This window comes from Acinetobacter bouvetii DSM 14964 = CIP 107468 (genome assembly GCF_000368865.1).
Taxonomy (GTDB): domain Bacteria; phylum Pseudomonadota; class Gammaproteobacteria; order Pseudomonadales; family Moraxellaceae; genus Acinetobacter; species Acinetobacter bouvetii.
The window spans coordinates 57,672-173,014 of sequence record NZ_KB849729.1; the positions used below are offsets into that span (position 1 = coordinate 57,672).

Consider the following 115,343-nt stretch of genomic DNA (forward strand, 5'->3'; position numbering starts at 1 on the left):
CTGGCCTGGTTCGGCTTTAACGCAGGCTCAACCATTCAAGCCAATGTCAGCATTGGGCGTATTGCGCTGAATACCCATCTGGCGGCCTGCGCGGGGGCCACAGCCTATATGGCGCTTTGCCTGATCCGCAAAAAAGCGATTTTAATCCGCAGCACCATTAATGCTTCTTTAGGCGGCCTTGTGGCAATTACGGCTGGCTGCGCCAGCATGACGCCTGTTTTCGCCATTTGCACAGGCTTAATTGCCGGATTGCTGGTGACTGTTGTGCCGGTACTGATGGAACAATTTAAAATTGATGATGTGGTGGATGCGGTTGCTGTGCATGGCTTTTGCGGTGCTTGGGGCACCATTGCAGCCGGTATTTTTCTTGAAAACAAGATGTTTAATGGTGCCGTGATTTCAATTCAATGCCTGGGCGTCATGGCTGCTTTCCTTTGGGGCTTTGGTGTTGCCTTTATTGTTTTTAAAGTGCTGGACAAAGTGCTGGGCGGGCTGCGGGTCAGCAAACAGTATGAACAGCGCGGGCTGGATTACACCGAACATGCAGAGCTGTCTTATCCTGAATTTCAGAAAGATGTCACTTTTGAAACTGATGGCATGACCCAGCGTCATTAAACCAAGCACTCTTTTGAGGGGGGACAGTATGAGCAGTGAAATTTTAAATCTGATGCAGCGCCGCCAAGCCATTGAGCGCGGCTTGCAGCAATATTTCAATGGCACAATGCTGGAACGGGTTTTAGCGCATTGGGAGCAGCAATACAGCGCAAAGCCGGCATTTGTTTTAAACCGTTTTCTCAGTGAAATCTGTACGACTGAAGAGTTGCGCCATTCCCGCAAGGACATGCTGCGCCAAGTGCTTCAGGCGTTATCTGAAATGGAAAAACAAGAACTGCTGCAGGGCGTGCAGCAAGCCAAGCCTGCTGTTGAAGATGAATTGATTTCTGTTGAACTTATTGATGCTTTCAGCCGGTTTATTGCTTTTGTGCTGGATGCTGTTGCCGTGAAAGATTTGACCGATTTTGAGCAGGAAATTCAGCAGCAGCTGCAGCAGAAAGGATTTGCGCAGCATTCCAATGAGGCGCTTGGCAGTCCAGAATTTGCAGCTTCACTGCCGATATCCAGCTATGCATTTATTATTACTGCATTTTATGAAATTTTTTGCGAATTCTATGGGCCCATGCGCGCAGACCAGGTCTATGCGCAAAGCAAGCTGAAAATTAAGTCGCTTTATCCTGATGTAGATTTGCATCAGCTGCTGTAAATAGCCGGCAATAAAAAAGCGGTCATGATTGACCGCTTTTTTTAGATTTGCTGCTTAAGCGACAGACTCAGGAGATGTGCGCCAAAGGCTTTCCAAATCATAGAATTTTCGCGCTGCCGGCAGCATCACGTGCACAACAACAAAACCGAGGTCAATCAGAATCCACTCAGCATCACGTTCGCCTTCAACACCAATAGGACGGAAGCCAGCTTTGCGGGCTTCTTCAGCAACATTGTCTGCAAGAGATTTGATATGGCGGGTAGATGTACCGCTGGCAATCACGATTGCGTCTGATACATTACTGATTGAGCTGACATCAAGCTCAACAATTTCTTTTGCTTTTACATCTGCAAGTGCTTCACGTACAACTTCAAGGCAAGCCTGTACGTCTTTCTTTTGGGTATTAAGAGTTAGATCGTGAGAATTAGAAGCGCTGGGCGATGGTTCTAAATTCATGGAGGGTCTGATTTCCTGACAATTATTCATGCTCTAATATAGCGGTTTTAGCGCTGAATTTCAAATCAGCGCCATATTTTGACCAAAGAATTTATGCAAAGTATTTGTCTTTCCACGCAAAAGTTTTTTCGGAGGCTTGGCTCGGGCGGTATTCTGCAGCGGTATAGCCTGCATAGCGGCTTTGCTTCAGCCAGCTGAATATCGCCGCATAATCTATTTTCCCTGTACCTGGCTCGTGGCGCGCAGGGCAGTCTGCAAACTGGATATGTCCAATAGAATCAATGTTTTCTTGCAATCCTTCCAAGACATCCTCACCCATCATGGCCATATGGTAACAGTCATACTGCATCTTCAGGGCCGGGTGTCTGACGGCTTCAAGAATCTCTTGCGCCTGCGCGATATTTTGTATCAAAAAACGCGGCATATCGGTGCCGTTAATCATTTCAAATACCGGCCGAATACCATGCGAGTTGAACATCTGGCAGGCCATTTTCAGGTTGGATGCAAGGGTGTTGAGGCAGGGGAGCAAATCCGCATCGTGCGGCTGCTTGCCAGCCAGTATATTGACACTTGGAACCTGCAGCGCTTTGGCATAGGCGATAGCTTGCTCTGCGGCCTGATGGAATGCTATTTCTTTGCCGGGAATGCCAGCCAATCCATTGCCGCCCTGCATGAGATCTCCGGCAGGCACATTGATTAGGCAAAGGCCTAAATTATGCACTGTCAGCTGAGTTTGAATCTGTTCAATGCTCAACTCATAAGGAAACTGAATTTCGACATGGTCAAATCCCTGAGCGCGCGCTAAGGCAAAACGCTCGATCAGCGGCACTTCGGTAAAAATCATTGAGAGATTAACGGCGAGTTTGATCATGCAGGACTCCTTGCGCAACGGCGGTATAAATTCAGCTTATCAGGATTCGCGCTGTTCTACATGCTGAATGACCGTAGATAGATCTTTTTCCGCAAAACCATTCGCCTGATGATTTTGCAGCTGCCGCAGCGCCAGCTCGGCAACAGGAATTTTCAGCTGATGCGAAGCCGCCAGCTGAACCGCATTATTCAAGTCTTTAGCGAGTGTTTGCACTTTCCACTGCACAGGCTCAAATGTATGGGACGCCATGCGGGGGGCTAAAATTTGAAAAGGCTTTGAATCGGCAAATCCGCCAGCCAGCGCTGGGGCTAGTAAGGCGGTGTCTACGCCGGCTTGTCCTGCCAAGGCAACGGCTTCAGCAATTAAGGCGCTGTTGGCGGCGACAATCAGCTGGTTGCAGATTTTAGTCGCTTGTCCTGTGCCTGTGCCGCCCATGCGGGTCACGCGCTGCGACAGCACATTATATATTAGAGTTAAATCTTGAATGGTTTGCGCATGGCCGCCGGCAAAAATGACTAAGGTGCCTTGCTCTGCGCCTGCTGTGCCGCCAGAGACGGGCGCGTCAATCCAGATGACTTTCTTCTGTTTTGCCTGTTCCGCCAACTGCAAGGTTAGTGAGACAGACAGACTGGAAAAATCGACAATAACCTGTTCTGCTTTCAAGAAGGGCTCAATGAGCGCATACACGGAAGCGGCTGCCGCATCATCCGCCAGGCAGGTCAGAATGAGCGGATACGCTCCAATATCCTTCAGCGCAAGCTGAGCCGCGCCCATATCGATCAGTTCATCGCACGCGCTGGCTGTGCGGTTCCATACTGCAACGTCAAAACCCGCCTGAATTAAACGGGCGGCCATGCGGCTGCCCATCAGGCCCATGCCTAAGAATGCAATTTTGCTGCTGCGGTCAAAACTCATGCTGTCCCTCTGCCTATCCGTCAATTTAGAATCAGCAGAGGATTTGATTCCGCTGATTTATGCTGTTTGTTCTGTGCGCTGTTTGGGCTTATCGATATTGGCGCGGTAAAAATTGAACGTCTGGGTTCTTGTCCTTTTTGCGCGCAAGCTTGCTGTTTTTGCCCAGCAGCAGTTTCAGCTGCCAGATTTTTTCCAAGCGCAGGGATTTATTGGGAGAATGCTCCATTGCGTCCAATACGCGCTTGACCGCAGCCAGCGCATCAGGAGAACGGTTCAGCATTTCTGCGGCTAAAGCCTGCGCCTGCGTCAGCGGCGATTTATTCAGGTGGGTCACTAAGCCAATGTCTTTGGCATAGCGGGCATCAAAAATACGCGCAGTCAGTGTCAGCTCTTTGGCTAAATCCAATCCAATGATGCCTTTAATGGAGCGGGTAAGTCCCATATCCGGCACGAGTCCCCAGCGGCTTTCCATAATGGACATTTGCGTGCTGGGATGCGCAATGCGGATATCTGCAGCCAGCGCCAGCTGCATGCCTGCGCCAAAACAGAAACCTTCAATGGCGGCAATCACAGGAACGGGCAATTCCTGCCAAACTAAAAATGCTTTTTGAAAGAGGCTTTGGCCTGGTTTAATCAGTTCCCAAGCGGCATAAGCGGTATTTTTAGGGTCGTTTAAATCGGTGAGGTCAATGCCTGCGCTGAAGACTTGCGCTTCACCGGTCAAAATGACACAGCGGATGGAGCGGTCTTTTTTGATTAAATTGGCAATACGCACCAGTTCTTTCAATAATGCAAAACTCATTGCATTGCGCTTATCGGGGCGGTTTAAAGTGACCGTTGCAATGCCGTTGCTTTTTTCCAGTTTAACCAGTGCCATGCTTAAAAACTCTTATTTTTGACTTGCTTTGAGCATAGCATGAGGCTTCATTCTATTCATGACAGCACAGTCACAAATTGCAGGCTGCATCGTCACTGCGCAGATAAAGCCAGGCGTCAGCGTATGCTTTAGGGTTCAGGTTTATTTAAAATCTGCAGGGACGCATGCTGGACTTGAGCAATCACATTTTTCAGCTCGTCTAAACGGTTGAGGACTTCCTGCACAAAAGCATCATCCGCTTTGCGGCGTTCTTTGCGCAAGGTTGATACGAACTGCTCAAAACCGCCCGTCGCGTCCTGCAGCGCCGGAGCCCCAACGTAGCGGGTTGCGCCGTACAGGCGGTGCAGCACGTGCTCGAGCTGCGGATAGTCTTCCAGTTCAATCAGCTGCTCGATTTCATGCAGCTCCTGATCGAAGCTGTCATTCAGCATTTTCAGCAAATCAGTCGCTAAATCTTCTTTATTGGCGGCCAAATGAAGGCTTTGCTGCCAGTCTAAAATATTGGGGTCAAGCGCATCAATCACCGCAGTGCGCTCTAAAATCGGCACTTTTTTGAAGTTTTCGGTCGTCCAGTGAGTGAGTATCTGGATGATCTGCTCCATTTGAATTGGCTTGGTGACATAGTCATCCATGCCCACCTGCAGCAGTTTTTTCTTTTCATCTGACAGTGCATGCGCGGTTAGGGCAATAATTGGCAGGCGCTTATGATTTTCAAAGGTTGACTCCAGTGAGCGGATGGCGCGGGTGGTGTCAACGCCAGACATGACGGGCATTTGAATATCCATAAAGACTAAGTCAAAGGCTTTAAGTCCTTGTTCATAGCGCGATTGGATGATTTCGATGGCTTCCTGTCCGCTCAGCGCTTTGGTTGTGGTGACATTCAGCTCAGACAGCAGCGCCTCTAAAACAATCAGGTTGGGCAGATGATCATCGACGGCTAAAATATGCAGGCCTTGGCCATTAAAGTCTTCGTGCTCATTTTCGTCAAATACAGCTTCATTGCCAAGCAACTGAATCAACGCGCTGCGGCTCAGCGGCTGGTGCAGCGGGCGGGCGCGGTATTCGGTCAGCATGCCTGGATCAAGCAGCATCTGATAGCCGTATACGGCTAAATGGCCTGTATAGCGGCTGCGGATTTCCTTCAGCATGGCTTCTGTGTCACCGCTGTGATCGACGATCAGCCACGTATTTTCAGCATGGCGCAGCTGGTTCAGCCGGCTGAACAAATCTAAAATGGACTGCGCTTCAATATGCTGCACAGCATAATTTTCTAAATAATGGCGCAGTACATTGGCAGTGGCCGGGTGGGCTAAATAAGACACCACTTGGGTATTGCTAAATTGAGGCAGCGGAGTTTCTTCTTCATCATTCACGGTAAACATTGCCGTGAACCAGAAGGTTGAGCCTTTTTCAGTCGGCGCGCGCTCTTGGTTGTCTTCAAAGCCAATCTGGCCATGCATCAGGCTGACCAGCTGTTTGGAAATGGCCAAGCCTAAGCCCGTGCCGCCAAATTGGCGGGTCACGGATGCATCGCCCTGCGAGAAGGATTCAAACAGCTTTTTGCGGTCTGTGCCGCTGAGGCCGATGCCGCTGTCCTGTACGCTGAAATGCAGCAGGCATTGTTCGATATCATCATGTTCGATGCGCACGCGGACAATAATTTCACCGTCAGGTGTAAATTTGATGGCATTGGAAATTAAGTTGGTCAAAATCTGCTTAAAACGCAAAGCGTCGCCAATGACATGTTTCGGCACATTGTCAGCATAATAGAAGGTCATGTTGATGTGTTTTTGCGCCGCCAGTGGCGACAGCATATCCATGACATCAAATACCGCTTCTTCTAAGTCAAACGGAGCGGTTTCCAGCTCCAGTTTGCCGGCATCAATTTTGGAAAAATCCAAAACATCATTGATCAGCGCCAATAAATGCGCAGAAGACTTGCGGATGGTTTGCAGATACAGGTTTTGTTCATTGCTGAGGTTGCCTTGGCGCAGCAGCAGGTGAATAAAGCCATCAATGCTGTTCAGCGGCGTGCGCAGCTCATGCGAGATATTCGCCAAAAAGACGGATTTGGACTGGTTGGCGTGAATCGCTTGGTCACGGGCCTGGCGGTAGGTAATATTTTGAACTTCTAAAGTATCTAAGGTTCTGCGCAAATCATCTTCAGTCTGTTCGGTATGCTCGCGCAATTCCAAAAAGCTGAAATGCAGGCGTTTCACCACATTGGCAATGTCGCGCTGCAGCAGGCGCAGTTCGCCGGTACTGTTAATGATCATATGCTGATCCAAAGTATCGGCGTTTAAGCGCTGCAGCTGCATGCGGATTTCGTACATGGGCGCAATCCAGCGCCGTGAATAGAAGTTTAAACAGAGCAAAAGCAGCAGCAGGGTCAGCAGACCAGTCGCAACCAAAACAATTAAAACGCGGTAATGAGCAATTTCCAAAGGCTGATTGTCCAGCTCGACCATCAGCCAATAGGGGGTATTGGTTTCATCACTGATTTTGGCGGCGTAGACATTGCTGCTGTTGAATTTAATCGGGCCGATAAAGCGGGCTTTGGAATCAATTTTGGGCCAGGTTTCTTGCCCTTCAGGGCCAATGTTCAGGCGGTTCATGCCTTTGCTGTCTACAATGGCTGAACGGTTCAGATGCTTTTCATTCAGCATATTCTGCATGCTGAAACGCGCCTGATCAAATTGCCACGGATAGTGAATCAGCAAATTCAGCGCGCTTTCCGCAGTCGGCTGGTAGCGGGTTAAAATGGCAATCGCCATCTGCCGCTGCTGCGCTTTGGCCGCATTGGAGGTTTCAGTCATTACCAAAGCTGCACCTACGCATGCCAAAATGGTAATCGGCACGAAAATCAGTGCAATCAATTGTCCATAAGCATGGTTTAAGTGTAGGCGTTTAAAAAGCTTTTTGTTGATATTTGACATGATGCAAGCAGTTTATTCCTTATGCACCGCATATTAGCATGGATTATTTGAAACTGACTGCGCTTTAATCACTTTCGCGAAAAAGCCCCTCAAATGGGTGCAGGGAAAGTCATTTTTTCATACAATAGGCGCACCTCGATATAGGTGCGAATAATGAGTAACACATCCCCTGATTTCCAAGCAGACGATTTTTTGTTAGACCACTATGTAGGAAAGACTCCTTTGGTGCGTCTGCAGCGTCTGGCAAGTCACACTCAAGCAACAGTATTGGTTAAGCTGGAAGGCAACAATCCTGCGGGTTCTGTCAAAGACCGGCCAGCCTACAATATGATCATGCAGGCGGAAAAACGCGGGCAAATTAAGCCGGGTGACACGCTGATTGAAGCGACGAGCGGAAATACAGGGATTGCGCTGGCGATGGTGGCAGCCATGCGCGGCTATCAGATGAAGCTGATTATGCCGGCAAACTCCAGCCAAGAGCGCAAAGACGCGATGCGCGCCTATGGCGCCGAGCTTATAGAATCTTCCAGCATGGAAGAAGCGCGTGATATGGCGGCGCAAATGCAGCAGGATGGCGTGGGGCTGGTACTGAACCAATTTGGCAATCCAGACAACTCAGAAGCGCATTATTTGACGACGGGCCCAGAAATTTGGCAGCAGACCGGCGGGAAAATCACTCATTTTGTCAGCGCGATGGGCACCACGGGAACAATCATGGGGATTTCAAAATACCTCAAAGAACAAAATCCGGATATTCAAATTGTCGGCCTGCAGCCTTCTGAAGGTTCAAATATTGCCGGCATCCGCCGCTGGCCGAAAGAGTATTTGCCGACAATTTTTGACCCGTCGCGTGTAGACCGCATTATGGATATTCCGCAAATTGAAGCGGAAAAAACAGCACGCAAATTGGCGCGCGCTGAAGGCGTCAGTGCGGGAACCTCTTCAGGCGGCGCAGTCTGGGCCTCCATTAAGCTGGCGCAAGAAAATCCTGAAGCTGTGATTGTCTGCATTGTCTGCGACCGCGGCGACCGTTACCTGTCTACGGGCTTATTTTCTGTAGTTGATGCCGATTAATTTCAGGCTTTTGTGAGTGCTTATGCGTTTACCTGTTTTAACTTTTGATATCGAAACATTAACCGATGTAAAGTCCGGGGCGCATTTGTACGGTCTGGATTTGCCCGAAGCAGATTTGAACAGCGCATTGGCTAAATTGCGCCGTCAGGAATCGGGCACGGATTTTCAGCGCCTGCCTTTGCATGAAATTGTCTGCATTTCCGGGCTGTGGCTGGATGAACATGGCATGAAAATGTTTTCATTCAGCCGTGAGCATGATTCGGAAGCGGAAATTTTAACAAAATTTTTATCGATCTTTGATAAGCGCCATCCAACCTTAATCAGTTGGAATGGTTCGCAATTTGATTTGCCGGTGATTCTTTTCCGCGCCATGTATCATGGCCTTTCTGCGCCAAGTTTATTCGATCAGGGCGAGATTGATACGCAAAAGCGCTATAATAACTATCAGAACCGCTATCACCAGCGCCATGTCGATTTAATGGACGTGATGGCTATGTTTCATGGCCGCCACTTCATGAAGCTGGATGATGCAGCGCATTTGCTGGGTTTTCCCGGCAAGCGCGGTGACGGCGCTTACCGTGTGCCTGAATATGTGCGCGCGCAGCAGTGGCAGGCGTTGACCAGCTACTGTGAAGGCGATGTGCTGAATACATGGCTGATTTACCTGCGCTGGCTGCTGCTGAAAGGCCAGCTGCAATTGACTGATCATCAGCATCTGGTGCAAAGCACCATCCAGTACCTGCAGGCTTTGCCGCAGCATGCTGAATTTTTATCGGTTTGGCGTGAAACTTCACGGCAGACAGAATTCACTCAATTTGATTTCCCACCCCCCACACATTAGGTCCGCATGAAACATAGAGCCAAGCCCGCAAAAGCCCAGCAGCCTTCTTATATCTTCCAGGTTGAGTCGCTTTCACATGAGGGGCGGGGCATCGCGCATTATGGGACCCATCCTGACCATCCTGCGGATAAACACGGTAAAAAAGTTTTTATCCGTTATGCCTTGCCGGGAGAAACTGTATGCGCGCGCATTACCTACACAGCGAAACGGCTGGAAGAAGCTGACAGCATTGAATTGCTGAGTGACGCGTCTGAAATGCGCGTGACGCCCGCATGCCCGCATTTTGGCGGCTGCGGCGGCTGCAGCATGCAGCATATTCATCCGGATGAGCAGATCCGCTTAAAACAGGATGTGCTGAAATCGCATTTAAGCCATTTTGCAGGATTGCAGTCCGAAGAATGGCTGGCGCCTTTGCGCTCTTCACGTGAAGATTACCGCCGTAAAGCGCGGATTGGCGTGCGCTATTTGCCGAATAAGGACAAACTGATTGTTGGATTCCGGGAAAATGCCAGCAATCAGCTGACGTCAATTGACCGATGTTTGGTGCTGGATCAAAACTTCGGTTCGGTTACGCGGCTGAAGCAGTTAATCCAAAGTCTAAAAGGCAAGGGTGCGGTTGGTCATATAGAATTGGCGATGGGTGATCAGGATGTTGCCTTGGTGATACGCCATACTGAAAAATTAAATGATGAGGATGTCAACCAATTACAGCAATTTGCGTTACAGAAGGGTTGGCAATTGTATTTGCAGCCTGCAGGTCCAGGCAGTTTAGCCCGCATTGATGGCCAGAGCTCAGACATGCGCCTGCATTACCGTTTGGAAGAGTTTAATGCAGATTTTGCGTTCAATCCTTTAGATTTTACGCAGGTGAACTCTACAATTAATCCGCAAATGGTCAAGCTGGCATGTGATTTGCTTGAATTGAAGCAAGGCGAGCGTGTTCTGGATTTATTTTGCGGATTAGGAAATTTTTCTCTTCCGCTTGCGCGCTGTGTTGGTGCGCAAGGTGAGGTCATTGCGGTTGAAGGCAGTGAGGAAATGGTTCACCGCGGTGCAGAAAATGCTGTAAATAATGGCATTGATTGGCTGAAGTTCTATTCACAAGATTTAACAAAAGACTTTTCGCATCATTCTTGGGCAAAAGAGGGTTTTGATGCATTATTGATTGATCCGCCGCGTTCAGGCGCAGAAGAAATTATGCATTATGTGCCCAAATTTGGTGCAAAAAGAATTGTTTATGTTTCATGCAATCCAGCGACTTTGGCTAGAGATGCAGGAATATTGGCGCAGCAAGGCTATCTGCTGAAAAAAGCAGGCGTGATGGATATGTTTACTCATACCGGTCATGTTGAATCGATTGCTTTGTTCGAACAAGAAAATAAGCCGAATGATTTAAGTTATAATGAAGAGTAAAAAAGTAGGAGTAGGGTATGGTCACAGTGCGTGAACAGCTCCCGGGGCGTTTAAATGAACTGTCTCAGGAAGCGACTGTAGAACATGCCGATCAAGCATCGCATGATTTGGCGGAATGGCTGGATCGTGTGCGCGGCTTACTGGGGGCGCCCCTCAAGCAGCTTGAAGAAGTTGCGCGTATAACCTTGCAAAGAGAGTTAGACTCTACGGTCAATCACCGTTCCAATACCTTTTATACTGGTATTGAAATGGCGGATATCCTGGCGCATCTGCATGTTGATGAAGATACGCTTTCCGCTGCGATGCTTTACCGCTGCGTGCGTGAAGGCGTCATGCCCTTGGATGAAGTGCTGGCAAAATTTGGCGAACAAGTGCACAGCCTGGTCAAAGGCACTTTGGCGATGGGTAAGCTGTCTGAACTGATTGAGCAGAACAAGCGCCTGGAAGATCATTTTAATAATAATCAGCGCGAACATTTAAGCGGCATCTATAAGATGCTGATTTCAGTGACGGAAGATGTCCGCGTTGTACTGATCAAGCTGGCAGAGCGGACCTATGCATTGCGCGAATTGGCGCAGGCATCACGCGAGCGTCAAGAGCGTGTGGCGCGTGAGATTCTCACCATTTATTCACCTTTGGCGCACCGTTTGGGCATTGCGCAGCTGAAATGGGAACTCGAGGATTTAGCGTTCCGCTATTTAGCGCCGGAGCGCTATAAAGAAATCGCGTCTTTATTGAATGAAAAGCGCTTAGAGCGTGAACATTACATTCAGTTTGTGATTGATAAGCTGCGCAATGAATTGGCTGAACATGGCATTGAAGCTGAAATCAGCGGCAGGGTGAAGCACATTTATTCGATTTATCGGAAAATGAAAAGCAAGAATCTGAGTTTTGATCAGCTCTATGATATCCGCGCAGTCCGCGTATTGGTTAAAACAGTGCCTGAATGCTATCACTCTTTAGGCATTGTGCATCAAATCTGGCGCCATATTCCGCATCAGTTTGATGACTATATTACCAACCCGAAAGCCAATGGCTACCGCTCCCTGCATACTGCGGTGATTGCTGAAAATAAATCGCTTGAAGTGCAAATCCGCACCAATGCAATGCATGAAGAAGCGGAGCTGGGCGTCTGTTCGCACTTTAATTATAAAGAAGGCAGCAAAAACACCGATCAGTCGTTCAATCACCGCCTGCACTCATTGCGCGCCGTGCTTGAACATTATCAGGAGCGCAATGACGCCAGTGCGCATAAAGACGATGAGTCTGAAGAGAATTTTGAGCAAATTCAAGATTTCGAAGGGTTTGAAAAAATTTATGTCTTCAGCCGGGATGGTGATATTAAAGAACTGCCGCGCGGCTCTACCGTGCTGGACTTCGCTTATCATGTGCATACCGAAGTCGGCAACAAATGCTATGCTGCGCGGGTCAATCAGCGCTATGTGCCGCTGACCTACACCCTGAAAACCGGCGAGCAGGTTGAAATTTTAACCAAGAAAGACCGCGAGCCGAACCGTGACTGGCTGGTAAATTCTTTAGGCTATATTAAGACAGCCCGCGCGCGCGATAAGCTGCGCCATTGGTTCCGCCAGCAAGACCGCAGCAAAAACTTGGAAGTGGGCCGTGAAATTCTGAATAAAGAATTATCACGTCTGGCCATTCATCCTAAAAGCATTGATTTGAACGATTACTGCAATCACTTCAATGTGAAATCCGGTGAAGATATTCTGATCAGTCTGGTCAGCGGCGATGTCAGCCTGCATTCCTTAATGAATCAGGTCAACCGCCATATGCATCTGGACCAGGATGAGCCTGAGCTGGTGCTGAAGCCGGCCCTGAATCCGCGCGCCAGCCATACGCTGTCTGCGCACGGCATCCTGATTGACGGCTTGGACAATGTAGAGCTGCATGTGGCGCAGTGCTGTCAGCCAGTGCACGGTGAAGCCATTGCCGGATACATTACCCTGAACCGCGGTGTGAGTATTCATAAAGTGGCATGTCCCGATTACGTGCGCATGATCAGTCAGGAACCGGAACGCGCGGTTGAAGCGGACTGGGAAATGCAGCCGACCCGCGGTCAGAGCGTGCAGATTGTGGTGGAAGCCTATGACCGCCGCGGCCTGCTGAAAGACCTGACACAGGTGATTTTCTCCGATCAGATCAACATCCGTCAGGTGAATACTATTTCTGAAGCAGACGGTATTGCCAATATGAAACTGCTGATTGAAGTGAAAGGTTTGGCGCAGCTGTCGCGTTTGCTGGCCCGTTTAGAGCAGCAGCCAGGCATTATCAGCGCGCGCCGTTTCATTCAAGGCGGCTGATTCAAACGGTTGCATTAAAAAGCCTGCGCAATGCAGGCTTTTTATATTTTTGTTCTTCGGTAGCGGAACTGAAAAACAAACCTAAATATATGATATTGAAAAGGATCAAGATATTTTTTGTAAAAAAAATATCGTCAATGCTATAATCCGCGCAAATACGGTACGTGAATTAAAAAGAGTAAGGAAATACAGCGCATGGTGCTATTAAATGTGTCTCAGCTGACAATGAGCCGGGAAGACGGCGTATTTCCTGCTTTAGAACACATTCCTGCGATGCAGCGCCGACGCTTATCGCGTCTGGCAAAGCTGGCTTTGAATAGCGCAATGCAGACTTTAGCCACCCAGAATGTCGATTATATTGTTTGGGTGTCGCAATATGGCGATGAAGCAAAAACCCTGAATATTCTGGAAGATGTGTTAAGCGAGCAAACCCCTTCACCGACCCAATTTTCAACCTCGGTACATAATGCAATTTCAGGCTTATATTCTATTTTATGTCAGGATGCGACACCTGCGACCAGTTTGGCGGGTTCGTGGAATGATGGGTTGATTGAAGCCTATGCATGGTTAAAAACAAGGCCAGAAGCTCGTCAGGTTTTGCTGGTGTATTATGATGAAGCCTTGCCAGACATTTATATCGAGCATCAACCATTTGCTGCTTTTGCGATGGCAGCGATGATTTCATTAACGCCTGCCAATTTGATGTTGACGCCAAAGCATACGGATTCAACGCCAGCCTATCAGCAGGCTTTAGCATTTAACACGTTTTGGACTAATCCTGAGCAAACTGAATCTGAAGCGTGGACGAAATGCTGAAATTAAATCGGATTAAGCAAAAAGCCAATTATGCATGGCGCGTTGGGGCGACAGGGTTTAGCTTTGCCAGCTTTGGTTTAGGTGGCGTGGCGATTGGTGGTTTGATTGCACCACTGGTCAAGCTGAGTTCAGCAGACCTTGAGCTTCGAAAGCAGCGCACTCAGAAGGTGATTAAGCACAGTTTTAAAGGTTTCACCGAAATGATGGTGAAACTGGGCATCATGACTTATACAGTTGAAGGCTTAGACAAACTACAGCACAGCCAGCAGGAGTTGGTGATTGCCAATCATCCGACACTGATTGACGTGGTGGTTTTAATTGGTTTAATGGAACAAGCAAACTGCGTGGTTAAGCAGGCGCTGTGGTCGAATCCATTTACCAAAGGTCCTGTGCAAAGTGCGGGTTATATTTTAAATGCAGGTTCCGAACAATTTATTCAGGACTGCGTACAAAAATTACAGCAAGATCATGCGGCGTCCTTATTGATCTTTCCTGAAGGGACGCGAACAGCAAAAGGTGAGCAGCTAAACGACTTTCAGCGTGGTGCGGCCAATATTGCCCTGCGTGCCGGTGTGCCGATTCGCCCTGTACTGATTAGCTGCACGCCATCGACCCTGACCAAAAATGAAAAGTGGTATCACATTCCAGAACAGCCTTTTCATATCCATGTGAAAGTGTTGGATGCGATCCGAGTGGAAGACGTATTGGATGATGTAACGGTCAATCCCAAAAATGTGCGTCAATTAAATCAACAATTACAGTGGTTTTTTAACCAAGAGTTATCCCTAAATGAGCAATCTTGCTGATGAATTAAAGCAAATGATTATTGATGTCCTCGCCCTTGAAGACATCCGTATTGAAGATATTGATACAGACGCGCCTTTGTTTGGTGATGGTCTGGGTTTGGACTCGATTGATGCTTTAGAATTGGGTTTGGCATTGAAAAAGCGTTATGGCATTCATCTAAATGCAGAGTCTGCAGAAACCAAAGAACATTTTAAATCAATTCAAAGCTTAGTGGCTTTGGTTGAAGCACAGAAAACAGCATAAGAGGTTGCTATGCTTGCACAAGAAACCGTGTTAGAAAAATTACGTGAGTGGATGGAAGAGCTGTTTGAAATTGCGCCTGAAGATGTGCAGTTAGAATCAAACCTAGCTTCAGACCTCGATGTCGACAGTATTGATGCCATTGATTTGGTCGTAAAAATTAAAGAGCTGACAGGCAAACAAGTTAATCCTGAAGACTTTAAAAATGTGCGTACCGTGCAAGATGTGGTGGTCGTGATTCAGAATATGTCGGCTGCATGAACAACATTTTAAAAGGGATAGCAGGGGTCGGATTGATCCTCTATCCTTTTTTTGTGGCTTATGCTTTAGCGCATGGACAGTATGTCTGGGTCAGTGCGGTATTGATTGCGCTGGGCATCTTGCGCTTATTGAGTAAGGGTAATGCCTTGCTGTGGCCCTTGACGGGTTTTGCCATTTTATGCGGCGGGCTGAGTTTGATTTTAAAAGATCATGCGTGGCTTAAACTCTATCCTGTCTTTATGAGTCTCGGGGCGCTGTTTATTTTTGCCAGCACCTTGATTCGACCGCCTTCAATGATTGAACGTTTTGCACGTTTGGCAGAGCCTAATTTGCCCGAAGAAGGGGTAGGATGGACCCGTCAAGTGACCAAAGTTTGGTGTGGTTTTTTTTGCATCAATGCGGTCATTGCCCTGATCACTGTTTTCTTTGCACCGATGAAGATTTGGGTGCTGTATAACGGCTTGATCTCTTATGTCTTGATGGGTGGGTTGTTACTGGGAGAGTTTGTGTTACGCAAACGTCAACAACGGTTGCATCAGGCACAGAAATAACAGCATTTCCGTCAGGGCAGCTGAAACAGTGGCCTCGAACTATAGCGATTAGAAATACGGTTTTAAAAACAAATTTTATGTCTTGTCATTTTCAACACCATCTCCATTCATCGCGTCCCTTGTGTATTCAGGCGGACTCAAGTTTCGTTTCCTTTCACACTTTTTGGTTGGATGTGGCTGAACAGGCTGCGCAAATTCAGCCGTTGGAACAGCCTGTATGGGCGCTTTGGCAAGAAGACAGTTACGAGTTTTTAGTGTTGTTGTTTGCGGCCTTGCAAGCAGGCAAGCAAGTGCTGTTGCCGCCGCATCGGATCAGCGACTTAGAAAAAGAATTGGCTGAACAGCAGATTTATTTTTTAAAACGTTTGCCGTCGACAGCAGCGCCAACCTTCGAGCTTCAATTTGATGCTGCCTTTTTCAATCAGGCGCAGCTGTATTTTTATACTTCGGGCTCAACTGGGCAGCCGAAAAAGATTCCGCGCACCTTGCAACAGTTGTTCAATGAAGTCTGCGGTTTAGAGGCCAGTTTTGACTTGCCTGAGCAGGCGGTCGCGATTGCTACGGTGAGCCATCAACATATTTATGGTTTGTTGTTTAAGTTGTTGTGGCCCTTAGCCAGTGGGCGCAGTTTCTATCAAAAACAACTGGCTTTCCCTGAAGATGTGGTCGATCTTCAAAAGAAAATTGCCCATGTGCAGCTGCCCAATTATCTGATTTCCAGCCCCGCTTTGTTGAAGCGCTGGACTACAGATGTGGTATTGCAAGACTGCCATAGGGTCTATTCCTCTGGCGGGAAGTTGGATGCAGGTGTGCGGCCTTTGCTGAACCGTCCGATTACTGAAGTGTTTGGCAGTTCTGAAACAGGCGGGATCGCCCACCGTCAGGCAGATGATGCGCTATGGACTCCCTTTGCCAATGTCGCAATTCAGTGCGTCGAGCAGCAAGAGTTAGCCGTTAAAACCAACCATGCCTTTAGCGCGGATTGGATTTTAACCGGGGATAAAGTGCAGGTCGTGGATGCACAGAATCCCAAAAGTTCGTTTCAGTTATTGGGGCGTTTGGATCGCATTGTCAAACTCGAAGAAAAGCGTTTAAGTCTCGATGCAATAGAAGTGAAACTCGCTGAGTTGGTCGAAATACAGCAGTGCCATGTCCTAATTCATGAAAAAGAACAGCGTCAGATTTTGGCAGTGGTGGCAGTGTTGACCGGAGATGCTCGGGCACTGCTCATTGAAAAGGGCAAAGCCGCATTTACTGCACAACTGAAAAAACAATTACAACAAAAACTGGAAAGCATTGCGATTCCGCGGCAGTGGCGGTTCTTAACGCAAATGCCACAAAATGCACAATCGAAGCTGAATAAACAGTATTTAAAATCACTCTTTCAGCCGATGACCTTGCCTGTGGTGTTGACTCAGCAGTCTCAGGATACACAGATTAGTTATGCTTTAGAATTTATTCCTGAGCTGGAGTGCTTTAAAGGACATTTTCCGAACTTCCCGATTTATCCGGGTGTAGGACAAATAGGATTTATTCAGCATTTTGCCAAACAAAACTGGGCGGATTTACTGTGGTGTAACGGTTTTGAACAGTTAAAATTTCAGGGACTGATTCAACCCTATCAAACGGTGGAACTGGTGCTCAGCCGAAAAGCAAATAAGGTCAGTTTTGAGCTGAAAAATCATGACAAAATATTGGCATCCGGACGTTTGCTGTTTGTTGTCCCGTCAGACGTTTAAGCCGAGAGACTAAAATGAAACACTGCTTTGTGATTCCTGTGTATAACCATCCGCATTATTTGGCTGCGTTATTGTCACATTTAAGCTCTTTTGAGTTACCGATTATTATGGTGAATGATGGCAGTGATACTGCTTGTACGGCAGTGTTACATCAGCTCGCGCATGACTACCCTAGGGTCGATTTGGTTGAACATAGCCACAATCAAGGTAAGGGGCAGGCGGTGATTACGGGGCTCAAGCATGCCCTTCAATGTGGTTATAGTCATGCCTTGCAACTGGATGCCGATGGACAACATGACTGGCAGGATGTACAGCGCTTTTTAGACACATCTATCCAGCATCCCGAAGCCATGATTATTGGTCAGCCGATCTTTGATGCGACTGTTCCGAAAAAACGTCTCTATGGCCGTTATGCAACGCATATTTGGGTATGGATTAACAGTCTGTCTTTTGACATTAAAGACAGCATGTGTGGCTTCCGCGTTTATCCTTTGACGCAGACGGTAAACATTTTAAATACAGCCAAGTTTCAACCGCGGATGGGCTTTGACTCGGAAATTTTGGTGCGTTTGAAATGGAACAATGTACCGTTTATCAATTTGCCCACGCATGTGATTTACCCTGAAGGCGGCATTTCACATTTCGATGTTTGGCGTGACAATTTAGGTATGGCGCGCGCGCATAGTCGATTATTCGGCGGGATGATATTACGTTTTCCCAAACTGATTTATCAGAAAGTCAAAGGCTAAGGCGGTCAGAAGCATATGCAGAAATGGAGCGCCGTGAAAGAGCGGGGCGGGATGTTACCGCTGATGCTGATGCTGGGTTTCTACCGTTTAGGTGGGCGCTGGCTGTGCCGAGTCATCTTGTACTTTGTGATTTTATGGTACTGGCTCTTTTCCAATACCGCACGTCAGGCTTCGCTATTGTACTTAAAAAAATTGCATCATTTTGCAGGTGCGCAGTCGCCGTTTCAGGCTGAGCCGCAGCTGTGGAACAGCTATACGCATTTGATGCAATTTGGCGAATGTGTTTTAGATAAAATTGAGGGCTGGCTCGGGCATATTCCTGAGCAGAACCTAAAGCTGCATGGTCATGCGCACTTTCGTTCGCACTATCAAAAAGGTGCGGTGATTGTGGTGTCGCACTTTGGCAATATTGAATTACTCCGTGCAGTCAAGGCAGAGCATCCTCAGAAAATTAATGTGTTGGTCTATCAAAAACATGCTACCAAGTTCAATGCATTTTTAAAAAAGCTGAATGAACATGCCGATGTCAATTTGGTTTCGGTGGATGAGTTGGGAATTGAAACAGCACTGATTTTGCAGGATAAATTGGATCAGGGTGAATGGGTGATTGTGGCGGCAGACCGCGTACCCGTGCAGTCGGATCGGGTACAATCAGTTGCTTTTTTAGGCGAGCAAGCGCTGTGGCCGCAGGGCGCATGGATTTTGGCCAGTTTGTTGAAAGCTCCTGTGCTGGCAGTGTTTTGTTATCGAGTCGATAGACATTTTGAAGTGCATATTCATCAAGTCGCGGAGCAGTTAAATTGGCCGCGTAAAGAGCGTTTACAGGCCATGCAGCAGACCACAAGACAGTATGTGCAACTGTTGGAACAGCATTGCATACGCGCGCCCTATCAATGGTTTAATTTTTATAATTTTTGGAATAAAGGATAAGTCTTGTGTTAATTGTTGGGGAAACTCCGCTCAGTATTGAAGATGTTGTAGCTGTAGCGCGTAAAGAAAAACAGGTGGCATTGCCTGCCTCTGCTGAATGGACAGCATTGATTCAACGCGGCGCAGATTTCCTCGATCAGCTGTTGCAAGATGAAGGCGTCATTTATGGTGTGACCACGGGTTATGGCGATTCGTGTTTGGTTGAAATTCCAGCCCACCAAGTGCATGAGCTGCCGCTGCATTTGTCGCGTTTTCATGGCTGTGGCATGGGGCAAAACTTAGACTTAATTACCGCACGTGCTGTCGTGGTGGTGCGTTTATGTTCTTTGGCACGCGGTTATTCGGGTGTCTCCCATGCCTTGTTGCAGCGTTTGGTCTGGATGCTGAATGAAGATGTGATTCCGGTGATTCCATCGGAGGGTTCGGTCGGTGCCAGTGGTGACTTGACCCCTTTGTCTTATATCGCTGGGGCATTGGTCGGTGAGCGCGATGTGTACTATCAAGGCCAGATCGTACCGATTGCACAAGTGTATGCCGAAAAAGGTTTGCAGCCTTTGGTGATGCGTCCTAAAGAAGGTTTAGCCCTGATGAATGGTACAGCAGTCATGACCGCGATTGCCTGCCTAAACTATAAAAAAGCAGAACAGATTTCTTTTGCCAGCACTTTGATTACCGCACTAAATGTTTTGGCCTTAGAGGGGAATCCAAGCCATTTTGATGAAGTCCTGTTTGCGCAAAAACCACATCTGGGACAGCAACATATTGCAGCTCAGTTGCGTGACTGGTTAAACAGTGAAGTACAGACCGAACATCAAAGTTCGCGCCTGCAAGACCGTTATTCACTGCGCTGTGCACCGCATGTGATCGGGGTATTTGAAGACTCTAAACTGTGGCTGCGTCAGTTTATTGAAAATGAGCTGAACTCAAGCAATGACAACCCCTTGATTGATCCAGTCAATCTGCGGGTATTGCATGGTGGACATTTCTATGGCGGACATATTGCTCAAGCCATGGATAGCCTGAAAATTATGATCGCGAATATTGCTGACTTGATGGATCGTCAGTTGGCGCAGTTGGTAGACTATAAAATGAACAATGGCTTGCCGCGTAATTTAACCGGTTCTAGTCCTGAGCGCTTGCCGCTGAATCATGGCTTTAAAGCGGTGCAAATCGGGGTTTCGGCATGGACGGCAGAAGCCTTAAAACAGACGCTCGCTGCGTCAATTTTCTCACGCTCAACCGAATGTCATAATCAAGACAAAGTCAGCATGGGCACCATTGCTGCGCGTGATGCCAGTCGTGTCATTACTCTGACTGAACAAGTGGTTGCGGCACTAAGCTGTGCAGCAGTTCAGGCGGTCGAACTCAAAAGTGTAGATACAGAACTCAGCCCTGTTTTAACAGCATTTCAACACTGGGTGCTTCAGAGCTTCACCTATGTAGTGGAAGATCGTCCTTTGCAGCAAGAGCTTCAGGCGCTGGTTAATCGCTTTGAGCATTTAGAATTGTTAGACAGCATTGCTGTTCAATATTCATAGGAAATGAGCATGCATGCTGATGTAATCATTGAAGTGCCTTTTCATGATGTCGACACCATGAATGTGGTGTGGCACGGGCATTATTTAAAATATTTTGAAATCGCACGTTGCAAACTGCTGGATCAATTTCACTATAACTATAACCAAATGCGTGACTCGGGCTATGCATGGCCGGTGATTGAAAGTCATGTGCGCTATGTACAAGGCATTGAGTTTGAGCAAAAAATTCGCGTGCGCGCCGTTCTGAAAGAGTGGGAAAACCGTCTGAAAATTGAATATCTGATTTTCGATGCGGTTTCGGGCAGAAAGCTGACCAAGGGCTATACTTCACAAGTGGCGGTACACATTGAAAAACGTGAAATGTGCTTCCAGTCGCCACAGGTGTTGTTGGACTGTTTAAATGCATGGCCTGAGTTTAAGGCGGAGTAATGCAAGCATGATTCGATACAAATTTTCTAAGCCGATTTTGGTTGCGTGTACAGCCAGCATGATGACTTTGCTTGCTCCCGCAGTGAATGCACAAAATACTGAATTGAAGCAGGTGTTTGCTCAGCTTGGTGCAACGCCTGTGGTGCGTGCCCAATTTGAGCAACAGAAAAAACTGGCTTCTTTGAATAAAACCTATGTGTCCAAAGGCGCGGTGCTGTTCAGCAAAAACCAAGGCGTGCTGTGGCAGATTCAAAGTCCCGTCAAAGCTGATTTGGTGGTGACACCGCGTAAGTTGGTACAAAAGACGCAGCGTACGTCCAGTCAAATTGAAGTTGATAAGACTCCCTATGGCTCTGTAGCGACGATGTTTTTACAGTTGATGTCGGGCAATGAAGCGGCACTCGCTAAAAACTTTAATGTGGTATCTGCCAACTACAGCCCGATGCAGTGGAATGTCAGCTTAACGCCGAAAAGCAATCTATTTAAAAAGCTTTTTGTCCAAGTCGATGCGCAAGGGCAGCGTTATGTGGATCGTATCACGATTTTGGAACAAGCCAATAACCGCACCATCATTCGTTTTAGCCAGCAAACGGCTCAACCTCAAACTTTAACGGCTGCGGAAAATGCGCTTTTCCAATTGGCAAAATAAATTTAGCGCCCTGTGGCTGCTGATTTTGTGTGTCATTGCTTTGGCACTGGGCGTGGCTTGGCTGAATAAAGGCATTAAGGTTGAGACCAATATTTTTGCTTTGCTGCCTGAGGCCCATCAAGATGCTCATCTAGAACAAGCACAGCAATATGTGAGTCAGCAGTTAAATGACAAAGTTTTTGTGGTGTTGGATGCCAAAACTGATCAGCAACTCGAACAGGCAACACAAGCACTCAAAACCCAAGCCGACCAAAGTCAGCTGTTTTTACCTGTTCGTCCACAACTCGATCCTGATCAATTTGCCCAAGCGCTGTATCAGCACAAGGCAGGGTTATTATCCAAGACAGATCAGCAGATTGTGCAGGAGCAGGATGATACCGCACTGACAGAGCAAGGCTTATTGCAACTGATGAGTCCAGGCATGCCGATCACGGCTGAAATGCTCAAGCAAGATCCCTTGCTGTTGTTTCCCCGTTATGCAGTGGGTTTAAGCGCCTTACAAAGCAATGCCGATATCAATTTAGAGCAGGGCTTTGCCACGCTTCGTGATGAGCAGGGCATCTCGCGCCTGATGGTGCTTCAGCTCAATAGCAGCCCTTATAACATTGCCTACCAAGAACGGACCGCTGTCTTTATTCAAAGCATCAATCAGCAGCTCAACCAGTTGCAGGTTAAACCGCATTGGACAGGCACGCTGCTGTTTGCACAGTTTGGCACCAATTCGGCCAAAGAGGAAATCTCGACCATTGGCGTGGGTTCGACCATCGGGATTTTGCTTTTGGTCTGGTTTGGCTTCCGTTCGATACGACCGATGCTGACGGAAATGGTTGCAGTCGGCACAGGCAGCTTGGTGGCCTTTGCGGTGACCTATTGGGTTTTCGGTGAAATTCACCTGATGACACTGGTCTTTGGCGCCAGTCTGATTGGGGTCTGTGTCGATTTTTCATTTTACTTCATGGCCATGCAGTCTCAGCACCGACAGGTGGATGGATTTGCTGTTCTAAAGCCATTATTGCCGAGTCTATTTGTGGGGCTAATGACCACATTGTTGGCCTATGTGGTGCTGAGCTTTACCCCATTTCCGGGCTTCAAACAGATTGCAGTCTTTTCTATGGTTGGACTGAGTGCCGCATGGGTGACTAGTATTTTACTGCTGCCACGTCTGCCTGCGCTGAATGCGGAACCTGCGATACGTGCTTTGGGCTTTATTGGAAAAGCACGCAGTTATGTGCAGAGCCGCAACACGCTGCGCTATGGCATGATTGCACTGATTCTACTGGCCACAGGCAGCAGTCTCGTCTTCCTGAAAAGCAATGATGACATTCGCAATTTGCAAAGTATGGATGCCACCTTAAAGCAGGAAGATCAATATATTCGTTCGCGTTTTATGCAACAGCAAAGCAGCGAATATTTTGTGGTACAGGGCAGAACCCCAGCAGAGTTAGAACAGCATGAACAGCAATTGCTGGAAGAGCTTGCGCCCTTGCAGCAGGCTGGAAAGCTAGATGCTGTGCAAGCTTTAGGGCAGTGGATTCCCTCGCTTGAGCAGCAGAAGCACAATATTGCGATGTTACAGGCGATTCCTCAGCCCGCTTTGGTGAAATATGCGCAAGCGTTACAGCTCAATGCAGCCGATGTTTTAAACTGGCAAGCGCATTTAAAAGACCAACCGTTGCTGACCGAAGCAGTCTTTAAAGATCATCCCCTGCATTTTTTGCAGATGAGTCCGACGCAGCGTTTAGTGATGCTGCAAAATGTGCATGACGTCAAAGCCGTGCAACAGCTTGAAACTGCTGATGTGCAACTGTTACGTCCAGTTCATCAACTGTCTGAATTGTTTAAACAGCACCGTGAGCAGGCACAGTGGCTATTGCTGAGTGCTTTGGTGATTTTAGCCATTGGCTTAGGGGCACTTTATGGCAAAAAATCCATTCTGCCTTTGGTGTTGCCTGTCAGCATGGCTTTAATGACCACGTTTGCGATTCAAGCATGGCTGGGCGTGGAGATTAATTTATTCAGTATTATGGGCACCTTCCTGATCATTGGAATTGGGGTGGACTATGCGATTTTCTACCGCCACGGACATGATCACCCGCAGGTGGTGGGCATGGCTTTGTTCCTGTGCATGATGTCGACGTTCTTTAGTTTTGGCTTGCTGTCTTTCAGTCATACCTATGCCATTCACAGTTTTGGCTTAACGGTGTTGCTGGGCGTTATTTTCTCATTTATTTATGCCACACTTTTTACATCCTCCGATGCAAAACATGTGGTGGTTCAACAATATCAGCCAAAGAGCTGAGTCAAAGGGTACAGTGCAATGAGCACCATGCAACAGACAGATGTTTTAATTATTGGGGCGGGACCATCAGGCAGTTCGGCAGCAGCTTTGCTGCGCCAAAAAGGCCATCAAGTCACGGTCATCGAAAAGCAATATTTTCCGCGTTTTTCCATCGGCGAGTCTTTATTGCCGCAGTGTATGGTGTTTTTAGAAGAAGCGGGTTTGTTGGAAACGGTGCGTGCGCATGCCGATGAATATGCCTTTCAGTTTAAAAATGGCGCGGCTTTTTTAAGAGGCTCACAGCGCAGCTTTTATGACTTTACCCAAAAGTTTAGTGAAGGCCCGGGCACCACATGGCAGGTTCGGCGTGCCAACTTTGACCAGCTTTTGGCACAGCAAGCTGAAAAAATGGGCGCGGACATCCGTTTTGGTCATGAAGTTTTGGCGGTCGATGTCGCAACCACACAGCCGATTTTGACGGTCAAAGATGCGCAAGGTGACAGCTATCAAATTCAAGGCAAGTTCCTCTTGGATGCCAGCGGTTTTGGCCGCATTTTGCCAAAGTTTCTCGACTTAGAAAGCCCGTCGGACTTTCCGGTGCGCCGTGCAGTCTTTACCCATATTGAAGACGGCCTATTGAATGACCCTGAGTTTGACCGTGAGAAAATTTTAATTACCGTGCATGAAAAAGACCACCGTGCGTGGTATTGGCTGATTCCCTTTGCTGATGGGCGCTCTTCATTTGGCATCGTGGCGGAACAAGATTTCTTTGAAAAATACGGCTATGACGGCAGTGCAGACTATGACTTAGAAGCCTTACAGAAGCGTATTTTGGCTGATGATGCCAGTTTGTCGCATGTACTGCGTCATGCTAAACATGACACTCCTGTCCGTACTTTGGTGGGCTACTCTGCCGATGTGAAACATTTGGCATCCAACAACTATGCGCTACTCGGCAATGCGGGCGAGTTTCTCGATCCTGTCTTTTCTTCAGGGGTGACCATTGCCTTGAAATCGTCCAGTCTAGCCGTGCCATTGGTCGAACAAGTGCTGCAAGGTCAGGCGGTCGGCTGGATGGAGCAATATGAAAAGCCGCTGCGTAAAGGCATTCAAGTGTTCCGCGCCTATGTCGAATCCTGGTATTCAGGCGAGTTTCAGGATGTGGTATTTTCGACTCAGCAGGATGAAAAAATCCGCCGTATGATTGCATCTTTACTGGCAGGCTATGCATGGGATACGACTAACCCCATTCACCGCAATGCCAAACAACGCTTGAGCACCTTGGCCGAATATTGCCGAGAAGCACAACAACAGCAAGAGCCGCTGACCGATGAAACTTAAGCTGCGTTTAAAGACTGTCAGTTGGGTTTTAGCCAGTGCTCTACTCTGTAATGCCTGTCAAAGCTGGATTCCCAAAGCGCAAGGACTCGTGACTCCAGAGTGGGCTGCGCAGAATTACCAGCGCCAAGACCAAATTGAAGTGCAGTGGAAAACCCAGAGTTTCAGTTTTTTACTGTATCAGCAGCAAAGAGGACAGTCGCTTGACATGCTTGCGCTGAGCCTTACAGGACAGCAGTTATTCAAGCTCAGTTTTGATGGTCAAAAGGTAGACGTTGAACAGCGGATTGATCCAATGAAACGGTTGCCTTTTGATTATGTGGTGCGCGATATTCTATATGCAACCTATCCCAATTTTGCAGCGCTGCATGCTGCTCAAAATGCAGTCGTGCAGAAAGACGATATCATTTATATACAGCAGCAGCCCGTGTTGAAAATTCAGCAAAATGAGGGAGCAATTGAGCTGGATAATCTGCAAGTGCCTTATCAGATGGTGATCAGTGCGGTGAGCAATACTTTAGAAGATGATCAAGGCGGCCATCATGACTAAAAATCTACAGCATGTTTCAGCCGTTGGCATTCAGTTCAGTGCGGCGCTGTCGGCTTTGGGACAAAATGCCGCTGAGCTTCAACATGCCTTAATAAGCACCGAAAATACCCTGTCGCCACGAGAGGATCTGATTGCGGGGCACACGGTATGGGTTGGCGCATTTGATCAACCCTTAGTTCAAGCAGTCCCTGAAAGCTTAAGCAGTGCAGACTCAAGGAATTTACGCTTTGCCCTGACGGCTTTGTCGCAGATTGAAACCGAGATTCGTGCCTATACCGCTGAGTTTCCTAAACATCGTCTTGCGGTGATTATCGGTACGTCAACCTCAGGCATTGCGGATAATGAGCCGGTCTTAAAAGCCCAGTTTCAACATCCTATGCCGCGGTCTGTACAGCATCAAAAACAGGAAATGGGCAGTTTAGCGAAAGCCTTACAACAGTATTTGGGCTGGGAAGGGCCTGCCTATACCATTTCTACCGCTTGTTCCTCGGCGGCCAAAGCGATGGCGGCGGGGCAACGTCTGCTGAATGCCGATTTGGCCGATGTGGTTTTAGTCGGTGGAGTCGACACCCTGTGCAAGCTAACCTTAAATGGTTTTGACAGTTTAGAAAGCTTATCGAGCGGAATTTGCCAGCCCTGTGGCGCCAGCCGTGACGGCATCAATATTGGCGAAGCTGCAGGACTGTTTTTACTCTCTAAAGCGCCTGCCTCTGTGATGCTGCTGTCGAGTGGAGAGTCAATGGATGCATGGCATATTTCAGCACCGCATCCAGAAGGGAAAGGGGCTGCGGAGGCGATGCAAAAAGCTTTAGACGCTGCACAGCTGCAAGCAAGTGATATTGATTATTTAAATTTACATGGCACTTCTACACCGCAAAATGATGCGATGGAGATTAAGGCAGTACAGAGCGTATTTTCAGATGCAACTGTGGCTTTGAGCAGTACTAAACATAAAACGGGGCATTGTCTGGGGGCAGCGGGTGCAATTGAAGCCTTTATTTGCCAGCAGGTTTTATTAGATCAATCCTGGTTGCCGCTGCATCATACAGGCGAATTGGACGATGCTTTGGCTGGGCAAAACTATGTGCTTACACCGCATTTGAATACACCCATTCGCTATGCAATGAGCAATTCTTTTGCTTTTGGCGGCAGCAATATCAGTTTAATTTTCGGGACGGCTTTGCCATGATGGATGCAGTACAATTTATTCCGCATGAAAAACCGATGGTTTTCGTGAGTCATCTGATTGAAGCCAATGATACGTTTGCGATTGCAGAGCTTCACATCACGCCTGATTTGATGTTTTGTGAGCCAGAAGGTTTGCCGACATGGAGCAGTATTGAGCTGATGGCGCAGACCATCAGCGCCTATGCAGGCTATAAAGGGCAAACTCAGGGCTTACCACCGAAAATTGGCTTTTTATTGGGAACGCGTAAAATGCAGTTACCCTGTGCCTATTTTAGTTTAGGTGCAACTGTGCGGATTCGGGTAGAGCAAAGCTATCTGCACGAAGGTTTGGGGCAGTTTAATTGTGAAATTGAATATCAAGAACATCGGTTCAGCGCCATATTGAGTGTATTTGAGCCTGAAAATATGAATGAAATTATTGGAAAATTAGTGTGAGCAGAAGAATTTTAGTCACGGGTTCGAGCCGTGGAATAGGTAAAGCGATCGCTTTAGAGTTGGCAAAGGCAGGCTTTGATGTTACGGTCCATGCCCGCTCAAGACAGTCTGAGGCCGAAGCAGTGGCTCAGGAGATTCAAGCGCTTGGGCAGGCCAGCCATGTACTGATGTTCGATGTGAATGAGCGTGAAAAGATTGCTGCCATTTTGGAGCAAGATATAGCACAGCATGGCGCTTTTTACGGTGCGGTGTTGAATGCAGGATTAACCCGTGATGGCGCTTTCCCCGCACTGACTGATGAAGACTGGGATGACGTGGTCTCGACCTCCCTGAACGGTTTTTATAATGTGCTGAAACCCTTGATGATGCCGATGATTCGCTTGAAAAAGGGCGGACGTATTGTGACCTTATCTTCGGTGTCTGGAATCATGGGTAACCGCGGTCAGGTGAACTATAGTGCTGCCAAAGCAGGCTTAATTGGCGCGACCAAAGCATTGGCACTGGAATTGGCCAAACGCAAAATTACGGTGAACTGTGTGGCTCCGGGCTTGATTGAAACCGAAATGGTCACGGAAGAAGTGAAAGAACATGCCTTGAAAATGATCCCGATGCAGCGCATGGGGCAGGTGGAAGAAGTCGCAAAAGCGGTGAAGTTTTTATGTAGCGATGATGCCAGTTATATCACCCGCCAAGTGATTTCAGTCAATGGAGGCTTGATCTAATGAAACGTGTTGTAGTAACAGGCATGTCTGGGATTACCTCTTTGGGTGAAACCGCAGAACAAATTTTTGAGCAGTTTGCACAAGGCAAAAGCGGTATTCGCTATATGCCTGACTGGGAAATTTATCCTGATTTACGCAGTAAATTGGCTGGCCCAGTGGAGTCATTTACTGTACCGAAGCATTTTAACCGTAAAGTAACCCGTGGCATGGGGCGTGTTGCCTTGATGTCAGTGGTATGCGCTGAAAAAGCATTGGAAGATGCAGGGCTGCTGAATGATGAGATCTTAAAAAGCGGCGATGCAGGCGTTGCTTTCGGTTCATCGGCGGGCAGCGTAGATGCGGTTGCTGAATTTGGCGCAATGCTGCTGAACAGCAATATGGGGAAGATGAATGCGACCACATACATCCGCATGATGTCGCATACCAGTGCAGTCAATATGACGGTGTATTTTGGCCTAAAAGGTTTAACGCTGCCGACCTCAAGTGCTTGTACTTCAGGTTCCATGGCCATTGGTCAGGCTTATGAAGCGATCAAATATGGCAAGCAAACAGTGATGATTGCAGGCGGTGCAGAAGAACTCAGTGCCGCAGGTTCAGCCGTGTTCGATGTGTTATTAGCAACCAGTATGAAAAATGATCGACCTGAGACAACGCCACGCCCATTTGATGCAGACCGGGATGGTTTGGTGGTCGGTGAAGGCGCAGGCTGTTTGATTTTAGAAGAATATGAACATGCCCAAGCGCGCGGAGCGACCATTTATGCCGAGATTGTCGGTTATGGCAGCAATACCGATGGTCAGCATGTGACCCGACCTGATTCTGAAATGATGGGCCGTTGTATGCAGTTGGCGCTGAAAGATGCCCAGCTTACAGCCGAAGATATTGATTATGTCAATGCACACGGCACCTCAACCGATCAGGGCGATATTGCCGAATCACAAGCCACCGCGCGGATCTTGGGCAAGAAGCCGATCAGCTCATTAAAAAGCTATTTTGGCCATACGCTCGGGGCATGCGGGGCCATTGAGGCATGGCTGAGTATTGAGATGATGCTGCGCAATCAGCTGGTGCCTACGCTGAATTTAAATCAGCTTGACAGCGGCTGCGGTGATTTGGATTATATCGTCAATGAAATGCGTTCAGCAGAAACGCACATCATGATGAGCAACAATTTTGCTTTTGGAGGAATCAACACCTCCCTGATTTTTAAACGTGTCTGATTAGACGAGGGTATAATAATGTTATTCAAAAATATTTGCGCAGCCGCGGTGCTGACTTTGAGCGGAATGGCTGCAGGACATGCGGCAGATACCATGCACGACTTTAATTTTAAAGAAGCTGTGGACCGCGCTGTGGCGGATGGAACACTGGATGGTTCTGTGAAGTTTTATTTGGCGGGCACCAAGTCAGGCGGCAAGGTGATTGAAAAAGGCTTAGTGACCAATAAAAAAACCAATGGTTTTGCCAAATCTGCTGAAAGCGCATGTGATCATGTACTTCGTTCAGCACTGATTCAATTCCAAAATACCGCAAAAGCCAAGGGCGCAAATGCTGTGACTAATCTGGTGAGCTTCTATAAGTCGAATGAAACCCGCAGCACCACGACTTACCGATGCGCCAAAGGTACAGCTATTGCTGGCGTTGCGCTGAAAGGCGATATTGTTAAGTTCTAAAAAGCCATGAACATCGAGCTGAGTACATAATGAGCAAGCCTAAAAATATTCAAGTGCATGTGCATGCTCTGGCTCAGCTCGCGCCTTTACCGCGTGATGATTTTCCGGATATGCGCGCCTACCAAACGTATAAAAAGCAGCAGATTTACCGTCAGCGCAATCAGCATTTAAGTGCATTTAGCCGGCAGCAGATACAGGATGCTGATTTGGGGATCACCGAATTTGGCAAGCCTTATCTTAAAAGCCTGCCTGAAATTGCATTTAATCATTCGCACAGCCAGCAGAATTATGCTTTAGCGCTCAGCGCCAGCCTGCAGGATATTGGTGTTGATGTAGAGGATTTAGCGCGGAAAGTGCGTTTTGAGGCTTTAGCGCGCCATGCGTTTCATCCGCGTGAATTAGCGCTCTGGGAAAGTTTAGAAGATCCATCGGACTATTGGTTTAAAGTGTGGACGGCGAAAGAAGCGGTGCTCAAAGCGTCAGGTTTGGGCATCCGCATGAATTTGAATGAATTGGATACACAAGTTCATCCCGATCAGAATGGAGGCGTGTGCAGCCATTCCAGCCTTGGCACATTCGCCTATCAAAATTTTCAGCTGCCTCACCTTATGCTGACGGTTGCATGGCGTTCAGAATTATCCTGCAGAGGTTTTACTTTTCCTGAAATCCAGCTGATACAGCACCCATAAAGCCATAAAAAACCCATCCGAAGATGGGTTTTTATATGATTTAGCAATCAGCGTGGAATTTCATTTTCTTCTTCAAACTCAGGCTTCACTTGTACAATGAAGTCCTGACGGTTCAAGCCGCGCCATAAGGCAAAGGCAGTCCCGATATAAATCGAAGAATAGGTGCCGACAAAGACACCGATAAACATTGCCACTGAGAACCAGTGCAGGCCTTCGCCGCCCAGGAACATCATGGCTAATACCACAAGCAGCAGGGTCGCCGACGTATGAATCGTACGGCGCAACGTCTCGGTTAAGGCAATGTTGACGATTTCCAAAGGCTCTGCACCGCGGATTTTCCGGAAATTTTCGCGGATACGGTCAGATACAACGATGTTATCGTTGAGCGAGAAGCCTAATAGCGCAAGAATTGCGGCCAAAACTGTTAGGTCAAATGGCCACTGCATCATGGCAAAAACACCGACAGTGACAATCACGTCATGCAGCAGGGAAAGCACTGCGCCCAGCGCCAGCTTGAATTCAAAGCGGATTGTGACATAAACCAGCATCAGCAGCATGGCCAATGCCACAGCGCCGCCCGAGCGGATGTACAGTTCGTTGCCGACTTGCCCGCCGACGACATCAACTTTATGCACTTCAGCTTTGTTGCCCGGCAATTGCGCTGCCGTGGTGATTTCTTTGGTTAAGTCTGCAGCTTCAGCCGTTTCCTGGACGGGCATACGCACCATCAAGTCGCGGTTAGAGCCTAAAGTCTGTACCACAGAGTCTTTAAAGCCTGCTTTTGCTAAGGCTTCGGAGACATCCGCGGCTTTTACGGGCTGGCTGTAGTTCAGCTCTGCAGAAACACCGCCGGTAAAGTCTAGACCAAGGTTTAGACCTTTGGTGGCAATAAAGAAAATGCTGGCAACCGTTAAGAGGATAGAAATCACTGCCGCAGGCAATGCAATCTTCATAAACGGAATAACACGTTCGTTATCTGGTCGGCCGTATTGCTTCGATTTCAGTTGAGTATTTTCAGTCATCATCGATCTCCTTAAATGCTCAACTTATGCAGGTTGCGTTTTTTGCCGTAGATCAGCTGTACAATTGCGCGGGTTACTGTAATGGCAGTAAACATCGAGCAGACAATACCAATCATCAAAGTGACAGCGAAGCCTTTAATCGGGCCTGTGCCAATGGCAAACAGAATAAACGCCACAAGGAAAGTCGTTAAGTTGGAGTCGAGAATGGTGTTGTACGCCCGGTCATAGCCGGCCACAATGGCCTGTTTGGGCGAGGCGCCCCATTTCATTTCTTCCCGTATCCGCTCACAGATCAGTACGTTGGCATCGACCGCCATACCAATGGTAATCACGATACCCGCAATACCCGGCAGGGTGAGGGAAGCGCCAATCCAAGACATGAAGGTTAAAATCATTGCCAAGTTGAACACGAGGGCAAAGTTGGCGATTAAGCCAAATAGACGGAAGAACACCACCATCCAGATTGCAACTAGGATAAAGCCGACTTCAACTGAAAGAACACCTTTATCAATGTTTTCTTGACCCAGGCTTGGGCCAATCACGCGTTCTTCAACAAAGTACATTGGCGCAGCCAGTGCACCTGCACGCAGCATCAAAGCAAGCTCTGACGCTTCCTGCGGAGAAGACAGGCCGGTAATGCGGAATTGCGAACCTAATACGGCTTGAATGGTTGCCGCATTAATGACGACAGACTCAGTATAAGGGGTACGGACTTCAGTCTGCGCGCCAGTCTTAGGGTCTTGAACATAGCTGATCTTTTGCTTGTTTTCAATAAACAGCACAGCCATGCGTTTGCCGACAGAATTGCGGGTTGCTTCTGACATTAGCTTGCCGCCAGCAGTATCCAGCGTAATGTTTACTTCAGCGCCACCTGAATCCTGGCTAAAGCCTGATGATGCATTTTGAACACGCTCACCCGTTAAAATACGGTTGCGCTCCAGCAGCAGCTGACGGCCGCTGTCTAAAGATTCATAGGCAAAAGCTTCTGTGCCTGGCGGCAATGAACCTTTTATCTGACCGGTGTATGGATCAATATATTGATCATTCAAGTCAGAGACTAAGCGGAATTCAAGGTTTGCAGTACGGCCAAGGACACGTTTTGCTTCAGCCGTATCCTGAACACCTGGAAGTTCCACCACAATGCGGTTGCTGCCCTGTGTTTGAACCAAAGCTTCCGCTACGCCCAACTCGTTAATACGGTTGCGCAGTGTGGTTAAGTTCTGGTTGACTGCATAGGACTGAATTTCCTGCTTGCGGGCGTCAGTATAGGTCAAGCGCAGCGTTGAACCGCTGTCGGTTGCAATCGCCTGCTGCGTATACTCATTGCCGTTTCGGCGCAGGAAGTCCATCACTGCTGAGCGGTCATCATTATTGGCGAACTGAAGGGTAATCGCGTTATTGCTGAGCGATAGGCTGTTGAATTTCAGGTTGCTGTCACGCAGCTGGCGGCGCAAGTCTGCAGCAGATGTTTCCATACGCTGTGAAATGGCTTTATCCATATCCACTTCAAGCAAGAAGTGAACACCGCCGCGCAAGTCCAAGCCGAGCTTCATCGGCTTAGCGCCAATTTTCTGCAGCCATTCAGGCGTGGTTGGCGCAAGGTTTAATGCGACAACGTATTGGTCACCCAAGTCGCGCCGCAAAGCGTCTTTTGCTTTTAATTGTGCTTCGCTTGAATCTACGCGCAATAAGGCTGCATTATTGGTGAAGCTGTTGTCGTGTGTGGCAATGTTTTCACTTTTTAAAATCTGCTCTGCTTTTTGCACGATGCTCTGATCGATTTGAGTACCGGCTTTGGCACCCGAAATTTGAACAGCTGGTTCATCTGGATACAAACTTGGCAGGGCATATAATGTGCTGACCACTAAAACGACTAGGATCAGCAGATATTTCCATGCTGGGTAACGCATTTGTTTTCTTCTTAAAATGAAAAAAGCCGTGCGGATGCACGACTGTTTTTTTGATTAAAGGTTGTTTAACGTGCCTTCAGGTAGAACTGAAATCACACTTGCGCGCTGAATTTTTACTTCTACGCCGCGGCTCAGTTCAACGACAGCAAAATCGCCTTCAAGTTTAATGATTTTGCCCATTAAACCGCCGGCAAATACAACTTCACTGCCGACGCCCAGGCTTTCAACCAGCGCGCGGTGTTCTTTTGCGCGCTTAGATTGCGGACGCCAGATCAAGAAGTAGAAGATTGCAACAAACACAGCAATCATTAAGATATTGGCCATCATACTTGGCTGTTGCGCTGCTTCACCTGCTGCATGTGCAGTAGAAATAAAAAGGCTCATTTCAATTTCCTAAACTAATAAAACGGTATATCAATAACATGATAATAAATTGGCTTGTTCTGCAATTTACCTTGTCTTTTTCCTCAGCGCAAATGCTGAAAGATTAATCTTGCGGACAAGGCGGCACTTCTAAGCCGCGGCGGGCATAAAAGTTCTGAACAAATTCATCAAATGTGCCATTGTCCAGAGCATCACGGATATCTTGGGTAAAACGCTGGTAATAGCGCAGGTTATGGATGGTGCCCAGCATTGAGCCCAGCATTTCACCGCATTTTTCTAAATGGAACAGATAAGCGCGGGTGAAATTTGTGCAGGTGTAGCAGTCGCAATCAGCATCCAGCGGACTTTGGTCGTGGCGGTATTTGGCATTGCGGATGCGCACTAAACCGTCTGTCACAAAATAGTGGCCGTTGCGTGCGTTGCGTGACGGCATCACGCAGTCAAACATATCGACACCGCGGCGGATGCCTTCCACAATATCTTCAGGCTTGCCGACGCCCATCAGGTAACGCGGCTTATCTTCAGGCATTTTCACTGGAAGATAGTCCAGCACTTTGATCATTTCTTCTTTCGGTTCGCCCACAGACAGGCCGCCAATGGCATATCCGTCAAAGCCAATGTCCAGCAGGCCATTCAGAGACTCATCGCGCAGGTCTTCGTACATGCCGCCTTGAATGATGCCGAATAAAGCATTGGTATTGTTGATTTCATCATGGTGATGAGTTTTGCAGCGTTTTGCCCAGCGCAACGACAGCTGAAGCGATTTTTGAGCTTCTTCATGCGTTGCAGGGTAAGGCGTGCATTCATCAAAAATCATCACGATATCTGAATTCAATGTTTTTTGAATGTCCATTGAAATTTCAGGAGATAAAAATACTTTAGAGCCGTCAATCGGTGAGCGGAAGGTCACGCCTTCTTCTTTGATTTTACGCATTGCGCCAAGGCTGAAGACCTGGAAGCCGCCTGAATCGGTTAAAATCGGCTTGTCCCATTTCATGAATTCATGCAGGCCGCCGTGTTCCTGAATGACTTCTAGGCCAGGGCGCAAGTAAAGATGGAAAGTGTTGCCTAAAATAATTTGCGCTTTAATTTCTTCAATATCGCGCGGGAGCATGCCTTTTACCGTGCCGTAAGTCCCGACGGGCATAAACACAGGTGTTTCCACCACACCATGTGCAAGGGTAAGACGGCCGCGGCGCGCGCGTCCAGACTGACCTAATTTTTCAAACTTCATACAGGTTCCAAATCAAGGCGAAAAAACAGTTCGCTGATCATTAGTGCTAAAAGTACGCTATTTTCCTTGATTCCGCTGCTAAACGCCAGCGTCAGAGCGTACTGAGGCTGTAAATTTCTCATGGATTTGCATTCACATTTGCGCAAGGCCGCGGAAGCGCTTTCAGCTGGCGGGCTGCGCGGTGAAATGGGAAGAATGATAAAACTGATTGATGCGCGCTAAGATTTCATCTTTTTGCATGGCGCAGCTGTCTTTGCTGCCGGTTGCCATTGCTGCAATGGTCTGCGCCAGTTTTTGAATATAGGCATTGGTATCCATAAAATTGGACTCAAGCGTCAGCAGATACGCTGCGTGGGCGACCTGAAGCTCGTTATATGGTTCAACTTCCGCCAGCTGCGCTAAATCAATCAGCAGGTCTTTATCGGCCTGCGACAGCTTAAAGCGGTTTGAATGCTGAATGGCCTGCTGCTTTGGCGTGCGGTCATGCAAAAAGGACTGCAGCCCGCCGCTGGACGGATTGAGATACAGCGCGGACTGAATTTCCAGCTCAGGCTGAGAGGGCAGGCCGATAAAAAATAAAATCTGATGCAGATCTTGGCCATTTGAAGTGACCAGCGCTTCTTTGGCCTGCTTAAAGGCATCCAGCAGCGTTTGCAGATTGCTGCTGGACTGACCGGGCGCTGCCTGCAGCATGGGGGGGCTGAAACTGTGCGCTACTGCCGCGCTTCCAGCCAGAATATCCCGAAAGCTGTGCAAGGCGGAGCTTTGCGCAGGGCGTAATCTGCTGCGCCATTTTTGGATATTCCAGCGCTCCAGTTTAGATAAATACTGGGCGCGGTCTTCATGCTCTGCATAAATGCTGCGCTGAGTGGAAATGGCTAAATAATCAATCTGCAAATATTCATTAAAAACCAAGGCGCAGGCGTAAATATCATCGTTTTTATAGTGCTGATAAAGCTGCTGAAATTCTTCTATTAATACTTGTTTTAATAATGTTGTAGGTTCTGGCATGGCTTGAAATCCATAGCACGGCGCAGGAAAGCCCTGCGCCTGAAATTAAAAGTTTGGCCTATAATCAAAGCTCTGCGTTACGGCATTGTCTTTAAAAGGACGAATTGTTTTTTTGCCTAAAGTCATGGTGTTGACGATATTGTTTGGAAACACTTGAATGTGATTGTTGAACAGTTCGACATTACGGTTGAAAATCGTAATTGCCGCGCCGACATTTTCATTTTGCTCTTCAATTTCATTCATCATTTTCAGATAAATTTCATTGGCCTTTAATTCTGGATAGTTTTCTACCACGACATTCAGGCTGCGCATCAATTCTTTATTTAGCGATTCAATGTGCTGCAGCTGAGAAACATCAGCATTTTGCAGATTCAGATTCATAATGTTTTGACGCAGTTCAGTCACTTTCTCCAAAGTGCCTTGTTCAAAACCAGAGTACTGCTCGACCAGCGGCTGCAAGCCGTCGAGAATTTTGACTTTTTGACGTTCGTAGCTGGCAACATCGGACCATGCGCGGATGGTGGCATTGTGGTGGCGCACAATATTATTGCGGATGACGATACAGCTAAAAACAGCCGCAATAATCAGTATAAAAAAGATCATCAGCCCCATATTTTATTTTCCCCAAAGATCCTGTTTTTTTGAAAAGCTGAATTTATAAGCTTATTTTAAAAAAATAGTCAGATCTTTTTGCAAGTTCTCTAAAGCAATTAATTTAAACGTTCTTAAATGTCCGCGCAATGCTGAAATATCTTCAATCTTCGATGATTTGCTGGACACTTGAAATAAATCTTGCGGGCCTAAAAAGCACAGGATTTTGCTGACTGGATGAAACATCAAGTCGCCTTGGCGGGACTGGAAAAAATCGGCCGCGCGCAGCACAAAACCAGGGCTCATCAGCTTGGCGGTGTTCATTTCATCACTGCCATAGAATTTCAGCTTCTGGTTGATTTGAATGTCGCTGCTGTGCCATGGAAAACTGTAAGGATAATAAAAAGGCGTATTTATGCTGGTGACGGCAATGCCCTGATGCTCAACATCAAAAACAAATACCCCCCATAAGTCTTTATGCACTTCTTTTAAGCGGACTTCGTTGGCATCTTTGTCACGGACTTTAATTTCATTAACGTAGTGGTATTGAAATACCAGCACCTGATGCTGCAAGCCATCCTCATCGTCCCACACTGCACTGGCGTAATTGCTGATGTCATTGGAGATTGAGCCCTGATTAAAGACTGGAAACAGGTTCTTTAAATGCGCCATGAAGTGGGCTTGATTCATTGGAATGGAAATATGCTGCGGCTGGCGGCCGAATTGCAGCTGATATTTTTTGGCAATGCTTTCACGTTCTAAGAATTCAATGACTTCTTCAATCGGGTCATCCTGCTCGTAGCTGATATAGGCCCAAAAAATCATCATCAGCCCAGCAAGAAAACACAGCTGCGCCCAAAAGTGTGAGGCTTGGAAGAATACCGGCACTATGCAGATGATGCCGCAGAGCGCTAAAAGCCGCGGAAGCAGATTTTCAAAGCGCAGGGTGATCGGCGCATTCCAAGGATGCAGGCCATCTAAAATATCCTGATGTGAATGGGCTTTGCGCCCAAGATCCCACAGCCGGGCGATATTCTGAAAAACCACAGCATTTTTTTTGCGCCGTATATGGATGGAGCGTTGAACAGAATCGATCGGCATGGGGAGACTCTGAGTTTATTTCACGTTGAGATTGTCAATCAGCATGGCATCGCCATAGCTGAAAAAGCGGTATTGGCTGTCTACAGCATGATGATAGGCATTCAAAATATTGTCGCGGTTTGACAATGCAGACACCAGCATCAGCAGGGTGGATTCAGGCAAGTGGAAGTTGGTGATCAGGCGGTCAACCACTTTAAACTCATAACCCGGATAGATGAAAATTTGTGTATCGCCGGTCCAGCCTTTCAGCTCGCCGCCATTGGCTTGGGCAGCGCTTTCAGTGGCGCGGGTCGCCGTAGTGCCGACCGCAATGACTTTATTGCCGCGCGCTTTGGTTTCGCGGATCAGCGCCATCGATTCATCAGATACATCGCACCATTCGCTGTGCATGATGTGATTTTCAATATCGGTAGTGCGCACAGGCAGGAAAGTGCCTGCGCCGACATGCAGGGTCACAAAGGTTTTGTTGATGCCTTTGGCTTCTAATTTTTTCAGCAGCGCTTCATCAAAATGCAGGCTGGCGGTTGGCGCCGCGACTGAGGCTAATTTAGTAGGGTCATTAAACACCGTTTGATAGCGTTCGGTGTCAATAGATTCGGCTTCACGGTTGAAGTAAGGCGGAATCGGCAGCGCGCCGTATTTGTCTAAGACGTCTAAAATAGATTGTGAAAATTCAACAATGAATAAATTTTCATGACGGCCTTTGACAGTCACTTTCACTTCGTCTGGGCCAATAAACAGCTCAGCGCCTTCTTTCGGAGAGTTGCTGGCTTTGATGTGGCAGTGCGCCACAAATTTGTCCATCATGCGCTCAACCAGCACTTCAACAGCACCGCCTGTAGCGCGTTTGCCTTTTAAGCGCGCTTTCATCACTTTGGTGTCGTTCAGCAACAGCAGGTCACCTGGCTGCAGCAGGTCTAAAATATCGGTAAAGTGATAATCGTGATACTGGCCTTGAACATCGAGGTGCAGCAGGCGGGAAGCGCTGCGGGTTTCTAATGGATAGCGAGCAATCAGCTCATCTGGGAGATCAAAACTGAAATCAGAAAGTTGCATGAGAAATGTATAAAACAGTAGGGGAATAAATTGCGCCCATTATATGCTTTTTTCAGTTTTTCGGCTGTCTTTGCTCACTTTTAAGACGAAAAAATATTGATTGAGTTAAAAGTAATCAATCACATATATCAGTTGTTGACAGTGCTGAGAAATAGCGTATTATAGCCCTCATCCACTCCCGAGGTGGTGAAATTGGTAGACGCGGTGGACTCAAAATCCACTGTCAGCGATGACGTGTCGGTTCGAGTCCGACCCTCGGGACCAGATATCTGGAAAGCCCTCAAGCACTGTAAGACTTGAGGGCTTTTTTTATTGCCTAAAATTAAATTTATAAAATATGGTTCATGTATTCAAATAAAAAAAGAAATGTTTTTATGATGAAAGTATATATTAAGAATTCCAAAATATGCTTTTCTGCTGATTCTTAAAGGGTCTAAAAATGCTTTGGCTTATTGCAAAATATGCGATGACGGCTGGAATGGTGGTGCTGATTTCAGAGCTGGCTAAACGCAGCGATCGTTTAGGCGGCTTGATTGCGGCATTACCCATTGTAACGGTGCTCGTATTAATTTGGATGAAACTTGAAAATCAAGATCCGCAGAAAATTTCAAATCATGCATGGTATACGTTTTGGTATGTAGTTCCGACTTTGCCTATGTTTTTATTATTTCCAGTACTTTATGCGCGTTGTAGTTTTTGGCTGACTTTAATGATTTGCTGTATTGTGACAATCGTATTATTTTTCTTATGGTCAGTTGTGTTGCATCGCTTCGGAATTGATTTAATGTAGGATTATATTTCATCTTTATTTATGAATTGAATTTTAGAACAAGAATAATTGGCAATAAAAAAACCAGCGCCGAAGCGCTGGTTTTTTATTTCACTAACTGACGTTAGCTAAGCATTAACTTATTGAGCCGCTGCAAGCGCTGCATTTAACGTTGCGCTTGGACGCATCACTGCATTTACTTTTGCTGTATCAACTGCATAGTAACCGCCGATATCCACTGGTTTGCCTTGAACGGCAGCAAGTTCAGCAACGATCTTATCTTCGTTTTCATCCAATGCTTTCGCAAGTGGTGCAAACTTCGCTTTAAGATCTGCATCTTCATCCTGAGCTGCCAAAGCATCTGCCCAGTATTTCGCTAGGTAGTAGTGGCTGCCGCGGTTGTCCAGCTCACCTGTACGGCGTGAAGGAGACTTGTCATTGTCTAAAAGCTTGCCGGTAGCTTGGTCAAGTGTCTTCGCAAGAAGTTTTGCACGAGCATTGTTTTCTTTAATGCCCATTTCTTCTAAAGATACAGCCAACGCCATGAACTCGCCTAAAGAATCCCAACGCAAGTGGTTTTCTTCTACCAGCTGCTGCACGTGTTTTGGTGCTGAACCGCCTGCGCCAGTTTCGTACATGCCGCCGCCCGCCATTAACGGAACGATAGACAGCATTTTTGCTGAAGTGCCCAATTCCATGATCGGGAACAAGTCAGTAAGGTAGTCACGCAAGATGTTGCCGGTTACTGAAATTGTATCCAGGCCGCGCGCAACACGCTCAAGCGTATAACGCATCGCACGGACTTGAGACATGATTTGAATGTCTAAGCCAGCAGTGTCATGATCTTTCAGGTATTTTTCAACTTTCTTGATCAATTCATTTTCGTGCGGACGGTACGGGTCAAGCCAGAAAATTGCAGGCATGCCAGAGTTGCGCGCGCGCGTTACAGCCAGTTTTACCCAGTCGCGAATCGGTGCGTCTTTCACCTGGCACATGCGCCAGATATCGCCTTCTTCCACGTTTTGCGACATCAATACTTCGCCGGTTTCAAGATCAACGATGTTTGCAACACCATCTTCTGGAATTTCGAAAGTTTTGTCGTGTGAACCGTATTCTTCAGCTTTTTGCGCCATCAAGCCAACGTTAGGAACTGTACCCATAGTACGCGGGTCAAAGTTGCCATTCCATTTGCAGAAATTGATCATTTCTTGGTAGATGCGCGCAAAAGTTGACTCAGGCATTACTGCTTTACAGTCATAAGGTTTGCCGTCAGCGCCCCACATCTTACCGCCGCCGCGGATCATTGCAGGCATAGAAGCATCTACAATCACGTCGTTTGGTGAGTGGAAGTTGGTGATGCCTTTTGCTGAATCCACCATTGCAAGCGCAGGGCGGTGCTCTTGGCAAGCGTGCAAGTCGGCAATGATTTCTTCACGTACAGAAGTCGGCAGAGCTTCGATCTTTTCATAAAGGCCGGCCATGCCGTTGTTTACGTTTACGCCAAGCTCATCAAACAATTTGCCGTGTTTTTCAAAAGCGTCTTTGTAGTAAATTTTCACACAGTGGCCGAAAACGATCGGGTGTGAAACTTTCATCATGGTTGCTTTCACGTGTAAAGAGAACAAAATGCCCGCTTCTTTACAGTCATCAAGTTCTTTTTCATAGAAATCGCAAAGCGCTTTCTTGCTCATGAACATTGAGTCGATGATTTCGCCGTCTTGAAGTGCAACTTTTGGCTTAAGAACAATGGTTTCACCAGACTTGGTGATCAATTCCATCTTCACATTGCGGGCGCGGTCCAAAGTCATCGACTTTTCACCATGGTAGAAGTCGCCTTCATTCATGTGTGAAACGTGAGTTTGTGACCATTGCTTCCATTCGCTCATTGAGTGAGGGTGCTTTTTCACATAGTTTTTAACAGCAGCAGGCGCGCGGCGGTCTGAGTTGCCTTCACGCAATACTGGGTTTACAGCAGAGCCTAGGCATTTGCTGTAACGGGCCTTAATGGCTTTTTCTTCGTCAGTTGTTGGGTTTTCAGGATAGTCAGGAAGCGCATAGCCTTTAGACTGAAGTTCCTTAATGCACGCTGTCAATTGACCAACAGATGCGCTGATGTTCGGAAGCTTGATAATATTCGTGTCTGGATCTTGTGTGAGACGGCCAAGCTCTGCAAGCGTGTCCGGTACCTTCTGTTCATCACTTAGGCAGTCTGCAAATTCTGCAAGCACGCGTACAGCTACAGAGATGTCACTTTTAACGATCTCAACGCCAGCTGGCTTAGTAAAGGTCTCAATGATCGGCAGCAGAGAATAGGTCGCTAACAGTGGCGCCTCATCGGTCAAAGTGTAAATGATTGTTGACTTTCCACCAGCCATATATAGCCCCTTGCTTTGATTGATTTTGTCTGGACCGAGCTTTTGGCTCAGTCCTGAGAACCGGTTTGCTTAAATAAAACATTTAAAGGTATTGGTGCTTTTTGCACCTCAGCCAAACGGCAATATCGCATATTGGCCGCTGGCTGAAAATGTATAGATCGATGCTGTTCACCGATGGCAATATTCTACGTGAAATTTAGCTGCTTTTCGAATTTGGAGAGCAGCGGCAGCTGTCTAGCGGAGGAAAACGGTATGAATGCGCTGAAATGCTGATTGATGCATTTTTTTTGCTTTAATTGTTATTATTCAAAATATTACGTTTTATTTTTTGCTTAAACCTCATGATTTTCTGTTTGGCTTTGCGGGTGAAATGGCAAGCTAATTTCTGGCAACATGTTGGGTATCATGGAAATAAATTATTGTACAGGGAAAATCAGCGTTTTTTTATGCCCCAGTCAGTCACCAAAGTTGTCATTAAAATGCAGGCTGCACACTTGAACTTTTATTCGGATAGGCTGAAGGAGTTTTAAATTTGCACAGCAGTTTTTTGATTATTCTTTAAACGCTTTTTTTTAGTTCGGGCGCATCTGCAGGCTGCCATGATCCCATGGCATTTGGTGTTGGTCAAATGCATCAAAAAAAGTGCAAACAGCTTGGTGTGAAGTGCGGCTAAATGCATTGAATCCAGCAATGGATAATATTCTGTAATTTCAGTCCTCATGCTTGAAAGCATATTATAGAAACTGTGAACTGAATCATTTTTCTTACAATCTTTTTGTCGGAAGGCTGAGCTCTTTTTATAAAATTCTTCACTTTTTATGTTGTTGATATTTAAGTTTTTGTTTTAACTTTACGCCATTTTATCTGTTTTTTATAAAATAATTGAATGATTTTGTCAGTTATTGTTGTTGAGATGTTTGTTGAATTTTGTTAATTAAAATAAAATATAAGAATTAAAGTTGAGCGCAAAAGGCGGTTTTACGTTTTGCGCAAACGCAGGTGAAGCGCTATGGCGATACAATTGCTGGAAATAGGCACACAGACGGAACAGTTGGCCGCGTGCAGATTGGCTTTACTGATGGGTGTATTCACCAAAGATAACCGTGTGGCGGAATTCCTGAAATTTTCGAGAAGCATGCTGCAGGCGGATCATGCTGTTTTGGTTTTTCAGAATGAGCCGTATATCTGGTTTTCCTCAGCCGACGGGTGCAAGCCTTTTCTTGCCAGTGGTCAAGCGCAATTAGAGCCCTATTTTGAAGGTGCGGACTGCATTGATGATTCACACTCCAATTATTCAGATTTTTCGCAGCATATTCAAAGATTTGGCGCAGGCCATACCCGTTTGCTGGCATTTAACCTGACAGATGACGAACTGCCGATAGGGCAGGTTTTATTATTTGATGAGCAGAGCAGCGCTTTTGATGAAAAGCAAAAAAACGTGGTGCAGGAGTTTGTCTTTAGCCTGATTGGCAGCATTAAATTGCGGGTAGAAAATACTGAACTGAAAGAGCTTTATGAGCAGCAGTCGGCGCTGAATTTCAGTAAAACCAAATTTTTTCAAATTATTGCGCATGATCTGCGTGCGCCGTTTCATGGCTTGCTGGGGTTTTCTGAAGTATTGGCGCAAGAGCGTGAAACTTTGGATGAATCCAGTATTCAAAATATCGCCGACTATTTATTCGATACAGCACAATCAACCTATAATTTGCTGGAAAGCCTGCTGAACTGGGCCATGGCTGAGGGCGGGCGCTTGGTCTATCACCCGATCAATTTTGAATTGAGCCATGCGGTGAAAATTGTCTGCGATGTTTTAAACAGTCTGGCGGTCAAGAAAAATATTCAGCTGCTGAATGACGTGCCCGAAGGCTTGAAGATCTACGCAGATATCAATATGGTCACGTCTGTTATTCAGAACCTGGTGTCCAATGCGCTGAAATTTACCAATACGGATGGAACAGGAAAAGTAACGCTGCAGGCCTGCATGGCTGCAAATGGGGTCTGCCTGTCTATTCAGGACACCGGTTTAGGCATGACGCAGCCTCAGATTGAACAGCTGTTCGATCCTAAAATCACCGTCAGTGTGAAAGGCACCGCAGGAGAAAAGGGCACCGGATTAGGCTTGATTCTTTGCAAGCGCTTTGTCGAAATGAATCATGGCGAAATTGAGGTCGAATCCAAGGAAGGGGCGGGAACCCTTTTTAAAGTCACTTTCCCTTTGGCGCTGAGCCATCATCATGCTTTGGAAATAAGCAGCCAGCACGGCGATAAGCCGGAAGAAACAGCTTAATCTCATGATTAAAATCTTAAATTCTTTTCCACTATGGGTTTTCAGCTGATATAACTAGAAAAAAAACTGGATTATGGGTTTGAAAATGAATGTGGAACAATTGCAGAAGACCTTGCGTGCCAGCCAATATGCCGAGCAAGTGTTGGGGATACACCGCAATTTAATCGAACAGGATTATGCCGTTGACCAATTTTTAATTCCTTTGAGCACTGAGCAAATTCAGGCTTTTGTCCAAGCGGCTTTAAATAATATTACGAATGAAAATGCCTGGATGCGCGAAATGCGCATTCTGCGGGCGCGCCTGATGTTCCGCTGGATTTGGCAGGATGCCAATGCGCTGACTGATGTGGTGACACTGACACGTGAACTTTCCGATTTTGCGGATGCCTCAATTTGTGTAGCGAAAGCTTTCGCTTACCAGCCTTTAGCCGCTAAACATGGCGAGCCGATGGGCTATAACGGCAAAGTGCAAGACCTGATTGTCATTGCCATGGGCAAGCTGGGCGCGCAGGAATTGAACCTGTCCAGCGATATTGATTTGATTTTTGCGTTTGATGAGCAAGGTGAAACCAACGGCCGAAAATGCATTGATGTGCAGCAGTTCTGCATTTTGTGGGGGCAAAAGCTCATCTATTTATTAGACCACATGACAGCAGATGGCTTTGTGTTCCGTGTGGATATGCGCCTGCGCCCTTGGGGGGACGGCTCGGCCCTGGCGATCAGCCATGCGGCTTTAGAAAAATATTTGAGCCAGCATGGGCGCGAATGGGAGCGCTATGCGTGGATTAAAGCGCGGATTGTCACCGGGGGCAAAGAAGGCGCTGAACTGCTGGGCATGACCCGTCCGTTTGTATTCCGTAAATATGTCGATTACACCGCTTTTGAAGCCATGCGCGAAATGAAGGCGATGATTGAGCGCGAAGTGCAGCGCCGCAATATTGAAGATGATATTAAGCTGGGGGCCGGCGGCATCCGTGAAGTGGAGTTTATTGTTCAGGTGTTCCAGCTGATTTACGGCGGATCAAAACTGGAATTGCAAGACCGTCAATGCCTGGTGAATTTGCATCATTTGGGTGAGGTCGGCCTGCTGGATCCAAATGTAGTCCTGGAGCTGGAAGATGCCTATTTATTCCTGCGCCGTGTCGAACATGCAATTCAAGCGCTGAATGATCAACAGACGCAGTCTTTGCCGCATGAGGAGGAACCGCGCCAGCGCATGCTGGATACCTTGGGCTATGCCTCATGGGATGCTTTCCTGCACGTGTTAAATGAAAAGCGCGCCAAAGTCATTTATCAATTTGAACATTTAATTAAAGAAAAAGAACCCGATCCATTGGTTGAAAGTTTTACGCAACTCGAAAAACAGCTGAACGATGTTTTGGATGAAAACGCAAAAAATCTGGTCCATGAATTTTGGTATGGACATGCCCTGAAAAAACTGCCCGCCAAAGCCGTACAGCGCTTAAAAACCTTTTGGCCGCATTTGGTTGAAGCGGTGATTCAGTCGGACAATCCGCAAGTGGCTTTGCTGCGTTTGATGCCTTTGGTGGAATCGGTCATGCGCCGTACCGTGTATTTAGTGATGCTGATTGAAAGCAAAGGCGCGCTGCAGCGTTTAGTCAAAATGGCCACCGTCAGCCCATGGATTTGTGAAGAATTGACCCATTATCCAGTGCTCTTGGATGAATTTTTGTCCATGGACTTTGAGCTGCCGCGCCGTCAAGATTTGGAAGATTCGTTGCGTCAACAGTTGCTTCGCATTGAGCTTGATGATGTTGAGGATTTGATGCGTGTGCTGCGCCTATTTAAAAAATCCAATGTTTTGGCAGTTGCGGCTAGTGATGTCTTGGCTGAAAGTCCGTTGATGAAAGTATCCGATGCTTTGACCGATATCGCAGAAGTTTCGGTCAGTACAACTTTAAATTTGGCTTACCAAATGACGGCAAAGAAACATGGTTATCCGCTCGATGTTGAAGGACAGCGCTGTTCGATCGATCATTTGGCATTTGCTGTGGTAGGGTATGGAAAAGTTGGTGGGATTGAGTTGGGTTATGGCTCGGATTTAGATCTGGTCTTTATCCATTATATGGATGAGCAGGCTGATACCGATGGGCTGAAGTCGATCAGTGGATTTGAGTTTGCAATGCGTGTGGCACAGAAATTTATGTCGTTGATGACCACACAGACTCTTGATGGTCGGGTCTATGAAATCGATACGCGCTTACGCCCATCGGGTGAAGCTGGGGTTTTGGTCACCAGTTTAAAAGCCTTTGAGCAATATCAGTTGAAAAATGCATGGGTCTGGGAGCATCAAGCATTGGTGCGTGCTCGCTCGATTGCGGGTGAGCCAAGTTTGCGTGATAAGTTTGAAGCATTGCGCTGTCGGATTTTGACGCAGCCACGAGATGAGGAAAATGTACGCACAGAAGTGCTGAAGATGCGTCAAAAAATGAAAGACCATTTGGGTTCTTCTAAAGAACAACAAAAAGATGGAATTTTTCATTTAAAACAAGACGCAGGTGGTATCGTCGATATCGAATTTATGGCACAGTATGCTGTGTTGGCGTGGAGCGGATCTCATCCAGATCTTGCCCATTATTCCGACAATGTACGAATCCTTGAAGACGCTGCAAAAGCCAGTTGCTTATCCAGTGACGATGCGACTGCATTGATTCAAGCTTATCTCAGTGAACGAGCCGAGAGCCACCGTTTAGCCCTTGCGAATCAATCCATGCAAGTAAATGCTGCGGACTGGCGCGATACCCGAGTGATCGTTTGCAAATTATGGCAAAGATTAATTGATCCAAGCTCAATCGTGAGCATTGGGTAACATGACTGTGTATATAAATTTGGAGTGTGTGTCATGAATTTGGCTGATCGTGATGGTTTTATTTGGCAAGATGGACAATTGGTTGACTGGCGTGAGGCAAAAACTCACGTATTAACACATACCTTGCACTACAGCATGGGTGTGTTTGAAGGTGTCCGTGCCTATGAAACACCGAATGGCACGGCTATTTTCCGTCTAAAAGAACACACTAAGCGTTTATTGAACTCTGCAAAAATTTATCAAATGAAAGTCCCGTTTGATCAAGCAACACTAGAGCAAGCTCAAATTGATGTGGTTCGTGAAAATAAATTAGCGTCTTGCTACTTACGTCCAATTATTTTTATTGGTTCTGAAAAATTAGGGATTGCTGCAACAGACAATACCATTCATGCGGTGGTTGCTGCGTGGAGCTGGGGTGCGTACCTCGGTGACGAAGCAATGGCGAAAGGTATTCGTGTGAAAACTTCATCATTTACCCATCACCATCCAAACGTGACGATGTGTAAAGCGAAAGCGTCAGGTAACTACACCTTGTCGATTTTGGCTCACCAAGAGGTGGCGCATTCAGGTTATGATGAAGCAATGTTACTCGACCCTCAAGGGTATGTATGCCAAGGTTCTGGCGAAAACGTATTCTTGGTGCGTGACGGCGTGATTCATACCCCTGATATCGCTGGCGGCGCTTTGGACGGCATTACCCGTCAAACCATTATCACCATTGCTAAAGACCTTGGCTTTGAAGTGGTTGAACGCCGTATCACCCGTGATGAATTCTACATTGCGGATGAAGCGTTCTTTACGGGTACAGCGGCTGAAGTAACGCCAATCCGTGAATATGATGACCGTCAAATCGGTGAAGGCGTTCGCGGCCCGATCACAACGCAAATTCAAAAAGCATATTTCGATGCTGTACAAGGCAAAGACCCTAAATATGCGCACTGGTTAACTTACGTAAAATAAGCTGATCGGTTAAGATAAAAAGGCGGAACGGAAGTTCCGCCTTTTTATTGAGATCAGTTTTTATCTTGGCTGAATGGAGCGGAGGCTTTATGCATATTGTCTATGTGAGTGATGGAAAAGCTGGACACCGCTCTCAGGCTGTCGGCTTATATAAAGCCATTCAGCGCAACAGTACGCAGTCAGTCAGTTTTCAGGAAATTTCCATTGCGCAATTGCCAATAGTTGGCCTGTGCGCGGGCATGCTTGCCCATCGCATAGATGCGGTGAGCCAGGCGCCGGATTATATTATTGGAGTAGGCAGCCATACCCAGCTGAGGGTGCTGCTGCTGGGTAAAGTTTTTCCGCAAGCCAAAACGGTCATTTTAATGAAGCCGAATTTCCCTTTCAGCTGGTTTGATCATGTGATTATTCCAGAACATGACGGCATCGCGGAGCTGGGCAATGTGATCCTGACCAAGGGGGCGCTGAACCCAATCGTCAATGAACAGCGCCATCAGGCGAATCGGATTTTAATTGCTTTAGGCGGCTCGTCTAAACGGCATCAATGGGATAATGAAAAAGTACTGCACACTGTTCAGCAAATTGCAGAACAAAACCCGCAGGCAGAAATTATTTTAACGACCTCGCGCCGTACCCCGGCAGATTTTCTGGATCTTTTAAATGAGCAGTCTTTTGCCGGACAGCTACAGATTTTTCCAGTTGAGCAAACGCCGCAAGGCTGGATTTTTGAAGAAATGCAGCAGGCGGAAGCTGTTTGGGTGACTGAAGACAGTGTCTCGATGATTTATGAAGCTTTAACCGCGGGGTGCCGGGTCGGCGTGATTCAGATTGACCGCTTAAAACAAGACCGGATTGTTAAATCTGTGGATGCGCTGCTGGAAAAAAACATCGTTTCAAAGCAATTTGAAATTGCGCAGCTTGCAGCAAATACACCGTTTGAAGAGGCGCAGCGGGTAGCGCTTAAGCTTTTGCAGCTCAGCTAAAATTTTGTAAAGTCTCAGCATGTTATTCAGTGCGGTGTCTTCCCGCTACATGGCTTGGCCGCCTTGGAGATGGAAGTTTACTGCTGTCTGCACGGGTGCTTTATGCTATCCTTTTACCCTGAATATTAGAATATGCCGGCTTGGCAAGACTACAGTTGATTGTATTTGAGTGATTTATGAAAATCTTACACATTGCGAATTTTGGTTTTAATAAACAGGGCGCCCATTTTTATTGCACAGACCGTAAAATTTCGGCTGGCTTAACTGAAAATGGACATTTTGTTTATGATTTCAGCTTCCGCGATATGGCGCGCATGGGCACAATTTTCAAAACGAAAAAATTAGGCGCCAATTGGGCCAATAAAGAAATTCTAAAAATTGTGAATAATCTAGAGCCTGATTTGGTGCTGATTGGCCACAGCGATTTAATGAGCCCCGCAGTGCTGAAAGAAATTAAACAGCAATTTCCGCAGACAAAAATTGCTTTTTGGTATGTCGATCCGCTGTATTTGGAACATAAGCTGGGTTTTGTTCGCGAGTTTTCACCGTATTTGGATGCAATTTTTTGTACAACGGGCGGGGAATATCTGCAGAAATTAAAGCAGCCGCATCTAAAAGTGGCCTATATGCCGAATGTGGGGCACCGCAATGTGGAAGTGCTGAAACAGTTTGAATCAGAGCAGATTAATAAAGAGTTTATTTTCTGCGGCGTGGTGTACAAAGAACCTGAACGCGAAAAATTCCTGAAAGATCTGGCGGCGACTTTGTCAGAGAATAAAGTTCAATATCAATACTATGGCTGTTTTGAACAGCCCGGCGTCTACGGCAAAGGCTATTACAAAGTATTGTCGGAAACCCGCATGGGGCTGAATTATTCACGGAAGAATGATGTGACGCTGTACAGCTCAGACCGTATTGTGCAGCTGACAGGCAATGGCTTGCTGACTTTCAGTCCGCGCATTCCTGGCTTTGACAAACTCTATACTGAGCAGGAAGTGGTGTATTTTGATGATCAGAATGATTTAGCCGCGAAAATTAAGCATTATGCGGATCATCCGGTCGAAGCGAAAAAAATTGCAGTAGCGGGCTGGAATAAAACCCGCAGCAGCTTTAATGGCCAGCGGATTACTCAATTTATGATTGAAGTGACTTTTGATCAGCCTTTGTCAGAAGCATATGAATGGGCGCACGAGGTGTACGCATAATGTGGTTTCTGTATGCGGTTGCCGGCTTAGCTCTTTTCGCGGCAGTACTTTATCTGCTGGGCAATTATACCTTTTGGCTGCCGCTGCGCAGCGCAAAATTGCCAAGGGTGGTGATGCTGCATCAAGTCACACCGCATGCAGAGGCGTCAGGCATGAATATGCCGCCCGCTAAATTTGAACAGCTGCTGCAATATTTAGTTAAAAAGAAGGCCACGTTTTGCTTTGTTTCTGAATTGGATCAGTATCAAGGGCAGCGCAATGTTTTTGCTTTATCGTTTGATGACGGTTTTTTAGATAACTATCAATATGCCTATCCGCTGCTGAAAAAATATAAGGCCAAAGCAACGATTTATTTAGCAACGCAAATAGAAGGCATTGAAAAATTAAATGCTGAACAGATTCGCGAGATGTCTGAATCAGGCGTGATTGAATTTGGTGCGCACACGCAGCATCATGTGAATTTGCTGAAACTGTCTGATGAAGATGCTTTTGCAGAAATGCAGGCGTCAAAGCAGGATGTGGAGGCGCTGGTGGGCCGCTGCCCAAGCTTTGCTTATCCTTTTGGCCGTTTTAATGAAAAGCATCAGCAGATGGCGCAAGAAATCGGCTTTAAAAATGCGGTGTCAACGCGCAAAAAAGTAGAAGCCTATACGGCAGAGAATCAATTCAATATTCCGCGCGTCAGTACGCATGGCGCCATGAATGCCCTGCAAATGCGCATTGCTATGGCTAAAGGACGCTATAAATTATGATTCCTTGCAGTGTTTATATTGTGACCTTGAATTGCGGCGCGTGGCTGCAGGATACTTTAGAAAGTGTCCGCGATTTTTCAGAAGTGATTATTCTGGACTCCGGCAGTACCGATGATACTTATGCGATTGCGCAGTCTTTTCCAAATACCTGGATTTCGCATCAGGACTGGCAAGGCTATGCCGGTCAAAAAAGCCTGGCTTTGGCGCAATGCAAGAATGATTGGGTGCTGAATTTAGACGGTGATGAAGTGCTGTCTCCTGAGTTAAAAGCAGAGATTGAGCGCACCATTCAAGCCAATCAAATTGATGCGTTAATCACGCCGATTAACGATGTGTTTTTAGGGGTGCCCAACAGCAAACACACGAAAAAGCATGCCAAAGTGCGCTTTTTTCGCAAAAGCAAAGGGCAGTATGACCTTGAAAATAAAGTCCATGAAAATGTCATTGTCGATGGGCAAAGCGTCAAAGCGGAAGGGGATATTTATCATTACGGCGAGTCGAGCATTTTTGTCAAAGTTGAAAAAAATAACCAGTATTCAGATTTAAAGGCCGCTGAAAAATTTCAAAAAGGCAAAAAGCCCAGCCTGCTGAAATTGAGCTTGGTGATGCCCGTGACCTTCCTAAAATCCTACTTTATCCGCCGCAGCTGCTTCAATGGCTGGCGCGGTTTTGTAAACAGCATGATTAATGCCTTCTATGCCTTTTTAAAAGAAGCCAAGCTGTTTGAACAGCATCAGAATGCAGCCAAGAAAAAACAGGGCAAGTCATGAAGATTGTGCAAGTTCTGGCAACCAGCGGCGGCATAGGCGGTTTAGAGCAGCATACCTTCAATTTAGCCAATGAAATGTCTTTGCAGCATGACGTGCATATTTTGGCGCATCCCTGCTATGCAGAAAAATTCAATCAACGGGTGCATTTCCATGCCGTTGATTTTGCCCGCAGCCGCTGGAATCTGTTTCTGCTTTGGCAATTAAAAACACTGATTAATCAAATTCAGCCGGATATTGTGCATGCGCAGGCGGGCAAGGCGGCGGAACTCCTGTCCAAAATCCGCAGCTGGCTGAAACCGGTAAAATTTGTCACCACCGTGCATGGCACAAAAAAGAATAAAGCGATTTATGCAGCAGGGGATGCAGTGATCGCCGTGAGTCAAGCACTGACACAAGGCATCCCTGCTGAAAAAGCGCATGTGGTGTATAACGGCGTGTATGCGCAGCCGGCGCTTTCGGCTCAGCAAAAACAGTCGCTGAAAGCAGAAATTTATGCACAGCATGCTGAAATGGACTGCACAAAAAAAATCATCATGTGCATTGGCCGCTTGGAGCCGGTTAAAAATATCAGCCTGCTGTTAAAGGCAATGCAGGGGATAGATGCCAATCTTTGGATTGTGGGGGACGGCTCGTTGCGTGCTTCCCTGCAAGCTCAAGCGGTGCAGCAGCAGGTGCAGCATCAGGCCGCTTTTTTAGGATTCCGTACCGATGCGCGTGATTTGATTCAGGTTGCAGATATAGTGGTACTTTCATCAGACCGTGAAGGGTTTCCGCTGGTGATGGTCGAGGCGCTGCAGGCGGATAAGGCCATGGCGTCTACCAAAGTGAATGGGGTGGTTGAGTGGCTGCCTGAAGCGTATTTGGCTGAAATTGGACAGGCGGATCAATTGCATCAAGCGATAGAAAATGCGCTGTCTGAACAGGCTGAAAGTGATTATGCCCCTTTATTTTCCCGTGCTAAGGATGAACTGACCGTGGCGGCAATGACGCAGCAAACGCTCAAAATTTATGAGCAGCTGCTGCAGCAAGCTTAACCACTCGAATTATTTTTTGGCTGACAGCCGGATAGCGTCTAGCACCACAAAATTTTCTTCGGCATTGATGGTGTGGCAGCCATCATCTTCAGCGTTCCAGTCTGGCAAAACCACTTCTAAAAGCTGTTCTTTGTAGGCAGTTGGACTGAGTTCTAAAATTTCTTTCAGTTCAATATTGCCGCCATAGCGCTTTAATGAGTCTTGGCTTGGACGGACCAGTTTGCCATTATAGATAAAGGGCTTGCCTGCCATGCGGAACTGCTGATGGCCCTGACACACCGGGTTTTGCGGATGCTCTTGCCAGTTGGGGGTGAGAATGTCTTCGGTAAAGAACAAATCTAAACGGTCGCCAAACTTTTTACAATTGCGCCGTGTCGATGTAAATAAGTACCACAGGCCTTCATGAAAAAATGGCGTCGTATCGACGGCTTCAATACTTTCCAAAATATTGGAATGTTTTTCCCATTTCAGTGGAAACTCAACACATTTCCACAGTTCAACCGTTCTCTTGGCACTGGTTTCTGGAATCATGTACCAGTCATTTTCCACTTTAAATACACATGGATAAGACAAGTGATAGTCCAGCTTGAGAATGGTTTGCGGTTCTGTATAGGTGCCGTCTTTAAAGATTTCCAAGACAGATAAAAAGCCGACGGGATGAACATCGTCGACTTCTTCAAAAAAAATGAAATGGCGGTTCTCTTCCTGTGCATAGAAACAGTCAGCAAAAGTGAATTTTTGCGGTGAATGAATTTCAAACAGGTTCTTGAGCTGTTCTTGGTGTTTCAGCGGCTGATTCAGCCAGCCAAAGCGCATGTACCAATGTGAATCAAATTTCTTGGCTTGCTGTTTTTGCTGGTGTTTATACCATTTTTTAAACAGGATTCTTTTCATCTTCAGTAAAATTATAAATAACTAACTATCCATATGATTCTACATTAGATATCATTTATATAGTTTATGCGGGCCGATATTGATGAAAATTTTTGTGATAAGTATTGAGGAGGATGAGTCCCTTCGATTGAATAACTTTATAACACAGCCTTTTTTTCAGCAAGGTGCTGTTCCTTATACAAAAGTTGGGGTAAAAGGAGGGGATATCCCGGTAAAGCAGTATTTTGAAATGGCCGTCAAAGGCCGCTCAGAGCCGCTCTCTCCCAGTGAATTAGGCTGTTCAATGTCACATATGGCTGCGTTAAAGGCTTTTTTAGAAACGACTGATGAATACGCTTTTATTTTAGAAGATGATGCATTAATTCCACATGATTTGACGTTTGGGCAATTAGAGCAAGAATTAAAAAAATCTAGTTTGCCAAATAATTTATTATTGAGTCTTGGCGGAATTCAGATGAAAGAGTCTTTAAAAGTGCGAGGAAAGATTAGAGACCAAAAGCTATTTAATCAAAATGTTTTAGAAGTCACGCCTCACTATTTTCATCGGGTTTGTGCTGCTTTTGCATATATTGTAGACCGAAAAATGGCAGAAACCTTGCTTAAGTACAATGCGCGTATTCGGAAAGCAGATGATTGGGGGTATTTATATGATTTTGATCCTACAACACATATTTTGATGACACATATTGTAGATCATCCGCCATTGGCTGTAGGTGAAACTGATGAATTAATCAGTAAAATTGAAAATGAGCGAGTGAATACGCCGGACTTGCCGCAGAGCAACTATGGTAAATTTTGGCCTAAAAATTTAATTAAACTAGTAACAACGCGCTATAAGAAAAGCGGATATTGATTTCTTAATATGCATGATTGCATTATTAAAAATAAATGAGGAATATTTTGGAAAAGTATTTAATTAGTATTGAAAATAAAAAAAGCCAGCGTTTACAGGCTTTTTTTGCTCAGAATATTTTTAAGCAAAATAACTTATCTTTTCATGTTTTTGGCGTAAAAGGTGCGGATTTACCGACAACGCAATATTTTAAATTAGCTGTCGCCAATAGAGAAAGACCTTTATCTCCGGCAGAACTTGGTTGCACATTATCTCATGTTCAGGCAATGGAACACTTTTTAGAAACCGATCAGCAATATGCTGTTTTTTTTGAAGATGATGCGATCCAAAAGTATGATTTTTCATTAGAACAGTTAGAGCAGGAAATGCTTAAATTAAACTTGGCTCCAAGTTTTTTACTAAGCCTAGGTGGGATTCAACTTTCATTCAGTGAAAAAGTAAAAGGGATGTTAATAGAAAATAAGCTTTTGGGAAAGAATGTACTGGCCATCCATCCTTATTATTATAAAAATTTATCTTCTACTTATGCATATATACTAGATCGTGACATGGCTAGAATTTTAGTTGAATATCATCAGCCTCCGCATGGTTGTGATCATTGGGGAGATTTATCAGCTTTAGACAATGTACCGCATTTATATGCGACATATTTGTTTGATCATCCTGAAATTGTGAGTGACCAGTCGAATAGTTATATTGAACAAGAGCGCGTAAAAGTTAAAGGGATTAAACAGAATAAAGCTCAACCGAGTTTATATTTACAGTTAATTAATAAGCTTGCACGATTACGCCTTCAAAAATATCATGATTAAAATGGTTGAGAAAGAATGAAATACTTAATTACTGGCGGCGCAGGCTTTATTGGATCTGCTGTCATTCGTTATATAATTAATCAAACAGAAGATGAAGTTTTAAATATTGATAAACTGACTTATGCAGGCAATTTAGAGTCTCTTATAGGCGTAGAAAATAATGCGCGCTACTCTTTTCAACAAATAGACATCTGTGATGCAGCAGCATTAGAACAAGCCGTTTCAGGCTTTCAGCCAGATATTGTCATGCATCTAGCCGCTGAATCACATGTCGACCGTTCAATCGACGGTCCAGCCGAATTTATCCAAACCAATATCGTCGGCACTTATACCCTGCTGGAAGTCCTGCGCAAATATTGGATGCCGCTGGAAGCTGATAAGAAAAACAGTTTCCGCTTTCATCATATTTCAACTGATGAAGTGTATGGCGATTTAGAAGGCACAGAAGATTTATTTACCGAAACGACTTCCTATGCGCCAAGTTCGCCATATTCGGCCAGCAAAGCCAGTTCAGATCATTTGGTGCGCGCCTGGCACCGGACTTACGGCTTGCCGGTGATTGTGACCAATTGTTCAAATAATTACGGGCCATATCATTTCCCGGAAAAATTGATTCCGCTGATGATTCTGAATGCTTTAGAAGGCAAGGCTTTGCCAGTCTATGGCAATGGCCAGCAAATCCGGGACTGGCTCTTTGTGGAAGACCATGCACGCGCACTCTACCGCGTTGCCTCGCAGGGACAGGTCGGTGAAACGTATAATATTGGCGGGCATAACGAAAAGCAGAATATTGAAGTCGTACAAACCATTTGCGCGTTGCTGGATGAATTGCAGCCGCGGGCAGATCAGCTTTCCTATGCATCATTCATTACCTATGTAACAGACCGCCCAGGGCATGACTTGCGCTATGCAATCGATGCTTCCAAAATTGCCAAAGAATTAGGCTGGAAACCCGAAGAAACCTTTGAAACCGGTCTGCGTAAAACCGTGCAGTGGTATTTGAATAATTTACAGTGGTGCCGACGCGTACAGGACGGCAGCTATCAGCGTGAACGATTAGGTGTGCAATCATAATGTCAATAAAAACAAAAGGAATCATCCTCGCAGGCGGTTCAGGAACACGTTTATATCCGATTACTAAAGGCGTATCTAAGCAGCTTTTGCCAATTTATGATAAGCCGATGATTTATTATCCGCTGTCTGTGCTAATGCTGGCAGGTATTCAGGATGTCCTCATTATTACAACACCTGAAGATAAAGACAGTTTTGAACGTTTGCTGGGCGATGGCTCGCAATTGGGCATCCGCCTGCAATATGCGGTTCAGCCGAGTCCAGACGGTTTAGCTCAAGCTTTTATACTTGGTGAAGAATTTATTGGCGGCAGCAATGTCTGCTTGGTGCTTGGCGATAATATTTTTTACGGTCAAGGCTTTACCCCAATGCTGAAGCAAGCGGTTGCGCGTGGACAAGGCGCAACTGTATTTGGCTACCAAGTAAAAGATCCTGAGCGTTTTGGCGTGGTTGAGTTTGATGAACAGCACCGTGCGGTGTCTCTGGAAGAAAAACCAAAGCATCCTAAGTCTAATTTTGCAGTTACAGGCCTGTATTTTTACGATAATGACGTGATTGAAATTGCAAAACAGGTGAAGCCCTCAGACCGCGGTGAACTGGAAATTACCACGGTGAACCAAATGTATCTGGAGCGCGGCGATTTAAATGTTGAACTGCTCGGGCGCGGTTTTGCCTGGCTGGATACCGGCACGCACAGCAGTTTGCTGGAAGCGGCGCAATTTGTGGAAACTTTGGAAAAGCGCCAAGGCTATAAAGTCGCATGCTTAGAAGAAATTGCATTTAATCAAGGCTGGCTAAGTAAAGAACAGATTTTGGCAATTGGCCAAAGCATGAGTAAAAATGATTATGGCCAGTATTTGATTTCTTTGGTAGATGATTAAAAATGCGCAATCCGATATATGTAACTCAGCCTTCGCTACCTGAGCTTGAAGAATTTATTCCTTTTTTAGAACAAATTTGGAAAAATAAAGTTTTGACTAATTGTGGTCCGCTGCATCAACAGCTTGAAAGCGAGTTATGTGATTATTTGGGTGTGGATTACATTTCATTATTCAATAATGGAACAATTGCTCTTGTCACCGCTCTGCAGGCCTTGAATTTGACAGAAGGCGAAGTCATTACGACGCCTTATACATTTGTTGCAACAGCACATTCAATTGTTTGGAATAAGCTTACCCCTGTTTTTGTAGATATTGATCCTAATACATCAAATATTGATCCTGCTAAAGTTGAGGAAGCCATAACGGGAAAAACAGTTGCGATTATGCCAGTGCATTGCTATGGCATTCCGTGTGATGTAAATGCATTGCAGAAGATAGCGAATCAGCATAATTTGAAACTTATATATGATGCGGCACATGCTTTTGGTGTAAAGCATCAAGGGCAAAGTTTATTAAATTATGGCGATGCGAGTGTTATTAGTTTTCATGCAACAAAAGTATTCAATACCTTTGAAGGTGGTGCAATAATTTGTCATAGTGCTGAAATGAAGCAGCGAATAGATCGGTTGAAAAATTTTGGTATTGTTGATGAAACAACAATTGAAGATATTTCTCTCAATGGAAAGCTGAGTGAAGTACATGCTGCCTTAGGATTGCTTCAGCTTAAGTCCATAGATAAAACATTACTTGCGCGCAAAAATATAGATGAGTATTACCGTGAACAGCTGGAAGGCATTGAAGGCATAGCATGCATTCAGCGTACTCTAGCTGAAAAAGATAATTATGCGTATTTTCCAATTATTATAACTGAACCTTATCCCTTAAGCCGTGATGAGTTATTCTGTGAGCTCAAAAAACAGAATATTTTTGCCCGAAAGTATTTTTATCCAATTATGACAGACTTGGAAATTTATAAATCATATCAACGTGATATGCCAAATGCTAAAAATTTGTCTAAACGAGTGCTTTGTTTGCCCATGTATCCGACATTGGCTTTAAATGAATGTAAATTCATTACTGATCTTATTAAGGATATAAAGTGAAGGATATTATAATTGTTGGAGCGGGGGGCCATGGGGTTGAAATGGTTTGGTTAGCTCGCCGATGTGGCAGGAAAATAAGAGGTTTTCTTGATAATACTCCAGAAAAACAAGAAAAGTATATTTTGGGTGAGAAAGTATTAGGTAAAATTGAGGAAAGTGATAATTATTTAGATTGTGAGTTTATTATAGCAATAGGCAATCCTCGAGCTAGAAAAAAGATAATTGATACTTTTTTTTCTTCTAAAAAATATCAATTTGCAACTTTAATTGATCCTACAGTTATTTTAGGAGAAAATATTATAATTGGGAGTGGTGCTATGATTTGTGCAGGGGCTATATTAACAGTTAATGTTAATATAGGCCAGCATTGTATCGTAAATATTAATTCAACTTTATCTCACGGAGTTTCTGTCGATAATTTTGTCACTATTGCGCCTAATGTTTCTATATCAGGAGACGTAAAAATCTGTGATTTGGCTGAAGTAGGTGCTAATAGTACTATTAGAGAGAAATTAGTGATTGATAAAGGGGCTATGATTGGTATGGGGGCTGTTTTGACTAAAAATGTCGAAAAAAACCATATTATGGTGGGAAACCCAGCTAAACTATTAAAGATTATAGATTAACGTATATTCGATTAATCTATTCATATGTTTATCTAAATTGAGATGCGAAAATCCTAGAACCGTAAGTTTAAAATTATGAATCAATTAAATGAAATAAAAGTTTCTGTTTGTGTCGTTGTATATAATCAAGAAAAATATTTAGCAGAATGTTTAAAAAGTTTAGTCACGCAACAAACCAATTTTAATTTTGAAATTATCGTTTCGGATGATTGTTCAACAGATACAAGTAGAAAAATTATCACAGAATACTCTGAAAAGTATCCATATTTAATTCGCCCTATTTTTAATGAACATAATTTAGGTCCGCATGAAAATTTAAAAAGTACTTATCAATTAGCTCAAGGGATATATATTGCGCATATGGATGGTGATGACTATGCATTTCCTGATAAGTTACAAAAACAATATGATATTTTAGAATCTAATATAGATTGTCAAATATGTTCACATTCTAGTGAGTTGGTGGATTGCACAAGCCAGTCAAAAGGGAACTGGCTTTATCCACAAAAAAAATATGAGCTATTTGATTTATATGCACAGCTGCCATTTTTTGCGCATTCTTCTAAAATGTTTAGAAATGACCTTAATGAAGTTTATTGGGATAATCTACATGAGAAGTTTCTTGATATTGAATTACATATTGAACAAGCATTAAAAGGGAAGATATACCACCTTAATGAGATATTAGGCGCATATCGAGTTGATGTGGGTATAAGCCGTATTGGGAAGTCTATTAATCCAATTTTACCGTTAGGAGTTATACGTGCATTCGATAAAGGTCTGACTATATATTCAGAAACAGCCCAAATAGATAAATTTAGAAAAATATATGCAAAAGAATTATTAAACTATGCGAGAAAATTCCTTTACACCGGTAGCGATTATGCTGTTTTCTGTTTATTAATTAAAAAATCTATTAATATTAAAATATTTTCAAGCCGTCAATTTCTCTTACTGCTATTAACCGTGCTGCCAAAATCGATTTATTCTCAAATGAAGTCTGATAAACGGTTAGATATATAATAGAGTGTAATTTTAGGAGGTAGCCATAATAGATAAGAAAGAAGTTATTCTTCCTTATCCGCATTGCCTTTTAACACCATATAAATCAATCCCACAAAGATCAGCAATGCGCCGCCCAAGCTGCTGACGCAGAAAATTAAGATACGGTTATAGGTGGTTAAATTGAACAGCTGATTGTCTACGATGTAGCGCATAAAAACCCATTGCACGACAGCAAAAATAATTAAGACAATTGCACGACGGCGAACTTCAGGACGCATAGCCATAGGGGAGATTCACAGCAAAGTGGAAAGTGGTGGCTATTATGCCACTGTTGAAAACGGTTCTCAATTGAATAAGAATAATCCAATTAAATTCAATTAATTAATAGTTTTTTAGTCAGCCCATGCCGCATGCATTTTAAATTTAATCATTGGATTTAAAGCTTAGTCTGGTTGTAAACATTAATATCGCCATAGCAATTTCTAAAGCGCTTGTAAGACCAGATATACTGTTCCGGAGCCTGATTGATTATGTTTTGCATAGCCGTGTTCAGCGCATCAACAGAAACCTGTAAATCTTTAGATAAAATATCATCAGATAAGCGCGTGCAATGCACATCATAACTGGATAAATCCTTATTGCGTATACAGCTTAAGCCAATGATATTGCATTGGGTTTTACTGGCAAGTTTGGAAACTAGTGTGGTTGATAAGGTCTTTTGGCCAAAAAAATTAGAAGGGATGCCGCCAGAAGCTTTGGGTAAATGATCAGGTAAAATAACGGTTAAACCGCCTTGTTTAAGATGCTTAAAAATAGCGCGGATGCCTGTTTCATCTGTCGGCACTAAAGTTGCGTTGAACTTTTGGCGCGCTTCCAGCAAGTAGCGGTTAACTCCCTTTAATTTTGTCGGGTTTATACATGATCATCGGCTGTGCATAAAGATTCAGCCAGGCATTCAGCAGTTCCCAGCAGCCAAAATGCGGCACCACAACAATCACGCCTTTTTTATTGGCCAAAGCATCTTTGAAAACAGATTCTCCATAAACATTTTTTAATAAATTCAGGCTGTACCGCGGCGGCATGCCCCAGCATTTCACAAACTCAATGTAGGTCAGACACTGGCTTTCAATGCTTTTACGGATCAGTTCGGATTGCTCATCTTTGCTGAGCTCCGGATAGGCGAGCTGAATATTAATTTCGGTAATGCGCTGAATGGATGAATTGAAGCTATAAAGAATGAATGCAGCAAAGTGGGCCATTGCCTGTAAAAGCCACAAGGGTAAAAGTGAAACCAGTTTGAGAAGGAAGTACATTGGCTTTATTTGACCCTGTCATTTGAATAATGATGGAGCTGGCGGCAATTTTAGCAAGAGACTGAATCATCTAAGACCGAAAAAAATCCCAAAAAGATAAGCATCTTAAGCGCAAAACTAAAAAGTTAAATCCATATAAAATATATGCGCAAAGATATACTGCGGAATGCATCATAGTGCAGATTATAAATTTAGCATTATCAAAATTGCTAACAGTGTATATATCAAGCAGGGAATGTCTTTCAAAATAATATTTAGCTTTGTGATAAAAAAAACCCTGCGCGATGGCAGGGTTTTCATATCAGCAACTAAGCAGCTAAATATTATTTAGCTTCTTCCGCTTTTGGCTTTTCACGTAAACGAATACCAAGATCACGCAATTGATTTGGTTCAACTGGCGCAGGCGCTTGAGTTAAAGGACATTCCGCAGTCTTGGTTTTCGGGAATGCAATCACGTCACGGATTGAAGTCGCGCCAGTCATTAACATGACTAAACGATCCAGACCAAATGCCAAACCGCCATGCGGAGGCGCACCGTAACGTAAGGCATTCAACAAGAAGCTGAATTTTTCTTCTGCTTCTTCTTCAGAAATACCCAATGCCGCAAAAATAGCTTGCTGCATTTCTAAGTTGAAGATACGCAGTGAACCGCCGCCCACTTCAGTACCATTCAATACCATGTCATAAGCAACTGAAAGCGCAGCGCCTGGATTGTTTTTCACTTCTTCAACGCTAGATTTTGGCAGCGTGAATGGGTGATGCACAGATGTCCATTTACCATCATCAGTTTCTTCAAACATTGGGAAGTCAACAACCCAAAGCGGCGCCCACTCGCAAGTTGCAAGTTTCATGTCGTGACCGACTTTGATACGTAAAGCACCCATTGCATCGTTTACAACTTTCGCTTTATCTGCACCGAAGAATACGATGTCGCCATTTTCAGCGCCAACACGTTTCAATAAATCAAGTACGATTGGCTCGATGAATTTAACGATTGGAGATTGAAGGCCTTCAATGCCTTTTTCAAGTTCGTTGACTTTGATGTAAGCCAAACCTTTCGCACCGTAGATACCAACAAATTTTGTATATTCGTCAATTTGGCTGCGTGGAAGCGCACCTGCGCCTGGTACACGAAGCGCAACAATACGGCCTTTAGGATCTTTTGCAGGGCCTGCGAAGACTTTGAATTCAACGTCTTGCATCATGTCTGCAACGTCAACCAATTTCAACGGAATACGCATATCCGGTTTGTCAGATGCATAATCACGCATTGCGTCGTTATACGTCATGCGTGGGAATTTATCGAAGTCAACGTTAAGAAGTTCTTTGAACATCTTCACAGTTAAACGTTCCATCAAATCCATAATGTCATCGTCACTCATGAACGATGTTTCAACGTCGATTTGAGTAAATTCAGGCTGACGGTCCGCACGTAAATCTTCGTCACGGAAACATTTAGCAATTTGGTAATAACGGTCAATACCGCCCACCATTAACAACTGTTTGAACAGCTGCGGTGATTGCGGAAGCGCATAGAAGCTGCCGTTAGATACACGGCTTGGCACTAAATAGTCACGTGCGCCTTCAGGAGTCGCACGCGTCAAGATCGGAGTTTCAACGTCTAAGAAACCATTGTCTTCGAAGTAGTTGCGAATCAGGTTGGTCAATTTAGAACGGAAACGTAAGCGATCAAGCATTTCTGGACGACGAATATCGAGGAAACGGTATTTCAGGCGCACTTCTTCAGAAATATTGGTATTTTCGTCATTCAATGGGAATGGCGGAGTTTCAGAAGCGGCAAGAACTTCAATATCTTTACCAAGCACTTCGATTTGACCGCTGGTAATATTTGCGTTTTCAGTGCCTTCGTAACGGCGGCGCACACGGCCTGTAATTTTTAATACGAATTCTGAACGTGATTTGTCAGCTGTTGCAAAAGCTTCTGGGGTATCTGGATCGATAACCACTTGCACAAGGCCGTCACGGTCACGCATGTCAAGGAAGATTACACCACCGTGGTCACGGCGACGGTGAACCCAACCGCATAATGTAACGGTTTGGTCAATTTGAGCTTCGGTTAAAGAACCGCAGTAATGAGTTCGCATCATAGCGTTAGAAATCCAACTATATGGGTTAAGGTCAGCGTATACGTAAACAGCGTACCGCTTTTATATAAAGGGGAAGATTATGCCTCTTTTTGGGCATTTTGTCACAAGGACTTCCGTTTAAAATACTATAATTACCCGCTTTTATCTGTTTGCATGCAAGTTATCGGGATGGCTTTGAAAAATATTTGTCGTTGCTTTTAGGATAGCGAAAATAAGGCTGCCTGCTGTAAACATGCCCAAAAATGCGCGGAAAAAATAATTAATAGATTTGCCGACATAGGCATATAAATCATGCACGAATGCCTCTGAATACATACTTTCAGCAAAATAGAAATAACTGGCAAGGCCCGCCAGCAGTGACAGTGCAGACAAAGCATGGACATAAATTTTGATATTGCGATGTACCGCCGACGGGCTGCGGTAATGCAAGTGATGGCGGTAGATCATCCAGGCTAAAATTGGAAGCGCCAGCGCGGACATTCCAATCTGCAGTACACGGTGCAGGGGATAAGTGTGCTGAAAGAGATGAATCGGCTGCATCAGAATATCTTTAAATGCAAAGGTGCGAAAATCGACATGCGTCAGGCCATCCCAAATCAGGTGTGTGGATGTGCCCACAAGCAGCGCCACGATGAGGCTGATGATAAAACCGCAAAACTGATTTAAGCCGTAAATTTTGAGCGGTTTGTTTAGGCCAGAAAAAGCGAACAGCATTGGGCGGTACAGGACATACCACAGCAAACATAAAATCATTCCCAGCATGAGGTTCGGAAAGATTAAACCCGACCACTGATGTGAGCCGTCATAATCAGCATTGGTAAATAAGCGGAACAGATCAGGCGCCATTGTCCCAATCGCTAAGGCGGATATTGGCAAGCGGCCGCCTGTCAGCTTGGACAGCGGCGGCGCAAGAACAGCATGAGAAATGGTAAAAGGCATTGATTTAAAAATGAATCCTGAGGATTTGAGTGAGCAGTCAGCTCAGCAGTGTAATCGATGCAGGTTCTGGGGAATGTTTTTTATTGCAAAATTAATGAAATGTTATATTATAACATTAATTTAAGAAGCAGCCTGTTTGAGCCCTGTCCATGTCCTTTGAAAATATCTTTAAAAAAAATTTAATCACTGCATCCATTCTTATGGCCACAGCGCCTTTTGCTTTTGCAGATAATGCTCAGGCTCAAGCGCAGCAGCTGGAAACCATTCATGTGCAGGCGCATCCGCTAGAGCAGACCGCAGCGGATTTTGCAGTTGCAGACAGTATTGTCAGTCAAAAAAAATTAGCTGAGCGGCCAGCAACCATTGGCGATGCTTTGGCGGGTGAATTGGGTGTGGCTTCTAATCAATTTGGTGCGGGATCCAGCCGCCCCGTGATCCGCGGTCAGGATGGCCCGCGGGTTAAAGTGCTGCAGCATGCTTCAGAAACCGCAGATGTCTCTGCGCTGTCGCCAGACCATGCCGTGACCGTAGATCCGATTTTGGCCAAGCAAGTGGAGATTATCCGCGGCCCATCGACACTGCTGTATGGCGCCGGCAGTGTCGGCGGTTTGGTGAATGTCACGGATCAGAAAATTCCAACGCACATGCCGGACCAAGGCTATGAAGGCCAGGCAGGGCTGCGCTATAACTCGGGCAATGATGAAAAGCTGGCGAGTGCAGGTGTAACGGCAGCCTTAGGCGATCAGTTTGCAATCCGTGTTGAAGGATCAAAGCGCAAAGCCAATAATTACATTGCGCCGGATTATGTGCATACGCATTCACATGAACATGATTTGGGCAATGGCGTGATCGAAGAACATGTCGAGCAGGTGCCGGAGCAGCGTGTAGACAATACTTTTGCAGAAGGGCAAACCGTGAATATTGGCGGTTCATGGATTCATGACCGCGGTTTTGTCGGCCTGTCTTACAGCCGCCGGGAAGATCAATACGGTTTGCCGGGCCATAGCCATGAATATGAAAACTGCCATCCGCATGGCGATGAACTGGATTGTCATGCGCATGCTGCAGGCGGTGTCCATGATCATGACCATGATGAGGAAGAGCATGGCGGGCCATGGGTCGATTTAAAATCTGAACGCTATGACCTGCGCACCGAACTGGCGGAACCGTTTAAAGGCTTTCAAAAGCTGCGCGCGCACGCCAGCTTTACCGACTATAAGCATGATGAAGTTGAAGAAAGCGAAGTCATGACCACCTTTAAAAGCCAAGGTTATGATGCGCGTTTAGAGTTGGTGCATAATCCAATTGCAGATTGGGAAGGCGTGATTGGCGCGCAGTATAACCGTCAAAAGCTCAATATTACGGGTGAAGAGTCATTGATGAACCCCAATACCACAGAAAAGTGGAGCGTATTCGGGCTAGAGCATAAGCAAATCGGCGATTTTCATGTGGAATTAGGCGCCCGTGCGGATCAGCAGAAAATTGATATTGATTCAACGCAAAAAGATTTTAGCGATTATGCGATTTCCTATTCAGGCGCTGTGAATTGGGCCTTTGCGCCAGATTATAAATTGTCATTTGTCGCATCGCATCAAGAACGCTTGCCTTTGGCACAGGAGCTGTACGCCAACGGCAAGCACTTTGCCACCAATACTTATGAGCGCGGCAATGAAAATCTGGGTGCGGAAAAATCCAATAATCTCGAGCTGGGCCTGCACTATGAAGCGGACAAATTGGATTATCACGTGCATGTCTACCATAACTGGTATGACAGCTACATTTATGCAGCCACGACTGACCAGCATGACAATTTCCGTTTAGTCGATTACACCCAGGATAAAGCCAAATTTTACGGCCTGGAAGCGGAAACCGGCTATCAAGTGAATGAGATGTATAAAATCGGCTTATTCGGCGATTATGTGCGCGGCAAAATTGACGGCGCCAATGCGCCGCGCGTGCCTGCAGGGCGCTTAGGCACAAAAGTCAATGCCGGCTTTGCCGATGGCTGGACCGGCATGGCGGAATATTATCATGTCTTTCAGCAGGATAAATTTGCTGACTATGAGCAGGAAACGCAAGGCTACAATATGGTGAATGTGGGCCTGTCCTATGCTGGGCAATATGCGAAGGGCAATGATTACCGCGTGTATTTCAACGCCAACAACCTGCTGGATGATCAGGTCTATTCACATGCGTCTTTCTTATCGAATATCCCTCAAATCGGCCGAAACTTTAGCGTAGGCGTTGAATTGGGTTTCTAAGTCTTCTTGATTTGGCTTGCAGCCGCAGGCCAAATCACAGAAATCCTCTTGAAAATTCGCATGATAAAACCTAGTCTGAGCTCATTGGATTAGGTTTTTTATTATGCGTATTATTGAGCGAATTCACAGCAAGTTAAATTGGTCACGCCGCCAATACTTTGGTGTTGTGATTGGTTTACTGGCCCTGGGCTATCTTTCTTCTGCAATTTATCAGGTCTATAAGCCCTTGCCGGAGGGTTTGAATTACACAGGCAAATTGAGGCATGCCAAGGTGCAGTTTACCGCGGATCAAAGCTATCTGGATGCCGAAGGCAAGCAGCGGCTCGATCAGCAGATTTTCAAGCAGATGCTGAGTTTGATTGATCAGGCGCAGACCACAATTGTACTGGATATGTTCCTGTTTAATCAGGAAGTTGGAAATTCTAAAATTAAGCATCAGGCGCTGATGCAGCAATTGACGGATGCGCTGATTGAAAAACGCAAATACAATCCGAATATCGAAATCAAATTTATTACCGACCCGATCAATTCCGTTTATGGCGGGGTATACGCTGAACAGTATCATCAGCTGCGCCAAGCTGGCATTGATGTCATTGAAACTGATTTAACGCCACTGCGCGCCTCAAATCCCGCATGGTCTGGCTTTTGGTATTTATGCTGTCAGGGCGTTGGCAACAATGCTGAAAAAGGCTGGCTGCCGAACCCCTTTGGCCGTGAAAAAATTACTGTCCGCAGCTATATGGATTTGTTTAATTTCAAAGCCAATCACCGCAAGAGCATCGTGGTGGATACTGCAGAAGGCTGGAAAACCTTAGTCACGTCGATGAATCCGCATGACGGCAGTTCGCGCCATTCCAATGTGGCGCTGACAGTGACGGGCAATACCGCCATTGATGTGCTAAAAACGGAGCAGTCTGTCGGCATCATGTCCAAAGCCAGTATGCCTGTGGTGATTATGGGGGAGTTTGAGGATGCAAAAGATCAGCCGCAAGTGCAGGTGCTGACTGAAAAGGCCATTTATGATGCCGTATTGAAATTAATTGATTCTGCGCAGCCCACAGAGCAGATTGATTTGGCCATGTTCTATCTGTCAGAACGCAAAATTGTCAAAGGCCTGATCGCTGCGCATCAACGCGGTGTCAATGTCCGCGTGCTGCTGGACCCGAATAAAGATGCGTTTGGCCGTCAAAAAAATGGCATTCCGAACCGTCAGGTGGCGTCAGAGCTGAATGATGCTGGTGTAGCGGTACGCTGGTGCGATACTCGGGGCGAACAGTGCCACAGCAAAATGATTTTGAAAACGGGCGCGCAGCAGGCGGAATTGATTTTAGGCTCGGCCAACTTTACTGCCCGCAATCTGAAAAACTATAATTTGGAAACAGATTTCCGGGTGCTCGGCAAGCCTCAAGATGCGGTGTTTAAAGATGCGCAGCAGTATTTTGACAGCTCATGGGCGAATTTGAATAGCCGTCAAATCAGTGTGCCATATCCTAAATATGCCGACGAATCGAAGCTGAAATATGCGCTGTACCGCTTTATGGAGTGGAGCGGGCTGTCGACGTTTTAATTTTTCCCTCATCCCAACCTTCGCCCAAAGGGAGAAGGAGTTCCCTCTCCTTTCAGGAGAGGGTTAGGGAGAGGTGTATTCAGCAATTTCTTAATTCTTCGGCTCAGGATTGGGCGGCAACATCTGATCTAAATCTTTGTCGCTGATTTTGTCCAGTTCATGCAAATCGGTTTTGATTTTCCATTTACTTTCATCTTCCACTGGATTGGGCAGGCGCGCTTCGAGCCAGTCACAGACCACGTCTGGCGGGAAATCGGCATGGTTGCATTGAATGACCCAAGCCAGAAACTCTTTGGCTTCACCATTCATATAGGGCGGCGGTGAAACGGGCAAAAATTGTGTCGGCAGGCGTTCATTTTTAGAGATGTAATTCAGGACATGCCCCAATTCCTGCACGGTTTGCCATGCCAGCGGGTGTTCAATATTAATTTGAAATTTGAACCACCAGGCCTTTTGGCCATCGGTGCCATAAGCATCAATTAAATTCTTCTGCACACTTGGAAGCTTGCAGAAATATTCATACAGCCGATCAAAACTCAGTTCTGCCACAATGGATGACTCAGTAACAAAAATGGCATTCTAGCATAAGCCATTGCATTTCTTAATTTGTCTGCGCCGATGAACAGAGTATTTCGCTGCTTTACAAAACTTTGCATTCGCTGGATTTTTATTCACTTTCTATCTTAAACTGGGGAGTAAAATAAAGCATAAATACTGTGTTTGGAGTTCCGCATGAAAGCAACAATTGCATGGGCTGCCGGCTGCTTAATGTTCTTAGGTGCATCCGCTTCAGCGATGGCGGAAAATCAATGGGGGAATTACCGCGGTGTGGATACTTCAAAGCAGCACCGCCCGCCATTTCATCAAAATGGCTACCCGAATGACCGTCCAAACTATCCGAACCGCCCGTATCCGGGCCGGCCGCCTTACCCAAACCGGCCCTATCCTCCGCAAATCAATAATGGCGTCAGCATTCACTATCAGGCGCCAACGACCATTATTCAAAACTCTCAAAGCTACAGCTGGGTGAATGGAGACCCGAATGTGGCGCATATTGAAAGCTCTACGCAGTCGGTCATTACGGATTGGCGCCGTATCGGGCTGCCTGCGCCGCCTACCGGCATGTACTGGATTTTTGAAAATGGCCGTTATGTTTTGGTGCCGAACCGTTAAGTTTTTTATAACCTCTCCCTAACCCTCTCCTAAAAGGAGAGGGAACTGTCAGATTCTAAGCAAGCTCATCATCCTGCGGGCGCGGGGTTTTGCCTTCTGGAAGCGGTTTGTCTGAATGCTTGTCACGGATCACCGATGGGAATGTCCATGACGCATAGCGGACAATCAAAATAGCGACGGCTAAAATTAAAATCGAGCCGGTAATAATCACCAGATCCATATCGGCTTTATGATCGTGCTGAATGTCTGAAATCAGCAGGCGGGTCAGGGCGGTAATGGCAATATAGATCAGGAAGCGCACAGGCATATGGTTGGTTTTAAAATAGATGCCCACCATCGCGCCGAGCTCTAAATAAATAAACAGCAGAAGAATATCATCAATGGTTGCGAACTGTTTCACCGTCAATATTTCAAACACGGTATGGCCCGCAGACCAAATGACCATACAGCCAATAATAAATAATGCGATGTAGTGAAAGCTTTCTACGGCAATATTGCCAAAACGGTCGAGGAGGGTTTCAATTTTTTCTATCTTGGGATCACGGTGGGTCATGTTTCCTCCTATTTTTCTTTACGGTTCTCATTCATTTAAACATAAGCAAATTTCATGCACATGAATAGGAAAAGATGTTTTTTTGATATAAAAATCATGTTTTTTAATGTTATGTTGTTGTGGTTTTACCAGTCTTGAGAATAAAAAATGTATTTGCCCGCGCATTTTCAGCAGGAAAATTTAACTGAGCTTTTTGACTGCATTGAAGCGAATCCATTCGCCAGTGTGATGGTGGTGCATGAGGGTGAAATTGAAGCCAATCATATTCCGCTGGAACTGGACCGTTCAGCAGGCGCAAAGGGGATGCTTCGAGGACATATTGCCAAAGCCAATCCCTTATCTGCTTTGCTGGAAAATGCGCTATCGGCTTATGTGATTTTTCATGCCGATCAAGCCTACATTTCTCCAAATTGGTATGCGGGTAAACAGGAGCATCACCGAGTCGTGCCGACGTGGAATTACCGTGTGGTGCATGTCAAAGGCATGATCCGTAAAGTCACGGATGAAAAACATTTGCGCGGGATTTTGGCGCGATTGACCCGCCAGCATGAAGCCGCTCAGCCTGTGCCGTGGAAAATGGGCGATGCGCCAAATGATTTTATAGCAGAGCAATTAGAGAAGATTGTTGCAATTGAGATTGAAATCGCTTCAATCATCGGCAAGTTTAAGGTCAGTCAAAATCGAAGCGCTGCAGATGCTGAAAGGGTAGCGAAGGCTTTGGAAACGTCAAATCCTGAAATGGCGGAGTCGGTGAGGAAGTTTTACCCAAAGGAATAATCATACCGTTAAAAAACGCCCGACGTATCGGGCGTTTTTTAACTTCGCAGACTTGGATGAAAATTAAGCCTGATTGGTGAAGTAATCTTCAGAGAAGTTCATGATGACTTCTGGGCCAGCTTTTATTTTGGTAATGCGCATTGCCAATTCAGGCAGAATGCGCTGTACAAAGTACAAGGCAAGCGACAGTTTGTTTTGATAGAACTCGCCGTCTTTATCTTTCGCTGCATTGGCAATGCGGGCAAACATATAAGAGAAGCTCAATAGGCCGACAGCATGCAGGTAATCTACCGCTGCAGAGTTAGAGAACTCGATGTTTTCACGCGCTGCAGACAATACATACTGCGTTACCGACTCTACTTCAGCCGCTGCATCTAAAGTCGCATCTTTAATAAAGTTTAGGTCAGCATCTAAGCCGTTGGTGAAATCACGGATTTCCTGAATATATTCCGCAATAAATTCGCCATTGCACTTAATGGTCTTACGGCCGATTAAATCCTGTGACTGAACACCATTGGTGCCTTCGTAAATTTGCGCAATACGCAGATCGCGAACACACTGTTCCATGCCCCATTCACGGATAAAGCCGTGGCCGCCAAAGACCATCTGTGCATCAATCACTGCGTCAAAAGCGGTGTCTGTCAAATATGCTTTCGCAATTGGCGTAAGCAATGCAACGCGGTCATTGGCTTTTTTTACCGCTTCAGCATCTGTAGAGAACTTGGTGATGTCCAGCTGCTGGCCGACATACACGGCAAATGCGCGTGACGCTTCATTGTTGGCACGGGCATTCAATAGCATGCGGCGTACATCGCCATGAACCAAAATGCTGTCCGCAGGCTTAGCAGGCGATTGCACACCAGACGCGCTGCGGCCCTGCAGGCGGTCTGTCGCGTACTGCGCCGCATTTTGGTAGGCAAATTCAGAAGCGCCTAGGCCTTGAATCCCCATCGACAGGCGTTCGTAGTTCATCATTACGAACATGGCTGCCAGGCCTTCATTCTCTTTACCCACCAAGTAGCCTTTGGCGCCGTCAAAGTTCATCACGCAAGTTGCAGACGCTTTGATGCCCATCTTGTGTTCAATTGAACCTGGGCCAGCCGCATTGCGTTCACCTAAAGAACCGTCAGCATTGACAAGGAATTTCGGCACGATGAATAATGAAATACCGCGTGAACCCGCAGGCGCATCCGGTGTTTTGGCTAAAACAAGGTGAATAATGTTTTCAGCAAGATCGTGGTCACCGCCGGTAATAAAGATTTTGGTGCCTGTAATATTATAGGTGCCGTCTTCATTGCGTTCAGCTTTGGTTTTAATAATGCCTAAGTCTGTACCTGCATGCGGTTCCGTTAAGCACATGGTGCCTGACCATTCACCTGAATAAATTTTTGGCAGGTAAGTTTCTTTTTGCTCTTGCGATGCATAGCTGTTTAAGGCCATGCCTGCACCGACAGAAAGCAGCGGGTAGAGCATGAATGATGGGTTGGTTGCGAACAGCATTTCGTCTGCAAGCACGGTCAGCATTTTCGGCATGCCTTGGCCGCCCCATTCTTCGTCAGCCGCCAAGCCAATCCAGCCGCCTTCCGCATATTGCTTAAACGCTTCTTTAAAGCCAGCAGGTGTGGTTACATTGCCATCGCTGTATGTTGCGCCTTCTTCATCGCCCGTACGGTTCAGCGGATGAGTCACATTTTGAGCAAACTTCGCCATTTCTTCAAGAATTGCTTCAGCAGTGGCGGCATCGACATGCGCAAGGTTTTCATTGGCTTGCCAGAACTTTTCTGCATTAAAAACATCATTCAAGATGAACTTCATATCAGCAAGAGGCGCGTTATAAATTGGCATAGTGTCACCTGTTTATTGTTTGATTCAATTCGGTCTAATACATGAAACTTCATGCTGTCAGACAGCGGAAAGTTAAATTTTGATATCTTTATAAAGAAAAAGGACTGCCAAAGCTATGACCGTCCTTTCTCTATTTCTGCACTGTTGAGTACAGTTTTTTGAATATTGTTCAGATATTCAGCTTAGAATGCGAAATGTTCCGCATCTAAAGACATCAACGGCTCTACACCGCCTGCAATCACGTCAACATGTGAGCGAACGCGAGGCAGGATTTTCTTGAAGTAGAAGCGTGCAGTCGTGGTTTTTGCGTTGTAGAAATTAACGTCAGTGGTGCCTGCAGCCAGTGTTTCCTGCGCCACAAGCGCCATGCGCGCCCAAAGGTAGGCAAGGGTTACATAGCCAGAGAAGTAGAGGTAATCGACTGCAGCAGCGCCGACTTCTTCCGGATTTTGCATTGCTTTCATGCCAATTTGCATGGTTAACTCACCCCACTCTTTATTCAGAGCAGCAAGCGGTTCAACAAATTCTTTCATGGCAGCGTTGTCTTTGTTTGCATCGCAGAATTTGTGAATAATCTTAGTGAAGTCCTTCAGCATTGCCCCTTGAGTGCCCAAAACTTTACGGCCTAACAAGTCAAGCGCTTGAATTTCAGTAGTGCCTTCGTACAAGCAAGAGATGCGTGTATCACGTACGATTTGCTCCATGCCGTGCTCTGAAATAAAGCCGTGGCCGCCAAACACTTGAACGCCGTGCTTCGCAGATTCAGAACCTGTTTCAGTCAAGAATGCTTTAGCAATTGGGGTCAGCAATGACAAAATGTTGTCCGATGCTTTGCGTTCTTCTTCCGTTGCGCCTTGCTCTACGATATCTGCATGAAAAGACAGCAGGTAAACTAATGCGCGCGCGCCTTCCGCAAATGATTTTTGCGTCAACAGCATGTTGCGCACAGCAGGGTGAACAATAATCGGATCTGCATCTTTTTCAGGCGCTTTCGGGCCAGAAAGTGAACGCATCGCCAAACGGTCTTTTGCATATGCAAGCGCACCTTGGAAGGCGCCTTCAGAAGCTGATAAGCCTTGAACAGCTGTGCCGATACGCGCAGTGTTCATGAACGTGAACATGCAGTTTAGGCCGCGGTTTTCAGGTCCGATCAGGAAGCCTTTTGCATTGTCAAAGTTAATGACGCAGGTTGCGTTGCCGTGAATCCCCATTTTGTGTTCAATTGAACCGCAGCGTACAGCATTGCGCTCGCCAATGGTGCCGTCAGCATTTAAATTGAATTTCGGCACGATGAATAGCGAAATCCCCTTGGTGCCTTTAGGCGCGCCAGGAAGACGGGCAAGTACAATGTGAACAATGTTCTCCGCCATGTCATGTTCACCGGCAGAGATAAAGATTTTCTCACCAGTAATGGCATAGCTGCCGTCCGCTTGCGGTTCAGCTTTTGAACGGATAATGCCGAGGTCAGAACCTGCATGAGATTCGGTTAAGCACATTGTGCCTGTCCAAACACCTGAAACCAGATTCGGCAGGTAGGCATCTTTTTGTTCTTGAGAACCATGATGTTCTAAAGTACGCACTGCGCCGTGTGACAGGCCTGGGTACATGCCCCAAGACCAGTTCGCGGTACCGACCATTTCTGAAATCACGTTGCCCAGCGAAACAGGCAAAGCTTGACCGCCGTACTGTTCTTCAGCAGAAAGAGACGGGAAACCGAGTTCGATATATTTTTGATACGCTTCTTTAAAGCCTGTCGGCGTAGTGACCACGCCATCATTCCAAGTACAGCCTTCGCGGTCGCCGCTTTGGTTGATTGGGGACAATTCGTTTTCACAGAAGTCAGCAGCAGCTTCTAAATATTGGTCAACCAATTCACGGCTTACGGTTTCCTGAAATGCAGGCAATTTAGAATAGTGCTCTTCTGCATTCAATAGCTCATGCAGTACGAATTGCATATCACGTAAGGGCGCTTTGTATTGTGGCATATCGGTTTCCTCAATACTGGTTTAACCAGTTTATAATCCTAAGAAACATAAAAAACGTGTCTTCATTGACACGGATTGGAATGGCTTAATCGTGCAACATCTTCTAATAAGGTACAAGCTTTTCTAAGGGTTTTCTTGGTGACTGTAAAGTCAAAGATTTATGTCTTGAAAATGCTAAGTGTCTTGAGTGTAAACGGTTTTGGATGAATTGAAATGACACAAATAGTCAAAAAACGTAAAAAGTTATGTCCAGTAAAAAAGGCGCATAAAGCGCCTTTAATTTTTGCCAGCAGCAATTATGATGCTTTTACTGGAGCAGGGGCAGCCGGCTGAGCAGGCATTTGCGGCTGGAAGCGGACTTCGCATTTACCATTGATGGTTTGCACGCCTGCTTTGATTTGCACCGCTGCGCCATTGGCTTTGCCTTGGCAGGCTTTAGCAATTGCCTGCTGTTTTGCCTGGCGCTCTGCAAGGCGCTGATCGAATTGCTGGGTTAACTCTGCACGCTTAGCATCGGTCAGCGGTTCGCCGCGCTGCATGTGCATGCCGCGGAATTCACCGCGTTCAGGCTGATCAGCGCCCATTGGACGGTGTTCGCCGCGCTTGCCGCTATATTCGCCGCGTTCAGGCTTATCCATGCTGAATACCATGGCGCACGTGCCGTTAATGGTTTGGCCGCCCGCTTTGACTTGTACCGCAGCGCCTGCAGCTTTGCCATCACAGGCTTGCTTAATTTGAGACATCATTTCATGGCGTTCAGCGCGCATTTCTTGCATTTGTTCGCGCTGTTCCGGCGTCATATGGCGGTCATGCTTCTCCCCATTCATTCTTTGCGGATGGTCAGTGTCTTTTGCAGTATTGGCCGATTGGCATGCAGTCAGGGCGCCCATAGATAAAATGCCGGCAGCGGCTAAAGCTATTTTTGTCATGTGATTCATTAGATGGTCTCCAACGCGGGATGAGTATTATTCGCTGCAGATAAGATTAAATAATAAAGATGAAGAAACAATGGAGGGTTTTTTGAAGCCGTGTTCGCTACAATAATCAAGATAGAAAAAACAGAGTAGCTCTTTTGAACATCCGCCGTGTGCCTATTGCCTTGCGCTTATTTCTGACTGTACTGCTGACGACTTTGCTCATCACTACGGTCAGCTTAGGCGTGCTTCACTGGAACATGCAGCGCAACTTCACCAAATATGTGGCGGATGTGGAAATGCAGAAGCTGGACGGGCTGATTGGCAATTTGGCCGATGTCTATGTGGTCTACCATGACTGGGGAAATGCCATTCAGGCGCAAATTCTGCAGATTGAGGGTGAAGCCGGCCCTGATGACTATGACAAGCTGTCACACTGGTGGCTGCGCCGCCAGTACGATATCGCACTGCAGCAGCGTTATTTTAAAGAGCACTCAATGGCTGCAGGCACCGTTCTAAACAACGCGGCAGATCCGGCCAGAAGCGCTGCAGACGCAGAAGAGCAGCTGTTTATTGAACGTAATTTGCCTACGGCATTTCAGCCTTTTGAAGGCTTGAAATTTCCGCTGAGCGCAAATCAAAATGTTTTCCGGCCGGCAGATCCGAAAGAGGCGAAAAAGGGCGGCAATATTGCGCTGCCGCAAAACAGCGGCGGCAAAAAACAGTTTATTCAGATGCCAGACCGTTTGGGCCTAAGTTCACGCTTATCTTTGTATGACGCCAAGCGTCAATTTGTGGTCGGTGAGCCGACACAGGAACAGATTTCTTATCGGCCAATTCTGGTGAATAATCAAGTGGTCGGCTATCTTGGCTTAAAGCCTGTACTGAATCAGGATGATGCGATCAGCATTAACTTTTTCAGCAAACAGAAGCGCTATCTGCTGCTGGTGTATGGCTTATCCTTTTTTGCCAGCCTGATTGCTTCACTGCTGCTGGCGACTTATTTTAAAAAGCCGATTCAGCGCTTATTGAACGGTACGCGTGAGTTAACCAAAGGCAATTATCAGCATCAGGTGAAGGTCAACCGCAATGACGAACTGGGTGATTTATCCAATGAGCTGAATCAGCTGGCGGTTATTCTGGATCAGCACGAAACATCACGCCGTCAATGGGTGGCGGACACTTCGCATGAGTTGAAAACACCGCTCGCTGTTTTACAGGCGCAAATTGAAGCCATGCAGGACGGCATCCGCAAGCCGACGCCAGAACATTTTGCCTCCATGCTGAGGCAGGTCAACAGTTTGAAAAAATTGACCCAGGATTTGGCAGATTTGGCGCAGGCGGAAGCGCAGCAGCTGCAGTGCTATTTTGCGGAGATGAACCCTTGGGATGCTGTACTGCAGGAAATTGAGAACTTTAAGCCGAAGTTTGAGCAGGCCGGCTTAAGCGTGACGGCAGAAGGTCAAGGCGCCGTATTGCAATTGGATATAGACCGCTTTAAGCAAATTATGGTGAACTTGCTGGGCAACAGCATCCGCTATACTGAAACAGGCGGCGCAGTGCATGTGCATACTGAGCAGAATGCTGCGCAGTGGACGGTATATGTGGATGACAGCCCATTCGGTTTGACGGATGAACAGCTGTCATGCTTAGGCGAGCGTTTTTACCGTGTTGATGATTCCCGCACCCGTGCAACGGGCGGTACAGGCTTAGGCTTGGCGCTGTCTGTCAAAATGGCGAAAGCCATGGGCGGTGAATTGAGTTTTGAGCATTCACCCTTGGGCGGTTTGCGCTGCAAGCTGACTTTTCCGAAACAGATGAAACATTAAGGATATCTACATGAAACACATCATGCTGGTTGAAGATGAAGTAGAACTTGCACAACTGGTGCGTGATTATTTAGAAGCTGCTGGTTTTGAAGTCAGCATGTTTCATGATGGTCAGGACGCATATGACAGCTTTACGCAGCGTAAGCCGAGCTTGATGATTTTAGATTTGATGGTGCCGCGCATGGACGGGCTGACCATGTGCCGCAAAGTGCGCGAGCAGTCTGATCTGCCGATTATTATGGTCACGGCGCGCACCGAAGAAATCGACCGAGTATTGGGCTTGAACATGGGTGCAGATGACTATGTCTGCAAGCCGTTCAGTCCGAAAGAGCTGGTTGCCCGCGTGCAGGCGGTGCTGCGCCGTTTAGAGCGCAAGGCTGAACCTGAAAGCAATGATTTATTCCGCATGGATAAAGGCCAGCAGCGCATTTGGTATCAGCAAAAGTCATTGAATTTAACGCCTACGGAATTCCGCTTGCTGGAGCTGTTTTTAGAGCATGTCGGGCAGGTGTATTCACGTGCGCAATTGCTGGATCATATTAATCCGGACAGCTTTGAAGTGGCGGACCGGGTGATTGACAGCCACATTAAAAACCTGCGCCGTAAAATCTCTGATGCCGCCGAAACCGGCAACCGCCATGAGTGGATTCAAGCGGTGTATGGCGTCGGTTACCGTTTTGAATATCCTGAGGATTGATTGTATTTAGGATGATGACGAAAAGCGGATTGGGGTAAAACTGATCCGCTTTTTTATTAGAAGAATGTTAGAAGAAAAAGTTATGAACGAAAAACTTGTACAGGAGAATACAATGAATATAACCATCAGAGATGAAACATTGGATGATCTTGCAGCCATTGAAGCGCTCACAAAATCGGCTTTTTTGCATGCAGAGCACACCAGTCATACTGAACACTTTATTGTGAATCAGCTGAGAAACGCGCAGCAGTTAACCGTGTCTTTGGTTGCAGAAGAAGAGCGTGCGATTGTCGGGCATGTTGCCGTTTCACCAGTGCGTATTTCCTCGGGGGAAACGGGCTGGTATGGTTTAGGGCCAATTTCAGTGTTACCCGATAAACAGGGCTTAGGCATCGGCTCAATGCTGATGCATGCAGCTTTGCAGCGCTTGAAAGCTTTAGGCGCAAAAGGCTGCGTGCTGCTGGGTGATCCGAATTATTATGCACGCTTTGGCTTTAAACCTGTTTCGGGATTGATTTTACCCGATGTGCCACAGGAGTATTTTCAGGCGATTTCTTTTACGGGGGCTTTTCCGCAAGGCGAGGTTGCCTATCACGATGCTTTTAATGCGGCAGAGTAGGTAGTTCACCTTTATTCGATCAACAACAATTTAATTGATGAGGAAACGGTTTATTTAAATATTTCTAAATTATTAATTTAAAACAATATTTTTAAAAATTGAGCAAAAAAAAGGCATTTCTTAAGATTAGCGGACTAGGCTGTAAGGCGCTTAGTATTTACAATTCACGTGTTATCCACGATTAGAGTTTGTTTTGAACAGCGAAACACCCCAACTTCAGCGCCGCTTGAAGAATCGCCATATCCAATTGATTGCCATGGGCGGTGCCATTGGCACAGGACTGTTCCTAGGCTCAGCGCACATTATTGAGTCTGCTGGCCCGTCGATTATTTTAGGCTACATGATTGGCGGTTTAATTGCTTTTTTGATTATGCGCCAATTGGGTGAAATGATTGTACATGAGCCTGTAACGGGTTCATTCAGCTATTTCGCCTTTAAATATTGGGGAAAATTTTCAGGCTTTTTAACTGGCTGGAACTACTGGATCCTTTATATATTGGTAGTGATGACCGAACTGACGGCCATTGGCAAATACGTCAATTACTGGTGGCCGCATATTCCAGCATGGGTATCAGTCCTGGTTTTTTTTGCTGTCATCACGCTGGCCAACTTAGCCAATGTCAAACTGTATGCGGAATCTGAATTTTGGCTGTCAATGATTAAGGTGGTGGCAATTGTCGCCATGATTCTTTTCGGCGTTTATTTGCTGATGACGGCGGATGCCGGTTCAACGGCATCCATCAGCAACTTATGGACGCATGGCGGATTTTTCCCGCATGGTTTTGAAGGGCTGTTCTATATGCTGGCCTTTATGATGTTTGCCTTTGGCGGCATTGAGCTGATCAGCATGGCCGCCGCTGAAACAGAAGATCCTGAAAAGAACATTCCTAAAGCGGTGAATCAGACGGTCATTCGGGTGTTCCTGTTTTATATCTGTTCTTTAGCGGTATTGCTGTCACTGGTGCCGTGGAATCAGCTGGAATTGGGCGGATTGGATCATAGCCCGTTCGTGATGATCTTTCAGCAGATGGGGATTGACTGGGCGGCGCATTTGCTGAACTTTATTATTTTGACGGCGTCCGTGTCAGTCTGCAACAGCGGGATGTATGCCAATAGCCGGATGCTGCTGGGCTTGGCGGAGCAGGGCAATGCGCCAAAAGTGTTTACGCAGGTGAATCAGCACGGTACACCAATTGCTGCGGTTTTATTTTCTGCCTTATTGATATTTGGCTGTGTGCTGCTGAATTATTTCTTGCCTGAAAAAGCATTGAGCTATCTGATTTATATTGTGGTTGCTGCGGCGGTACTGAACTGGATGCTGATCAGTTTGATTCATTTGAAATTCAGAAAAGCCATGAAACAGCAGGGTATACAGACCAAGTTTCTGGCATTATTTGCGCCGTTTACCAATTACTTTGTTTTGGCATTTATGCTGATGATTTTGTACATTATGTGGACGCAGGGCTTTATGCTGTCGGTGCTGATGCTGCCGGTGTGGATTTTACTGCTGTTTGTTTTGTTTAAAATCATGCAGGCGAAGAAGGCTTAACAGCAATAAAAATGGGCTCATGGATGAGCTCTTTTTTTGTACATTAATGGATGCTCAATCGCGCTAATGAAATCTTTTATAAATGGTTATTAAATAAAGCATATTATTTCAATAGTCGTGTAAATTCCGTTTCAGCATGCGGGATTTTTTGGTGATTATACGCAGGCCATTGTTATTAAAATAAAATATCAATAAACCCTTATAGCGTGCATTATCTTGATCATAGAGAAACTTCAAAACTAAGTTATAGATCCAATAACAAATCAGAAGCAGTCTATTGTAATTGTGTAGTAAATCTTAATATAATTGATAATAATTCTCCTTATCGTTTGTGACTTATGCCTTACGCCAAAAATACTTTAGCCTTGATGATGATTTCTTCAGGGTTTCTTTTTGTCTCTTCTGTAACATTGGCTGATACAGAGAATGTCAATCTTAAAGCATCAGCAACTCTCCCCACGATTGTTATTGAAGCCATGGCGGAGGGAGACCCTATAAAAACCTATGTGGACTATAAACAAGCCAATGTCACGCGGAATGGTTTAGATAAGAAAGATATTCCACAAACGGTAGATACGATTGATGTGTCTAAATATAAATTATATGGCGCAAACGATTTAAGTGTGATGCTGCAGGGAACACCTGGTATTTCAACCAGCTATGATGCTAGAAATGATGGAATTTCTATCCGCGGCTTCAATGCCGATACCAATGATATTTATCGGGATGGCGTTCGTGAAAGCGGTCAATATCGGCGCAGTACGGCAAATGTTGAGCGGATCGAAATTTTAAAAGGACCAGCTTCAGTACTTTATGGACGCAGCGCTGGCGGCGGTGTGATTAATATGGTCACTAAGGTTGCCAATTTTGATTCGCCAAGTTCAGTCGGGGCGTATGTTGGCTCTTATGACAATGTGGGCGGAACCATTGATATCAATAAAGCGCTGAATGATAACTGGGCTGTGCGTTTAGTCGGAGAAAAATCGGACAGCAATAGTTTCCGTTCCGGGATTGGCTTTCAGCAAGAATTGTTATCGCCAAGTGTCACATATCGCAGTGATGATAAAAAACTGCTTTGGACCACTGAATTTACTTACGATAATTTAAACAGAACGCCTGATCGCGGGCCAAGTTATGAGAACTTGCCTGCTGGTGTTTCGATCAAAACCGGTTTTGCCGGAAACAATGATAATATTGTTGATGAAACAAAATCCGTTCGAACCGATGTGAAATATGAGTTTGCGCCGGATTGGAAATTTCATTGGGCATTAAGCCATCGTGAATCTTTTCAAGATTTTGACAACTTTTTCGGCGGAACATGGTGCTCAGCCGCAGGCCTGCTGAGTGATGGCAAGACATGTGATTGGAAAGGCAAAATCCGTCAAAGTTACGCTTGGCAGCAAACAACCAATAAAACACTCATGAATACCTTTGATATTACTGGGCTGTTTAAAACAGGTGTTCTTGAACATAAAGTTATGTTCGGCAGCGATTGGTCAAATGAAAAAAGAGAGCCCATTCTTGGAAATTATTCAAGCGGTGACAAAGCAGGGCTCTATTATCGCTATGTCAATCCGTTCAATACTTCGGACAGCTCTTTATCTTCTGGCTGGACTGCACTCAACGGCTCACGCCCAGCAGAAACTTCACACAGTCAAACTGATGCAAACTCCCTAAGCTTCTTTCTGCAAGATTTAATTTCATTCAGTGAAAAATATAAAATGATGTTGGGTGTCCGCTACGACAGTTATGATTTTTCGACCAATGATGTGCGCAATCAAAGTAAACGCTCATATAGCGATGACAGTTTAAGTCCAAATATTGGTTTTGTTTGGCAGCCGGTTGAAAGCCAAAGTTTTTATACCTCTTATAGTAAAAGCTTCTCCCCTTACGGCGGCCGCGGCTTGTTAGGAGTGAGTGCAAGCATCGATCCAAGCCTGTATGACGCTGAGCCGCAATTTAATGAACAATATGAAATTGGGGTGAAGAGTGACTGGCTGGATGGCCGTTTAAATACGCAGCTTTCTGTATATGACATTACGAAAAATAATATCCGCTACCAGCCGGATGCTGTAGAACGGCCAAATGATTGGGAAGTTGGGCAACAGCAGCAGTCTCAAGGCGCCGAGTTCAGTTTTATTGGCCAAGTATTGGATAATCTATATGTGCGGGGCGGCTATGGTTATACCGATGCCACATGGAAAAGTGATAGCCGCACCACGGTAAAAGAAGAAGAGCGTTTAAAAGGCAAAAAGCTATCTGGAATATCTGAAAATACAGGAAACTTATTTGTACGTTATTTACCTGTAGAAAAATGGTATGGCGAATTAGGCGCAACCTATGTGGGTTCTTATTTCACGTCGGATAAAAACACCACAAAAATGCCAGGCTGGACACGCTTAGACGCCGCTGTTGGCTATAAGGATGATAAGTGGGGCGCGACAATTGCTGTGAATAATTTAACGGACAAAGAATACTGGCGTTCAAATTCAATGCCTGGAACTCCGCGAAATTATTTATTAAGAATGAACTATTATTTTTAATAAAGCCTCAGTAAAAGCAGAAATGTCCAGATAGGGCATTTCTATTTGATTATTAGGCAGAAAATTTCTGCTTAGAAATCAAATTCATTCATATCATGCGGAGCAGGGAAATTCTTTTCTGCTCAACTTTTTTGAGCTTGGACACCACCAATTCATAAGAATTCAGCACTAAATCTTGCACTAAAGATTCATCCAGCTCTTCATCTTCAAAGACCGAAATCCAATGCTGTTTATTCATATGCCAGCCTGCGCGGATGTAGGGATAAATGTCTCTCAGCATTGCGCCATGGTCTGGAAGCACTTTTAAATTGATGGCCGCTTTGCCTTCTAAATGAAAACTCAGCATAAAAACTTTATCCATGACTTTATACACATCACAGCCTTCACCAAAGGGCTGGCTGCATGCGGTTTCAGGCAAGGCAAGGGCAACTTCCGCTGCATACGTATGTAATTCGGTCATAATTATTTTTCATTTAAAGATGAATACGCCATGAGCTAAAGTCATTATGGATGGATTTCAATCACCGTATCATTATTCACCAATTGCCAAATTTCATCTATATCCATATTGCGCACAGCAATACAGCCCCACGTCCAATCTTTTTGCGGGAAATAACCCATCAAGTTGGGCAAAACCTTGACTTGTCTAGCCGTGGCGGAACCATGAATCATGATGTCTCCGCCGGCGGAAACCCCCAGCTGTTGCGCCTTTTGCTGATCTTTGGCATTGGGGTAGGAAACGTGGAGTGATTTATAAAAAGCGCTTTGAGGATTGCGCCAATCAATGACATAGCGCCCTTCAGGCGTTTTTCCGTCACCTTCTTGGACTTTGTGGCCTGTAGGAGCAAAACCGAGGCGGATGGGATAGCGGCGAACGATTTTATTCTGATGCTGCAGTACCAGATAGCGCTGACTTTTGTAGACATGAATGCTGTCAATTGGCGAGTTTTTGCGAAGGGACTGCAGTTGCGCCGCAGTGAGCGGGGCAGGAAATGAAATCTCCCCCGCAGATGTCGGCAGGTATTTATTGTATTTTTGATAAACGGCATAGGCTGTAAATAAGCAAATGAGCAATATGCCGGCTAAAATAAAGAGATGCTTTCTGTTCATGCTGACTATTTTAATTTGATCCGTCCAAGCGCTATGAGTTGAATGGATTGTGGATAATGTCTAAATTATCCACAATTTGACGCTGCTGTGTGGATAAACTTTAAGAAGAACAGCTCACCATCACTTCAGGCACATCGCTTGGCAGCGGTCCTAAATCAGCTGTGCTTTCTAGCTCAGGCTGTTGGGTAAATGGCTGGCTCAGCAGCGTAAATAAACGCTCGACTTCAGAAAAATCATTACGTTCCGCCAGTTCAATGGCTTTCTGCGCCATATGATTGCGCAGAATATACTGCGGGTTGGCTTTCGCCATTTCGGCATCCAGCGCATCGGTATCTTGGTGGTCACGGATAGATTCGTACTGAGTTAAGAATAACTCAAATTGATGGCGGTCTAGGCAGTCATCTTTTATGGCTTCGTATTCTTTATTCTGCAGGCGGATAAAGTTTTGCGTGTAATCCAGCTGTTCGCTTTGCAAGATCCGTAAAAAGGCCATGGCGCAGTCAAAACTGTCTTGATGAAAACTCGGCAGGCCCATCTTCTGGCTTAGTCCAAATTTGTAGTGCTCTAAGAAGGTTGGTTCATAGTGCTCTAAGCATTGCGCCAAATCTTCTTTCCATTGTTCTTTTTCATAATGGGCAGGGCAGAGCGGAATCAGGTTGTTCAGCCATTGCCATAAGTTCCAATGCCCAATGCTCGGCTGCTGCTGATAGGTGTAGCGGCCTTGATAATCTGAATGGTTGTTGATCCAGTTCGGACGGAAACGCTCCATAAAGCCATAAGGCCCAAAGTCCAAGGTCGAGCCGGTAATGTTTAAATTATCGGTGTTCATGACGCCATGCGCAAAGCCGGCTAGCTGCCACTTGGCAATCATCACGGCAGTACGCTGAATGACTTGTGCGGCAAAAGCCAGTATCGGCTGTTCGGCTTTCAGGCAGTCTGGATAATGCCATTCAATGCACTTTTGGGTAAATTCAGGCAGCAAATTGCCTTGATATTGATTGATCCATTCAAAATGGCCGAGACGGATATGGCAGTCTGAGGTGCGCAGCATCATCGCGCCCAGCTCTAATTTTTCACGCTGTACACCTTGTTCAGAACTGGTGAAGCCGACGGCATTGCTGGAAGGAATGCCTAAGCTGTTTAAGGCGTGGCCCGCTAAATATTCACGGATTACAGAGCGCAAAACCGCGCGGCCATCGCCCATGCGTGAATAAGGCGTTGAGCCTGCGCCTTTAAGATGCAGGTCAATGGTTTGATTGTTCTGATCTAAAATCTGTGCAATCAGCAGTCCGCGGCCATCACCCAGCTGACCGGCCCATTGCCCGAATTGATGGCCTGCATACACCATGGCCAGCGGTTCAAATTCAGCAAAGGTTTTTTGACCGCTGCAGATTTCAACCCACGATTTTTTATCTTCTTCAGACCACTGCAACTGATCTGCTAGCGCTGTGTTGAAATGGCCCGCCTTAGCGCCTTTTAATGGCAAAGGCTGCTGATGGTGATACAGTTTGGCTGGAAGTAATGAATAGCGTGAATTGAAGTGCATAGAACAAAAGGGCAAGAGAGCTGTGTATTTTTCAACTATAGCAAAGCTTCAGCCAGGATGCGCTGCAAAATGGTGAATCTGCGCTTAGTCCACAATAAATAATCGCGCGCCGGTTTTAGAATAGGAGCGGTGCGCTTCAGCATTATCTGCCACTTGATAGCTCATGCCTGCTGTTAACGTGAACTGGCGGCCATCTTTCAGTTCGGTTAGCAGTTCGCCTTCCAGGCAAAATAAGATGTGGCCTTTGCTGCACCAATGGTCTGCCATATAGCCTGCGGAATATTCCACAATTCTGACCCGGATTGTGCCAAAGCGCTGGGTGCGCCAAAGCGCATAGCCGTTTTCACCTTCATAGCGTTCGGTTTCTACTGTGTCCCAGTTGGTTATTCCAAAAGGAATATTGTGCATTTCCATAGCCGTGCGCTTTTTCATATGTTAATCATCATATGTACCTTGAATTTCACACAAAAAAAAGCCCCCATCGGGAGCTTTTTAAACAAATTCAATTTAGTTTGCAGTTTTCTTTTTAAAGTTGCTGACTAAAAGATTCAGGGTTTGGCGGTGATGCGAAAGGCGCTGTTCAACCAGCTGGAATTCAACTTTCAGCTTGTCATCCATTTGGTGGATTTTCTCAGCCACAGCGGTCTTCTTGGCTTGGATTTCTTGCTCTTTCAGCTTTGCCCAATCATTCAATGTTTGCGAGAAGGCATCATATTCCTGAGAGATGCGCAGTTTTGCATTTGCCACATCTTCAGAGACATTCAGACCATAAATGGCAAGATCCTGTTCAGCGTATTTAAACTTCATCGCCAATTCAGCCTTCTTGATATTAAAGCTAGGAATGCGGCGCAAGTTTTTCGCAAGGCCTAATTTAGAACAGCTCCAAATCAGCCATTTGGTTGGGTCGTACTGCCACCATTTCACACCGTTGCGGTAATCATACTGGAAGATGTGATGATAGTTGTGATAACCCTCACCCCAAGTCGCAATGGCCAATACAAAGTTGTCGCGCGCCGTGTTTTCGTCAGTATATGGACGCGAACCCCACATGTGGCATAGCGAGTTGATGAAGAACGTTACGTGATGGCTCAGGATCAGGCGCATTAAACCGCCCAGAAGCAAGACGCCCCACATATCGCCGACAGCCCAGCCGATCGGCAATAAGATGCCTGCATGCACGGCAATCACCAGCGGCACATAGTACTTGTCTTGGAACATCACTAATTTATTGTTTAATAAATCAGGTGCATTTTTATAGTTGGACGCGCCAGATGGATAGTCGCGGAGCATCCAGCCAATATGCGCAAACCAGAAGCCGCGGTTAATTGAATACGGGTCCTGCTCAACATCATCGACATGGCGGTGATGCGTGCGGTGGCCTGAAGCCCAGAACAGAATGCTGTTTTGAACGGCGAAAGTGCCCATAATCATTAAAATAATCTGCAAAGGCAACGTCGCTTCATATGCGCGGTGCGCCCATAAGCGGTGGTAGCCTGCGGTGATGCCCAAACTGCTGACGCCCAGCAATACGAACATGCTGATCCAGGCAGCTAAGCTGAAATCATGATGGTAGGCATACAATGGAATTGCAATAACTGCGACGATTGGCAAAAATATCAATGCGAAGACAGCAATCCAGTTGACTGGGGCTTTGGGTAGGGGAGCGGTCATCTCCAGCAGTACTCCTAGAAGCTTTGGGAGGCTTAAATAGAAAATAACCCATATCGTTTTTATGGATTAAGGCCACGGCATAATAGCATGTGCTAAAAGCGGTTCACAGTAGTTATTGTACAGGTGTATTGTACTAAACAGTAACAGAATAAAACCGGCAATTTATTGATTTTATCGAAGGTTAAAACATGTTCATAACAGTTGTTCGATGCTGCAGTGAAAAGAAGAAAAAATATACTCAAAAAAGTGGATTGGCGGTCATGTTTATGTGCGCTGTTTTGCTGAGCGCTTGTCAAAATTCAGGGCAAAAAACAGTTTCAGTCGCAAAAGGAAATCCTCAATCCGCAGCACATCCCTTGCCGCTGATGCGCAGCATGGATGGAGTACAGGACGTGCATTGGGAACTCACGCAAATACAAGGTGAAAAAGCTCAGTTTTTTTACAGCGCGCCGTATCTGCTGTTTAATACCCAGCTCAAGCAGGTGCAGGGCAATACAGGGTGCAATGCGCTGTCAGGGAGCTATGAAATGAATGTGCCGATGCAGACCTTGAATATTCAAGCGCGTGCAGGCCATATGAGCTGTGAACATGCGTTGGCGCAAGAAGCGGTATTGATGGATATATTAGGGCAGGCGGTGAATTTTCAAGTCAGCGGCAATCGGCTGACGCTGCGCAATGAAAGCGGTCAAGTTCTGCTGCAAGGCAAAAAGCGATAGTTGATGTCAATTTATCCAGCATGCAAAAGCCCGATCAGTCAGCAGGACTTTTTTATGGCCGGGCCTTTTCAGAAGGATTCAGCTGAAATGCTGAAGCATCAGTTTTGGAAAGTCCGTGATCAGCCCGTCAATGCCTAAATCGCGCAGCTGTTTGGCGCGTTTAAGGTCATTCACTGTCCATACGCTAACGGCTAACTGGGCTTGCAGTGTTGCTTGAATGATTTGATCCGATGCGAGCCGGTTCATCCAGCCAATTCGACCGCAGCCGAGTTGCAGCGTCTGTTCAATCGCTTTTTCCTGAATATCCTCTTCAATCAGCAAGCCGCGTTTGAACTTGGATTCAATCTGCTGCAAGGCTTGATGGATTTTCAGGTCAAAACTGGTAATCACCGCGGTGTTTTCAAAGCCCTTCAGCTGCTGTTCCAGCGCCAGCACTAATTTTTCTGCATCTGCCATAGTTTCAACGGCTTTGACTTCAACTTCCAAATGATTGAAGTCCCGCATAATGTGCAGGCTTTGGCGCAGAGTCGGGGTGATTTGCCTGTCCCAGTCCATCCAGATATGCGCTTGGTTATACGGCTCCAGTTCTGTGCTGGTACAGTCATAGAGGTTTTGGTCGATTCCGGTTGTCCGCAGGAAATTATCATCATGCATGACCACAAGTTCGCCGTCTTTAAGCTGGCGGACATCAAACTCAACGCCACGGATGCCGAGGTCATGAATGTACTGGAAACCGCCTAAGGTGTTTTCTGGGGCTTCGCCGCGCGCGCCACGGTGTCCGATGATTTGCATGATAATTTTTTCTGTTATGTCATTGCAGGTGATTGTAGCGCTAAAGAAATGAGAGTCAAAAGTTGTCACCTTGACATTGGATTGGTGAAAGAATCATCTGTCATTATTCAGGGCAGGGCTATGAATCCAAAAATATTCAAGCAAGATATTTCTTCGTACTTTCACAGCCTTGATATTCGGTGAAAAGTTAAATTTCTTTGTGCAGGCGATCACTTACTTTTCAGCGATAAAAAGTAACAAAAATCTTTTGTTGGGTAAAAGGTTCATCCCTGAAACCTTGACCCAACGGCGGCATTCATGCCGCCTTACGCGAGTCAGACATCATCCAATCCACAAGTTTTATTAGGGATCGAACGGTTAAGTTTTAAAAACTTAAATCGTGTCGTTAATATTTTTTTGCCACAGCACTTCAGAACCGCCTTCAGCGCGCTGCAATGTGCGTGAAGCCACAAATAGCCAGTCAGACAGCCGGTTGAGCAGCTGCAATGACGGCGCTTGAATGTTTTGATCACGGCTATGCACAGACATCAGGCTGCGTTCCGCACGCCGGCAAACTGCACGGGCTTGATGGGCATAACTGCATGACAATGTGCCTGCAGGAAGAATGAAATCTTTCAGCATCGGCAGGGCTTCATTCATGCGGTCAATCTCGTTTTCCAAGAACTCGATTGCAACAGGCTGCACCAAATGAAAGTTTGGAATGCAGACTTCACCGCCCAAATCAAACAGCCAATGCTGAATCAAGCTTAAAGATTTGTCCCAAGCAACTTTATCTTCAATCGCGCTCAGCGAAATGTGAGAACGTAAAATTCCAATGCATGAATTCAGTTCATCGACATCGCCGAGCGCATTAATGCGCAAATCATCTTTGGCAACACGCGAACCATCGCCCAAACCGGTTGTGCCAGAGTCGCCGGTACGGGTGTAAATTTTACTTAAACGGTGTCCCATTTTAATTTTCCAGTGCAATATAAAAGGTGAAGATACGGGGGAATTTAGTATTTAACGGTTAAGCCAACAGAGGCCAGCCGGCCGCCATTCAAATAAAACTTGCCGTCATAATTGCCAGCGGACGCGGTTTTATATTGAACATCGCCGACGTTTTGAATATTTGCAAAGAAGCGCAACTGTTCATTGGGCTGGTAATAGCTGTTGAAATCAATCTGCGCATGTCCAGGAATCACATCATCGTCATAGTTGCTGCTGTCTGAATGGCTGTTCGCAGTGAGCGTTGTTGACAGCCCATAATGCTCATCAGCCCAGCCGGCTGACAATGCCAGTTTTTGACGCGGGCGGCGGCTCAAATCCAAACCTGTTTTATCATTTTTTGCTTGGTTGTAGCTATAACTGGCTTTGGCAAAAAATGCGTCATTGGCCCAATTTACATAAACTTCTGAACCCTGAATGGTGGCTGCCTCAATATTGGCAAACTTCCAGTTATTGTTGGGGTCCGAATCGATGAGGTTATCAATTTCAGTTCTGTAGAGAGACAGGCCGCTTTTCAGTTGCAGTGTGAGTTGCAGGTCTATGCCCATTTCATAGGACTGGCTTTCTTCAGGCTTTAAGCTGGGGTTTGCATAGTCGCCATAATACAAGTCATTCATGGTTGGGGCTTTAAATGCCGTTCCGACATTGGCATAGCTGCTAAAGAACGGTGTGAAAAAATAGCGCGCTGCAAGTTGCCCGACCGTGTGTTGACCATATTTTTCGTGGTCTTCAAGACGAATGCCCGCCTGTGTTTTTAACTTATCGGTTTGATACTGATGCTGCAGATAATACCCCGTGCTGTTTAAGTCTTGATGAAAAGATTCTGCGGCTTTTAGCGTTGATGTTTCAAGCTGCCGATGGGTGATCCCTGCAATAATATTTTGTGCCGTTGACATTTGCTGTTTTGCGGTCAGTTCATATTCAGTAGATTCATAATCGGTCCGTTCAAAGCTTTTGAGCTGTTCCAGCTCATCTTTAAAATAAGATACGCGGGCATTCAGGGTGAGCTGATCTGTCGGGCTGAAGCGTGATTTCAAGGTAGCAATTTGATTCTTAAAATCTTGCGATTTTTGCTCATATTGCATCGAGCTCCAGCTGTATTGCTCATATTGGGCATTGCCTTGGTTTTCAGAGTAATCCAATGACGTGCCAAAACGCGTTGCTTCATAGCCGAATTTGGCAGACACGCCTTTTTGATCAAAGCTTGAAGCGATGGCATTTTCATGTTCATGAATTGCTGTGCCATCGGTTTCTAAGCGCTGTCCGCGGACTTGCGCATAAAAGCCGTGATCGGCTAGGTCTGCCCCGACAATGCTTTTATAAGTTTGATTTTCACCTATTTCAGCACTGATAAAAGCGGCATTTTTGTCGGGGGTTTTGCTGATAATCTGCACCACGCCGCCAATCGCATTGGTGCCATACAGCACCGAAGCAGGGCCTTTTAAAACCTCAATCTGCTTAATATCGGTGGTATCAATAAAGTTGTTTGGCGCTAAGCCGCTGGCGTCATTATTTAAACGGACGCCGTCACGCAAGACCAAAGTGTGGTCAGACTCTGTGCCGCGTAAAAAAAATGAAGCTTGCTGTCCGTAGCCGCCCAGCTGCACCATATTGATAGAGGCGTCACTCATCAATAAATGCGGGAATGACGCGATAGGCGACTGTTCAATCAGGGGTTCATCAATAATTGAAATGCGTGCCGGAACATCTTCCAGCTTTTCTTCAGAACGCGTTGCGGTGACCACAATGGTCTCTAAAGTGGCGGATGGGATCTTTGCGGCTTGCGTATGGGCAGAAAAAGCCAACACAGCAGCAATACCGGCTGCAAGTGCTGTGGGCTGAGAATAGAACGTCATGCAATGCTCCATGCATTTACCCCACGTAAATGATTGAGTGACAGAACACAGCAAGCAGGTATCGGACTGGCAAGATGGAGCTTGCTCACCGTTGCGGGGGCAGTGTGGTTGAAACTTCCCATGCCGACTGTTGTGAATGGCTTAAGTATAGTGAACTCAATGCAGAGCGACAATCGCATCCATCAGGCTTTATTGAATATTCGCTTGACTTGCTGCGGAGCAGAAACTAATCTGCCTGCGCTTCAGGTGCTTCTGTCAAAGAAGTGAAACTGGGAAGTTAGTAAAAGCAATTTTAATCCGTTGTTTTTTGAGCTGACACTGCCCCCGCAACGGTGAATAGGGTTTTCTATATAGAAATTAGCCCTTAAGTCCGGAGACCGGCCTGCTGCACACCTACACATAATGCGGCGGGCATTATAGCGGGATTGCATGTCTGCGCCTTTTCTTACGGCCAAGCCGATTGCTTACCCTGATCCGCCTTGCGTTATTTAATTTAACACTCGCACGGGCGGTGCGATCGGGGAATACACTATGCATTCTATTTCTAAGGCCTTTTTCGGGGCTGTTTTTGTTTTATCTCCACTTTCTGCGGCCATGGCAGAAGATGCTTATCAGCTTCCGGTCATTACCAATACGGTAGCGAACCTTGTAGAGCAGGATGATCAAAAAACTTTAGCGGCTGTAACGGTGATTGACCGTGCAGAAATTGAGCGCAAACAATTTAATTCATTACAAGACTTATTACGTACTGTACCAGGTGTAACGTATAGCAATACTGGCGGTTTAGGTAAAGTTACAAGTGTTTCAATTCGCGGTACGGGTAATCGCCATGCATTAGTCTTGGTGGATGGTCAAAAGGTTGGTTCAGCAACTCTTGGTGAAACTGCTTTTGAACACTTCCCAATTGATCAAATTGAACGTGTCGAAGTTTTACGCGGTCCGCGTTCAAGCTTATATGGTTCAGAAGCCATTGGTGGTGTGATTCAAATTTTTACCCGTAAAGGGACGCAAAATGGGGTGAAGCCTTTTGCATCTTTTACCTATGGTTCACATGAAACGTATCAAGGGAATGTTGGTTTAAATATTCGCCAAAATGATACTTGGGCAACTCTGAATGTTGCAGGAACGAAAACCCAAGGCATCGATGCGACAAATATTAATGAAGCCAATGATTTAGATAAAGATGGCTACGAAAATAAGTCCGCATCTTTACGGATGGGGCATAAATTCAATGATCAATTTGATATTGATGCGAGCGTATTGGTTGTTGATGGTGAAAATGAATATGACAGCAAAGATTTACCTTGGTCTGCCGATGCTGAAAATGTTCATAGTAAAATAGAGCAAAATATTTACAGTATTGGTGCAACCTATAAGCCATTTGACTTGTGGACAACACAACTAAGACTTGGACGTTCAGAGGATAAACTCGATAGTCGAGATAACTATCCATCAGTTATTAATACACAGCGTGATAGCTTATCATGGCTGAATACACTGAACTTTAATAAGCAAAATACCTTGATGCTTGGTTTTGATTATCAGAATGATGAAGTTTCAGGTACGAAAGCTTATGCAGTTAAAGAGCGGGATAACAAAGCTTACTTTGCACAATATCTAGGTTCATTTGGCAGCTTTGATGTGCAAGGTGCAGTTCGTCAGGATGATAATGAACAATTTGGCAACCATACGACTGGAAGCGCGACTTTGGGATATCGCTTCAATGAGGCAGTACAAAGTTATGTCAGTTATGGCACTGCATTCAAAGCCCCGACATTCAATGACTTGTATTGGCCAGGAAGTGAAAATCCTACATTAGTGCCAGAAGAATCTGAAAACTATGAAATTGGGTTCAAAGGTGTGATTAGCAATGTTCAATGGGAGCTAAACGGTTTCTATAATGAAATTGAAAATATGATCGTATGGGCACCTAATGCATCTGGGAATTATGTTCCAAGCAATGTAGATAAAGCAAAAATTAAAGGTGCTGAACTATCATTAACTCAGCAATTAAATGATTTTGTTTGGAATGTAAATTATACATACCAAGAACCTGAAAATGAGACAGCAGGATCTAATGGCAAGCAGCTGCTCTTAAAACCAACACAAATTTTTAATGCATCAGCTGATTATACGATGGAGAAATGGACTGTCGGCGCCTCGGTCCATGCAGAAGATAAGCGTTATACCAATGCTGCAAATACTGCCGAATTGGGTTCTTTTGCCACAGTAGATACGCGTGTAACTTATCAAGCAACGCCTGAATTTAGTGTTCAGGCAAAACTTGCCAATATGTTTGATAAAGAATATTCGACCAACTACAGCAATAGCACTTTATTTAATCAAGAAGGCCGTACGGCTTGGTTAACACTGCGCTATGCAATGAAATAATCTTAAAAGCTAATTTTTAAACTAAAAAGCCCTGATTGATCAGGGCTTTTTAAATTCCGCGTGAATGATGCTGAAAATGCACGCAAGTCTAAAAAATTGCATTACAATGATTCGCCTTCATATTCATAGATAGGCTATGAATGAGGCGGAGTTAGAGCCACAACACTATGCGAACCCGTGCTAAAATTTGCGGAATCACACGCATTCAGGATATTCAGTCTGCCGTCAATGCTGGCGCAGATGCGATTGGATTTGTATTTTTTCCGCCAAGTCCCCGCAGTGTGAGTACAGCGCAAGCCAAAGAATTGATTCAGCACGTGCCTGCTTATGTGCAGACAGTCGGTTTATTTGTAAATGCATCGGCGGATGAAATTTTGCACATCCTAAAAGACGTCCCGCTTGATATTCTGCAGTTTCATGGTGATGAAACGCCAGAACAATGCCAGCGCATCGCTGCACAGGCCGGCCGCCGCTGGTACAAAGCCATTCAGGTTAAACCAGACTTAGATGTCATTGCAGAAATTCAAAACTATCAGGCAGCAGGCGCAAGCGCCGTACTTTTAGATGCTTGGCATCCTGAGCTAAAAGGCGGTACAGGGCACAGTTTTGATTGGGCTCAATTTCCCAAACTGGATATTCCTTTAATTTTGGCAGGCGGCTTAAAACCTGAAAATATTGAAGATGCGATTCGCACCACAGGCGCTTATGCAGTCGATGTCAGCGGCGGGGTAGAATCAAGCAAAGGTATGAAAGACCAACAACTCATAGAACGCTTTATGCAAGGAGTCCATCGTGGATCAGCAAAATAAGATTGACTATACCCAATTCCCTGACGCACAAGGGCATTTCGGTATTCATGGCGGGCGTTTTGTGTCAGAAACTCTAATGGCAGCACTTGAGGACTTAGAAAAACTCTATTTCCGCATGAAAGATGATGCACAGTTTTTGGCAGAATTCGACCGTGACTTGGCGTATTACGTCGGTCGTCCTAGTCCTTTATATTATGCTGAGCGATGGTCGAAAGAGTTAGGCGGTGCGCAAATTTACTTAAAACGTGAAGACTTGAACCATACCGGCTCACATAAGGTGAATAACACGATTGGTCAGGCACTTTTAGCTAAACTTTCAGGCAAAAAACGCATTATTGCAGAAACTGGCGCAGGCCAGCACGGCGTGGCAACGGCTACAATTGCTGCGCGTTTAGGTCTTGAATGCGTGGTGTTCATGGGTGCAGAAGACGTGAAACGTCAAGCCATGAACGTCTATCGTATGCGCTTATTGGGCGCAACCGTTGTACCGGTAGAAAGCGGTTCAAAAACATTGAAAGATGCCATGAACGAAGCCATGCGTGACTGGGTCACCAATGTCGATAGCACGTATTATGTGATTGGTACAGTTGCAGGCCCGCATCCATACCCGCAGCTTGTTCGTGATTTCCAATCGATCATTGGCCGTGAAGCGCGCAAGCAAATTCAAGAACAGGCAGGCCGTCTTCCAGATGCTCTTGTTGCATGTGTCGGCGGCGGTTCAAATGCGATGGGCTTGTTCTATCCATTCTTGAACGATGAAGATGTCAAAATGTATGGTGTTGAAGCTGCTGGACACGGCATTGAAACTGGCAAGCACTCTGCGCCATTAAATGCAGGTCATGTCGGTGTATTGCATGGCAACCGTACGTATTTGATGTCGGACGAGCAAGGCCAGATTATTGAAACCCATTCAATTTCTGCAGGTTTAGACTATCCAGGCGTAGGCCCTGAGCACAGCTTCTTAAAAGACATGCACCGCGTAAACTATGTGCCAATCAATGACAACGAAGCGCTTCAGGGCTTCCGTGATTTGACTCACATTGAAGGGATTATTCCTGCGCTGGAAAGCTCACATGCCATGGCTTATGTGACTAAGCTTGCGCCAACCATGGACAAAGACCAAATCATTATTGCGACGGTTTCTGGCCGCGGCGATAAAGACTTGATGACTGTTGCCCGCATTGATGGTGTGGAAATGGTAGAGATGTAAGGAATCTCCCCTAGCCCCTCTTTATCAAAGAGGGGCTAAGTCCTCCTTTAACAAAGGAGGGTTGGGAGGATTTAAAAAATCGCGCAGAAGCATTTCCGCGCGATTTTTTATACGTATTCATTTGTTTTGATGAAAAGATCAACAAAAGCTATGCAGAGTTGAAATGTGAAGCAAGTCACAATATTTCTAAAACGTTATAGCTTTAGAAAGATTCAATAACAATGACATTTACTCAATTGGTGCGTGCTGAATCATTTCCTCAGCATATTTCTTGGCAAAGGCGCGATACCTTCGCGCTGGGCATTTTACCGCTGATTTTTCTGAATAGCTGGCTACTGGAAAGAGTTTTTGGCTTGTCAGTCAATGCTGGTATGGGTGATGCAGTATTTCGCGGCATGCTGTTTATTGCGGTGTGCTGGCTTTATAGAGCAATGCTTGCAGAACATTGGCAAAAATATAAACAAGCTTTTTGGCGCTCAAGTTTTTTAGTCATTGTTGGCGCTGTTTTGCTGCAAGCGGTAATTTCACTGACGCGCAGTATTTTACCTGTTGGGGCTAGCCGTGAAGCGGAATCAGCGGTTGATCCAAACAGCATTGCATTTATCAGCCTGTTCATCATCAGTCTAGGGCCGCTGTTTACTGCATTATTGGAGGATATTATTTTCCGCTATACCTTACTGCAAAAACTCTTTGTGTCGCCTTGGCTCTGGCGTGTCGTACTGGTACTGCTGAACTCAATCTTATTTGGCTTGATTCATTATTATAATTTTGACGGCAATCTTGTTGCGACGGTGAGTTTTATGGCTGCAGGCCTGTTTCTAAACTTGATTTATCTATGGGTACGCAACATTTGGCATGTGCTGCTGATTCACTTTGTTAACAATGCTGTACTATCATTAGGCGGAGTAATTTTGTTGAAAATACTGCAGCCCTATATCGGCAGCTGAAGTTTAGGTGGAAAATTTGTCTAGTTTATTTATGGTCATGCTTGGCGGCCGCCATGCGCGTGCAAACACTGAAGTGCATGATGTTGTGATTGCTGTAGGGGAAACGCTGGAAGAGGTCTATCCTCAACTCAGAAATGCATGGTTTGGCGAGGCAAAAGGCCTGCATATTGATGCATGGGCGAAAATTCATGGTATTGAATCTGAAGGCAAGCGCTATCAAATCCAGTTTACCGATGCACAGGCGAACCCTGAAAATGAAAAACTGTGGCTGATTAACTTGGGCGGTTACGTACCGCAAGAATTTGGCGAACTGCACCACTATGTTTTGGTTGCCGCTAAAACTGCAGATGTGGCCAAACTACAAGGGAAATTGCATTTTGCTGCTGCTTGGCAAAAACAGCATACAGACCGGGTGTTGGATGTGGATGACTGCATTGCCATTGATTATGTGCATGGCCGTTATATTCATCTGCTTGAAGGCGGTTTTGATGAAGGTCATTGGGAAAATACGTATTTGACCATTGGTGAGTGATGCCGCGCCCCATGGAATAAACGAAGCGGATTGAATCCTCTGAACCTTAAAAATCGCCGCATTTTTGCAGCAGAAAATTTTTTTATGAATTTTTATGCAAATTAGATGTATGGAACTGTTCTGCTCAAAAATTATAGGCATAATAAGTATAAGGATTATCAGACAAATTTATTCCACGGATACGAATAAATGGATTTAATACAGCCCAATGGCCAGCCCAATTATGGCCGGTTCAGCGCTTTGCCTCAGCATATTGATTTGAATCAATATATTTATAAAAACCCTTATGGAAAAGTCCTAACGGGTTGGCGTAAGCGCTTAAAATATAAAAAATTTAAATTTTGCTGCATTCAGCATGAACACTACACCATTGGTTTGGCCATTGCAGACATCGCATGGGCAGGACATGGTTTTGTGTATGTCTATGACCACCTAAAAAATGAAGTCATAGAATGGAATGCGATTAATTTGCTCGCAGCCAATACCGTGCTGGATGAACAGCCCTTATACAATCAAAGCCATTTCAGCAAGTCAGGCATGCAGCTGGATATTCAGCATGCCAATGGCGTGCGCTATATTCAGGTCAGCAAGCATGGCGAGCTGCAGCTCAGCGCGCGTATTTTCTGCGCCGGCACAGATCCGCTTAGCCTGTGCAGTCCAACAGGCATTAATGGCTGGACCTATACCCAGAAGCTCACCACTTTGGGCTGTGAGGGTTTTTTTAAAAATAAGCGCGGCAATATCATTCAATTTAATGAGCGGACTTTTGCATCCTTAGATGACACTTGCGGCTTTTTGCGCCCTGAAACCGCCTGGTTTTGGCTGTCTTGCAATTTTTGGGACGCAGAAAATAATCGAATTGGTTTGAACTTGGCATCGGGTGTGAATGAAAGCTTTGGCAATGAAAATTGCTTATGGGTCAACGGGGTATTGTATCCAGTTGCAGATGTTCTATTTCAGCAGCAAGATGACAATCAATGGACCATCCGTTCACTGGACAATAAGTTGAATTTAATGATATCGACCGGCTGGCGCCGTTATGAAAACTTAAACTTGCGCTTGGTGGGCAGTCAGTTCAGCCAGTGGCAGGCCAAGGTCAGCGGGACAATTGAGCAAGACAATAAAGAAATTGTGCTGTTAAATGAATATGGATTATTAGAACAGCACTACGCCAAATGGTAGTGAATAAAAAAAGCCGTATCGCAATCTGCGATACGGCTTTTTTAAATGAGTGATGCATCTTAAATGAAACAGCCTACTTGGCGGCTTGCCAAAAGGCTTCACCCGCCTGAATCGGGTCTCCTGTGGCTGCAAGGGTTTTCACCCAAACATCGTATTGCGCAATAATAGGGTGTTGATTGGGGTGGAAATTTGGATGAAACCAATCCCAATATTGTCCACGCATACGTGACAAAATCCCTTTTTTGCCAAAGAACCAAGGCAAGCCTTTCATATTCATTTGCAGGCGTTCACGCACATTAAAGCCATCATGTTTCAGCATAATATTGGTGCGGTAAAGGGTGAAACCAAACATCATAAACGTAGTAAACGCTAAGGCAAATTTACGGGTCAATTCAGGCACGCCGCCCACTTGCTTCATGACATCAAAGGCCACATCACGGTGTTCCATTTCTTCTATGGCATGCCAGGCAAATAATGCGCGCGCATAGGGGTGGGCATCCTGCAAGGTGTTTTTTTGGCTAAAGAAAGTTTCCGCCATCAGTGCTGTTAAGTGTTCCGCGGCGGCAGTCATGGCAATATTGTATTGGGCAGAGCGGTGCTTCAGCTCAAATTTAAAGATTTTATTTAAACGCCGAATAAACGCATCGACAGGCATGCCTTGCGCTTTCATCACCTGATTCATTTTGTCATGGGCGATGCCATGCTGGGCTTCTTGACGAATAAAATCAGCCACGCGCTGCTGTAAATCCGCATCGGTAATTTGGTCGCGGAATAAACGCACGCATTCAATAAAATAACGCTCACCATCTGGGAAGGTCAGGCTCAGCGCGTCAAACATGCGGGTAATGAACGGGTCGCCGCCAAACCAGAAGCGCGGCACTTCATCCAGCTTAAAATTCAGCTGGGTGCGTACGACTGGATTGATTTGGGGGTATTGAACATGGGCATTCATTTTATTTTTACTTCAATTGCCGGTGATGTTTGCAGTATGTCTAAGATTGAAGCAAATGTTTTGACAGTTATTGCCAATTTTTATACATTTAACGCCAAGGTGAAAATGATAAATGTCAAATTAAACACTGCAAAATGATGGAAAAGGGGTGCGTGATGCAAGAGCTTCAGATTCCCAATGGCTATTTTCAGCTTTGGCGCATGCATATGGCGGAATTGAAGATGGATGATGCGCATCTGCATTTTTTAGCGCCATATCAGCAGCAGCTGAACCATGTCTTGTCTTTGCCGATTGATTCGCAATCGCCGCATTCTTTTTTTTCTGCGGTGATGGAGCTGACCCGGCAGCATCTAGACTGTCCGCAGCTGATTTTTGAAATGGCGAAGTTCATCCGCGCGGAACATTTTGGGGTGCTGGGTTATATGGCCAGCCGCAGCGACAGTGTGGCGGAGGCGCTGCAGCATATTATGCGCTTCAGCCGTTTAGTCATTGATGGCGCCGCAGTTATCCCAATGCAGCTGCAGTCCAAAGGCAAGGAAATCTATTTATATTGGCCGCTGCATGATGACAAATATGCGCTGGTGAACGAGCTGACGACGGCCTGCATGGCGCGCTTAGCCAAGCAGATTTTTCCGGCATCGCTGCAATTGCTCAAGATTCAGTTTGCCCATGCGCCGCAAATGGCCCGATACCATTATGAAAAGTTTTTTGGCTGCAGCGTTGAGTTTGGGCATGCAAAGTATTCCTTTGTCATCAGTTCGGACAGTCTAGATTTAAAATCTGAATTGGCAGATCCTTCACTGAAGCGGCTGCTGCTGAAGCAGGCGGAAGAGGCAATTGCATCCAAGCCGCATTTTGAAAATATCGTGCCGCAGATCCATGTGCATGTGGCGGAATACCTGCGCCTGAATGCGCAAGCGCCAAAAATTGAAAGCATTGCAGAAGAGCTGCATTTGTCTGTCCGCACGATGCAGCGCCAGCTGAATGGGCAGAACACTTCGTTTAAGCAAGTGCTGGATGCAGAACGGATGAAGCGCTGTGAGCAGCTGCTGCAGCAAAACACGCCTATAGCTCAAATTGCGCTGCAGCTGGGGTATTCAGATCAGTCGGCCTTGGCCAGGGCGTATAAAGCCTCAACAAGGGAAACGTTAATGCAGCGCAAGAAGCGGCTGAAACCGCAGCTTTAGTTGAGCCAGCAGCATTCTGCTGGCGGGATGAATGGCTGGAGCCTGTCTTTTAGCGCTGGAGTTTTGCTGCGCTTAAGCGGGGATAGCGCAAGAGAATTGACAAAATGGCGCAGATGGCCAGCACCCAGCAGTAATAGATGCTGCCAAGCAGTTCAACCGGCGAAATTTTAGCAATGGAGCAGGCCAGCAGCAATTGTGCGCTATAGGGAATCAAGCCCTGAATGACGCAGGAAAAAATATCCATCAGCGCAGCTGCACGTTTCGGATCGACACCGTATTCTTTTGCCACTTCACGCGCCATATCCCCGGATAAAATAATGGCCACCGTATTATTGGCGACAAATAAATTAGAGAAAATCACCAGGCAGCTGATGCCAATCTCGCCGGCGCGCTGCGCGCTGGCTTTAAACAGGCGGGTTAAGCGGTAAATGCGCTGAATCAGCCACTGCAGGCCGCCCTCGCGCTGCATAATGGCAGAGAGGCCGCCAAGCAGCATTGACAGCAGCGCGACTTCAAACATGCTGACAAAGCCGTCATATATGGCATTATTCAATTGCAGCAGGCTGAATTCCTGCTGAGCGCTTAAGCCGATCAATCCTGAAAGTATAATGCCAATGCTTAATACCGCCAGAACATGGAGGCGGCTGAATGCCAAAATGAAAACCGCAAGGTACGGCAAAATCAGCCAGGCATTATATGCCTTGTATTCGATGGCTTGGGAGTCATGGCTGATCAGCATGTAGATCAGCAGGCTGACGATTGATGCCGGAACAGCAATCCACACATTCACACGGAATTTATCACGCAGCTGCACTTTCAAGCTGCTGGTGGCGGCAATGGTGGTATCGGAAATCATCGAAAGATTGTCGCCAAACATGGCGCCGCCAACCACTGCGCCAATGGCGTAAACCGCCTCAATATCGGTGGCTTGGGTAAAGCCGAAGGCAATTGGGGCGCAGGCGGCGATGGTCCCCATAGATGTGCCCATCGCTGTAGCGATAAAAGCAGAAATCACAAACAGCATCGGCAGCACATAGGCAGGCGGAATAATGGACAGGCCCAGCTGCACCGTGGCATCGACACTGCCAATCGCGCTGCTGACGCTGGCAAATGCTCCAGCCAGCATGAAGACCATGAACATTAAAATCAGATTCGGGTGGCTTGCGCCTTTCAGGAAGGTATCAATGCCGCTGTTGAGCGGGCCTTTATACATCAGCACCGCTAAAATAACGGCAGGCAGGGCGGCAATCGGGGCTTTGACTTGATAAAAGGCAAACTCGGTGCCAATGATGGAATGGTAAATACCGCTGCCTAAAAAAATGGCTAAAAATACAATAAGCGGCAGCAGCGCATAGGCGTTTGCCTGCGCTTTTGCTTGGGTGTTGAAGGTCATAGAAGATAAAAAGTAAAACAGTGCGCATAGTATAAAGCAGGTTTTGCAATTTCCAAAAACGGTAAATGTAAATGCTAAACCTGTTATTTATATCAGTTTTTCATCTATAAAATTAAGAATATCCAAATACTTAACGTTTTGTAATTGAGTAAAATTAGGCATCTTTGATCATTGTGCAAAAAGCTGAAATATCCGTAAATGTTGCTTTCGGATTGTTCTGGAAGTTTTGCAGACTGTACAAATGCCGGCAGAAACGCTCACACCCTGTTCATTGAGTGAAAAATAGCGTTACAATGCAGTGTCTTGTATTTTTACAAAGCCAACTCGTTTTGAACCATTCAAGGAAAGTATAGCCCTATGTCACGTTTAGCCGCACGTTTTGAAACACTTAAATCTCAGCAGCGTAAAGCGCTGGTTTCTTATGTCATGGCTGGTGACCCGCATCCGCAAGTAACTGTTCCATTGCTGCACGGCATGGTTGAAGCGGGCGTGGATGTGATTGAATTAGGCTTGCCGTTTTCTGATCCAATGGCAGACGGCCCAGTGATTGCGCTGGCTGCTGAACGCGCGTTGGCAGGCGGCACCAATACCCTTGATGCGTTGGACATGGTGAAAGAGTTCCGTCAAAAAGACACAGAAACACCTGTGGTTTTAATGGGCTACTTAAACCCTGTTGAAGTGATTGGCTACGAAAAGTTTGTGGCTTATGCCAATGACTGCGGTGTAGATGGCGTGCTTTTAGTGGACTTGCCGCCGGAAGAAGCAAAAGATTTAGATGCAGTGCTGCAGAAATACGGCATGGATCAGATCTTCCTGCTGGCGCCAACATCTACAGATGAGCGCATTCAGCATGTGGTGAAGCAGGCCAGCGGCTTTATTTACTATGTTTCCCTGAAAGGGGTGACAGGCGCTGCGACTTTAGATGTTGCAGAAGCGGCCAGCCGCATTCAGAAAATCAAATCGTATACCAATATTCCAGTTGGTGTCGGTTTTGGTATCAGCGACGCTGCATCTGCTAAAGCCATGGGTGTGGCTGCAGATGCCGTGATTGTCGGCAGCGCCTTTGTTAAGCAGTTTGCAAATTTAGCCCCAGAACAAGCCGTTACAGCAACGGTGAATAAAGTTAAGGAGCTTCGAGCCGCGCTCGATGAGTTAGTATGAGTCAAGACGTGAAATCAGGGAAAATTCTAAACCCGTCTACACCGTGGACGGACCGCGCTGTGCCAGGCATCCATATGCCCGATGAACAGCAGGCGCTTAAAGCCACTTTTACAGAGCCGACTATTGAATGCCCTGAGTGCCATGCTTTAGTGACCCGTACAGCAATGTCGTTCAATGCTTATGTTTGCCCGCAATGCGACGAACATCTGCGCATGAAAGCGCGCGACCGCTTAAATTGGTTCTTTGATCAAGTGCAAAATGAATTGGGTCAGGAATTTAAAGCCAAAGATCCGCTGCATTTTGTTGACAGCAAGCCATACCCAGAGCGTCTGGCTGAAGCGCAGCAGAAAACCGGCGAGACTGAAGCGTTAGTGGTGATGCAAGGTCTGCTGAAAGGCATCCCTTTAATTGCCTGCGCTTTTGAGTTTGATTTCATGGCTGGTTCAATGGGCACTGTAGTGGGCGACCGTTTTGTACAGGCTGCTGAACGCGCCATTGAACAGAAACAGCCGTTAATTTGTTTTGCTGCTTCTGGCGGCGCACGCATGCAGGAAGGCATGCTGTCCCTGATGCAAATGGCGCGCACTTCAGCCGCGATTCAGCGCCTGAAAGAAGCGGGCTTGCCTTATGTTGTTGTGCTGACCCATCCTGTATATGGCGGCGTCACAGCATCTTTGGCCATGCTGGGCGATGTGCATATTGCTGAACCTAAAGCCATGATCGGCTTTGCCGGCAAGCGCGTGATTGAACAGACGGTGCGTGAGAAACTGGAAGAACCGTTCCAGCGCGCAGAATACCTACTTGATCATGGCGTAATCGATCAAATTGTTCACCGCCACGCATTACGTGATACTGTATACCGCATTATCAGTAAATTGATGAACTTGACTTGAACACAGCGCCTCTTGCAACCGATTCTTTAAACACATGGCTCGATTATTGGAGCCATGTTCATGTTACGGGCATTGATTTAGGCTTAGAGCGCGTGATTCCAGTGGCAGAAGCACTGGGGGTGACACGTCCGGAGGCCAAAGTATTTACCGTAGCAGGAACCAATGGCAAGGGGTCTACCACCACCGCGTTGGCCGCCATTCTAAATGCGCAAGGCTATAAAGTGGGGCTGTACCAGTCCCCGCATATTTACCGCTTCAATGAACGGGTAAAGCTGCAGGGAATGGAAGTCAGCGATCAAATGCTGATTGAGGCTTTTGTGGCTGTCGATCAGGCGCGCCGTGACTGTGGTTTATCCTTATCTTTTTTTGAAGCCACGACCTTAGCGGCTTTTGTCATTTTTAAAGCGCAGCAGTGTGATGTCTGGGTGCTGGAAGTCGGTTTGGGCGGCCGTCTGGATGTAGTGAATGTCATTGATCCGGATGTGGCGGTCATTACCAATATTGGTCTGGATCATACTGATTGGCTGGGCGATACCATTGAAAAGATCGCTTTTGAAAAAGCCGGCATTATCCGTCCGAATATCCCCGTGGTTTTTGGCGGTCAGCAGGACTTGCCGCACGCCATTGAAAATAAAGCCGATGAGTGCCAAGCTCAGCTGCATGCAGTCAACCGCGATTATTTTTATCAATTTGCAGAAGATGGCCAGTCTTGGCTGTTTGCATCTGCAGGCACGACTTTAAAATTGCCAATCGGCAGTTTAGCCTTAGAAAATATCTCTACCGCTGCCGCGGCGGTTCTGCTCAGCGGACTGACGGTATCGCAGTCAGCAATCGAGCGGGGCATTATCAATGCCAAGCTGCAAGGCCGTTTTGAAGTGCGCAAAATTGCAGAAAAAACGGTGATTTTTGATGCCGGACATAATCCGCATGGCGTTGATTTTTTGTTAAAGCAATTGCAGAAATTCTTAGAATACAATAAACAGTACACAGAAGTGATCAGTGTTTTTTCAATGCTGTCTGACAAGGATATAAATTCTGTCGCCAATTTATTGAAAGACACTGTTTTAATGTGGAAAATTGCACCATTAACCGTTCCGCGCGCTGCCGATATAACACAATTGGATTCTGCACTACAGGGGCTTAATGTGCAGCACTTTGATAGTGTGAAATTAGCTTTTAAATCAGCCGTAGATGACGCGAAAAATAATCAGCTGATTTTGGTATGTGGTTCATTTCATACCTTAGAAGCGGTATGGGAGTATTTGGAAGAATGTCAATGAATAACAAACAGCGCTGGATGGGCGGTGTTGTTTTATTAAGCGGCGGTGTCTTGCTGACCGCATTGCTTTTAAAAGGCAAAGAAGAAATTCATCACAATCAGGTTCAGGCGTCTGAAACTGCTGTTGAGGCTGCTCAAAAAAATACGAATAACAGCGCATCTCAGCTGACTGTAGATGTTGAAACGGAAAAGCGCCTGCTGGAAGCGCAGCGCCAAGCCCGTGAAAAGTCTGTGGCTGAGCAGGAAGCGCGCGCTGCAGAATTCTTGGCAATGCAGCAGCAGGCCGAAGCGGATGCTGCCCGCAAAGCTGCCGAAGAATATGCAGAATTGAATGCGCGCCGTTCAGCGCAACAAAGTTCAGATAACATTCCGCCAGAGCTGGTAGAGGATCAGGCAGCTAAACAAAAGCATCTTGCTGAGGATAAACTGGCGGCTCAAAAAAAGTTAGATCAGCAGAAAGCAGCACAGCTCAAGGCTGATCAAGTCAAACAGGATGCTGCCAGAAAAGCTGCTGATGCAGAAAAACATGCTGCGGATGAAAAGCGGAAAGCTGAACGTTTAGCTGCTGAAAAGAAAGCCGCAGAAAAACAGGCGTCTGAAAAACAAGCCGCAGAAGCCAAGCGGAAGGCAGAAGAAAAGCAGAAAGCCGAAGCAAAGCATAAAGAAGACGCCAAGAAAAAAGCTGAAGCGGAAAAAGCCCGTGATTTACTGGAGCATGGCGATAAGCAATGGATGGTGCAGGTGGCGCTGGCAGCCAATGAGGCCAATGCTGATGCAGTGGCGTCTAAGCTGAGGGCAAAAGGCTATCGAGTAACCAAGAGCCCGACCTCAAAAGGTATCCGCATCATGGTGGGCCCATCGAAAGACCGTGAATCCGCAGATTCTGCGCGCAAGAAAATCAACTCCGATGCCAGTTTGGGCATGAAGTCGGCATGGGTCATTGATTGGGTGCCGCTCGATAAGCGCTAAGCGGCATCCGTATAGATGATATTCAAGATGGATCCCCCAGCTGCTGGCGGATCCATTTTATATTCTCAGGGCTGAATAATTTTTCAATATTGCTCCAGATGGGGTGAAAGCCATAGCCGCCATGTTTCATTTCATTCAGCGCATCTTCTACAAGCCAGTGCTCGTAAATAATCCGGTACATGGCAATGCTGGCGCCAGTGCGGTCAGAACCATGATAGCAATGAATTAAAACTTTCTGATGGTTCTGCTGGGCGTGCTGAATGCTTCGCATGACCTGAAGCAAATCTTCTTTGGAAATCGCCCAGGTCTGAATGGGGATATGCACCAATTGAAAGTTTTGGGCGGGCAGTATGCTTTCATCGGCATTGCGTGATCTTAAATTGATCACCACTTGAATGTTTTGCGCTTTGAGCAACGGCAGCAGGTCAGAATGGGGCTGTTCACTGCGGTAGACGAAAGGGCTGATTTGATAAAAATTGGCGTTGCCTTTAATGGCGGTTCCCCAGTGTTCAGGGCGCTGCTGATCAGGCCAAACCGCAGATGTCATGCAGCCTGTCAGGCTCGCGCTCAGCATGAGTGTTAAAGCAAGGCGTTTCATAGCGTGGAGTATCTCGAAAATTCAATAGGATCGTGTGCGCAGATGAGTTCAATAGCCGGCTCAGTTTGCGCTAAATGCTTAATCTTTTCTAAATTGGCTATGCGCTGTTGATTGTCTACAGCAAATAAGCGTTCCAGTTGATTGAGTGTTTTCAGGGAATGTCCGCCAGCCAATTCTAAGTGAGAGTAATAGGCATCACCGCAGAAAAACAGCCATCCATCCCGCTTGCGGATTGCAATGCCGCAATGCCCGTGAGTATGGCCCGCTAAAGGAATCAGCAGAATATCGTCATTAAACAATTGAAAGCCTTGCACGCAGTGCAGGTTATGCCAGCTTTCGCCTTGCAGCGGTTCAACAAAGTTCCAGTAACGGTGCTGCTGGAACTGCTGCGGCTTATAACGGGCTTTGCTTTTGAATGATTTTAGATTGCGCGCGGCGTTATATTCGCTGGACAGCACATGCACGGTAGCCTGAGGGAAATCTGAAATGCCGCCTGCATGATCAAAGTCTAAATGCGACAGCAGAATGTGCTTCACGTCTTTGGGCTGAAAGCCTAAGCGCTGAATCTGCGCAACCGCTGAAAGTTCTAAATTGTTTTCAATGCGCCCTGCACGGGCGATGAAGCTGCCTAAACGGGTTTTGGTGTGCAGATAGTCCTGAACGCCCAGTCCAGTATCGACCAAAACTAAGCCTTGATCTGTTTCCAGCAGCAGGCAATGGCAAATGACTTTAGCTGTAAAGCGGTTTTGCCCGAAAAGCGGACCGCAAACAGGGCACATGGTGCCGCAGTGCAAATGGTGAATATTATAAATCATGATGTCATTTTTATTCGGTTGTCCGGTTATTTATAACTGAGCGGAGGCATTTTCACCAAATTGTATTTGTTTAAGCTTTGCAATGATTCATATTTCAGGCTGAAAAAAAAGCCTGCGCGGAGGCAGGCTGTGGAGAATCTCAAGACCGGCTCGTCATGCGGTCTGAATTTAGCGCGGTTCAGCCGTCGTATTTATAAAAGTTCTCCCTTATTTTAATGGCAGCGTAATTTTTTGCTTTTCTATGCTGTGTACTTCGCTTGTCTTGTGAATATTTAAAAGCAGTGCTTTCAATACTGCGCACGCCGTTTGCCTTGCGCACAAATTAAAAGGAGTCTTGTTAATTTGTGCACAAGGGCAGAGCTGTGCTCTGCTTATCCTTGCTCAGGCTGGGGCGTTAAGCGCAAATAGGGCTTAACGGCCTTATAGCCTTTTGGAAAGCGCTGTTTGATTTCTTCTTCATCTTTTAAAGACGGGACAATCACCACATCATCGCCCTGCTGCCAGTTGGCTGGTGTGGCCACTTTATGGTGATCCGTCAGCTGCAGGGAGTCAACGACGCGCAGAATTTCATTAAAGTTGCGGCCTGTCGATGCCGGGTAGGTAATAATCAGGCGCACTTTTTTATTCGGATCAATAATCACCAAAGAGCGGACAGTTAAAGTTTCACTGGCATTCGGATGAATGAAATCATACAGCGTAGAAACTTTACGGTCTTTGTCTGCAATGATCGGGAAATTGACCGTGGTATTTTGTGTTTCATTGATGTCATTGATCCAGCCTTTGTGAGATTCAACATCATCCACAGAGAGCGCTATGGCTTTCACGCCGCGTTTAGCAAATTCATCCTGCAGTTTTGCCGTATAGCCCAGCTCTGTGGTGCAGACAGGCGTGTAATCGGCGGGATGCGAAAACAAAATGCCCCAGCTGTCTCCGAGGAAGTCATAAAAGCGGATGGCGCCTTCGCTGGATTCCTGTGTGAAATCAGGTGCGGTGTCTCCTAAGCGTAAACTCATTTTCAAGCCTCATAATGCATTGTTGTATGTAGATGTTGTTTAATATGGCGCAGTTTCTTTACTATGAAAAATACTGTTTATGTATTTCTTTATCTGTAAAGTGAAAATAGAAAATAACGATTCAGTGGGAAAAATCCTGAGAGTCATCGGGCATTTACTGTATCGGCTGTACAAAATTTGCTACATTACTTTGCCTTAGGTTCATCGGGCTAGAATGAAAGATCAGACTTTTTTAGCGGCTTTTTGCGCAAAGCCCTTGTACTTCAAATTTCTAGCACCATAATAACGACTAAGAAAACTTATTCATTTGACAAGCAAGATTTAGAGAGTCTATTCATGTTGGCAAGTCTGATCGGAGGCATCTTCGGTACTAAAAATGAGCGCGAACTCAAACGCATGCGTAAAATCGTAGACAAAGTGAATGCGCTCGAGCCGACGATATCTGCACTAAGCGATGCAGACTTATCTGCAAAAACTGAAGAATTCAAACAACGTTATAATAAAGGCGAAAGTCTGGATAAGTTGCTTCCAGAAGCGTTTGCTGTCTGCCGTGAAGCGGCTAAGCGCGTGATGGGAATGCGCCATTATGATGTGCAGCTGATTGGCGGTATTACGCTTCACGAAGGTAAAATTGCAGAAATGCGCACCGGTGAAGGTAAAACCCTGATGGGTACGCTGGCTTGCTATTTGAATGCCATCAGCGGTGAAGGCGTGCACGTGATTACCGTGAACGATTATTTGGCGCAGCGCGATGCTGAACTGAACCGCCCGCTGTTTGAATTTTTGGGTTTAAGCATCGGCATTATTTATTCCATGCAGGATCCGACTGAAAAAGCGCAGGCTTACCGTGCGGATATCACCTACGGGACCAATAATGAATTCGGTTTCGACTATCTGCGTGACAACATGGTGTTCTCGCTGGCAGAGAAAAAACAGCGCGGCCTGACTTATGCCATTATCGATGAGGTCGATTCGATCCTGATTGATGAAGCGCGCACGCCGCTGATCATTTCAGGGCAAAGTGAAGATTCTTCACAGCTGTATGCCGCAATCAACTCCATTCCGCCGACACTGCATCCGCAAAAAGAAGAGAAAGTGCCGGATGGCGGCCATTTCTGGATTGATGAAAAGCAGCGCACCGTTGAAATGACCGAAATCGGCTATGAAACTGTTGAAGACGCTTTAATTCAAATGGGCTTGCTGGCGGAAGGTGAGAGCCTGTATTCATCTGCCAATTTGAACCTTGTGCATCATGTGTCTGCGGCCATCCGCGCGCACTACCTGTATCAGCGCAATGTGCATTACATCATTCATGATGGTGAAGTGATTATTGTTGATGAAAACACCGGGCGTACCATGCCGGGCCGCCGCTGGTCAGAAGGCTTGCATCAAGCGGTGGAAGCGAAGGAAGGCCTGGAAATTCAGCCGGAAAACCAAACGCTGGCCACCACAACTTTCCAGAACTATTTCCGTCTATACAAAAAGCTTTCAGGCATGACCGGCACAGCGGATACCGAAGCTGCCGAAATGAAAGAAATTTACGGTTTGGATGTGGTGCTGATTCCAACGCACCGCCCAATGATCCGTAAAGATGAGAACGATTTAATTTATTTGAACCGCAACGGTAAATACAACGCGATTATTCAAGAAATTCAGCGTGTGCATGAAGAGGGTGTTGCGCCAATCCTGATTGGTACGGCAACTATTGAAGCGTCTGAAATTTTGTCTGATAAATTAAAAGAAGCAGGCATTGCGCACGAAGTATTGAACGCCAAGCAGCATGAGCGTGAAGCGGATATTATTGCACAGGCAGGTTCACCGCGCGCAGTGACGATCGCCACCAACATGGCGGGCCGCGGTACGGATATTCTGCTCGGCGGCAACTGGAAAGCCAAACTGGCTAAAATTGAAGCGCCAACGGCTGAAGATGAAGCGCGCTTGAAAGCTGAGTGGGAACAAAATCATGAAATGGTTTTGAACTCAGGCGGCCTGCATATTATCGGTTCTGAGCGTCATGAATCACGCCGTATCGATAACCAGCTTCGCGGCCGTGCCGGCCGTCAAGGCGACCCAGGTGTTTCGCGTTTCTATTTATCGCTTGAAGATGACTTGATGCGTATTTTCGCCGGTGACCGCGTGGTTGCTATGATGCGCGCCATGGGCTTGCAAGAAGATGAAGCGATTGAGCACAAAATGGTGTCGCGCTCAATTGAAAATGCGCAGCGCAAAGTTGAAGCGCGCAACTTTGACATCCGTAAGAACTTGTTGAAATACGATGATGTGAATAATGAACAGCGTAAAATTATTTACTCGCAGCGTGATGATGTTTTGGCTGAAAACTCATTGCAGGAATATATTGATGAAATGATCCGTGATGTGATGAAAGGCGTGATTGAAGTTTATGTGCCGCCTGAATCCATTCATGATCAGTGGGACATTAATGGCCTGGAAAGCGCTTTGCGCGAAGACTTGGCGATTGATTTGCCGATCAGTGAGTGGCTGGAAAATGACCGCCGCTTAGACGAAGAAGGTTTGGTTGCGCGCATTACGGATGAAGTTTTGTCACGCTATCATAGCCGCCGTGAGCAAATGGGCGCAGAATCTTCTGCGCAGCTGGAACGGTATTTTGTGCTGAACTCACTGGACCGCCACTGGAAAGAGCACTTGGCTGCCATGGATTACCTGCGTCAGGGCATTCATTTGCGCGGCTATGCACAAAAGAATCCAGAGCAGGAATATAAGAAAGAAGCATTTAATCTGTTTGTGAACATGCTTGCAGTTATTAAATCGGACGTGGTGACTGATTTGTCACGCGTTCATGTGCCAACTGCTGAAGAGCTGGCAGAGATGGAAGCGCAGAAGCAGGCTCAGGCGGATGCTATGCAGCTGAATCTGTCGCATGCAGAATTTGACAGCTTATTGGCTGATGATTTATCTGCTGAAGTTGATGCGCAATTTACACCTGTACACGGCAATCAATTGGTTGAAGCGCCGGAAAGCCGCAACTCGCCATGCCCTTGCGGTTCAGGCCTGAAATATAAGCAGTGCCATGGTAAAATTTAACGAATGACTGCCTAAATCAGAGCCGAAAGGCTCTGATTTATTTTGTGGCATAAGTTTTTCAGCCTGTGAATAGTATTTGCAGTTCGCTGAATTAAGTGTTATTTAGTTTCAGATTGATAATTGGAAAACGGAACCGACAATGAAAAAAGTATTACAGCCGTTGATGATTGCTCTGCTTGCAATGCCTGTATTTGCAGCTGCGAATACACAGACCTCTACACCGGAAAAAGTAAAGCAGGCCATAGGCGCGCAAACTGCTCAAGCTCAAGTCGGAGCTGATGGCCAGGTGACCATTGCCAGTCCGCGTACAGGTATCAAATATACTTTTGCTAATCCAAACCGCCCGATTGTGATGCAGACTGCAAAAATTGCTGCGGCGAATTCAGCAAATGCAGACCGCATTGTTGCATCCAACCCAGCATTGTCTGATGCAAGCCAGCAAAAAGCGAAACAAGCGCTGCTGAACGAAGCGGGACAGCTGGCGCGTAATTGATATCTTCTGCATGCTTTAAAAAACCAGCCAGCCGGCTGGTTTTTTTATCGAAAAGGATGGCATAAGAAAAATGGCCTTAAACTAGGCAGGCGCTCGATTTTTTGTGTATTTTGCTCTAAGCTGTATTTTTTCTGACAAACTGAATTGGAAATTTAAAATGGCAGTTGGTGACGTATCTATGCCGCAAATGCATGCGGTGAAAGGTGTAAAAATTGGTTCGGCAGAAGCGTATGTGCGCTATCAGAACCGACGTGACCTGGTTGTTTTTGAATTTTCACCAGGCACTAATGTTGCAGGCGTATTTACACAGAATGCATTTTGCGCAGCGCCGGTACGTGTCTGCAAAAAGCATTTGGAAATGGGCAATCCCCGTTATTTGGTCATTAATACCGGTAATGCGAATGCCGGAACGGGTGCCTTAGGTATGGAAAATGCCAAAGCGACTTGTTTTAAATTGGCTGAGCTGGCTCATGTTGAACCGTTTGAGATTTTACCTTTTTCAACAGGGGTGATTGGCGAGCAGCTGCCGATTGACCGCTTGATTCAAGGCTTGCAACCTGCTTTGAATACACTGAATGAAAGTTCTTGGACTGATGCTGCAGAAGGCATCATGACCACGGATACGACCCCTAAAGGCGCATCTGAACTGTTTGAGCTGGATGGTGTAACGTACACCATTACAGGCATTTCGAAAGGCGCAGGCATGATCCGCCCGAATATGGCGACCATGCTGAGCTATGTTGCAACAGATGCGCCGATCAGCCGTGAGTTGGTGCAGCAGCTGCTTAAAGATGCCGTGAATGTTTCTTTCAACCGCATTACCATTGATGGCGATACATCAACCAATGACTCCTGTATTTTTGCAGCAACAGGCCAGGCGGGCGGTATAGAGATCAGTTCAACGGGCGATGCCCGCTATGCAGCGGTTGCAGAGGTGTTGACGCGTGTCATGAAACGTCTGGCGCAATTGATTGTCCGTGATGGGGAAGGCGCGACTAAATTCATTACCGTCGCTGTAGAAGGCGGCGGCAATACCCAAGAGTGCTGTGATGTGGCCTACAGCATCGCGCATTCGCCATTGGTGAAAACAGCGTTGTTTGCATCAGATCCAAACTGGGGCCGTATTTTAGCGGCCATTGGCTATGCCGGCGTGCCGGAGCTGAATGTAGAAAATATTCAGGTGCGGCTGGGGGATGTGCAAATTTGCAAAGATGGCGGAGCCGCAGCGGATTATACGGAAGAAGCTGGCGCACGTGAGATGGAGAAATCCGAGATCACCATTCGTGTCGATTTAGGGCGGGGCGAGGCGAAAGATACGGTCTATACCTGTGACCTTTCCTATGATTATGTGAAAATCAATGCGGATTACCGCTCTTAAGCAGTTAAAGATTTTTTAAAGCCTCCATCGCGAGGCTTTTTTATAACGGATACTTTTGAATGACTGGTCAAAAAGCTTAACCGTTATTTCAGGCCGGTAAATTGGGTAGAGTCCACCGCATAGGCTGGGCATGAAGGATAGAGAAGATTTTGTTATGAGTGATGCGAACAATTTAATTGCCAATGAAGCAAAAACCATTGTGCAGGCGCATTTAGACCGTTTGGGTGAGGCAAAAGAACATCTTTTGACGGAAGAAGCCAAGCTTGAAAAATTTGAATTGATCAAAGCTGAATTAAAAAAACGCAATGCTGTCCTTGTCGCTCATTATTATTGCGACCCAGAAGTGCAGGAGCTGGCTGAGCTGACTGGCGGCTGCGTTTCAGACTCATTGGAAATGGCGCGTTTTGGCCGTGATCATCCGGCGACAACCTTGGTGGTTGCTGGTGTGAAGTTTATGGGTGAAACCTCAAAAATTTTATCGCCAGAAAAAACAGTGCTGATGCCAACGCTAGAAGCAACCTGTTCATTGGATCTAGGCTGCCCGGTGGATGAATTTACCCAGTTTTGCGATGCACGCCCAGATTATACTGTTGTGGTGTATGCCAATACCTCGGCGGCTGTTAAAGCGCGCGCGGATTGGGTTGTGACCTCCAGCTGCGCAGTTGAAATTGTGGAGCACTTGGATAGTCTGGGTGAAAAAATTATTTGGGCGCCCGATCAGCATTTGGGACGCTATATTCAGAAGAAAACTGGCGCTGATATGCTGTTATGGGATGGCGCCTGTATTGTGCATGAAGAATTCCGCGCGCGCGGCATTGCCAATATGAAAGCGCTGTATCCAGATGCGGCCGTTCTGGTGCATCCAGAATCGCCAGAATCAGTGGTCGACATAGCAGATGCCGTCGGCAGCACATCTCAGCTAATCAAAGCAGCGCAGGCTTTGCCGCATGAGCGTTTAATCGTAGCGACAGACCGAGGCATTTTTTACAAGATGCAGCAGGCGGTGCCGGATAAGATTCTGATTGAGGCGCCAACAGCCGGTGAGGGGGCAACGTGCCGTTCTTGTGCGCATTGCCCGTGGATGGCAATGAATGAATTAGACGGCATTTTGCAGGTTTTGCAGCGCGGCGATCAGGAAATATTCGTTGATCCTGCACTGGCTGAACGCGCGAAACTGCCTTTAGACCGCATGCTGAACTTCAGCGCGGGTTTAAAACGCTGAAAGTTGATTAAAAAATGCTTAAAATGCTTGATAAATAAGCGGTTGAAGCGTTTTTTTAACTTTTTTTAAATATAGGTGTTGACGTCCTTGGGCGTCGCGCCTAAAATGCACCCCGTACCGAACGAGATGTTCGATACGAAGCTGAGATGAATCGGAGCATAGCACAGCCTGGTAGTGCACCTGGTTTGGGACCAGGGGGTCGTAGGTTCGAATCCTACTGCTCCGACCAATTCTTCAAGGCAATATAATCGCATGATATTTTATATCATCGAGCATGCGCCTGTAGCTCAGTTGGATAGAGCATCCGCCTTCTAAGCGGATGGTCACAGGTTCGAATCCTGTCAGGCGCGCCATTTTTGGCTTGCTTGATATTTAGAATCTAAAAGCGATGTAACGGTGGATGTAGCTCAGTTGGTAGAGCCCCGGATTGTGATTCCGGT

At 46.1% G+C, this 115,343-nt stretch carries 102 protein-coding genes, 4 tRNA genes, 2 pseudogenes and 1 riboswitch (2 of these 109 cut by a window edge); of the genes and pseudogenes, 71 read left to right on the forward strand and 37 right to left on the reverse strand.

Annotated features, from left to right (window positions below):
• Both F941_RS13945 and F941_RS13950 read left to right on the forward strand, forming a co-directional pair.
• Positions 1-615, forward strand: the final stretch of a protein-coding gene (locus F941_RS13945; RefSeq protein ID WP_228128351.1) for an ammonium transporter. It extends 693 nt beyond the left edge of the window; the window shows 615 of its 1,308 coding nt (coding positions 694-1,308); its start codon lies off the left edge, out of view; it ends in the stop codon at positions 613-615.
• A 28-nt stretch (positions 616-643) separates the two neighbouring features.
• Positions 644-1,261 carry a hypothetical protein gene (locus tag F941_RS13950; RefSeq protein ID WP_005012559.1) on the forward strand — a complete coding sequence of 206 codons (618 nt, stop codon included), beginning with the start codon at positions 644-646 and terminating at the stop codon, positions 1,259-1,261.
• Between the two features lie 54 nt (positions 1,262-1,315).
• On the opposite strand, the gene rsfS is transcribed toward F941_RS13950, so the two are convergent.
• From rsfS to F941_RS13975, 5 genes are all read right to left on the reverse strand, one after another.
• Positions 1,316-1,717: a ribosome silencing factor gene (gene rsfS, locus F941_RS13955; protein ID WP_005012562.1), complete on the reverse strand. Its 402-nt coding sequence runs from the start codon at positions 1,715-1,717 to the stop codon at positions 1,316-1,318.
• A 91-nt stretch (positions 1,718-1,808) separates the two neighbouring features.
• A complete protein-coding gene (locus F941_RS13960; RefSeq protein WP_005012565.1) occupies positions 1,809-2,588 on the reverse strand; it encodes a hydroxypyruvate isomerase family protein in 780 nt (259 codons plus the stop codon).
• Between the two features lie 39 nt (positions 2,589-2,627).
• Entirely contained in the window at positions 2,628-3,503 is an 876-nt protein-coding gene (locus tag F941_RS13965) for an NAD(P)-dependent oxidoreductase (RefSeq protein ID WP_005012568.1), read from the reverse strand.
• 88 nt (positions 3,504-3,591) lie between these two features.
• Positions 3,592-4,380: a crotonase/enoyl-CoA hydratase family protein gene (locus F941_RS13970; protein ID WP_005012569.1), complete on the reverse strand. Its 789-nt coding sequence runs from the start codon at positions 4,378-4,380 to the stop codon at positions 3,592-3,594.
• A gap of 128 nt (positions 4,381-4,508) precedes the next feature.
• Positions 4,509-7,316: a GacS-like sensor histidine kinase gene (locus tag F941_RS13975; protein ID WP_005012571.1), complete on the reverse strand. Its 2,808-nt coding sequence runs from the start codon at positions 7,314-7,316 to the stop codon at positions 4,509-4,511.
• A 153-nt stretch (positions 7,317-7,469) separates the two neighbouring features.
• Between F941_RS13975 and cysM the strand changes: the two genes are divergently transcribed.
• From cysM to F941_RS14095, 24 genes are all read left to right on the forward strand, one after another.
• On the forward strand, positions 7,470-8,390 hold the full coding sequence (gene cysM, locus F941_RS13980; RefSeq protein ID WP_005012573.1) for a cysteine synthase CysM: 921 nt from the start codon (positions 7,470-7,472) through the stop codon (positions 8,388-8,390).
• Between the two features lie 22 nt (positions 8,391-8,412).
• Positions 8,413-9,231 carry a 3'-5' exonuclease gene (locus F941_RS13985; RefSeq protein ID WP_005012576.1) on the forward strand — a complete coding sequence of 273 codons (819 nt, stop codon included), beginning with the start codon at positions 8,413-8,415 and terminating at the stop codon, positions 9,229-9,231.
• A 6-nt stretch (positions 9,232-9,237) separates the two neighbouring features.
• Positions 9,238-10,644: a 23S rRNA (uracil(1939)-C(5))-methyltransferase RlmD gene (gene rlmD, locus F941_RS13990; RefSeq protein ID WP_005012578.1), complete on the forward strand. Its 1,407-nt coding sequence runs from the start codon at positions 9,238-9,240 to the stop codon at positions 10,642-10,644.
• A 17-nt stretch (positions 10,645-10,661) separates the two neighbouring features.
• Entirely contained in the window at positions 10,662-12,965 is a 2,304-nt protein-coding gene (locus F941_RS13995) for a RelA/SpoT family protein (RefSeq protein WP_005012579.1), read from the forward strand.
• 195 nt (positions 12,966-13,160) lie between these two features.
• Positions 13,161-13,781 (forward strand): beta-ketoacyl synthase chain length factor, encoded by a 621-nt coding sequence (locus F941_RS14000; RefSeq protein WP_005012581.1) that lies wholly within the window; start codon positions 13,161-13,163, stop codon positions 13,779-13,781.
• On the forward strand, positions 13,775-14,587 hold the full coding sequence (locus F941_RS14005) for a lysophospholipid acyltransferase family protein (RefSeq protein ID WP_005012583.1): 813 nt from the start codon (positions 13,775-13,777) through the stop codon (positions 14,585-14,587). The genes F941_RS14000 and F941_RS14005 overlap by 7 nt, the downstream gene beginning before the upstream one ends.
• The gene (locus F941_RS14010; protein ID WP_005012584.1) at positions 14,571-14,831 is read left to right on the forward strand and encodes a phosphopantetheine-binding protein; all 261 of its coding nucleotides are present in this window, start codon (positions 14,571-14,573) and stop codon (positions 14,829-14,831) included. Before F941_RS14005 ends, F941_RS14010 begins: the two co-directional genes overlap by 17 nt.
• Positions 14,832-14,840: 9 nt before the next feature.
• Positions 14,841-15,089: an acyl carrier protein gene (locus tag F941_RS14015; RefSeq protein ID WP_005012586.1), complete on the forward strand. Its 249-nt coding sequence runs from the start codon at positions 14,841-14,843 to the stop codon at positions 15,087-15,089.
• Positions 15,086-15,640, forward strand: a complete 555-nt coding sequence (locus tag F941_RS14020; RefSeq protein ID WP_005012588.1) for a COG4648 family protein — start codon at positions 15,086-15,088, stop codon at positions 15,638-15,640. Before F941_RS14015 ends, F941_RS14020 begins: the two co-directional genes overlap by 4 nt.
• Positions 15,641-15,717: 77 nt before the next feature.
• On the forward strand, positions 15,718-17,379 hold the full coding sequence (locus F941_RS14025; RefSeq protein WP_005012589.1) for an ApeI family dehydratase: 1,662 nt from the start codon (positions 15,718-15,720) through the stop codon (positions 17,377-17,379).
• Between the two features lie 14 nt (positions 17,380-17,393).
• Positions 17,394-18,128 carry a glycosyltransferase family 2 protein gene (locus tag F941_RS14030; RefSeq protein ID WP_005012591.1) on the forward strand — a complete coding sequence of 245 codons (735 nt, stop codon included), beginning with the start codon at positions 17,394-17,396 and terminating at the stop codon, positions 18,126-18,128.
• 15 nt (positions 18,129-18,143) lie between these two features.
• A complete protein-coding gene (locus F941_RS14035; RefSeq protein WP_005012593.1) occupies positions 18,144-19,058 on the forward strand; it encodes an LpxL/LpxP family acyltransferase in 915 nt (304 codons plus the stop codon).
• A 5-nt stretch (positions 19,059-19,063) separates the two neighbouring features.
• Positions 19,064-20,596 carry an HAL/PAL/TAL family ammonia-lyase gene (locus F941_RS14040; protein WP_005012595.1) on the forward strand — a complete coding sequence of 511 codons (1,533 nt, stop codon included), beginning with the start codon at positions 19,064-19,066 and terminating at the stop codon, positions 20,594-20,596.
• 9 nt (positions 20,597-20,605) lie between these two features.
• Complete coding sequence (locus tag F941_RS14045; RefSeq protein WP_005012597.1) at positions 20,606-21,025, forward strand: acyl-CoA thioesterase; 420 nt, start codon at positions 20,606-20,608, stop codon at positions 21,023-21,025.
• Positions 21,026-21,032: 7 nt separating this feature from the next.
• Complete coding sequence (locus F941_RS14050; RefSeq protein ID WP_005012599.1) at positions 21,033-21,674, forward strand: LolA family protein; 642 nt, start codon at positions 21,033-21,035, stop codon at positions 21,672-21,674.
• Entirely contained in the window at positions 21,649-23,973 is a 2,325-nt protein-coding gene (locus F941_RS14055) for an MMPL family transporter (protein ID WP_005012600.1), read from the forward strand. The genes F941_RS14050 and F941_RS14055 overlap by 26 nt, the downstream gene beginning before the upstream one ends.
• 18 nt (positions 23,974-23,991) lie before the next feature.
• The gene (locus F941_RS14060; RefSeq protein ID WP_005012603.1) at positions 23,992-25,293 is read left to right on the forward strand and encodes an NAD(P)/FAD-dependent oxidoreductase; all 1,302 of its coding nucleotides are present in this window, start codon (positions 23,992-23,994) and stop codon (positions 25,291-25,293) included.
• Complete coding sequence (locus F941_RS14065; RefSeq protein ID WP_005012605.1) at positions 25,283-25,840, forward strand: DUF3261 domain-containing protein; 558 nt, start codon at positions 25,283-25,285, stop codon at positions 25,838-25,840. Before F941_RS14060 ends, F941_RS14065 begins: the two co-directional genes overlap by 11 nt.
• A complete protein-coding gene (locus F941_RS14070) occupies positions 25,833-27,029 on the forward strand; it encodes a beta-ketoacyl-[acyl-carrier-protein] synthase family protein (RefSeq protein ID WP_005012609.1) in 1,197 nt (398 codons plus the stop codon). Before F941_RS14065 ends, F941_RS14070 begins: the two co-directional genes overlap by 8 nt.
• Positions 27,026-27,463 (forward strand): hotdog family protein, encoded by a 438-nt coding sequence (locus F941_RS14075; protein WP_005012611.1) that lies wholly within the window; start codon positions 27,026-27,028, stop codon positions 27,461-27,463. The genes F941_RS14070 and F941_RS14075 overlap by 4 nt, the downstream gene beginning before the upstream one ends.
• Positions 27,460-28,185, forward strand: coding sequence for a 3-ketoacyl-ACP reductase FabG2 (locus F941_RS14080; RefSeq protein WP_005012612.1), 726 nt, complete (start codon positions 27,460-27,462; stop codon positions 28,183-28,185). The genes F941_RS14075 and F941_RS14080 overlap by 4 nt, the downstream gene beginning before the upstream one ends.
• Positions 28,185-29,405 carry a beta-ketoacyl-ACP synthase gene (locus F941_RS14085; protein ID WP_005012614.1) on the forward strand — a complete coding sequence of 407 codons (1,221 nt, stop codon included), beginning with the start codon at positions 28,185-28,187 and terminating at the stop codon, positions 29,403-29,405. Before F941_RS14080 ends, F941_RS14085 begins: the two co-directional genes overlap by 1 nt.
• Before the next feature lie 18 nt (positions 29,406-29,423).
• Entirely contained in the window at positions 29,424-29,858 is a 435-nt protein-coding gene (locus tag F941_RS14090; RefSeq protein ID WP_005012615.1) for a hypothetical protein, read from the forward strand.
• Positions 29,859-29,887: 29 nt separating this feature from the next.
• On the forward strand, positions 29,888-30,547 hold the full coding sequence (locus F941_RS14095) for a 4'-phosphopantetheinyl transferase family protein (protein WP_005012617.1): 660 nt from the start codon (positions 29,888-29,890) through the stop codon (positions 30,545-30,547).
• Between the two features lie 47 nt (positions 30,548-30,594).
• On the opposite strand, the gene secF is transcribed toward F941_RS14095, so the two are convergent.
• The 8 genes from secF to queA all read right to left on the reverse strand — a co-directional run bounded on the left by secF (position 30,595) and on the right by queA (position 38,856).
• Positions 30,595-31,572 carry a protein translocase subunit SecF gene (secF, locus tag F941_RS14100; RefSeq protein WP_171065536.1) on the reverse strand — a complete coding sequence of 326 codons (978 nt, stop codon included), beginning with the start codon at positions 31,570-31,572 and terminating at the stop codon, positions 30,595-30,597.
• Between the two features lie 8 nt (positions 31,573-31,580).
• Positions 31,581-33,479, reverse strand: a complete 1,899-nt coding sequence (gene secD / locus F941_RS14105; protein ID WP_005012621.1) for a protein translocase subunit SecD — start codon at positions 33,477-33,479, stop codon at positions 31,581-31,583.
• A gap of 54 nt (positions 33,480-33,533) precedes the next feature.
• Positions 33,534-33,863 carry a preprotein translocase subunit YajC gene (gene yajC, locus F941_RS14110; protein ID WP_005012622.1) on the reverse strand — a complete coding sequence of 110 codons (330 nt, stop codon included), beginning with the start codon at positions 33,861-33,863 and terminating at the stop codon, positions 33,534-33,536.
• 103 nt (positions 33,864-33,966) lie between these two features.
• A complete protein-coding gene (tgt, locus tag F941_RS14115) occupies positions 33,967-35,097 on the reverse strand; it encodes a tRNA guanosine(34) transglycosylase Tgt (RefSeq protein WP_005012625.1) in 1,131 nt (376 codons plus the stop codon).
• Between the two features lie 162 nt (positions 35,098-35,259).
• Entirely contained in the window at positions 35,260-36,108 is an 849-nt protein-coding gene (locus F941_RS14120; RefSeq protein WP_005012628.1) for a DUF4303 domain-containing protein, read from the reverse strand.
• 45 nt (positions 36,109-36,153) lie between these two features.
• Positions 36,154-36,720 (reverse strand): LemA family protein, encoded by a 567-nt coding sequence (locus tag F941_RS14125; RefSeq protein ID WP_005012629.1) that lies wholly within the window; start codon positions 36,718-36,720, stop codon positions 36,154-36,156.
• Between the two features lie 51 nt (positions 36,721-36,771).
• Positions 36,772-37,800, reverse strand: a complete 1,029-nt coding sequence (locus F941_RS14130) for a hypothetical protein (protein WP_005012630.1) — start codon at positions 37,798-37,800, stop codon at positions 36,772-36,774.
• A 15-nt stretch (positions 37,801-37,815) separates the two neighbouring features.
• Positions 37,816-38,856 (reverse strand): tRNA preQ1(34) S-adenosylmethionine ribosyltransferase-isomerase QueA, encoded by a 1,041-nt coding sequence (gene queA, locus F941_RS14135; RefSeq protein WP_005012632.1) that lies wholly within the window; start codon positions 38,854-38,856, stop codon positions 37,816-37,818.
• Positions 38,857-39,033: 177 nt separating this feature from the next.
• Between queA and F941_RS14140 the strand changes: the two genes are divergently transcribed.
• A tRNA-Leu gene (locus tag F941_RS14140) sits at positions 39,034-39,120 on the forward strand.
• A 175-nt stretch (positions 39,121-39,295) separates the two neighbouring features.
• A complete protein-coding gene (locus tag F941_RS14145; RefSeq protein ID WP_005012633.1) occupies positions 39,296-39,646 on the forward strand; it encodes a DUF3147 family protein in 351 nt (116 codons plus the stop codon).
• A gap of 119 nt (positions 39,647-39,765) precedes the next feature.
• On the opposite strand, the gene F941_RS14150 is transcribed toward F941_RS14145, so the two are convergent.
• Positions 39,766-42,000 (reverse strand): NADP-dependent isocitrate dehydrogenase, encoded by a 2,235-nt coding sequence (locus F941_RS14150; protein ID WP_005012635.1) that lies wholly within the window; start codon positions 41,998-42,000, stop codon positions 39,766-39,768.
• Positions 42,001-43,009: 1,009 nt separating this feature from the next.
• On the opposite strand from F941_RS14150, the gene F941_RS14165 reads away from it, so the two are divergent.
• The 8 genes from F941_RS14165 to F941_RS14200 all read left to right on the forward strand — a co-directional run bounded on the left by F941_RS14165 (position 43,010) and on the right by F941_RS14200 (position 52,821).
• Entirely contained in the window at positions 43,010-44,287 is a 1,278-nt protein-coding gene (locus F941_RS14165; RefSeq protein WP_005012638.1) for a sensor histidine kinase, read from the forward strand.
• 85 nt (positions 44,288-44,372) lie between these two features.
• The gene (gene glnE, locus F941_RS14170; protein ID WP_005012645.1) at positions 44,373-47,117 is read left to right on the forward strand and encodes a bifunctional [glutamate--ammonia ligase]-adenylyl-L-tyrosine phosphorylase/[glutamate--ammonia-ligase] adenylyltransferase; all 2,745 of its coding nucleotides are present in this window, start codon (positions 44,373-44,375) and stop codon (positions 47,115-47,117) included.
• Positions 47,118-47,150: 33 nt separating this feature from the next.
• Positions 47,151-48,077 carry a branched-chain amino acid transaminase gene (locus tag F941_RS14175; RefSeq protein WP_005012648.1) on the forward strand — a complete coding sequence of 309 codons (927 nt, stop codon included), beginning with the start codon at positions 47,151-47,153 and terminating at the stop codon, positions 48,075-48,077.
• An 89-nt stretch (positions 48,078-48,166) separates the two neighbouring features.
• Positions 48,167-49,060: a mitochondrial fission ELM1 family protein gene (locus F941_RS14180; protein WP_005012651.1), complete on the forward strand. Its 894-nt coding sequence runs from the start codon at positions 48,167-48,169 to the stop codon at positions 49,058-49,060.
• A gap of 176 nt (positions 49,061-49,236) precedes the next feature.
• Positions 49,237-50,265: a glycosyltransferase family protein gene (locus F941_RS14185; protein WP_005012653.1), complete on the forward strand. Its 1,029-nt coding sequence runs from the start codon at positions 49,237-49,239 to the stop codon at positions 50,263-50,265.
• Complete coding sequence (locus tag F941_RS14190; RefSeq protein ID WP_026253469.1) at positions 50,262-51,017, forward strand: polysaccharide deacetylase family protein; 756 nt, start codon at positions 50,262-50,264, stop codon at positions 51,015-51,017. Before F941_RS14185 ends, F941_RS14190 begins: the two co-directional genes overlap by 4 nt.
• Entirely contained in the window at positions 51,014-51,787 is a 774-nt protein-coding gene (locus tag F941_RS14195; RefSeq protein WP_005012665.1) for a glycosyltransferase family 2 protein, read from the forward strand. Before F941_RS14190 ends, F941_RS14195 begins: the two co-directional genes overlap by 4 nt.
• Positions 51,784-52,821, forward strand: a complete 1,038-nt coding sequence (locus tag F941_RS14200; protein WP_005012667.1) for a glycosyltransferase — start codon at positions 51,784-51,786, stop codon at positions 52,819-52,821. Before F941_RS14195 ends, F941_RS14200 begins: the two co-directional genes overlap by 4 nt.
• On the opposite strand, the pseudogene F941_RS14205 reads toward F941_RS14200, so the two are convergent.
• Positions 52,818-53,715 (reverse strand): annotated as a pseudogene (locus F941_RS14205) (glucosamine inositolphosphorylceramide transferase family protein). The gene F941_RS14200 and the pseudogene F941_RS14205 sit on opposite strands and share 4 nt — an antisense overlap.
• A gap of 82 nt (positions 53,716-53,797) precedes the next feature.
• Here F941_RS14205 and F941_RS14210 point away from each other — a divergent pair.
• From F941_RS14210 to F941_RS14240, 7 genes are all read left to right on the forward strand, one after another.
• A complete protein-coding gene (locus F941_RS14210) occupies positions 53,798-54,568 on the forward strand; it encodes a glycosyltransferase family 25 protein (protein WP_005012674.1) in 771 nt (256 codons plus the stop codon).
• Between the two features lie 47 nt (positions 54,569-54,615).
• Positions 54,616-55,380: a glycosyltransferase family 25 protein gene (locus tag F941_RS14215; RefSeq protein ID WP_005012677.1), complete on the forward strand. Its 765-nt coding sequence runs from the start codon at positions 54,616-54,618 to the stop codon at positions 55,378-55,380.
• Positions 55,381-55,395: 15 nt separating this feature from the next.
• Positions 55,396-56,454 carry a dTDP-glucose 4,6-dehydratase gene (gene rfbB, locus F941_RS14220; protein WP_005012679.1) on the forward strand — a complete coding sequence of 353 codons (1,059 nt, stop codon included), beginning with the start codon at positions 55,396-55,398 and terminating at the stop codon, positions 56,452-56,454.
• Entirely contained in the window at positions 56,454-57,332 is an 879-nt protein-coding gene (rfbA, locus tag F941_RS14225) for a glucose-1-phosphate thymidylyltransferase RfbA (RefSeq protein ID WP_005012681.1), read from the forward strand. The genes rfbB and rfbA overlap by 1 nt, the downstream gene beginning before the upstream one ends.
• 2 nt (positions 57,333-57,334) lie before the next feature.
• A complete protein-coding gene (locus tag F941_RS14230; RefSeq protein WP_005012683.1) occupies positions 57,335-58,435 on the forward strand; it encodes a DegT/DnrJ/EryC1/StrS family aminotransferase in 1,101 nt (366 codons plus the stop codon).
• Positions 58,432-59,061: an acetyltransferase gene (locus F941_RS14235; RefSeq protein WP_005012687.1), complete on the forward strand. Its 630-nt coding sequence runs from the start codon at positions 58,432-58,434 to the stop codon at positions 59,059-59,061. The genes F941_RS14230 and F941_RS14235 overlap by 4 nt, the downstream gene beginning before the upstream one ends.
• A gap of 75 nt (positions 59,062-59,136) precedes the next feature.
• Positions 59,137-60,084: a glycosyltransferase family 2 protein gene (locus F941_RS14240; RefSeq protein WP_005012691.1), complete on the forward strand. Its 948-nt coding sequence runs from the start codon at positions 59,137-59,139 to the stop codon at positions 60,082-60,084.
• Between the two features lie 44 nt (positions 60,085-60,128).
• Here the strand turns inward: F941_RS14240 and F941_RS14245 are convergent, their stop codons facing one another.
• From F941_RS14245 to F941_RS14260, 4 genes and pseudogenes are all read right to left on the reverse strand, one after another.
• Positions 60,129-60,350, reverse strand: coding sequence for a hypothetical protein (locus F941_RS14245; protein ID WP_005012693.1), 222 nt, complete (start codon positions 60,348-60,350; stop codon positions 60,129-60,131).
• 152 nt (positions 60,351-60,502) lie between these two features.
• A pseudogene (locus F941_RS14250) lies at positions 60,503-61,379 on the reverse strand (lysophospholipid acyltransferase family protein).
• A 323-nt stretch (positions 61,380-61,702) separates the two neighbouring features.
• Positions 61,703-63,487, reverse strand: a complete 1,785-nt coding sequence (aspS, locus tag F941_RS14255; RefSeq protein ID WP_005012697.1) for an aspartate--tRNA ligase — start codon at positions 63,485-63,487, stop codon at positions 61,703-61,705.
• A gap of 141 nt (positions 63,488-63,628) precedes the next feature.
• Complete coding sequence (locus tag F941_RS14260; RefSeq protein WP_005012699.1) at positions 63,629-64,426, reverse strand: DUF4184 family protein; 798 nt, start codon at positions 64,424-64,426, stop codon at positions 63,629-63,631.
• 149 nt (positions 64,427-64,575) lie between these two features.
• Between F941_RS14260 and znuD the strand changes: the two genes are divergently transcribed.
• Both znuD and F941_RS14270 read left to right on the forward strand, forming a co-directional pair.
• A complete protein-coding gene (gene znuD, locus F941_RS14265; RefSeq protein ID WP_005012701.1) occupies positions 64,576-66,687 on the forward strand; it encodes a zinc piracy TonB-dependent receptor ZnuD in 2,112 nt (703 codons plus the stop codon).
• 103 nt (positions 66,688-66,790) lie between these two features.
• On the forward strand, positions 66,791-68,254 hold the full coding sequence (locus tag F941_RS14270) for a phospholipase D family protein (RefSeq protein ID WP_005012702.1): 1,464 nt from the start codon (positions 66,791-66,793) through the stop codon (positions 68,252-68,254).
• Between the two features lie 90 nt (positions 68,255-68,344).
• Here F941_RS14270 and F941_RS14275 read toward each other — a convergent pair whose 3' ends face one another.
• The gene (locus tag F941_RS14275; RefSeq protein WP_005012705.1) at positions 68,345-68,803 is read right to left on the reverse strand and encodes a hypothetical protein; all 459 of its coding nucleotides are present in this window, start codon (positions 68,801-68,803) and stop codon (positions 68,345-68,347) included.
• Positions 68,804-68,986: 183 nt separating this feature from the next.
• Here F941_RS14275 and F941_RS14280 point away from each other — a divergent pair, with 183 nt between their 5' ends.
• Positions 68,987-69,427 carry an RcnB family protein gene (locus F941_RS14280; RefSeq protein ID WP_005012707.1) on the forward strand — a complete coding sequence of 147 codons (441 nt, stop codon included), beginning with the start codon at positions 68,987-68,989 and terminating at the stop codon, positions 69,425-69,427.
• Positions 69,428-69,482: 55 nt separating this feature from the next.
• On the opposite strand, the gene F941_RS14285 is transcribed toward F941_RS14280, so the two are convergent.
• Positions 69,483-69,980, reverse strand: coding sequence for a phosphate-starvation-inducible protein PsiE (locus F941_RS14285; protein ID WP_005012708.1), 498 nt, complete (start codon positions 69,978-69,980; stop codon positions 69,483-69,485).
• A gap of 147 nt (positions 69,981-70,127) precedes the next feature.
• Here F941_RS14285 and F941_RS14290 point away from each other — a divergent pair, with 147 nt between their 5' ends.
• A complete protein-coding gene (locus F941_RS14290) occupies positions 70,128-70,757 on the forward strand; it encodes an FMN-binding negative transcriptional regulator (protein ID WP_005012710.1) in 630 nt (209 codons plus the stop codon).
• Positions 70,758-70,820: 63 nt separating this feature from the next.
• On the opposite strand, the gene F941_RS14295 is transcribed toward F941_RS14290, so the two are convergent.
• The 3 genes from F941_RS14295 to F941_RS14305 all read right to left on the reverse strand — a co-directional run bounded on the left by F941_RS14295 (position 70,821) and on the right by F941_RS14305 (position 75,525).
• Positions 70,821-72,602 carry an acyl-CoA dehydrogenase C-terminal domain-containing protein gene (locus F941_RS14295; protein WP_005012712.1) on the reverse strand — a complete coding sequence of 594 codons (1,782 nt, stop codon included), beginning with the start codon at positions 72,600-72,602 and terminating at the stop codon, positions 70,821-70,823.
• Positions 72,603-72,784: 182 nt separating this feature from the next.
• The gene (locus tag F941_RS14300) at positions 72,785-74,587 is read right to left on the reverse strand and encodes an acyl-CoA dehydrogenase C-terminal domain-containing protein (RefSeq protein WP_005012714.1); all 1,803 of its coding nucleotides are present in this window, start codon (positions 74,585-74,587) and stop codon (positions 72,785-72,787) included.
• Between the two features lie 296 nt (positions 74,588-74,883).
• On the reverse strand, positions 74,884-75,525 hold the full coding sequence (locus tag F941_RS14305; RefSeq protein ID WP_005012716.1) for a hypothetical protein: 642 nt from the start codon (positions 75,523-75,525) through the stop codon (positions 74,884-74,886).
• A gap of 134 nt (positions 75,526-75,659) precedes the next feature.
• On the opposite strand from F941_RS14305, the gene baeS reads away from it, so the two are divergent.
• The 5 genes from baeS to F941_RS14330 all read left to right on the forward strand — a co-directional run bounded on the left by baeS (position 75,660) and on the right by F941_RS14330 (position 82,738).
• Complete coding sequence (gene baeS / locus F941_RS14310) at positions 75,660-77,330, forward strand: sensor histidine kinase efflux regulator BaeS (protein ID WP_005012718.1); 1,671 nt, start codon at positions 75,660-75,662, stop codon at positions 77,328-77,330.
• A 10-nt stretch (positions 77,331-77,340) separates the two neighbouring features.
• Positions 77,341-78,027, forward strand: a complete 687-nt coding sequence (locus F941_RS14315; protein WP_005012719.1) for a response regulator — start codon at positions 77,341-77,343, stop codon at positions 78,025-78,027.
• A gap of 112 nt (positions 78,028-78,139) precedes the next feature.
• A complete protein-coding gene (locus F941_RS14320; RefSeq protein WP_005012720.1) occupies positions 78,140-78,646 on the forward strand; it encodes a GNAT family N-acetyltransferase in 507 nt (168 codons plus the stop codon).
• Between the two features lie 193 nt (positions 78,647-78,839).
• Positions 78,840-80,195, forward strand: coding sequence for an amino acid permease (locus tag F941_RS14325; RefSeq protein ID WP_005012721.1), 1,356 nt, complete (start codon positions 78,840-78,842; stop codon positions 80,193-80,195).
• A 338-nt stretch (positions 80,196-80,533) separates the two neighbouring features.
• Positions 80,534-82,738, forward strand: a complete 2,205-nt coding sequence (locus tag F941_RS14330) for a TonB-dependent receptor (protein WP_005012722.1) — start codon at positions 80,534-80,536, stop codon at positions 82,736-82,738.
• A gap of 88 nt (positions 82,739-82,826) precedes the next feature.
• Here the strand turns inward: F941_RS14330 and F941_RS14335 are convergent, their stop codons facing one another.
• The 5 genes from F941_RS14335 to F941_RS14355 form a co-directional block, all read right to left on the reverse strand.
• Complete coding sequence (locus F941_RS14335; RefSeq protein ID WP_005012723.1) at positions 82,827-83,198, reverse strand: MmcQ/YjbR family DNA-binding protein; 372 nt, start codon at positions 83,196-83,198, stop codon at positions 82,827-82,829.
• 44 nt (positions 83,199-83,242) lie between these two features.
• Positions 83,243-83,848: a L,D-transpeptidase family protein gene (locus F941_RS14340; protein ID WP_005012724.1), complete on the reverse strand. Its 606-nt coding sequence runs from the start codon at positions 83,846-83,848 to the stop codon at positions 83,243-83,245.
• Between the two features lie 100 nt (positions 83,849-83,948).
• Entirely contained in the window at positions 83,949-85,394 is a 1,446-nt protein-coding gene (locus F941_RS14345) for a protein adenylyltransferase SelO (RefSeq protein WP_005012727.1), read from the reverse strand.
• 84 nt (positions 85,395-85,478) lie between these two features.
• Complete coding sequence (locus F941_RS14350; RefSeq protein WP_005012729.1) at positions 85,479-85,808, reverse strand: DHCW motif cupin fold protein; 330 nt, start codon at positions 85,806-85,808, stop codon at positions 85,479-85,481.
• A gap of 93 nt (positions 85,809-85,901) precedes the next feature.
• On the reverse strand, positions 85,902-87,065 hold the full coding sequence (locus F941_RS14355) for an acyl-CoA desaturase (protein ID WP_005012733.1): 1,164 nt from the start codon (positions 87,063-87,065) through the stop codon (positions 85,902-85,904).
• A gap of 260 nt (positions 87,066-87,325) precedes the next feature.
• On the opposite strand from F941_RS14355, the gene F941_RS14360 reads away from it, so the two are divergent.
• Positions 87,326-87,781 carry an META domain-containing protein gene (locus F941_RS14360; protein ID WP_005012734.1) on the forward strand — a complete coding sequence of 152 codons (456 nt, stop codon included), beginning with the start codon at positions 87,326-87,328 and terminating at the stop codon, positions 87,779-87,781.
• A gap of 78 nt (positions 87,782-87,859) precedes the next feature.
• Here the strand turns inward: F941_RS14360 and F941_RS14365 are convergent, their stop codons facing one another.
• The 3 genes from F941_RS14365 to F941_RS14375 form a co-directional block, all read right to left on the reverse strand.
• Complete coding sequence (locus F941_RS14365; RefSeq protein WP_005012735.1) at positions 87,860-88,573, reverse strand: glycerophosphodiester phosphodiesterase; 714 nt, start codon at positions 88,571-88,573, stop codon at positions 87,860-87,862.
• Positions 88,574-88,945: 372 nt separating this feature from the next.
• Positions 88,946-89,524, reverse strand: coding sequence for a cob(I)yrinic acid a,c-diamide adenosyltransferase (locus F941_RS14370; RefSeq protein ID WP_005012737.1), 579 nt, complete (start codon positions 89,522-89,524; stop codon positions 88,946-88,948).
• A 44-nt stretch (positions 89,525-89,568) separates the two neighbouring features.
• The gene (locus tag F941_RS14375; RefSeq protein ID WP_005012739.1) at positions 89,569-91,416 is read right to left on the reverse strand and encodes a TonB-dependent receptor plug domain-containing protein; all 1,848 of its coding nucleotides are present in this window, start codon (positions 91,414-91,416) and stop codon (positions 89,569-89,571) included.
• Between the two features lie 227 nt (positions 91,417-91,643).
• A riboswitch (cobalamin riboswitch) is annotated at positions 91,644-91,816 on the forward strand.
• Positions 91,817-91,947: 131 nt separating this feature from the next.
• On the opposite strand from F941_RS14375, the gene F941_RS14380 reads away from it, so the two are divergent.
• The 6 genes from F941_RS14380 to F941_RS14405 all read left to right on the forward strand — a co-directional run bounded on the left by F941_RS14380 (position 91,948) and on the right by F941_RS14405 (position 98,487).
• On the forward strand, positions 91,948-93,807 hold the full coding sequence (locus F941_RS14380) for a TonB-dependent receptor domain-containing protein (RefSeq protein ID WP_005012741.1): 1,860 nt from the start codon (positions 91,948-91,950) through the stop codon (positions 93,805-93,807).
• A gap of 167 nt (positions 93,808-93,974) precedes the next feature.
• Positions 93,975-94,616, forward strand: coding sequence for a phosphoribosylanthranilate isomerase (locus F941_RS14385; RefSeq protein ID WP_005012742.1), 642 nt, complete (start codon positions 93,975-93,977; stop codon positions 94,614-94,616).
• Positions 94,600-95,826, forward strand: a complete 1,227-nt coding sequence (gene trpB / locus F941_RS14390; protein ID WP_005012744.1) for a tryptophan synthase subunit beta — start codon at positions 94,600-94,602, stop codon at positions 95,824-95,826. Before F941_RS14385 ends, trpB begins: the two co-directional genes overlap by 17 nt.
• A 221-nt stretch (positions 95,827-96,047) precedes the next feature.
• Positions 96,048-96,773: a CPBP family intramembrane glutamic endopeptidase gene (locus F941_RS14395; RefSeq protein ID WP_005012746.1), complete on the forward strand. Its 726-nt coding sequence runs from the start codon at positions 96,048-96,050 to the stop codon at positions 96,771-96,773.
• 16 nt (positions 96,774-96,789) lie between these two features.
• Positions 96,790-97,305 carry a DUF1543 domain-containing protein gene (locus tag F941_RS14400; RefSeq protein ID WP_026253466.1) on the forward strand — a complete coding sequence of 172 codons (516 nt, stop codon included), beginning with the start codon at positions 96,790-96,792 and terminating at the stop codon, positions 97,303-97,305.
• A 189-nt stretch (positions 97,306-97,494) separates the two neighbouring features.
• Positions 97,495-98,487 carry a DUF2804 domain-containing protein gene (locus F941_RS14405; RefSeq protein WP_005012750.1) on the forward strand — a complete coding sequence of 331 codons (993 nt, stop codon included), beginning with the start codon at positions 97,495-97,497 and terminating at the stop codon, positions 98,485-98,487.
• A gap of 73 nt (positions 98,488-98,560) precedes the next feature.
• Here F941_RS14405 and F941_RS14410 read toward each other — a convergent pair whose 3' ends face one another.
• Positions 98,561-99,439 (reverse strand): metal-dependent hydrolase, encoded by an 879-nt coding sequence (locus tag F941_RS14410; RefSeq protein WP_005012752.1) that lies wholly within the window; start codon positions 99,437-99,439, stop codon positions 98,561-98,563.
• A gap of 155 nt (positions 99,440-99,594) precedes the next feature.
• Here F941_RS14410 and F941_RS14415 point away from each other — a divergent pair, with 155 nt between their 5' ends.
• Complete coding sequence (locus tag F941_RS14415; protein WP_005012754.1) at positions 99,595-100,626, forward strand: AraC family transcriptional regulator; 1,032 nt, start codon at positions 99,595-99,597, stop codon at positions 100,624-100,626.
• 49 nt (positions 100,627-100,675) lie between these two features.
• On the opposite strand, the gene F941_RS14420 is transcribed toward F941_RS14415, so the two are convergent.
• Positions 100,676-102,019, reverse strand: coding sequence for a Na+/H+ antiporter NhaC family protein (locus tag F941_RS14420; protein ID WP_005012756.1), 1,344 nt, complete (start codon positions 102,017-102,019; stop codon positions 100,676-100,678).
• Positions 102,020-102,376: 357 nt separating this feature from the next.
• On the opposite strand from F941_RS14420, the gene trpA reads away from it, so the two are divergent.
• The 4 genes from trpA to F941_RS14440 are packed head-to-tail and all read left to right on the forward strand — an operon-like array spanning position 102,377 to position 106,321.
• Positions 102,377-103,180 (forward strand): tryptophan synthase subunit alpha, encoded by an 804-nt coding sequence (gene trpA / locus F941_RS14425; RefSeq protein WP_005012757.1) that lies wholly within the window; start codon positions 102,377-102,379, stop codon positions 103,178-103,180.
• Positions 103,177-104,073, forward strand: coding sequence for an acetyl-CoA carboxylase, carboxyltransferase subunit beta (accD, locus tag F941_RS14430; RefSeq protein WP_005012759.1), 897 nt, complete (start codon positions 103,177-103,179; stop codon positions 104,071-104,073). The genes trpA and accD overlap by 4 nt, the downstream gene beginning before the upstream one ends.
• Positions 104,070-105,353 (forward strand): bifunctional tetrahydrofolate synthase/dihydrofolate synthase, encoded by a 1,284-nt coding sequence (gene folC, locus F941_RS14435; protein WP_005012760.1) that lies wholly within the window; start codon positions 104,070-104,072, stop codon positions 105,351-105,353. Before accD ends, folC begins: the two co-directional genes overlap by 4 nt.
• Positions 105,350-106,321, forward strand: coding sequence for an SPOR domain-containing protein (locus tag F941_RS14440; protein WP_005012764.1), 972 nt, complete (start codon positions 105,350-105,352; stop codon positions 106,319-106,321). The genes folC and F941_RS14440 overlap by 4 nt, the downstream gene beginning before the upstream one ends.
• A gap of 22 nt (positions 106,322-106,343) precedes the next feature.
• Here F941_RS14440 and F941_RS14445 read toward each other — a convergent pair whose 3' ends face one another.
• The 3 genes from F941_RS14445 to F941_RS14455 form a co-directional block, all read right to left on the reverse strand.
• A complete protein-coding gene (locus F941_RS14445) occupies positions 106,344-106,919 on the reverse strand; it encodes a dual specificity protein phosphatase family protein (protein ID WP_005012765.1) in 576 nt (191 codons plus the stop codon).
• Positions 106,916-107,734 (reverse strand): MBL fold metallo-hydrolase, encoded by an 819-nt coding sequence (locus F941_RS14450; RefSeq protein WP_005012767.1) that lies wholly within the window; start codon positions 107,732-107,734, stop codon positions 106,916-106,918. The genes F941_RS14445 and F941_RS14450 overlap by 4 nt, the downstream gene beginning before the upstream one ends.
• 371 nt (positions 107,735-108,105) lie before the next feature.
• Positions 108,106-108,747: a peroxiredoxin gene (locus F941_RS14455; protein WP_005012768.1), complete on the reverse strand. Its 642-nt coding sequence runs from the start codon at positions 108,745-108,747 to the stop codon at positions 108,106-108,108.
• Positions 108,748-109,083: 336 nt separating this feature from the next.
• On the opposite strand from F941_RS14455, the gene secA reads away from it, so the two are divergent.
• The 7 genes from secA to F941_RS14490 form a co-directional block, all read left to right on the forward strand.
• A complete protein-coding gene (gene secA / locus F941_RS14460) occupies positions 109,084-111,810 on the forward strand; it encodes a preprotein translocase subunit SecA (RefSeq protein WP_005012773.1) in 2,727 nt (908 codons plus the stop codon).
• A gap of 139 nt (positions 111,811-111,949) precedes the next feature.
• Positions 111,950-112,303: a hypothetical protein gene (locus F941_RS14465; RefSeq protein WP_005012776.1), complete on the forward strand. Its 354-nt coding sequence runs from the start codon at positions 111,950-111,952 to the stop codon at positions 112,301-112,303.
• A gap of 157 nt (positions 112,304-112,460) precedes the next feature.
• On the forward strand, positions 112,461-113,681 hold the full coding sequence (gene argJ, locus F941_RS14470; protein ID WP_005012780.1) for a bifunctional glutamate N-acetyltransferase/amino-acid acetyltransferase ArgJ: 1,221 nt from the start codon (positions 112,461-112,463) through the stop codon (positions 113,679-113,681).
• A 154-nt stretch (positions 113,682-113,835) separates the two neighbouring features.
• Complete coding sequence (gene nadA, locus F941_RS14475; RefSeq protein WP_018573121.1) at positions 113,836-114,903, forward strand: quinolinate synthase NadA; 1,068 nt, start codon at positions 113,836-113,838, stop codon at positions 114,901-114,903.
• Between the two features lie 152 nt (positions 114,904-115,055).
• Positions 115,056-115,132, forward strand: a tRNA-Pro gene (locus F941_RS14480).
• 47 nt (positions 115,133-115,179) lie between these two features.
• A tRNA-Arg gene (locus tag F941_RS14485) sits at positions 115,180-115,256 on the forward strand.
• Positions 115,257-115,299: 43 nt separating this feature from the next.
• Positions 115,300-115,343, forward strand: a tRNA-His gene (locus tag F941_RS14490); it runs 32 nt beyond the window's last position.

Excerpts from the sequence above, each read along its gene's own strand:
- F941_RS14010 (WP_005012584.1), top strand. The coding sequence starts at position 14,571 with ATGAGCAATCTTGCTGATGAATTAAAGCAAATGATTATTGATGTCCTC.
- F941_RS14395 (WP_005012746.1), top strand. The coding sequence starts at position 96,048 with ATGACATTTACTCAATTGGTGCGTGCTGAATCATTTCCTCAGCATATT.
- F941_RS14280 (WP_005012707.1), top strand. The coding sequence starts at position 68,987 with ATGAAAGCAACAATTGCATGGGCTGCCGGCTGCTTAATGTTCTTAGGT.
- glnE (WP_005012645.1), top strand. The coding sequence starts at position 44,373 with ATGAATGTGGAACAATTGCAGAAGACCTTGCGTGCCAGCCAATATGCC.
- F941_RS14065 (WP_005012605.1), top strand. The coding sequence starts at position 25,283 with ATGAAACTTAAGCTGCGTTTAAAGACTGTCAGTTGGGTTTTAGCCAGT.
- F941_RS14415 (WP_005012754.1), top strand. The coding sequence starts at position 99,595 with ATGCAAGAGCTTCAGATTCCCAATGGCTATTTTCAGCTTTGGCGCATG.
- F941_RS14285 (WP_005012708.1), bottom strand. The coding sequence starts at position 69,980 with ATGACCCACCGTGATCCCAAGATAGAAAAAATTGAAACCCTCCTCGAC.
- F941_RS14300 (WP_005012714.1), bottom strand. The coding sequence starts at position 74,587 with ATGCCACAATACAAAGCGCCCTTACGTGATATGCAATTCGTACTGCAT.
- F941_RS14445 (WP_005012765.1), bottom strand. The coding sequence starts at position 106,919 with ATGAAACGCCTTGCTTTAACACTCATGCTGAGCGCGAGCCTGACAGGC.
- F941_RS14245 (WP_005012693.1), bottom strand. The coding sequence starts at position 60,350 with ATGGCTATGCGTCCTGAAGTTCGCCGTCGTGCAATTGTCTTAATTATT.
- F941_RS14380 (WP_005012741.1), top strand. The coding sequence starts at position 91,948 with ATGCATTCTATTTCTAAGGCCTTTTTCGGGGCTGTTTTTGTTTTATCT.
- F941_RS14465 (WP_005012776.1), top strand. The coding sequence starts at position 111,950 with ATGAAAAAAGTATTACAGCCGTTGATGATTGCTCTGCTTGCAATGCCT.
- F941_RS14240 (WP_005012691.1), top strand. The coding sequence starts at position 59,137 with ATGAATCAATTAAATGAAATAAAAGTTTCTGTTTGTGTCGTTGTATAT.
- F941_RS14355 (WP_005012733.1), bottom strand. The coding sequence starts at position 87,065 with ATGACCGCTCCCCTACCCAAAGCCCCAGTCAACTGGATTGCTGTCTTC.
- F941_RS14030 (WP_005012591.1), top strand. The coding sequence starts at position 17,394 with ATGAAACACTGCTTTGTGATTCCTGTGTATAACCATCCGCATTATTTG.
- F941_RS14035 (WP_005012593.1), top strand. The coding sequence starts at position 18,144 with ATGCAGAAATGGAGCGCCGTGAAAGAGCGGGGCGGGATGTTACCGCTG.
- secF (WP_171065536.1), bottom strand. The coding sequence starts at position 31,572 with ATGATGACTGAAAATACTCAACTGAAATCGAAGCAATACGGCCGACCA.
- secA (WP_005012773.1), top strand. The coding sequence starts at position 109,084 with ATGTTGGCAAGTCTGATCGGAGGCATCTTCGGTACTAAAAATGAGCGC.
- F941_RS14375 (WP_005012739.1), bottom strand. The coding sequence starts at position 91,416 with ATGACGTTCTATTCTCAGCCCACAGCACTTGCAGCCGGTATTGCTGCT.
- F941_RS14015 (WP_005012586.1), top strand. The coding sequence starts at position 14,841 with ATGCTTGCACAAGAAACCGTGTTAGAAAAATTACGTGAGTGGATGGAA.
- F941_RS13975 (WP_005012571.1), bottom strand. The coding sequence starts at position 7,316 with ATGTCAAATATCAACAAAAAGCTTTTTAAACGCCTACACTTAAACCAT.
- F941_RS14455 (WP_005012768.1), bottom strand. The coding sequence starts at position 108,747 with ATGAGTTTACGCTTAGGAGACACCGCACCTGATTTCACACAGGAATCC.
- F941_RS13960 (WP_005012565.1), bottom strand. The coding sequence starts at position 2,588 with ATGATCAAACTCGCCGTTAATCTCTCAATGATTTTTACCGAAGTGCCG.
- F941_RS14420 (WP_005012756.1), bottom strand. The coding sequence starts at position 102,019 with ATGACCTTCAACACCCAAGCAAAAGCGCAGGCAAACGCCTATGCGCTG.
- F941_RS14020 (WP_005012588.1), top strand. The coding sequence starts at position 15,086 with ATGAACAACATTTTAAAAGGGATAGCAGGGGTCGGATTGATCCTCTAT.
- F941_RS14025 (WP_005012589.1), top strand. The coding sequence starts at position 15,718 with ATGTCTTGTCATTTTCAACACCATCTCCATTCATCGCGTCCCTTGTGT.
- F941_RS14200 (WP_005012667.1), top strand. The coding sequence starts at position 51,784 with ATGAAGATTGTGCAAGTTCTGGCAACCAGCGGCGGCATAGGCGGTTTA.
- F941_RS14130 (WP_005012630.1), bottom strand. The coding sequence starts at position 37,800 with ATGCCGATCGATTCTGTTCAACGCTCCATCCATATACGGCGCAAAAAA.
- F941_RS14335 (WP_005012723.1), bottom strand. The coding sequence starts at position 83,198 with ATGACCGAATTACATACGTATGCAGCGGAAGTTGCCCTTGCCTTGCCT.
- F941_RS14210 (WP_005012674.1), top strand. The coding sequence starts at position 53,798 with ATGAAAATTTTTGTGATAAGTATTGAGGAGGATGAGTCCCTTCGATTG.
- znuD (WP_005012701.1), top strand. The coding sequence starts at position 64,576 with ATGTCCTTTGAAAATATCTTTAAAAAAAATTTAATCACTGCATCCATT.
- F941_RS14000 (WP_005012581.1), top strand. The coding sequence starts at position 13,161 with ATGGTGCTATTAAATGTGTCTCAGCTGACAATGAGCCGGGAAGACGGC.
- cysM (WP_005012573.1), top strand. The coding sequence starts at position 7,470 with ATGAGTAACACATCCCCTGATTTCCAAGCAGACGATTTTTTGTTAGAC.
- F941_RS14180 (WP_005012651.1), top strand. The coding sequence starts at position 48,167 with ATGCATATTGTCTATGTGAGTGATGGAAAAGCTGGACACCGCTCTCAG.
- F941_RS14340 (WP_005012724.1), bottom strand. The coding sequence starts at position 83,848 with ATGAACAGAAAGCATCTCTTTATTTTAGCCGGCATATTGCTCATTTGC.
- F941_RS14320 (WP_005012720.1), top strand. The coding sequence starts at position 78,140 with ATGAATATAACCATCAGAGATGAAACATTGGATGATCTTGCAGCCATT.
- F941_RS14410 (WP_005012752.1), bottom strand. The coding sequence starts at position 99,439 with ATGAATGCCCATGTTCAATACCCCCAAATCAATCCAGTCGTACGCACC.
- rsfS (WP_005012562.1), bottom strand. The coding sequence starts at position 1,717 with ATGAATTTAGAACCATCGCCCAGCGCTTCTAATTCTCACGATCTAACT.
- F941_RS14270 (WP_005012702.1), top strand. The coding sequence starts at position 66,791 with ATGCGTATTATTGAGCGAATTCACAGCAAGTTAAATTGGTCACGCCGC.
- F941_RS14440 (WP_005012764.1), top strand. The coding sequence starts at position 105,350 with ATGAATAACAAACAGCGCTGGATGGGCGGTGTTGTTTTATTAAGCGGC.
- aspS (WP_005012697.1), bottom strand. The coding sequence starts at position 63,487 with ATGATGCGAACTCATTACTGCGGTTCTTTAACCGAAGCTCAAATTGAC.
- F941_RS14185 (WP_005012653.1), top strand. The coding sequence starts at position 49,237 with ATGAAAATCTTACACATTGCGAATTTTGGTTTTAATAAACAGGGCGCC.
- F941_RS14405 (WP_005012750.1), top strand. The coding sequence starts at position 97,495 with ATGGATTTAATACAGCCCAATGGCCAGCCCAATTATGGCCGGTTCAGC.
- argJ (WP_005012780.1), top strand. The coding sequence starts at position 112,461 with ATGGCAGTTGGTGACGTATCTATGCCGCAAATGCATGCGGTGAAAGGT.
- F941_RS14150 (WP_005012635.1), bottom strand. The coding sequence starts at position 42,000 with ATGGCTGGTGGAAAGTCAACAATCATTTACACTTTGACCGATGAGGCG.
- rfbB (WP_005012679.1), top strand. The coding sequence starts at position 55,396 with ATGAAATACTTAATTACTGGCGGCGCAGGCTTTATTGGATCTGCTGTC.
- F941_RS14370 (WP_005012737.1), bottom strand. The coding sequence starts at position 89,524 with ATGGGACACCGTTTAAGTAAAATTTACACCCGTACCGGCGACTCTGGC.
- trpA (WP_005012757.1), top strand. The coding sequence starts at position 102,377 with ATGTCACGTTTAGCCGCACGTTTTGAAACACTTAAATCTCAGCAGCGT.
- F941_RS14120 (WP_005012628.1), bottom strand. The coding sequence starts at position 36,108 with ATGCCAGAACCTACAACATTATTAAAACAAGTATTAATAGAAGAATTT.
- F941_RS14350 (WP_005012729.1), bottom strand. The coding sequence starts at position 85,808 with ATGGAAATGCACAATATTCCTTTTGGAATAACCAACTGGGACACAGTA.
- F941_RS14330 (WP_005012722.1), top strand. The coding sequence starts at position 80,534 with ATGCCTTACGCCAAAAATACTTTAGCCTTGATGATGATTTCTTCAGGG.
- F941_RS14345 (WP_005012727.1), bottom strand. The coding sequence starts at position 85,394 with ATGCACTTCAATTCACGCTATTCATTACTTCCAGCCAAACTGTATCAC.
- F941_RS14075 (WP_005012611.1), top strand. The coding sequence starts at position 27,026 with ATGATGGATGCAGTACAATTTATTCCGCATGAAAAACCGATGGTTTTC.
- F941_RS14145 (WP_005012633.1), top strand. The coding sequence starts at position 39,296 with ATGCTTTGGCTTATTGCAAAATATGCGATGACGGCTGGAATGGTGGTG.
- F941_RS14360 (WP_005012734.1), top strand. The coding sequence starts at position 87,326 with ATGTTTATGTGCGCTGTTTTGCTGAGCGCTTGTCAAAATTCAGGGCAA.
- F941_RS14070 (WP_005012609.1), top strand. The coding sequence starts at position 25,833 with ATGACTAAAAATCTACAGCATGTTTCAGCCGTTGGCATTCAGTTCAGT.
- F941_RS14295 (WP_005012712.1), bottom strand. The coding sequence starts at position 72,602 with ATGCCAATTTATAACGCGCCTCTTGCTGATATGAAGTTCATCTTGAAT.
- F941_RS13970 (WP_005012569.1), bottom strand. The coding sequence starts at position 4,380 with ATGGCACTGGTTAAACTGGAAAAAAGCAACGGCATTGCAACGGTCACT.
- F941_RS14165 (WP_005012638.1), top strand. The coding sequence starts at position 43,010 with ATGGCGATACAATTGCTGGAAATAGGCACACAGACGGAACAGTTGGCC.
- F941_RS14230 (WP_005012683.1), top strand. The coding sequence starts at position 57,335 with ATGCGCAATCCGATATATGTAACTCAGCCTTCGCTACCTGAGCTTGAA.
- F941_RS14090 (WP_005012615.1), top strand. The coding sequence starts at position 29,424 with ATGTTATTCAAAAATATTTGCGCAGCCGCGGTGCTGACTTTGAGCGGA.
- F941_RS14195 (WP_005012665.1), top strand. The coding sequence starts at position 51,014 with ATGATTCCTTGCAGTGTTTATATTGTGACCTTGAATTGCGGCGCGTGG.
- nadA (WP_018573121.1), top strand. The coding sequence starts at position 113,836 with ATGAGTGATGCGAACAATTTAATTGCCAATGAAGCAAAAACCATTGTG.
- secD (WP_005012621.1), bottom strand. The coding sequence starts at position 33,479 with ATGCGTTACCCAGCATGGAAATATCTGCTGATCCTAGTCGTTTTAGTG.
- F941_RS14045 (WP_005012597.1), top strand. The coding sequence starts at position 20,606 with ATGCATGCTGATGTAATCATTGAAGTGCCTTTTCATGATGTCGACACC.
- F941_RS14175 (WP_005012648.1), top strand. The coding sequence starts at position 47,151 with ATGAATTTGGCTGATCGTGATGGTTTTATTTGGCAAGATGGACAATTG.
- F941_RS14050 (WP_005012599.1), top strand. The coding sequence starts at position 21,033 with ATGATTCGATACAAATTTTCTAAGCCGATTTTGGTTGCGTGTACAGCC.
- F941_RS13950 (WP_005012559.1), top strand. The coding sequence starts at position 644 with ATGAGCAGTGAAATTTTAAATCTGATGCAGCGCCGCCAAGCCATTGAG.
- yajC (WP_005012622.1), bottom strand. The coding sequence starts at position 33,863 with ATGAGCCTTTTTATTTCTACTGCACATGCAGCAGGTGAAGCAGCGCAA.
- F941_RS14055 (WP_005012600.1), top strand. The coding sequence starts at position 21,649 with ATGCGCTTTTCCAATTGGCAAAATAAATTTAGCGCCCTGTGGCTGCTG.
- F941_RS14315 (WP_005012719.1), top strand. The coding sequence starts at position 77,341 with ATGAAACACATCATGCTGGTTGAAGATGAAGTAGAACTTGCACAACTG.
- F941_RS14305 (WP_005012716.1), bottom strand. The coding sequence starts at position 75,525 with ATGAATCACATGACAAAAATAGCTTTAGCCGCTGCCGGCATTTTATCT.
- queA (WP_005012632.1), bottom strand. The coding sequence starts at position 38,856 with ATGCAACTTTCTGATTTCAGTTTTGATCTCCCAGATGAGCTGATTGCT.
- F941_RS13995 (WP_005012579.1), top strand. The coding sequence starts at position 10,662 with ATGGTCACAGTGCGTGAACAGCTCCCGGGGCGTTTAAATGAACTGTCT.
- F941_RS14365 (WP_005012735.1), bottom strand. The coding sequence starts at position 88,573 with ATGCAAATCATCGGACACCGTGGCGCGCGCGGCGAAGCCCCAGAAAAC.
- F941_RS14290 (WP_005012710.1), top strand. The coding sequence starts at position 70,128 with ATGTATTTGCCCGCGCATTTTCAGCAGGAAAATTTAACTGAGCTTTTT.
- F941_RS14260 (WP_005012699.1), bottom strand. The coding sequence starts at position 64,426 with ATGCCTTTTACCATTTCTCATGCTGTTCTTGCGCCGCCGCTGTCCAAG.
- F941_RS14060 (WP_005012603.1), top strand. The coding sequence starts at position 23,992 with ATGAGCACCATGCAACAGACAGATGTTTTAATTATTGGGGCGGGACCA.
- F941_RS14450 (WP_005012767.1), bottom strand. The coding sequence starts at position 107,734 with ATGATTTATAATATTCACCATTTGCACTGCGGCACCATGTGCCCTGTT.
- F941_RS14085 (WP_005012614.1), top strand. The coding sequence starts at position 28,185 with ATGAAACGTGTTGTAGTAACAGGCATGTCTGGGATTACCTCTTTGGGT.
- F941_RS14005 (WP_005012583.1), top strand. The coding sequence starts at position 13,775 with ATGCTGAAATTAAATCGGATTAAGCAAAAAGCCAATTATGCATGGCGC.
- accD (WP_005012759.1), top strand. The coding sequence starts at position 103,177 with ATGAGTCAAGACGTGAAATCAGGGAAAATTCTAAACCCGTCTACACCG.
- F941_RS13965 (WP_005012568.1), bottom strand. The coding sequence starts at position 3,503 with ATGAGTTTTGACCGCAGCAGCAAAATTGCATTCTTAGGCATGGGCCTG.
- rfbA (WP_005012681.1), top strand. The coding sequence starts at position 56,454 with ATGTCAATAAAAACAAAAGGAATCATCCTCGCAGGCGGTTCAGGAACA.
- F941_RS13985 (WP_005012576.1), top strand. The coding sequence starts at position 8,413 with ATGCGTTTACCTGTTTTAACTTTTGATATCGAAACATTAACCGATGTA.
- F941_RS14385 (WP_005012742.1), top strand. The coding sequence starts at position 93,975 with ATGCGAACCCGTGCTAAAATTTGCGGAATCACACGCATTCAGGATATT.
- rlmD (WP_005012578.1), top strand. The coding sequence starts at position 9,238 with ATGAAACATAGAGCCAAGCCCGCAAAAGCCCAGCAGCCTTCTTATATC.
- F941_RS14095 (WP_005012617.1), top strand. The coding sequence starts at position 29,888 with ATGAGCAAGCCTAAAAATATTCAAGTGCATGTGCATGCTCTGGCTCAG.
- F941_RS14125 (WP_005012629.1), bottom strand. The coding sequence starts at position 36,720 with ATGGGGCTGATGATCTTTTTTATACTGATTATTGCGGCTGTTTTTAGC.
- tgt (WP_005012625.1), bottom strand. The coding sequence starts at position 35,097 with ATGAAGTTTGAAAAATTAGGTCAGTCTGGACGCGCGCGCCGCGGCCGT.